Genomic DNA, 115,343 nt, shown 5'->3' with positions numbered 1-115,343 from the left:
GAGTGTTTTGTATGAGGCGATTGAACGTAAAGTGGTGGGCTCTATAAATAAAGCACCTGTAGCCAATATCGTCAGTGAAAAGTCACTGGCGGGTATCAAAATATTAGTTGTGGAAGATAACTCGATCAACAGAATAATCGTTACAAATATACTTGAAAATGCTGGTGCCCAAATTCATTTGGTCGACAATGGATTGGAATGTATTCAAATAGTAAAATCGGAAGCGTTTGATATTATTTTGATGGATATTCATATGCCTATAATGGATGGTGTTGAGGCGAGTCAAATTATTCGTAGTGATAATGACGAAACTATCGCAAACATCCCAATAATCGCCTTAACAGCTAACGTTATGAAAGATGATATTACACGATACTTATCCATTGGCATGAATGCCCATGTTGCAAAACCAATTAAAGCGCAAAAATTATGTGAAACTATAATCCTCTGCTTGAGTAAATAGTTGAGCCATTAAAATTAACTATATCAAATATCTACCATAATACCTCCCATTGTCTTGAGCTAATTTTAAATAACTTAAAAGTAAATTTTATAAAATAGAGTTTGACTCATAGGTCTTTATGTGTGAAATTTCATATATACGATTTTCCATATACTTATTTTTACCAAAGGTTGAGTTATCAATGTCAGAAGTTAATGGGTTACTAAATACAAATAAAGCACACAGTGTTGTTCCACTCACATCAAATTTTAACGTTAGTTTTTCTGAGCATAAACCTAAAATTTTATTGTTATATGGCTCATTAAGAGCGCGTTCTTATAGCAAGTTAGTTATAGAGGAGAGCGCTCGTTTATTAACGCATTTTGGTGCTGAGGTTAAAATTTTTAACCCTGAAGGTTTACCTCAAACCGATAGTGAAGATGAATCACACCCTAAAGTACAAGAGTTGCGAGATTTAATGCTTTGGTCAGAAGGGCAGGTATGGTGCTCACCAGAACGTCATGGCTCAATGACGAGTATATTCAAAAATCAAATTGATTGGATCCCTCTTAACCTAGGAGGTGTAAGGCCAACGCAAGGTAAAACATTAGCTGTGTTGCAAGTTAGTGGCGGTTCGCAATCATTCAATGTGGTGAACCAACTACGAGTATTAGGGCGTTGGATGCGCATGGTAACAATACCTAATCAGTCGTCAGTGGCACAAGCGCACTTAGAGTTTGAAGAAAATGGACGGATGAAACCCTCTGCGCTCTACAATCGGATTGTTGATGTTATGGAAGAGCTGATTAAATTCACTTTATTATTGCGAGATCAAAAAGATTACTTTGTAGATCGCTATTCTGAACGAGTGGAATCTGCAGAAGATCTTAGCCAACGCGTTAATCAACGCTCTATTTAGGGGAGATAAATGGGATTATTTGAGCGGTATCTTTCTGTTTGGGTAGCCTTAGCAATCGCTGTTGGTATTTTTACAGGCTCAATAATACCAGAGCTATTTATACTCATAGCAGGCTTTGAATATGCGCATGTAAATATAGTAATAGCGGTACTTATTTGGCTAATGATTTACCCAATGATGGTTCAAATTGATTTTTCATCTATTAAAGACGTAGGTAAAAAACCAAAAGGACTATTACTAACCGTTGTACTTAATTGGCTTATTAAACCATTTACAATGGCGTTTTTAGGTTGGCTATTTTTTAAGGGTATATTTGCAGACTGGGTCGACCCAAAAACTGCAACTGAATATATTGCAGGCATGATTTTACTGGGTGTTGCGCCATGTACGGCTATGGTTTTTATTTGGAGCCAACTGACTAAAGGCGACGCTAACTATACGCTAGTGCAGGTATCTATTAACGATATTATTATGATATTTGCATTTGCACCCATAGCAGGTTTATTGCTGGGTGTAACCGATATAACAGTACCATGGGATACGTTATTTTTATCTGTGGTGTTATATGTACTTATACCGTTAATTTTAGGGGCGGTTACGCGTAAAAAGCTAGATAAAGCCGGGGATCATTCTCGACTCAATCAGTTTTTGAGCATTATGAAGCCCTATTCTATTGTGGGTTTATTAGCGACAGTCGCTTTATTATTTGGTTTTCAGTCACAAACTATCTTAGCCAACCCCGAAGCGATTGTACTTATAGCTATTCCGCTACTGATTCAAACCTATGGTATTTTTGCTATTGCTTATTTTGCCGCAAAAAAAATGAAGCTAGAGCACAATATAGCTGCGCCAGCGTGCATGATCGCAACATCTAATTTTTTTGAGTTAGCAGTTGCAGTGGCTATTTCATTGTTTGGTTTACACTCTGGTGCTGCACTTGCAACCGTAGTAGGTGTGTTAGTTGAAGTCCCTGTAATGCTAAGCTTAGTGTATTTTGCTAACAAAACACGTCATTGGTTTAACTAGGGCTAGAGCATGATTGCTATGCTGGATGGTTTCAATTGCGAAACATCTAATATTAACTTAAGCCTGAGGAGTTAAATTTAATCTATTTATAAAAGAAAGGGCATAGTTGTTTGTTTTTGTAAGTTCTCGTTTATTTTGGGCTTTTTTGTTTAGTGCTATTAATAAACGTTTAAACTTAGTTTATAGCCTTGTACTTCTATAGATATTGAACAACACTTTAGTTAATAATTTAACGGGTGGCAGGCTATGCAAAAGAGTAAAATCTGGCTTTTCAAGTACTTCAAAGGTATCTCTTTTGTCTTATTTTTAATGATGCTTATTAGTTTTAATTTCGTTTTAAATGATGCATTACATCAAAAAGTTCATGCTTCTGGGCAGCAGTTCGTTAAACACGTTTACGAGCTGAATTTATCCCCTTCTATAAACAATGAAGTGTTGGCTGCATTAGCTAAAAGTGAAGGTTTTGTGTTGGAGGTGCCAAAGCCTGCAGAGCATGTTAGGCATTTAGTGAATATAGAGCGCGAAGTTTTTTCTTACAAAACATTAAGCTTGAGCCTCTATCACTATCCTGCTTGGGTAACACAAAGTTACTTATTTATATTGCTAAACTTGATCATATTAGGCGCCGCTGGCTGGTCTTATCGTTGGTGGGGCTTATTGAATGTAAGCCGTAGAATTACGCCCAAAAATACAATGATACAACCTACTAAAATTATTAAACAAAAACAAAATAAAATACGATTAATTAAACAAGTAAAAAAATGTGAATTAAGTTCTTTGTATGGGGTTAATAGAGCATCACATAGCTTATTTTTACTCATTGAATGTGACTTTGATAAGAAAACTGATCAAGAAGCTATTTTTAAAGTGTTAATCACTAGAAAATTGACTGAATTTAAAGATGTGTCGGTAAAAATACTAAATTCCAGTTACTTGGCCGTCACCTTGCCACATATTCCTACTCCCGAGTTAGACAGCTACGTTGAAAAGCTCCATCAGAGCGTGTTTTTACTATGCCAAAATTATCAAAAAAGTATGACTCATAAAAACATTAAAATAGGTGCGTGCGACTATCGATTAGGCGCAGATAAAATTGCGGTTTATCAGTTAGCAAAATCAGCACTTATGCTATCGCAAAACAGCTCAGTACAGCACTTTCACCGCTTAGCGTTAAATTACTGTCAAGAAAAACCACTTTCTAGTAAGCAAGTTATCGAAAATATTAAAAAGAATAAATTTATATTATTCTTCCAGCCTTTATTTGAGCTCTCTAGCGGGGAAATTTTAGAACATGAAGCTCTTATCAGGGTTAGGCATAGCCAACTTGGTTTACTAGCTGCTCGTTATTTTATTAATCAGGTTTATAGTAATCAAGACGCTTTAATATTAGATAAAGCAGTAATAACACAAGTTAAAAAGCTAATGCTGAGTGAACCTTCGGCCTTAACAGTTAGTGTAAATCTACACCCTAAAAATTGGTTTAATACTGTATTTTGGGAGTGGTTAGCCAATCAAATGGCAGAGCTTAAGTTAAATACTAAATTACAATTTGAAATAAGTGAGGCAGAATTTTTTACTCATAGAGAATCGATAACTAATGCACTTAATGTAATTAAAAAAAGCCGTTCACAAGTTGTGATTGATAATGTAAAAAGTAGTGAGAAAGTAGCTGTATTAGCTAATTATAATCAAGTATGCGGACTTAAATTATCATACGAACTAATTCATTTATTAAATGAAAAAACTCAAAATCAAAGGCGAATAAAAAAGATAGTTGAAGCCGCAAACCTTTTAAATTTACCTGTGTATGCAGTTGGCGTAGAGACTCAAAAAGAGTTGTTTACGCTTGCCAAATTGGGAGTGGTGGGAGCTCAAGGGTTTTACTTTTCAGAGCCACTTCAAGAGTTTACGCAAGCGGTATTTAATTAAATTAATCCTCTATATTTAAGTCCATTTAGCCCCTGAAGCCCGCCAGTATGAACCGCAATAATTTTACTCCCAGATGGGAAATAATCTTGCTCAATAAGCTGCCATAATGCATACATCATTTTCCCGCTATAAATAGGCTCAAGTGGTAGATTATGTGTGCGGCTCATATCTTGGCAAAACTGCCATAACTCAGGTGAAAACTTACCATAGCCGCCACCATGAAACTCTGTGAGTAACTGCCAGTTGTTTTGATTATTAGCTTTAGCGCTCAGCTTTTTTATTTCTTCTTTTAAATAATTAGCTTGTTTTAATACTGCTACACCAATCACTTGTGTTGTTGAAGCACTGCCTTCTATTAATCCAGCAAGCGTGCCACCACTACCGGTAGGGCACACTAAGTAGTTATGCTCAGGTAAGCTTTGTACTAACTCTTTACACCCTAATAAGGCGTGCTCGTTTGTACCACCTTCAGGAATAATATGAGCATTTGGAAAGTGCTCTTGCAGAGCATTAAGGTAATCGGTGTCGTGGCGTTTTCGATACTCTATACGATTAACTACATGTAGGTTCATACCACAATGTTTTGCAAATTGGATTGTTGGATTGTTGTTATCCAGTTCAGGTCCGCGAATAATCGCGCGAGTTTTTATATTAAATTCTTTTCCGGCAGCTGCACAGGCGTGAATATGGTTTGAAAACGCACCACCAAAAGTCAGAAGTTCTGTTTTATTTATCTTTTGCATGTACGCTAAATTATATTTCAATTTACGCCATTTATTGCCACTTATTAGCGGATGGAGCAAATCATCACGTTTTATACCTAAATAAAGATTTCTCTTTTTTAGAAACGAGCTATCTATTTGTTGAATATAGTTATTTTCATCTATTTTGAATATTTCATGCATTTTGTTGGTTTTCAATTTGGCAAAGTAGTTAAAATGTACGACACTTATTTCATACACAATTAACAATAGTAGCTATATGAAAGAAAAGCTGTTTTCATGGTTAAATCGTAGTTTAGATCCAAATACAGCTATTGGTGTTGCAACTTACGCAGATACTGTTAACGCAGTATGTTTAAAAAAACAACGCGACCAATGGATGGTTCACAGTTCTCACAGTGTAAATGTGTCTGAGCAAACCGATTATACCGCTGCAATTGTTGCTTGTACAAATGAGGTTTCTACTGATATTTGTGCAGTTAATTTAGTCATACCGCACTACTTTTATCAAATAGTGCAAATGGATAAACCAAACCTTAGTGATGAAGAAATTATTCAGTCACTCCCTTGGACTACAAAAGATTTAGTTGATATAGCTTCTGAAAATATTGTGGCTGATTTTATCGATTATCCAATAACGTTACCGATGCAAAGCAGTAAAATGAATGTGTTTATTACGAATAAGCTGCAACTACTTCCGTTTATAGACAGTTTTGAACAAACTAAACCTGTTTTGCGTGCAATGACCTCTGAAGAAATGGTTTTAGTTACCTTGTTTGGCTCATACAAAGAGGCGCATATGCTGATTGTGCAACATGCTAATCATGAACCTCGAATCTTAATTATTCGTGATGGGCAATTAGTATTAGCTAGGCGATTAAATGGTTTTTTGGGTATTTCAGATAAGGATCAAAATCAAGAATTGGTAGAAGCGTTAGGATTAGAAATTCAGCGTTCTATGGACTTTTTTGAAAGCCAGCTCAAGCAACCACCAATTCGCAGCATTCAGTTACAGTGCGATGATTTATCCTCATTAACTCTTAGAGCCGGGCTTGCAGAGTTTTTACAAGTAAAAGTTGTAGATTTTGAGCCTAACTTAGAATTAGCGCAGCAATTAGAGCCAAATTTTTATTATGCGCTTGGGGCAGCCTATCAATTAACAGATCCTGAGTCTGTGCTATGAAAACCCGGATTAACTTTTATCAAAAAACCTTACGCGTACGGCGAGACCCAGTCCCTTTGTCTGGAATGATTACGTTATGGTTAGGTGCGCTATTAATTATTGCAATCACGTGGGCTTTTTACAGTTATAAAACATATTCTAGTGAGCTTGATTTAGAACAAAATAGGCAGTACCTAAAACAAGGAAAAGCTCAGTTAGAAGTTGTAAAACAGCAGTTAGCAGAGAAACAAAATAAAACACTCTTTATTAATGAGCTAAAAACACTTCAGCAAGAGGTTTTGCACAAGCAGCAAATATTTAGCTATTTAGAGCAAAGTTCAGATCAGTCTGCAACCGATTACGCACAGGTAATGCACGATTTAGCTAAGTATCATGAACCTAATATTTGGCTGACCCACATTAAGTTTGTAGGGCAAAGTGTGACGCTTCAAGGTCAAACATCGCAATCAAAATTCTTACCAATTTGGTTTGATAATTTAAAACAGTCGCCATTTTTTATTGATAAAGAGTTTTCAGTTTTAGAGTTATCTACGCAAGCAGGTGTGAGTGAATTTAATGTAGCGACAGACCTTAGTGATGAGGGCGATAAGCCATGAGCCAAACAACAAGTAGCCAGAATAATAAAAATAAAGGTTGGCCATTATGGGTCAAATACCAAGCTCAGTTTGCATCGCTGCAAAAACGTGAGAAGTATTCCACCTTATTTGTTGGTTTGTTTATAGTGATTTACCTCGGTCTCTGGTTCGTTATTTTTCCACAGCAAGATGAAGTTGCCAACATACGTTCAAAGCACAATACAACGCTGCAAGAGTTACAGCAGATAAATGCGCAACTCTCCATGTTAAACCAAGCACTAAACTACGACTACACTAAGGTTTTACGCGGTCAAATTGCACAAACCAGAGATGAATTAGCCGAAATAAATAATCAACTTAATAGTTTTAGCCAAGGCTTTGTAGCTGCTAAAAATGTACCTGCCGTTTTAAAAGATTTGCTCGTAGATAGTAGCGACGTAAAAGTGAGTAGCTTTAATGTAAAACCAGCACGGGCTATCGATGTAGAAAAACTAGGTGAACATGATACGCAAACATTATTTTTTGAGCATCAGATGGTAGTTACTTTGCAAGGTAGCTACTTTAGCTTACAAAAATATTTAGCCGCATTAAAAAATAATCAAGATAAGTTATTAATACAAGAGTTTAGTTATCAGGTACTAGAGTACCCTCAGGCTGAATTAACTTTACAAATTGCTACAGTGAGCGCTAATGAAAAATTTATCGCGTTATAGTATTTGTACTTTGGCTTTTTACATTATTGCGCCGAGTGCGCTTGCGCAACTTCGCGATCCGACTCAGCCAAATATGTTTGTGAGTAACAATAGTCCAGTTAAGCAAAGTACAGAACTTAAATTGCAATCTATTATTAAAAACAGTACAGCATTTAAGGCCATTATTTCAGGCCATATTTATCGAGTTGGTGATGCTGTAGATGATTTTCGGGTGCTAAGCATTAACTCAAAACAGGTTGTGTTAGCAAATGATGATAAACAAATAAAATTAGAATTATATGACTATGAAATTAAAAAATAATTTATCTCATCCGTGGCTTGTTCTTCTATTGTTACCTACATTTTTAACTGCGTGCCATAGCTTTAAACCAGGTAAAGAGGTTAAAAATCATATAGAGCAAGAGTTATCTGAAAGACCTACAGAGCCTAAAGTAATTGTGCCTTTACAAATGCCAAGCGAACTTACACAAAGCTTATTGTCATCTATAAATAATGAGCAAACTATAAGTGATGATTTATCTATAAAGCGTTTTGATGTCGCAGCAAATGATGTTGAAATAGGCGCTTTTTTTGCAGGCTTAACAGACGATACCCCTTTTAGTGTTGCTGTGCATCCTGAGGTAAATGGCACAATTAATTTAAATCTTAAAAGCGTTACGTTTAATGAAGTCATTAATGTTATTAAGCGTATGTATCCTTTAGATATTGTTAATGAAGGACGAATTGTACAAGTACTACCAGCCAAAATGCGCACAGAAACAATACCTGTAAATTATTTAATGATGCAACGCCATGGTCAGTCTACAGTGAGTGTTGTTGCTGGTGGGGTGAGTCAATTTGCACAAAGTGGCAGTGGTTCGAGTGGTTCAAGTTCAGGTAATAGTAACCAGCAAAATAGTGAATTTGGCGGCGATAATCAAAGCTTAGATTTGAATGGTTCTCGAATCCAAACAATTAATAAAAACGATTTTTGGAAGGAATTAGAAGTTGCCCTTAAGTCTTTAATTGGCGCAAGCGATGGGCGCTATGTTGTTGCAAGCCCACAAGCTAGTTTGGTAACCGTAAATGCATTACCAAGCGAAATTAGTCAGCTAAAAGAGTTTTTACGTCAAAGCCAAGAAAACCTACAACGCCAAGTTATTCTAGAAGCAAAAATAATAGAAGTAACCTTAAAAGATGAGTACCAACAAGGGGTCAACTGGGAGCGCATAGCCAGTGGTTTAGAAGGCGGTATTTCGTTTGCTACAACAGCGGGTTCTACAATTAGCAATAGTATTTCGGCTGCCATTGGCGGAGCGTCATCGCTGACAATTCAAAAGGGTGACTTTAATGGGGTTATTAATTTGCTAGAAACCCAAGGTGATGTGCAAATGTTATCTAACCCTCGCGTTACGGCTACAAACAACCAAAAAGCAGTTATAAAAGTAGGGCAAGACGAATACTTTGTTACTAATGTATCAAGTACGACGGTAACTGGTACTGCTACAACTACCTCGCCTGAGATTGATTTAACACCGTTCTTTTCTGGTATTGCGCTTGATGTAACGCCGCAAATTGACAAGTACGGCTCAGTCATCTTGCATGTTCACCCTTCAGTAACTGAAACAGAAGAGCAGCTAAAGGTAATTACTTTAGACGATCAACGTTTTGAGTTACCTCTAGCGCAAAGCAACATTCGAGAGTCAGATACCGTTATTCGCGCTCAAAGTGGCGAAATAGTTGTTATTGGTGGTTTGATGCAAACGTCAACACAGGATGAAGAATCAAAAACACCCGTGCTGGGTGATATCCCCATATTTGGCAACTTATTCAAAAGTATTCGTAAACGCCAAGAGAAAAAAGAACTAATTATTTTAATCAAACCAACCGTTGTTATGCCCGATACTTGGAAAAAACAACAAGGTGAAAGCCGTCAGCTTTTAAAAACATGGTATGAAAACTAACTATGTATTTAAGCTTTTTTAATTTAAGTGAAATGCCTTTCACATTAACCCCTAACACACAATTTTTTTGTGCACTTGAACCGCACCACGAAGCGATGCAAGTGCTAACAACAGCCATTGAAATGGGTGAAGGGTTTATTAAAGTCACCGGTGAAGTTGGGACAGGTAAAACGTTGCTTTGTAGAAAGCTATTAAACCAACTTGAGCCAGATTACATTGTGGCTTATTTGCCTAACTCTTATTTAAGCCCTGAAGAGCTTAGATGGGCGATTGCAATTGAGCTGGGTATGGATGTAGATAAAGCATTGGATCAACAAGCACTAGGGCAGCTTATAAATCATCACTTACTCGACTTACAAGAAGATAATGAGCGCGTAGTGCTTTTGATAGATGAGGCGCAATGCTTGAGTTGGGAGACACTAGAGGCGCTTAGATTATTTACAAACTTAGAAACAGAAAGCGAAAAGTTGATTCAAGTTGTGTTATTTGGGCAACCTGAACTTGATGAAAAACTGGCAAACAATAAAGTAAGGCAGTTACGCCAACGTATTAGTTTTTCGTATAAGTTACGGGCGATGACTGGCGCTGAGGTTGTTTATTATATTAATCATCGCTTACAAGTTGCAGGATTTAATAGGCCTCCTTTATTTAATAATAGTATGGGGCTTAAGATTGCCAGAGCAAGCCGTGGAATTCCTAGGTTAGTTAATATTTTATGCCACAAAGCACTATTACAAGCTTATGGGGAAGGGTTAAATACAATAACAAATCGCCATATTCAGCTTGCCATAAAAGATACCGAAGACTGCGCAAAATATCGAACCGGTCAATATTGGAGCTACAGCGCGTTAATGTTTAGTGTTTTAGCTATTGCTGCCATATGGGTATGGAGGCAGTGGTTATGAGCGTTATAAATAATATGCTTAAAAATATTGAGCAACGTGAAGCTAAACAAGTGAATATTCAAGAAGGTATAAGCGTAAAGCCAATATATGATGTAAAAAACATTGTATTTAAAGCCGCAATTTTACTTATTATGCTAAGTGTCATTTTTTTAGCATACCTGTATTTACCGACCGCCGACAAAAAAGAAACTCAACGTGAGTCTGTTTTACCACAGCAAAAAATGGTCGCGGTTTTGAGCTCTAATTTATCTGATTCTCAAGATGAAAAAAGCACTGTAGAGCCTTTAGTTGAGCAAGAAGTTGTGAAGAAGGCTGTGCAAGTTGAGCAAATAAAACCGGAAGTGAATGATTTAGCTGAATCCAAGTTGAGTGAAGCAACATCACTGGTTTCTCAACCAACGGCTGAGCCGGTTGTAATTGCCGAGGTTAAACAAAGCCCTGCACTAGCTAAAGATAATATGTTAGTGGCTAGCAAAGTTATTGTCAGCAAGCCAAAAACTACTTCAGTGACTAAAACTAAGCCACAAAATACTATGATCAAAAGCGCAGCAGAAACTAAGTCACCACAGGCTTTATTGGTCGAGCAATTAGCAGCAGCTAAACAGGCAATACAGTTTGGCTTATACAATGAAGCTATTAGTGATTTAAACATTATTTTAGCGCAATCGCCTTTACATGTTGAGGCCCGAAACTTACTGGCTGCAACTTACTTTAAACAACAAGATATAAATTCTGCGCAACAGGTTTTGCAATCAGGTATTCGCCAAAACCCTAACGTACTTGAATGGCGTGTAATGCTAAGCAAAATACTCATTATGCAACAACAGTATGAAGGAGTATTACTGCTTTTAAGTGATGAATTTGAATCCCAGGCGAATCTAGATTTTTGGGTGCTGCAAGGTACTGCTGCGCAAAGTGCGAGTAAGCACCATAAAGCACTTGAAAGCTTTAAACATCTTACACAGCTCCAGCCTAGTCAAGCCAAGTGGTGGCTTGCACTTGCAACCTCAAAAGATGCACTGGGAGAGTACCTCGATGCTAAACAGCTTTATAAAGTAGCTCTAGATTTAGGAGGGTTAAATACCGCTATGACCCAGCATGCATTACAGCGTTTAGTTGCACTAAAGGAGGCCGTATGAGACCTAGTTTAAAAATGCGCTTAGGCGATTTACTTGTCCACGAACACATGATCACCGAAGCGCAACTAAGTGAAGCATTAAATGTTCAAGCTGCAACGGGCCGTAAATTAGGTTCGACACTTATTACACTTGAGTTTATTAGTGAGCCACAATTATTACGCTTTTTAGCGCAGCAATTACAGGTACCTTTTTTAGATATATCACAGCGAAAAATATCACACGATGTATCTAAGCTTTTATCTGAGGTATATGCGCGTCGTTACAGAGCACTAGTAATCGAAGACAATGGTGACTCTGTTTTGGTCGGGATGAGCGATCCTGCTGATTTAAGGGGCCTTGATCAACTTGCGACTATGCTTGCTCCTAAACGAATAGATTTAGCTGTTGTACAAGAAAGCCAAATCATGGCTGCGTTTGACAATGTATATCGCCGCACAGATGAAATTACCAACTTTGCAGCACAACTCCATGAAGAATATCAAGACGTAGAAGAATTTGATTTAAACTCTTTAGGTGATGAGACATCCGATGCAACCGTTGTAAAGTTACTGCAATCAATATTTGAGGACGCTGTGCAAGTTCGCGCATCTGATATTCACATTGAGCCAGATGAAGGTTTGCTTCGCATTCGTCAACGTGTAGATGGAATATTACAAGAGCACACTCTTAACCAAGTAAAAATAGCATCGGCACTAGTGCTACGTTTAAAGCTTATGTCAGGATTAGATATATCTGAAAAACGCCTCCCTCAAGATGGCCGGTTTAATATAAAAGTGCGCAGCCATAGTATTGATGTGCGCCTATCTACCATGCCGGTTCAGCATGGTGAATCAGTTGTAATGCGTTTGCTTGATCAATCTGCAGGATTATTATCGTTAGATGAAACGGGTATGCCGGCACACATATTAAAACGTGTGCGCAGCATTATAAAACGTCCACATGGCATGGTTTTAGTTACTGGGCCAACAGGCTCGGGTAAAACAACCACACTTTATGGTGCATTAAGTGAGTTAAACCAACAAGAAAGTAAAATTATTACCGTAGAGGATCCCGTTGAGTATCGTATTGGCCGTATTAACCAGGTACAAATAAATAATAAAATAGGGCTAAGTTTTGCCAGTATTTTACGGACCGCTCTAAGGCAAGATCCTGACATTATAATGGTTGGCGAAATGCGTGACCAAGAAACCGTAGATATTGGATTAAGGGCCGCTTTAACAGGCCACCTAGTACTATCAACGTTACATACCAATGATGCAATTACCAGCGCTATGCGCTTAATCGACATGGGTGCACCGGCTTACTTAGTCGCAAGTTCACTGCGAGCGATTATTGCTCAGCGATTAGTAAGGCGAGTATGTAATGACTGTAGAGTACCGTACTTGCCAGATCGCCAAGAAATAAGTTGGTTAAAATATTTAGGCGAAGAGATTACAGATGCTCAATTTTCTAAAGGGCAAGGTTGCACAGCATGTAATCACACTGGTTATAAAGGACGTGTAGGTATTTTTGAGTTGCTCGAAATGGATGATGCAATGATGGATGCCTTACGAGTTAACGACACACAAGGTTTTGCGAAAGCCGCTAAAAATAGCGCAAACTTTTCGCCACTCTCAGCAATGGCATTAAATTACGCTAAGAAAGGTATTACCTCTTTAGATGAAGTATTTAAAGTGGCTGAATATATCCCAGAAATAGTAGGGGATATTGATGCAACTATATAGCTATAAAGCGAAAGACAGCAAAGGTGTATTGGTAAAAGGCCAATTAGAAGCGAGTAACCAAGCTGGCGTAGCTGATAGTTTAATGAAGCGTCAATTTATACCAATATCAATTTCTTTAGTTGAAACAAAAAATAATATTAAAATTTTTGATAATTTATTTGTCGAAAAAATAACGCTAGACGACATGATTATGTTTTCTAGACAAATGTATTCGCTACTAAAAGCGGGTATTCCAATTATACGAGCAATGATTGGATTGGCAGATACAACACAAAATAAAGAATTTAAAAATGTATTGATGGAAGTTACCAGGCAACTTGAGCAAGGCCGCGACTTATCCAGTGCAATGGCAATTCATAACGAGGTATTTAGCCGCTTAACCGTGTCAATGGTAATGGTTGGTGAAGGTTCTGGCCGATTAGAAGATGCATTTTATCAACTCGCTATTTACTTTGAAAAAGAACAGGAAACTCGCAAACGAATAAAAGCAGCTATGCGCTACCCTACTTTTGTTATTTTGGCTCTTGTAGCAGCTATGGTTATTTTAAATATTTTTGTAATTCCTACCTTTGCTAGCATGTTTGCCAAATTCGATGCCGAATTGCCGTTAATGACTCAAATATTAATTGGTACTAGCAGCTTTTTTGTTAATTACTGGTGGTTATTGTTGGTAATGGGTATTGGAGCGGTATTTGCGTGGAAGCGTTATTTAAATACAGATGCCGGGCGCTTCAAGTGGGATCAATATAAATTAAAAATTCCATTTATTGGAGATATTTTAAAACGCACATTGCTTGCGCGCTACAGCCAAAGTCTAGCTATGGTATTGCGCTCTGGCGTACCTATGACCACGGGGTTATCGCTAACAGCGCATGCCGTAGATAATAGCTATATGGAAAAAGCGATTATAACTATGCGCCAAGATATAGAAAAAGGCGATAGCTTACTTAGAGCCTCAAAAAGTTCTGAGCTGTTTTCTCAGCTTGTATTACAGATGGTCGCCGTAGGTGAAGAAACAGGCCGGGTTGATGAGTTACTTCAAGAAGCAGCTGATTATTATGAGCGTGAAGTTGATTACGACCTACGTAGTTTAACCGCCAAAATAGAACCTATTTTAACTGTGTTTGTTGCCATTATGGTGCTGATTTTAGCATTGGGTATTTTTATGCCGATGTGGAACATGATGTCGGCAATTAAAGGGAATTAAGGTGAACACAACCACAGCTTACTCAAAAGGTTTCTCATTATTTGAGTTAGTTATTGTTGTTATTTTACTGGCAGTAATTTTGAGCTTTGCTATACCTCAATATATAGGTATTAAAAATCAAGCGCATAATGCAAGCGTAGATGCTATTGCGGGTAGTTTTTCATCGGCTGTTGGGATGGTTAGAGGTCAATGGGAGTTAGAAGGGAGGCCAAATAGTAAGTCAAATAAAACATTTGTTAATTATGGAGGAGTAATAGTTGGTGTTGATGGATCGTTAGGTACACCAACGAGTGACGAAACAGAAAAAAAAGATACTCGTGCAGAGTCTATAAATGCTCATAAATGCCGCCAAGTATTAAATGTAATTTTACAAGATGCACCAAGTAGTACCTCAAGTAGTGAAATATCGATAATAAAAAGTGTAAGTTTTTTAGTTAGGTACAATGCAGAAAGTACGCAATGCGTCTATTATTTAACTCATACCATTGATATTAAAAGTATACCTACCAATACGGGTGAAATATCAGGTTTAACAGGTTTTTCATACTTTGCTAAAACAGGCAAAGTAAAAATATTTAAAAACTAAGTAATTAAAAAGAGGCTTATTTATGAAAACGCAATCGTTAAAAAGTTTACCAATGAATAAACAAGCAGGTTTTACACTTGTTGAATTGATCATCGTAATTGTTATTTTGGGCATTTTAGCTGTTACTGCAGCACCTCGTTTTTTAAACTTGCAAGGTGATGCAAATGCTTCAACACTCGAAGGCTTACAAGGGTCGATTCGCAGTGGTATGAATATTGTAAATGGTAAGTCTATTATTGCTAGTGATCACAAAAAGGCAACGGCTACAGTTACTGTAGATACTGGTGTACCAGTACCTACTGTTTATGGTTACCCAGCAGCAACACTTGCTGCATTTGAAGCATTTTTAGATGTTAGCTTTGCTCCATCTACAGCACCAGACACAGATGACTTTAATATTGATGCGACAACAACAGGAACAGTTATTATATACCCTAATAGTTACATTGCTGATGATGAGTGCAGAATTGAATACATACAAGCAACTGCAACTACAGGGCCTGTTGTAGTAACGGCTCCTACAATTAATATTTTTACTGATGAATGTTAATTAATATTAAATGATAAGCAGTAGTAAGCAACGATTGCGTGGCTTCACACTCATTGAGTTAATTATTACTCTAGTGATATTGGGAATACTGTCGGTAACGGCAGTTCCCAAATTTCTGGGCAGCTCAACAGAAGATGCATACTCATATCGAGACCGTACTTTAAATGCACTGAGAACAGTGCAGTTACGTGCAATGCAAAATACAGCGACAACAAGTTGCCATACGCTTTATATAACCTCCACACTTATTGCTCCCCCCACACCTGATACATGTATCGGTGGCGCAGATACCAACAACACCGTTCATTTAGTGGTACAAATAAACACGCAAAGAAGTGACATAACATTTAGCGCTTTAGATAGTAACGCGAATATTTTTACCCAAATTAGTTTTGATCCTTTAGGTAAATCAAATCAAACTTGTACTACGCAGTGTCGAATAGACGTTGGATTAGCTGGCGTATGCATAAGTGGTGAAGGGCTTATATATGCGTGCCCTTAAAGTAAAAGGTTTCACTTTAATTGAGCTTATTATTGGCATAGTCATGTTTGCTATTGCATTAAGCATTATTACCGCGCTCATTGCCCCGCAAGCAAAAAAAAGTGCAGAGCCAATTATTGCTTTAAGAGCCTCTGAATTTGGTCAATCACTAATGAACGAAATTCAAAGTAAATCGTTTGATGAGCACAGCGATAGAAGCGCTCCTTTTAGGCGTTGCGGCGAAACAACTTTGGGTGCAGAGCCCTGTACAGCAGCAGGCGATTTAGGCACCGACTCAGAATCTCGAACTAGTTATAACGATGTAGATGACTATATTGTACTTTCTAACCAACCTATTACTAATAGCTTAGGTGAGGTGTTAAGCGAATACAGTGACTTTAACTTAGTTATTACAGTCCAGTACGATAGCGACTTTAACGAATTGACCATCAACGATGGCACAACCTTTAAGCGTATTACTATTGAAGTAACATCACCCTTAGGCGAAGTTTACGGATTTAGTGCATATAAAGGGAATTACTAATGCAAAGAGCTAAATACCAAAATGCATTTACCCTTATAGAGCTATTACTTGTCATGGTTATTATTGGTGTTTTAGCCGTAAGTGCATTTTCGTTTATTGGTGCTGGGGTCAGCATTTACTCACAAGGTATTGAACGCCAAGAAGCAGTAGCTCAGGCCCGCTTTTTAATAACGCGACTTAGTAAAGAGCTTCGCCACGCTACGCCAAACTCATTAAGGCTCTCTTGCGATAACAGCACTAGCGGAGCATGTAGTGCTCAGCAGTGCTTAGAATTTACGCCGTTTTTATCAGCGACTCACTATACAAATTACCTACCTACCGTAGCGCCTTTTAATGTTAGCGCTGTTGATTTTGAACTTAATAATTTAACGCAGCCGCAAGCTGGAGATTGGGCAACTATTTACCCATTAAGCAGTGCTGATATATATGATGAAAATAATAGTAAGCGCTTGCAAGTATCAGCATTTAATAGTTCAGCGAGCGAAATTGATGAGTGGCAATTTAGTAAAGCATTTGCCCAAGAGTCGCCGAGTAAACGCCTTTATTTACTTTCAGAACCGGTAAGTTTTTGCGTTGAAGGGCAGTATTTATATAGATATACCAATTACGGTTTTACTATTAATCAATTAGATGCCGTGAGCTTACAAATAAGCAGTGGTGTTAAACGTGATTTATTAGGTATTTACATTGCCAATAATTTAGCGAGCGATTTATTTTTTACTCTTGATGCGCTCTCCTTACAAAGAAACGCTGTGCTTAATGTGAATGCGCAAATGCAATTTAACGATACTGAAGTAATGAACTTTAATCATGAGGTACATATTCCTAATGTACCTTAAAAAAAATCCTCACGGAAAAGCCTTAGTCAGTAAACAAAAAGGGAACTTAATAATTGTTTCTTTGGTAATTATTGTTGCTTTATTAGCACTAGGATTAGCATTAGTTAAAGTGCTTTCTGGTGCATCTCAACAAAATACAATTGAGTACTATGGGGCTCGCGCTTTTATGGCAGCACAAAGCGGCCTAGAAAGTGGTTTAACGCAACTATTTCCAATAAATAGCTCAGTTCAAAGCTGTACATCAGTTACTACTGATTTAACCTTCCAAGCTGCATATTTAGCTAACTGTAAGGTCGAAGTGAATTGTAGCGAATATATAGGCTTACCCGATAGCAGTACGGCGAATGGACTTGTGAATATATATTATCTACAAAGCAGTGCAACGTGCGCCGCAATTGATTGCCCTGCAGGGAGTAGCTGCAGAAAAGATTATTGGCAAACACAAAGAACGCTCAGTGTGGAGGCTAAAACTTTACCATGATGAAAAATGCATTAGTCATTATATTTTTTAGCTGCGTGTTGCTTTGTAATTACGCAAACGCGGTACCGCCTAAAATTGAAGGGCGCTATATTGAGCTGCAAGACACATACACATCACCTATTTGGACAAAAATAAATTTTCAACAGCAATACATAACACCTCCTGCTGTTTTTATGCTCTCAACAAACCAAGGCGGAAACCCCGCAATAATAAGAATACGTAATATAACCACAACCAGCTTTGAGGCACTACCTCTTGAGCCTTCGGGTGAGGATGGTGAGCACGTTACGATGGGAGCTCATTATTTGGCTGTTGAATATGGCGTACATGAGTTTCCTGATGGAACAATCATGGAAGTAGGAAGTACCGATTTATTATTAGAGCTACAGTATGGTCCTAAGTCAGGCTTCTCCCCATTTACGCCAAAAGGTTATAAACAGTTAATCTTTGCTGAGCCATTTTCACAAAGGCCGAACTTTTTCCATTCATTACAAACGCTCAACAGCATAGATAGTAATCCACCTACTCAAGCATTAGTGCCTTTTTTGACCGTTGCAGTAGAAAGTAATTCTTTATCTGCTAGCGGCGTTAATATTGCTTTAGAAGCATCTGAAACAGCACTTGGGCTTATAAAAACCGAAACTGTTGCCTATATGGCCGTAGAGCCTGGAAGTAACCGCGTATTTACAGACGATAATGGACTTGAAGTGTCCTGGGAAACTTTTTTCACAGGCTTTGAAATTGACGGCTGGAGCAATGGCTGTAATTACTTTAGTTTTACTAATAATTTTAGTGTGGCTCCGTTAGTTGTAGCAAGTAAAAACTCACGCCAAGAAGATGATGGCGGGTGGCTACGCAGCTGTAACCTAAGGACCGACAGGTTAGGGCTTGTTGTTGACGAAGATCGTGATGGCGATAACGAGCGCCGTCACGTAAACGAGGAAGCATCAATACTCGCCATGACCAGTACCTTTGTATTTAATGGTGATATTTTAGATTGTGATACGTTATTCCCGGGCGCTATTTCTACTTATAATAATGGAGAGGTACAGTTGGTTCAGGGGGTAGAAATAACAGATGGCAATGCGCAGTTTGTCACAACCACGAATTTAATTTCTACAGCGCTGACGAGTCCTCCTTTATGTAATGGTCAGGCGTGTGTTGCTGGTGGTTATAACTCTTTAGAACCTAATCAAGCGGCGCAGGTGCCAACGGTTACAAATGATGGTAGCTCAACAGGGCCCGTACCTACTTCTTTAGCTGGCGACTATTATTACGATGAGTTGCAGTTAAGTATGCTGGAAACTGAGTACAGAGTAACAGCGCCTACACGTATTTTTTTAAAAGACACAACCTCACTTCTATCAACTTCATTTTTGAATATAGGTAAAACAAATATAGTAGTAGAAACTGGCGCGTACTTGGCTATTTATGTGGATGGTGCGGTTGCTATTGCAGCCGATGCAAATATTGCGGGCTATATTGTTGCAACTGGTGAGGTAAGAATCGCTCAAAATGTAACGTATCAGGGATCAATTACATCGGCTACTCAAATTATTACCGAAGGGAGCTCAACGTTTGACGCTCTACCAGTACCCGAAAGTATCCCTGGTTTTTGTGGTATTTATACACCAGAAACACTGGATCATTATCGTTTAACAATAAGCGATAACAAAGGTCTAACGTGTGAAGCTAAAGAAATGACACTAACAGCCTGCGCTAATGATGCCTGCGATTTATTATTTGCGGAACCCTCTAGTTTAAACCTTTCTCCAGATAATAGTGGTCAGCAAAGTTGGGTTACGGGGGAGAATATTAATTTTACAGGATCAGCGGTTGTCGAATTTGCTAAACGCACCACAGGCAGTGTTACATTTGGATATAACACTGCGGATCCTTCTGCACCTCTTCGTTGTTATATCGGTGGTAATAATGTTGGTTTGAGTGGCTGCAAAGTTACGTTTTCTGATGCTGGATTTATTTTTAATAATGATACAGATGGAAATACTACAATTCCTACTCAGTTATCAGCAAAGCCTTCAAATACTGGATTTAATGCAAAAGCGCTATCTATTCAAGCGGTAAAAACAAATACCACTACGGGCGTATGCGAAGCCGCATTTCCCGCCGGTGGTGATGTAAGCTTAGATTTATCGTATACATGCAGTGCTGGTGCAAGTTGTTCTGATACGGTTTCACTTAGTAACAACAATAATACCTTTGCGGTCGAGCAAGCAGCTAAATCGTTCACGCTAAACTTTGATAGTGAGTCTAAAGCCCCGATTGTTATAAATTATCCCGATGCAGGAAAGTTGAGTTTAAATGTAAAAACCAACTTAATTTTAGATCCAATTACTAACCTGTCAGTAAATCTAACAGGTAGTTCAAATGAATATGTTGTAAAGCCATTCGGATTAGCGATGGAAGTTGCAAGTGATGGTTATGCAGCAAACGCTAATGGGAGCTTATTTAGGTTAACTGGCGAAGCATTCGATTTAAAAATGAATGCGGTGCAGTGGCAAACAGGGCAAGACACTAACAACGATGGCTTCCCAGACAACTACAGCAATATTACAAATAACATCATTGCCAAGCATTTTATGACAGAGCAACCACTTGTAGAGGCATTACTTAAAGCGCCTACGCCAGGCATTCAAGGTACGCTTGAAGCGATGAGCACTGTTGCCTTTAATGACACAGGTAGTTTGAGTGAATCCGTATCGCAATATAATTACGACCAAGTTGGCATCATTGATTTAACAGCAGGCCTTCAAGATGCCGATTATTTTGGTGTGGGAGACGTAAAAGGTGAGCTATATAACGTTGGTCGTTTTGCACCTTCGCAGTTTCAGGTAGTGGGGGTTCAAGCCGCCGCGCAATGCACGCAATACGGCAGTAATTTAACTTATCTTGATCAGCCTTTTGAACTTGGCTTTACAGTACAAGCACAAAATCAAAATGGTGAGCTAATGGCCAATTATAAAGAGGGCTTTGATAAGTCCAGTGTAGCCATCAATGCCGAAAATAATGAAATAGCTAACTATGTACCCGCAACTAATTTTGCTAGCCGCTTAGTAAACCTAGGAAATAATAACTGGGGAGAGATAAGTGACGGCCAATGGCAAATGAGCCAAATAAATACCACACTTAAAAGATTAGGTGTAGGGCAACCAGATGGGCCATTTGCCATGGTCAGTTTGATGGCAACGCTTTCTAACATAGAAGGGGCAACACTAATTGATGCAAATGATAAACCTAATACACAAACAGCATGCTCGGGTGGTTGTAATAGCGTACGACTAAATGCATTGCCAATAGAGTTTAGGTTTGGACGTTTAGTCCTTGGCAATAACGCAGGCTCCGATCTCGACCCTTTACTTATTCCTATGCAGGCTCAGTATTACAACGGCAGTGGATTTGTAAATAACGCTGAAGATAACTGTAGTGTATTTGATCATACCCAAATTACTCAAATATCACCTAGCAGCCCACAATTAACCTATAAATATGGGACTGGTGTATCTGGCCAGCTAGAAGCGGGAGTATATCCGCCAGATAACGGTATTTATGCACAGCCAAATGGTTTGGGTGAATTTACCTTAGAATATAATACTTATGATTGGTTAAAGTGGGATTGGCAGGGCGATGGAACACAGCTTGATCCTCGTACTATTTTACAATTTGGACGCTTTAGAGGAAATGATCGGGTTATTTACTGGCGTGAAACACGCGAATAGTTGTAAACTAATATAATAATTGAACAAAGCTTGTGTTTTGTGCTGCAAGTACATAGCATAAGGCTTTAATTATAAAAAATAATAACGACCAAATAATTGCCGCTTTTTGGGACTGGAATATATGCGAATTACTCCTTTATCTCTGTTAATTTCAGCTAGTTTGTTAGCTAGTAGTGCATTTGCACAAGACACAGCTACAGTAACTGGAATTGACTCAGAGATTAGTGTTAAACAAACAGAATACGATAACTCGACAAGAATACTTGAAAAACATCTTAAAGAAGAAAGTCAGTTACAAAATCAACTAGAGCTACTTCGTTCTCGTTCTACTGAGCTAGATAAAGAAAAAAACCAAGCGCTCGATGCGATGAACGAAATGTACCGTCGTTTAATTGACGATCCCACTATTAATATTAGTGCGGCTCAATCACGCTATCAAAAAGCGGTGATTGATCATAAGCAAAATAAAGATGATATTTCTATGCAGTTGGCGGCAATTGCATCCCACCGTAAAGACATAGAGCAAATTCGTGTTGCTAAACATGCGCTTTTAAATACGTTAGAAAGTTTAAAAGAGCAGTTAACAACAGCCCGAGTAGAGCGTTTACGTAACGAGTTTACACGTGAAGGCACACTTGAGGTTAATCACACTATTAACTGTAAGCGTACAGAAACGCTAGCAGCGTGTGAGCAACGCGGTCAACAAATGGGTCTACAAAAAGCGACTAAACGCTTTGTTGATCAAATATTTGCAAACTTAACAGAAGAACGCATTGTTGAACCAAAGCGTAATTTGGCGGGCGCTCAAGTACAAATATTAAGTAGCCACGTGGTTAACAGTGCATTTAGTGGCCAGGGTAACTACAACGTTAACTTAAGTGTAACCATGCGCGGCGAAGTTAACAGCAGTCGTTTATGTAGCTTATTAAGTATAGATAACCGCTATTGTTCTGAGTACGGCACTCCGCTTACCGCTGCTTATCAACCCGCTTATGGCACAACATTTACTGATAGTCAGTTAACATTCAGTAATACCAAGGATAATGCCAACACAGTATCGGTTTCTCGTTTAAATGAGCAACCAGTACGTGATTATTCAATTAAGTCGGCACCGGTAAAAAGAGACTACTCTTCTATTGCCAATAAAAAGCAGGATCAGTCTGTAGAATTAACACTACGATCTAATGTTTATGACGATGAAGTGTTTATTGATGGTGTTAGCTTTGGTTCTACACGCTTAATAACGCGTTTACCGCGTGGTGTTCACAACGTTGAAATACGTAAGTTAGGTTATAAACCTTACCAAGCTCGTGTTGATTTAAACAAAGCACAAACAATTAATGCAAATTTAGTAAAAAAGCCTAAGTCGATTGCTGCACCGACCTATACTCGAGAGCAACCAGAAGTAACAGCACGCAAAGTGAGTGAAAACGTTAATGTATTAAATGCAAACGTAGAAACCCCAGTTGTGGTTATTCCTGCAGGCAAATTTAAAATGGGCGATATTAATGGCAATGGTTTAGCCAATGAGCGCCCAGTTATTGAAAAAGTAATAGCAAACTCTTTTGCTATGCAAAGCAAAGAAGTAACCGTAGGTGCCTACGAAAAGTTTGTAGCAAATACAGGTTATAAAACCCAAGCGGAAAAAAATAAAGGGTGTGCGTATTATTTAAATGGCGAACCAGTATGGGAAGCAAATTTAAATTGGCGTAATCCTGGTTTTGAGCAAGGCAGTGACTTTCCTGCGGTATGTTTAACTTATAACGACGCAAAAGCTTATGCTGAGTGGTTATCGGGTCAAACAGGGCAGCAATTTCGTTTACCGAACGAAGTTGAATGGGAATACGCAGCACGCGCTGGAACCGAAACAGAATACCCTTGGGGTAACGAAATTGGTAAAAACCTAGCTAACTGTGGTTGGTGTGGTAGTGAGTGGTCAAACAGACGTGCCTCGCCAGTAGGTTCTTTTTCTCCAAATGCATTTGGATTATACGATACCGTAGGCAATGTATGGGAATGGACCGATAAAGAATCAGGTGAGTCTGATGTAGCAGTAAGAGGCGGAGCGTGGAACTTTGCACCAAGCCTTGCTCGCGCATCTACGCGTTTAATTTTAGCGCCTGATTTTAGATCTAACTACATTGGTTTTCGATTAGTTCGCGAACGATAAAACTTAATTAAGGAAGCTTTGCTTCCTTTTTTCACAAATTCACAAAGGCGCTGCGCTTTATATTGCTCATATAGTTGAGCATGTTAAAGTGAGGCAGCTAATATAAGAACGTATTTCAAAGGTCATCCAGCCTCATGTTTAAAAAACTCCGTGGTATTTTTTCTAACGATCTATCGATCGACTTGGGTACAGCCAATACCCTAATTTATGTAAAAGACGAAGGCATTGTATTAAATGAACCTTCTGTTGTTGCTATCCGCCAAGAGCGTGCTGGTGGGCCTAAAAGTGTTGCGTCTGTAGGTACAGAAGCAAAGCTTATGTTAGGCCGTACACCGGGTAATATAAAAGCGATTCGTCCAATGAAAGACGGTGTTATTGCTGACTTTTTTGTAACAGAAAAAATGTTACAACACTTCATTAAGCAAGTGCACAACAATAACTTTATGCGCCCAAGTCCGCGTGTACTTATTTGTGTACCGTGTGGTGCTACTCAGGTAGAAAAACGTGCAATACGTGAATCTGCAATGGGTGCTGGTGCTCGTGAAGTTTACTTAATTGAAGAGCCAATGGCAGCCGCTATTGGTGCAGGCTTACCCGTATCAGAAGCAACCGGTTCTATGGTTGTTGATATTGGTGGTGGTACAACTGAAGTTGCTATTATTTCACTTAACGGCGTTGTTTACTCATCATCAGTTCGTATTGGTGGTGATAAGTTTGACGAAGCTATCATTAATTATGTACGCCGTAACTTTGGTAGCTTAATTGGTGAAGCAACAGCCGAAAACATCAAGCATCAAATTGGCTCTGCGTTTAAAACCGATGAGCCAATCGAAATTGAAGTGCGCGGTCGTAATCTTGCAGAAGGTGTTCCGCGTTCATTCACACTTAACTCACATGAAATCCTAGAAGCGCTACAAGAGCCGTTAATGGGTATTGTGAGCGCAGTAATGGTTGCACTTGAGCAATCACCACCAGAGCTGGCATCAGATATTTCTGCGCACGGTATGGTACTTACTGGCGGTGGTGCGCTACTAAAAGATTTAGACCGCTTATTAATGGAAGAAACGGGTATTCCGGTTGTTGTTGCTGATGATCCACTTACGTGTGTTGCACGTGGCGGCGGTAAAGCACTGGAAATGATCGATGTTCATGGTGGTGACGTTTTTAGTTACGATTAATGAAATTAATGTTTGGACGCACAGTCTCTTTGCAACTGCGACTTTTTGTCGCAGTGCTTTTGAGTATCGTACTCATAGTTGGAGACAGATATACGCAAGGTGGTACCGTTGTTCGTACCAGCCTTAATACCTTAGTTAGCCCACTAATTTATGTTGCTAATTTACCCTACGAATTATTTAGCTTAAGTGCTAAAAGCCTGCATACGCGGGATCAACTTCTTACCGAAAACGAAGCGCTGAAAAAAAAGCAAATGCTACAAAGCGAGCAATTGCAGCAGTATCAATTTTTAGCTAGAGAAAACCAAAAACTACGCGCCTTATTAGGCTCATCGGCAAAGCAATCAAATCGTAAAATTATTGCTCAGGTACTTTCTGTGCACTCAAACCCGTATAGCCATCAAGTTGTTATAAACCGCGGTACCACTGACGGGCTTAGTGAAAGCCAAGCCGTAATTGATGAAATGGGTGTAGTAGGGCAATTAACTAAAGTAGGCTCAACAACGTCACGCGTATTACTCATGACCGACACCACGCATGCTACACCTGTGCGTATACTTCGTAACGATGTACGAACCGTTGTTGAAGGCATAGGTAAAATTAACGTAGTTAAGCTCTCGCATGTACCTCACAGCTTAGATGTACGCATTGGTGATGTACTTGTTACATCAGGTTTAGGTGGCACATTCCCTGAGGGATATCCGGTAGCTGTAGTAACCGAAATAAACCGTGATGAAGGTCGTCCATTTGCACAAGTTTTTGCAGAGCCTATTGCGCAATTAGATCGCATTCGTTTGCTAGTTATTTTATGGCGTAATAAACAGGAGCAAATCAGCGATGATTAACCGTTATTCATTGTTAATTGCGCTAAGCATCTTTTTTGCGTTAATAATGGCATTAATGCCACTGCCATTTTCGTTTGAACCATTTAGGCCTGACTGGGTTTTACTTGTACTTATGTATTGGTCACTTGCAGTACCTCATCGATTAAATATTGGTACGGCTTGGGTTGTTGGCTTATTAATAGATTTAGCATCTGGCTCACCGCTAGGTGTGAACTCGCTTACATTTTCAATATGTATATTTGTAACTGCGAGTAATTTTCAAAAAATTCGTAACTTTTCGCTTTGGCAGCAAAGCTTATTAATTGGTTTGTTTTTAACGCTTTATCATTTAATGCAGTTTTGGCTAAATCACTTTTTGCTAGGTGTTTACTTTAATCCACAGTACTTATGGCCAGTAGCAACCGGAATGGTTAGTTGGTTTTGGGTCTTTTTATTACTTCGTAAATATCGCAGACATTTTAGGATCAGGTAATGACTACCGCAGTATATTTGGCATCAGCCTCTCCCCGTCGTAAAGAGTTATTAAGCCAATTAGGTGTCGAATTTACACAATTTAGTGTTGATGCAGATGAAAGTGCACTTCCAAATGAACAACCTAGAGCACTTGTTGAGCGTTTAGCGCGCTTAAAAGCTCAAAGTGGTGTAGAGCTTGGGTATACAGATCGCCCTGTACTTGGTAGTGATACAGTGGTTGTTATCGATAACGAATCACTGGGTAAACCACGCGATAAAAACGATTTTACAAATACATTAAAACGCCTGTCAGGTAACACACATCAAGTACTTACCGCTGTAGCATTTGCGACGCAAAATGATGTAATTAGCTGCGTTGTAAGCACTGACGTTACTTTTAAAACCTTAACAGATGAAGAAATTAATGCCTACTGGGAGACGGGTGAGCCACAAGATAAAGCCGGCGGATATGGTATCCAAGGTTTAGGTGGTCGCTTTGTAACTCATATTGCGGGTAGCTATTTCTCCGTTGTAGGCTTACCTTTATATGAAACCGAACAATTATTAAAAACATTCTTAAGAAGGTAACATGAGTACAGAATTACTGATCAATGTCACACCGAGCGAAAGCCGTGTTGCCCTAATAGAAAACGGTGTACTACAAGAAATACAGCTAGAGCGAATTGGTAATCTAGGTATTGTAGGCAATATTTATCTAGGAAAAATAAGCCGTGTACTTCCGGGTATGCAGGCTGCTTTTGTTGATATCGGCCTAGAAAAAGCCGCATTTTTGCATGCATCCGATATTGTAAATAGTGCCTCTATTGTTGAAGGCGTAGACGACGTACCAATAAAAAAAGTACAAGATATTAGAGAGTTAGTTCGTCAAGGCCAATACATTATGGTGCAAGTGGTAAAAGATCCGCTAGGCACTAAAGGCGCAAGACTCACCACTGATATAACGATACCTTCTCGCTATTTAGTATTTATGCCAGATGCGACCCATGTCGGGGTTAGTCAGCGTATTGAAACTGAAGAAGAACGCTCACGCCTTAAAAAAATAGTCGCAGAATATGGCGACGAAAATGGCAGCTTTATTGTACGTACTGCTGCAGAAGGCGCTAGCGAAGCTGAATTACGACACGATGCCGGTTTTTTAAGAAAACTATGGGAAAAAATAACATCACGTCGCAAAAAAACCAGTAAAGCCAGTATCCTACACGAAGATTTAACGCTTGCCTTTAGAACCCTACGTGACTACGTAGGTGAAGACATGGAGCGAATTCGCGTTGACTCTAAACTTAGCTATGAAGAACTAAAGTTATTTACAGAAGAGTTTGTCCCGCAGCTTTCCCAAGTACTTGAGTACTATCCTGGTGAGCGACCTATATTTGATTTGTTTGACGTTGAAAACGAAATTCAAAAAGCACTGCATCGCAAAGTTACCTTAAAATCGGGCGGTTATATAATTATTGACCAAACTGAAGCAATGACGACTGTTGATGTTAATACCGGTGCATTTGTAGGACATCGTAACTTAGAAGAAACCATTTTTAATACCAACGTAGAGGCAACCTCTGCAATTGCTCGCCAGCTTAGGCTGCGCAACTTAGGCGGTATTATCATTATCGACTTTATCGATATGGTAAGTGAGGATCACAAGCGCCGCGTATTGCATTCTCTTGAGTCAGCACTCGCTAAAGATCGCACTAAAACGAATATTAATGGGCTTTCAGCACTTGGACTTGTTGAAATGACGCGTAAACGTACCCGCGAAAGCTTAGAGCATATTTTATGTGATGTATGCCCTGCGTGTTCTGGTCGTGGATCGCAAAAAACAGTTGAAACAGTGTGCTACGAAATACTGCGTGAAATAGTACGCGTTAATCGAGCATACGCTGCCGATAAGTTTATGGTATATGCAGCGCCAGCTGTAAGTGAAGCCTTACTAAACGACGAGTATCATAACCTTGCCGAGCTTGAACTATTTATTGGTAAGCAAGTCAATATTCAAACGGAGAGCTTATACAGCCAAGAACAGTTTGATGTGGTAATGATGTAATGAAAGCAAAAACGGTCTGTTTTTTTTGTTTTAGAAAGTTATGGCAGACCTGCGCCATAATTTTGGTATTACTGGCCGTTATTGTTTCAATTTTAAAATATACCCTCCCGTATGCAAACGAATACAAAGGTAATATAGAAAGCTATTTACACGAAAAGTTTCAAATAAGCTTATCTATAGGTGAAATATCAGCAAGTTGGCAGGGTAGTGGTCCTGCATTAGTACTAGAGAATTTATCGTTTAAAGATAACGAAACTGCGCCAATATCACTCACCATTGCCAAAACTAGCTTAGAGCTAAACTTATGGGAAAGCTTAAAAGCACTGCAATTTAAATCCAATTATTTTGTTATTAATGGTTTTCATACCAGTGTAAATATTACCAACTTGTTTAAAACCGGTGATAACGACGAAGTCTCTTTTGAACAAAAAGAGTTAATAGAAGAATTGTTTTTAGGTAAAACAGGTCACTTTGCAATAGAAAACTCTAGTATTAACTTTATTTTAGAAGACGGTAAAGAACGTAAGTTACTCCTTAAAAATATTGTTTGGCAAAATGACGATGAGCAGCATCTTGGCAGTGGTAGCTTAGCATTGCCGGGTATTTCGGTCGGTGATTTTGATGCGCGCATAGCACTCACTGGCGATACCTTAGAGCAAGTTGCGGGCGACATTTATGTGCAAGCAAATAAGGTCGATGTATCTAACTGGTTTGCACAATATATTAATACCGAAAAACAACAACTGCATAGCGACATTAATTTACAAGCATGGTTAAAGCTAGATAAAGGCCTTGTAAGTGATATAAAAATGCAATGGTTGCCAAGCTTTGTGCGCTGGCAGCGAGAGAATCAAAGTCAGCAAGTTAGTTTGAGTGAAGGTGGCTTTCACCTATATCCAGATCAAAATAGCTGGCACTTAAAAAGTACCGGTTTAACATTTAATAGTAACGACAAAATATGGCCAAGTTTAGAATTTGAAGCTCAGTTAGGGCCGCAAAATAAAGTGTGGCTTCATCAAGTCGATTTTGAATTACTCAGTAACCTAATGGGACTCAGTAATTTTAATGCACTTGAACCCTTTTTAGAGCGTCACCCTAGTGGGCAAATAGATCACGCTTATTTAAATTTCTCTAATATAGATCAATGGCAATTATGGTTTGAGGCCGACAATATTGGCTGGCAAGAACTAAACTCGGTGCCTGCAGCACAAGGGCTTAGAGTAGATGGTTTACTTACTCAAAGTAATGGGCGAATAAATTTATTTGGTGAAAATGGTACATTGATCACAGGCGAAAGCTTTAGTAACGACATAAATTATAATCAATTAAATGTAGAGCTAGATTTAGCTAAGCGAGACGACGGCTGGCATATAAGTAGTGATAATATTTGGTTTGATAATAACGAAATTACTGTTGCTGCAGAATTACAAATTAGCCTCACTGACGATCCCCGTTTAGATCTTTATGCTGAAGCATTCGCTGCAGATGCAAAAATTGCAGGTCATTACTTTCCACTAAAAGCAATGAGTCCAGATTTAGTGAATTACCTAAATGGTGCTATTAAAGGGGGCGAAATATCTAAAGCACAAGTGCTATTTGCAGGGCCGCTTTCAGGTTTTCCATTCACCGATAGCAGTGGCCAGTTTGATGTATTGGCGCAAATAGATAACGCAACGTATCAGTTTGATCCCGAGTGGCCTGTGGTAACTAATGCCAATGTGCAACTACATTTTGCTAATGAGCGTATGGATATTTATAGCCAGCAAGGTAAGTTGGTTAATTTAGATATTGGTAATAGTGTACAGGTAAGCATTGCAGATTTAATGCATGCTGATGAACTTATTGTGCAAATTGATAAAAAAGCACAAATGGAAAAGTTACATGACTTTTTTGCAGCCACCCCTATTGCCAAACCTCTTGCTGAAATTTTTAAAGTTGTGCAGGGCAAAGGCGAAGCCGATGCCAGTATTGAGCTTTTAGTAGGCTCAAAATTTAAAGGCGGAGCCAGTGTTAGTGGCAAAGTTAATTTAAATGATTTACCTGTATTTATAGCAACGCCAGGTATTGAGCTTAAAAACTTAACTGGTGAGCTTAATTTTAAAAACGACAATATCACGCTTAAAAATGCGACTGCGAAATGGTTGGGTATGCCGCTAAATATTAATTACAGCAGTAAAAGTGATGCAAAAAATTACCAAGCAAACATAGATATAAACGCCAAAATTGACGCCGATACACTAATAGATAGTGGGCAAGGTATATTAAAAAATTATTTAAGCGGCCAGAGTGATGTTGATATTGGCTTGGTACTTAATTTTGAAGAACAAGGTTTTAATTACCGCGCCCAAGTTACCTCTGAGTTACTTGGCTTAACGAGTAACTTACCCGCACCTTATAATAAAAATAGCGAACAAGTGTGGGCGCTTGATGCAGTAGTACAAGGTGATAAAATATCTAACTTAATTACCGCAAACGCCAACCAGCAATTTTATTTTAATGCTATTTTAGAAAATGGAAAATCACAGTTTAGTAATGTTCACTTTGTGCTCGGAAAACAAGATTTAGGATTAAACCAAAAAGACTTAAGCGTAAATATAAACCTTGAACAGAGTGAATTAGTGCCTTGGTTTGATCTAATTGATCAAATAATTAAAGCTGGTAAAGCAAATCCAGATAAAGAATCAAAAGGGATTATGCCACCGCTTAATGAGGTGGTTGCAAGTATAGGTATGCTTGATGCGAGTAACATCATTTTTAATGATTTTGAAATGCGTTTAGCGCCATCAAAAGACGATCTATACCTAAAGTTAAATGCTAAAGAGCTTAGAGCAGGGGTTTTTATCCCTACATCACAGCCGAGCCAGCCCATACGAATAAATGCCGATTATCTAAGGCTCAACTTTGCAAAAAAAACCGAGCAAGCACTTGAAATAACAGATGTACTTCCTGAAGAAGACTTGAACTGGCTTACTAAAATACCTGCTATTGAGTTTGAATGTAGTGATTGCAAAATAGATCGCTACCAACTTGATAAAGTGAGTGCGTCGCTATTGGGTGATGGCGAGCGTTTATCAATATCACAACTTGTGGTCGATAAAGGTAATCATGTACTGCGCACTAAAGGGCAATGGAAAAATGGCTTAACAACGTTAAGTGGCGAGCTTAAAAGTGATGATATAGGCGCACTATTTGGCGAGTTTGATATAACCTCTGCGATTAAAGATTCAAAAGCCGATCTAAATTATGATCTTACTTGGCAAGCAGCCCCTTACAATTTTGATGTGAAAACCTTAAGCGGTGAGGTTGATTGGGATTTAGGAGAAGGTCATTTAACTGAAGTTAGCGATGGCGGTGCTCGCGTATTTTCGTTACTGAGTCTTGATTCATTAGTACGCAAGCTCAAACTTGATTTTAGAGACGTATTTTCAAAAGGCTTTTTTTATAACAGCATGCAAGGCTCTATGCAGTTAGAAAACGGTATCGCTTACACTAAAGATACCAAAATGGACGGCGTACCCGCCGATTTAACCATTAAAGGCTATGCAAATTTAAACACGCTAGATATAGATTATGACCTTGCTGTTGCGCCGCAGGTAACCTCGAGTATTCCTGTAATAGTTGCATGGATGGTAAACCCAGTAACAGGGCTTGCTGCCTTAGCAATTGATAAAGTGATTCATTCTGCAAGAGTGATCTCAGAGATCAATTTTAAAGTGACGGGTAAAATGAACGATCCTATTGTTCAAGAACTCGATAGAAAAAGCCGTGAAGTTACGCTACCTCAAGCTGCGCAAAATCAGCCACAAGCATCAGTCGATTTAAAACTTAAAGATGCACAAGTAACAGTAACGCAATGAACAAAACTGAAATACTAAGCACACCCACAATAGTTGCCCTGCAAATGTGTTCAGGAGTAAACCCTGATGACAATATAGCAAGCTTAAAGCGCGCACTTAAAACTCTTCCAGCAACAAGGCCATTACTTGTTTGTTTGCCTGAGGCTTTTTTAGTGTTTAGTAAAAGTGGTAACGATACTTTAGAAGTCGCAAAGCGTATTGAGCGCTATAAACAACAGCTAAGTACATTATGCCAAGAGCACAATATTTGGTTAAATGCAGGCACAATGCCTGAGCCATTTAACGAACATAAATATTATGCAGCGTCGCACTTATATAATAATCAAGGCGAGCTGGTTGCAACGTATAACAAAATACATTTATTTGATGTAAACGTAGATGACAAAACAGGTAGCTACCGAGAGTCGGATTTTACCCAGGCAGGTAGTGATGTGGTTGTTGTTGATTCTCCCTTTGGTAAAATAGGCTTAACAGTATGTTATGATCTGCGCTTTAGTGGCTTATTTAACGAACTAGTACGCCAAGGCGCCGATATTATTTTAGTACCCAGTGCATTTACAGTCGTCACAGGGCAAGCGCATTGGCAACCATTATTAGCAGCGCGCGCCATAGAAACACAATGTTATGTAGTTGCAGCGGCTCAACACGGTACACATGAAAATGGCCGACAAACATATGGCCACAGTATTATTATTTCACCTTGGGGAAGTATCCTGAGTGAATTGCCAACAGGCACCGGTTTTATAAGCTGCAACGCAGATTTAGACCAGTTACAAAAAATTAGACGAGATATGCCCGTGCAGTCTCATCAACGATTTAGAGAGCATTTATTATGAATTCGGTTGAACAGCATTTACTACACGACAGCCAGCTAAATAGAGAAGAGCTCGAAAAAACGCTCGCTTACATACATCAGCATAAAGTGGATTACGCCGATTTATATTTTCAATCAAGCCACCACGAATCATGGGTGCTTGAAGACGGCTTAGTTAAAGAAGGCTCTTATAACGTTGAACGTGGCGTTGGTGTACGTGCTGTAAGCGGCGAAAAAACAGGTTTTTCTTACTCTGATGCAATAAACCTCGAAGCGCTAAATAAAGCGGCAACAGCAGCACGTAGTATTGCAGATGCCGGCGAAGATAGAGCGATTAAAGTATTTAGTGATGTTAAAGCTAAAGAGCAGTTTGCACCGCACCAGCCAATTTCGAGTATGAGCGATACCGACAAGGTGAGCTTATTACGCGAACTTGAAAACTATATTCGTGAGCTAGCACCCGATGCAGAGCAAGTAATTAGTTCAATGTCAGCGGTTTACGAAGAAGTATTAATCGCAGCAAGTGATGGTACGTTTGCCACCGATATTCGCCCGCTTATTCGTTTAAACTGCTCAGTACTGCTTGAAAAAAATGGTCGCCGTGAACGCGGTGGAGCAGGCGGTGGTGCACGTTTAGATTATGGTTACTTTAAAGAACTTGTTGACGGTAAACCGCGTTGGATGGAATTTGCCGAAGAAGCAGTACGCCAAGCTAAAGTGAATCTTGAGGCTATTGATGCCCCTGCAGGCACGATGGAAGTTGTACTTGGTAATGGTTGGCCTGGCGTGCTTTTACACGAAGCGGTAGGGCACGGACTTGAAGGCGACTTTAACCGCAAAGGCGCGTCTGCGTTTAGTGGTAAAGTGGGCCAAAAAGTAGCATCTGAGCTGTGTACAGTTGTCGATGATGGCACAATGGCCGATCGCCGTGGCTCACTTAATGTAGATGACGAAGGCACACCAGCCGCTTACAACGTACTCATCGAAAACGGTATTTTAAAAGGCTATATGCAAGATAAGCTAAACGCGCGTTTAATGGGTGTAAGCCCTACCGGTAACGCACGCCGTGAGTCGTATGCACATTTACCAATGCCTCGCATGACTAACACCTACATGTTAGGTGGAGAGCACAGCCAAGCCGATATTATCAGCTCAGTTAAAAAAGGGGTATTCGCGCCTAACTTTGGCGGCGGACAAGTTGATATAACCTCAGGTAAGTTTGTATTTAGCGCATCAGAAGCGTATTTAATCGAAAATGGTAAAATTACCCAACCAATTAAAGGCGCAACGCTTATTGGTAACGGCCCAGAAGTAATGCAGCAAATATCTATGGTTGGTAACGACTTAGCGCTTGATAAAGGTGTTGGTGTTTGTGGTAAAGATGGTCAAAGCGTACCCGTAGGCGTAGGCCAACCAAGCCTTAAAATTGATCGGTTAACAGTCGGTGGTACAGCTTAAGTATTACTCAAGCGCGAAGTAAATTCGCACCTACGTGCTTGATGTTTATTGTAGGTGAGGTTTTACACCTCGCTTTTTACTTTTAAGCAGGGCTCTATGCGCGAAGTAAATTCGCACCTACGATTTGCATTCTTACTTTGGGTAGGTGAGGTTTTACACCTCGCTTTTTAAATACAGACTTAGAAATAGAGCGCGAAATAAATTCGCACCTACGATTTGTATTTTTACTTTGTGTAGGCAAGGTTTAGGCTTCTCCTTCGTCCTCTTTATTTTTTTCAGCCTCTTTATACCATAACGCAAAAAAGCACTCTGTTAATTTGTGCTCTATCTCAAGCGCTTTTTCTGTTGGGCAAAACAAGGTAAAGCTTGCTTTAAATTCACCTAAATCGGTTGTACCAAAGTGAATTACCGGCTCTGGGCCAGATATTTTTGCATCAAGTTTACGCTCAATCATCGAATTATAACGGCTTGCTACTTCTTGAAACTCTTCGCAGTACAGTTTAGCTTGCTCATTCAATGTGTCGTGAATAGGATACGGGTTAAAGCTCTCTCTGCGCACAATAATAAAATGATGTGTAACAAAGCGTTTTACAAAGTTTAAGTTTTTAATAGAGCTGGTAATTAGCTTATTATTAGGAATATATATGGTTTTTCTTGAAAATTGATAAGTATGTATATCAATTTCATGCATGGTTGTTTTTATCCAATCCGTTTCAGCTACTTCACCAAAGTAATCACCTACTTGTATCCAATCACCCACTCTAAACGGGCGAGTTGTTACGAGGTAAAAAAAGCCTATTACACACTGAATAAACTCACGCGTTGCAAGTACAATCGCCACAGCAAAAGCAGCAATAGAAAGTGCAAAGTTTTGAATTTCAGTAGACCATACAAATAGCAGCGATATCATCATTACAAAATTAATAAAGTGCTTAATATTGTGTGCGATGTAACGAATATCTTTTTCTTTTTTTTCTGCGCGATTTTTAGCCAGCTTATCAACAAGTACTTTTAGTACAAATGCAATTGTGATCATTACAATTGAAAGAAGAAACGGATGCAGCAATATATCTTTAGTCATAATATCCAATTAAACGCGAGTTGATAAAAACAGGCTCAGTATATTGATTTATTAAACCAATTAGCAAATTTAGTGCAAAAAAAGTAACCAATAAAAATGGAGAAACGCTATTGAGTTACTTCATCAGTGCAATGTTTGTGATTTTTAGCCATTCTTTTTCGGCATATGAGTACAAGCTCAATGGCTGAAATAAAAATCAAAGTATAGCCAAGCGTTTCTATACCTTCTTCAACAATGTTTTTTACCGCACGTACATAGTCATCACCCATTACTGAATGCCAAAATGCGCCTTTGCCCATCATTCGCGAAAATGCGAGTAAAGTAACCATGCCTGATAAGCAAATTCCATAACTAGGAGTGAAACTATAGGCTTTTAAAGCGTTAAAAATACTTCCTTTGTTTGTTATTAAATAAACAAACACGCCAGCTAAAATTGAATAGACGATACTTTGCCAAGCGCCATCAAAAAAGTATAAGTCGAGGTAGGTATCAAACTCTCTCACAAACATCATTGCCGATAACGCAGCTAGTAATACAGCTGGTATTTTGAGTTGAAAGTTAATTCGCGAAGCATAAAAAAATAAAATACAACTTAAAGAAGTTAAAACATCTTGCATATGTTCGGTAAGAGTTTCTTCACTGTAAAGTGCATACTGTTTTAATTCAAACCCTTCAAGTTGAATTAAATGAGCAACACCCGCTAGGCATAATAAATAAATAAAAGATCGCAGTAAAAACATAAATAACCAAGAGAAACTATAAATGCGCGAGATTCTAATTGTAAAAATGCCTTAAAGCCAAAACAAAATTTAAACTTTAATATTTTTATCGGTCTAAAATTTTTGCTGTTAAAATAATGGCTTAGATATTTATTTAATGTTGAATGGATGTTTTTAATGTGACGTTTTAAGTGGTTTGTTGTGCAAAATATAACAAGCATTAAAAAGCCCTTACTAATTACTTAGTAAGGGCTTTTTATAATTGAGCGCTTAGAGCTTAGAGCTTAGCGCATCGTTACAAATTCTTCCGAGCCAGTCGGGTGAATCGCAACAACGGCATCAAAATCAGCTTTAGTTGCGCCCATTTTCATGGCAACGGCAAAACCTTGAATCATTTCATCAACCGCAAAACCAATACCATGTAGGCCAACTACTTTTTCGTCTGGGCCGGCACATACAAGTTTCATTTTACAAGGCTGGCGATGTTTAGTTACCGCTGTGTACATAGCCGTAAAACCAGATTGGTAAATTTTAACGTTTTCTTCGCCGTACTGAGAAATAGCTTCTTGCTCAGTCAAACCAATAGTACCAATAGGTGGATGACTAAATACAACAGTAGGGACTAAGCTGTAATCCATTTTTAAATCATCTGGTAGTTCTTTATTAAATAAACGCTCAGATAAAGTACGGCCTGCTTTTACTGCTACCGGTGTAAGTTCAATACCATTTTCGATGATATCGCCAACCGCGTATACATTTTTAGCTGTGGTATTTTGATACTCATCAACTTTTACAAAACCACTGCTGTTTACTTCTACGCCGGCTGCTGCAACGTTAATAGCATTGGTTGTTGGCTCGCGGCCAATGGCCCAAATAACTTGATCAACGTTATGAGTTTTGCCGTTATCTAAATGCAGTGTTACAGAGCCATCATCTTCTTTTACCAATTTATTTGGTACAGAGTGAGTATGTAAAGTAGGACCTTCGGCAGCCATTACTTCAACAAGCGTATCTACAATATATGGGTCAAAACTACGAAGTGGGGCATGCTTACGTACAAATAAATGTGTCTCAGTACCTAAACCATGTAATACACCAGCAAGCTCAACGGCTATGTAGCCTGCGCCTATTACTGCAACGCGTTTAGGTTGCTCTTTTAGCTCAAAGAAACCATTTGAATCGATACCGTGTTCAGCACCTTCAATATGCGGAATGCTTGGGCGGCCGCCTACTGCAATTAATATATGATCGGCTGTGTAGTGCTCGCCGTTTACTTCAACTGTTTTATTATCTACAAATTTAGCAAAGCCTTTAATTACAGTAACGCCATTGCTAGCAAGGCCACTGTCGTAACCTTTATGAATTCGGCCAATGTAGGCTTCACGGCTTTCTACTAGTTTGCTCCAATCAAAGCCTTTTACTTCAACATTAAAGCCGTAATCTGGGGCATATAAATTAATTGCTTCAGCAACCTGAGCACCGTGCCACATTACTTTTTTAGGTACACAGCCCACGTTTACACACGTGCCGCCCATGTGTTTTGCTTCTATAAGTGCTACTTTAGCGCCACGCATTGCCGCTCTATTTGCAGAGGCAATACCACCACTGCCACCACCGATTGCAATATAATCAAAGTGTTGTGTCATTTTATGTCCTTAGGCGTTGAGTTTTATGCGCATTAGCATAACATTAAGTTTTAAAAATAAAGAGTGTTTAGGTGACCTATGTTTAGTAAAAAAACATTCGAATTTCTTGCTCAGCTTGATAAAAACAATAATAGAGACTGGTTTAACGACCATAAATCACAGTACGAGGAATACGTAAGAGAGCCCGCTTTAGATTTCATTAGGCAAATGCAAGCACCACTTGCTGAGGTTTCTAGCCATTTTGTCGCATCAGATAAAAAAGTGGGCGGTAGTTTAATGAGAATCCATAAAGACGCGCGTTTTAGTAAAGATAAAACCCCGTATAAAATTAATGTAGGGATTCAATTTCGCCATTTTATGGGAAAAGACGTACATGCCCCGGGTTTTTACTTTCACTTAGCAAATGACGAATGTTTTGTAGGAGCTGGTATTTGGCGACCAGAATCAAAGGCGCTTAACGCAATTAGAACCTGCATAGATGAAAACCCAAATAGCTATAAAAAAGCAATTTATGATGAGCAATTTAAATCTATATTTGAAATGTCAGGAGAATCGCTAAAACGCCCGCCAAGAGGTTTTGAAAAAGAGCACCCCTTAATAGATGAGCTCAAACGAAAAGACTTTATAGCCATTAGCCCACTTACTCAAAAGCAAATATGCAGTAATAACCTAGTTGATACGGTGTTAGAACGTTATAAAGTGGCCGACTCATTAATGGGTTATTTGTGTTTTGCTTTAGAGCAACCTTATTAAAATTAAACAACTTAAAAGCGGCTGAGTTGTTTTTTTACTTTTAGACCCAATTTAAAACGTAATGCATTAACGCAAAGAGAGTATTTATGAGCAACCCATTAATTGGCCTTGAAGGCTTACCACCATTTTCAAAAATAAAGCCGGAGTACGTAGTACCAGCACTAAAAGACGGTATCGAGCTTTGTCGTAAAGCCATTGATGACGTGTTAGCTAAAGGCTCGTATACGTGGGATGACTTAGTATTACCCCTTGAAGAAGCCGATGATAAATTATCGCGCATGTTCTCCCCTGTATCGCATTTAAATTCAGTAATGAATAACGACGAATTACGCGAAGCTTACGAGCAGTGCTTACCGTTAATATCTGAATATTCAACATTTGTAGGTCAGCACCAAGGTTTATACAACGCGTATAATACGCTTTATAACAGTGACGAATTTAAAACGCTGACTACAGCACAACAAAAAACAATTACTAATGCGCTACGCGATTTTAAATTATCGGGTATTGCTCTGGCGGCAGAGCAGCAAAAACGCTACGGCGAAATTAGCGCGCGTTTATCAGAACTTGCCTCAAAATTTGGTAACAACGTAATGGATGCCACACTTGCTTGGCACAAGCATATTACTGATGAGAGTGATTTAGCAGGCTTGCCAGAATCGGCTCTTGCACTTGCAGCTGATACAGCAAAAAGTAAAGAATTAGAGGGTTGGTTATTTACACTCGATTTTCCATCATATTTACCAATAATGGCTTACGCAGATAACCGCGAATTACGCAAAGAAACTTACACCGCGTTTTCTACGCGCGCATCAGATCAAGGCCCTAACGCCGGTGAGTTTGATAACTCTGACATTATGAGTGAGGAGCTTGCGCTTCGTCATGAACTTGCACAGTTACTAGGGTTTAACAGCTACGCTGAAAAGTCACTGGCAACTAAAATGGCCGAAACACCAGAACAAGTATTCTCATTTTTAGAAGACCTAGCAGCTAAATCAAAACCACAAGCAGAGCAAGAAGTGGCCGAGCTAAAAGCGTATGCTGAGCAAAAACACGGTATTTCTGAATTAGAAGCATGGGATTTTGGTTACTACAGCGAAAAGCTTAAGCAAGAAAAGTATGCAATTTCAGACGAAGTACTACGTCCTTACTTCCCAGCAAATAAAGTGCTTAGCGGCTTATTCGAAACCGTTAATCGCTTATTTGGTATTAGCGTAAAAGAAGTTACTGACTTTGATACTTATCACAAAGATGTACGCTTTTTTGAAATTGTAGATAGTAGCAATACTCTACGCGGACGTTTTTATCTCGATTTATATGCACGCGACCACAAACGTGGCGGCGCGTGGATGGACGACTGTATGGGTCGTAAAGTACGCGCTAACGGCGAACTACAAACTCCAGTGGCTTATTTAGTGTGTAACTTTAATAAGGCGGTTGGCGATAAACCGGCGCTGTTTACTCATGACGAAGTAACTACTTTATTTCATGAGTTTGGTCATGGTATTCACCACATGCTTACACAAGTTGATGCCGCGCCAGTGGCTGGCATTAATGGTGTAGCGTGGGATGCGGTAGAGCTTCCTAGTCAGTTTTTAGAAAATTGGTGTTATGACGAAGAAGCCCTGAGCTTTATTTCAGGTCATTATGAAACGGGTGAGCCGTTACCTAAAGAGCTACTTGATAAATTACTAGCGGCTAAAAACTATAACTCAGGCGTACAAATGCTACGTCAAATTGAGTTTTCGTTATTTGATTTTAAAATCCATAACGATTACAAAGTGGGTGAGCAATGCCAAATTCAAGCAGTACTAAACGATGTACGTAGCCGCACATCAATCGTTAAACCGCCTGAGTTTAACCGTTTTCAAAATGGTTTTAGCCATATTTTTGCCGGTGGTTATAGTGCAGGTTACTACTCGTATAAATGGGCTGAAGTACTTTCTGCTGATGCATTTTCTAAATTTGAAGAAGAAGGTATTTTTAACGCTGAAACAGGGCAAGCCTTCATGCAAAATATTTTAGAAAAAGGCGGTAGCGAAGAGCCAATGGAATTATTTAAAAAGTTCCGTGGTCGTGAGCCAAATGTCGACGCGTTACTACGCCATAGCGGTATTGCTGTTTAAAAATTAATATTTAGCACAAACCAAATTAAAGCGCCTATATGGCGCTTTTTTATTATTTTAAAATTATTATCTAATAATTTTTAGTAATTTCATCCTACCGTACTATGCTTTTAGCACACCTAATAAAATGGACTAAGGCATGGCAAAGTTGGTATTGGCAATTGATGACGACAAGTATGTTCATCATATAATTGAAGAGTCTTTAGCAGGGTTTTGTAAAATAATTCATGCAAAAGATGGCGATGAAGGATTAAGGCTAACCAATAAATACAACCCAGATATTATTTTACTCGATATTGAAATGCCAGGTATGTCAGGTTATGACGTATGTAAAACAATAAAGCAAAGTCAAAATACTCAGGATATTCCCGTTATGTTTCTCTCATCTAAAATAGAGCTAAGCGATCGGGTAAAAGGTTATAGCGTCGGCGCATCTGATTACATTACAAAACCTTTTAATGCAGAAGAGTTAATAGCGCGAATAAAGGTACTTTACGAATATAGGCAAAAATGCGCAAAACTAAAATTGGATATAGTAAAAGCGAATAAAACAGCTGAAATAGCAATGACAGAGTCAGGCGATATGGGGCGTATAATGCGCTACGTTGGACAAAGTTATCACGCTAATAACTTTCAATCGTTGAGTGAATACTTTTTTACCTTTTTTGCTCCTTTAAATTTAGATGTTGTGGTGGTGTTTTGGTATCAAGGAAAAGGTATTTTTTACAGCCAGCAAAGTGGTGTTTGCCCGTTAGAACAAGAGCTGCTTGAGCAACATCGAAATGCTCAACGATTTGTTGATATTGGTAGCAGCACTATCATTAATTATCCCAAAGTGTCCCTTTTGATAAAAAATATGCCAGTTGATAACGATGCTTTGTATGGGCGCTACAAAGATCTGTTCCCGCATATATTAGAAGTAACCAACGAGAAGGTTATTACCATGGAAAGAAGCGAAAGCAGTTATGAGCAGGCAGCTCAAATAAGTACAGCCCTTCAAGATATTGTTAAGCAGTTAACTACTCAAAATGTAGAGCAAAACAAAAGTACTAAAGAGTTTATAGAGCAGCTACATGAACTTGACTGCGCTATTAAGCTACAACAAACACAAGCAAATCCTGCGGATCTCACTTTATATATATCTCAATTGGATCAAACAATGCAGTTATTTGTATCGGCTAATAGTGATTTAGCCTTTATCAAATATCAGCTTAAACAAGTTGCCGAAAGCCGCAATGAACTTATATCCAATTTACGTACTAAAGCGGAAGCCGCAAAGGTCAATACGAATCATCATAGTGATATAGAGCTATTTTAGTGCTTTAAAGTAAAGCGGTTGATATACTACAGGCGTATTTTATCGTCGGAGTTTATTGTGGTTATTCAGTGTGCTTTTAAAGAGTTACGCCCTTATTTAAATGAATTAGAAACACGCTTTGGTTTAGCCCAATGGGCGCAAAATTGCAGTGGCTTTAGCTTACATTACGATGATAAAGGGTTAAGTCTATTTAAAACCGACGAGCCAAAACTAGGTGCAATTAACGTTGATTTTGTAACCGGTGCTGCCGCCCATAGGCGTAAGTTTGGCGGTGGTAAAGGGCAAGCAATTGCCAAAGCGGTGGGTTTAAATAAAGGTGCAACGCCTGTTGTACTTGATGCTACCGCTGGTTTAGGGCGAGATGGTTTTGTACTTGCCTCGCTAGGGTGCAAAGTTATATTACATGAACGTCACCCGGTTGTAGCTGCACTTTTATACGATGGTTTAAAGCGAGCCTATAGCGATATTGAAATTGGTTTGTGGATGAAAGAAAACATGAGCCTAATATTTGGCTCAAGTCATACTTTGCTCTCTCAATGCGAAAGCATGCCTGATGTTGTTTATTTAGATCCCATGTTCCCGCATCGCGAAAAATCAGCATTAGTTAAAAAAGAAATGCGCGTATTCCAAGAGCTTGTTGGTGCAGACAACGACGCTGACGACCTACTTGATTTTGCCTATCCACTTGCCAGTAAGCGTGTCGTTGTAAAGCGCCCCGATTACGCTCCATTCTTAAACGAAAAAACCCCAAGTATGCAGATCAAAACCAAAAAGAACCGTTTTGATGTCTATGTAAAGGCGGCAATGGTTTAAGCATCAAAACAAATCGGCGTTATATCCCTAGAATTTACCCATGTAAGAATTGTTATATTGGGTTTGATCATAGGATCTAGCCTTTTGAATCTAGGATCTTATTACATTTTCATGTTAGAATTTGCGCAATTTTTTGGCATAGCAAAGTAGCACAGTAATGATCTTAGATGATATTCGCATTGTTTTAGTTAACACGTCACATTCCGGCAATATTGGTTCGGCGGCTCGCGCCATGAAAACCATGGGTTTATCAAAACTTTATTTAGTTGATCCTGCTTGCGAAATAGACAGCCAAGCAAGTGCATTAGCTGCAGGCGCAACTGATGTTTTAGGCAATGCAGTTATTGTAGGTACCGTTGAAGAAGCTATCGCTGACTGTACATTAACGATTGGCACAAGTGCGCGTTCTCGTACGCTTTCGTGGCCAATGGTTGAACCACGTGAATGTGGTGAAAAGCTCGTTGCTGAAGCCGTAAATGGTCCTGTAGCGCTAGTATTTGGTCGTGAAAACAGTGGTTTAACTAATGAAGAATTACAGCTTTGTAATTACCATGTATGTATTCCTGCTAATCCAGAGTACAGCTCGCTTAATTTAGCTATGGCCGTACAAACACTTAGTTACGAAACTCGCATGGCATTTTTAAATCAACAACCTAAAAAGGTTGAAGAAGACGATGCAGTTTACCCAAGCTCAAAGCAAACAGAGTTGTTTTATGATCACCTTGAAGACACGTTGTTTAAAACAGGTTTTATCATCAAGCAACACCCTGGTTTAGTTATGACTAAATTGCGCCGTTTGTTTAACCGAGCTCACCCTGAAGATGCTGAAATGAATATTTTACGCGGTATTCTCACCTCAATTAATAAGGCTATCCCTAAGTAACTTAGGTATAGCTATTAGTTATAAAAGACCTAGACTAATTAACGCGCTAATACTTGACTAAATTACTCAGGTAATTACAATGGCTGTAATACTTGACCAAAGAGGTCAAGTATTGAAAATTTGTTAACTCTACAATTTAAAAGTAAGAGTTTCTAAATCAAATTTTTATCAAGTGATAATACTTGACTAATTTACTCTGGTAATTAAAATTTGCACTCTTTTGTGCAGGGGGCGTTATGAAGTTAACATCAAAAGGCAGATATGCCGTTACAGCTATGCTGGATGTTGCACTACACACAGGTGTAGGTCCTGTAGCCCTTGCTGATATTTCACAAAGACAAGAAATTTCTTTGTCTTACCTTGAACAATTATTTGCTCGTTTACGTAAAAATGGCCTAGTAAGTTCTGTTCGTGGACCTGGTGGTGGTTATTTACTAGGGCGTGAAGCGAGCGTTATCTCTGTTGGCGATATTATTAGCGCCGTAGACGAATCGGTCGATGCAACACGTTGCCAAGGTGCCGATACCGGCTGTCAGAGTGGTATGCGTTGTTTAACACATAATTTGTGGTCAGACTTAAGCGCACGCATAGAAGAATTTTTGAATAATATTACCCTTGCTGAATTGGTGGAAAAATCAGATGTGAAAGAAATAGCATCGCGCCAAGATAACAGTATTAATAATGCAATTAAGCAGTTGGAAAACATTCAAGTAAGCTGTCAACTTTAAGGTTGACCTGCAGCGGAGAGAGAAATGAAGTTACCGATTTATTTAGATTACGCAGCGACCACGCCTGTTGACGAACGTGTTGCTAAAGAAATGATGCAATGCCTGACAATGGACGGTAAGTTTGGTAATCCTGCGTCACGCTCACACCGTTTTGGTTGGCAAGCAGAAGAAGCTGTTGACCAAGCACGTACAGATATTGCTGATTTAATTAATGCAGACCCACGTGAAATTGTTTTCACATCGGGTGCAACAGAATCAAATAACCTTGCTATCAAAGGTGCAGCACAGTTTTACAAGAAAAAAGGTAAGCACGTTATTACCGCTAAAACTGAGCACAAAGCTGTAATCGACACATGTCGTGAACTTGAGCGCCAAGGTTTTGAAGTAACTTACATGGACGTTGAAGAAAACGGCCTACTTGATTTACAAAAACTTGCCGACACAATGCGTGACGACACAGTACTTGTAAGCATTATGCACGTTAATAACGAGCTAGGTGTAATTCAAGATATCGCGACTATTGGCGAAATGTGTCGCGAACGTAAAATTATGTTCCACGTAGATGCAGCGCAAAGCGCGGGTAAAGTACTAATCGACGTGCAACAGCTTAAAGTTGATTTTATGTCGTTCTCTGCACATAAAGTGTATGGCCCTAAAGGTGTTGGTGCACTTTACGTTCGTCGTAAACCACGTGCTCGCCTTGAAGCGCAAATGCACGGCGGCGGACATGAACGCGGTATGCGCTCTGGTACACTAGCAACTCACCAATTAGTGGGTATGGGTACAGCGTTTAAAATTGCTAAGCAAGATTTCGAAAAAGATCACGCACACATCAGCGCCTTACGTAATCGTTTAATCGACGGCATTATGGCTGATATGGACGAAGTATACTTTAACGGCACGCAAGACCAATCAGTACCTGGCATTGTAAACATCAGCTTTAACTTTGTTGAAGGTGAGTCGTTACTTATGGCAGTAAAAGACATTGCAGTATCGTCAGGTTCAGCCTGTACATCTGCAAGCTTAGAGCCTTCTTATGTATTACGTGCACTTGGCCGTAACGACGAATTAGCACATAGCTCAATTCGTTTTAGTATTGGTCGCTTTACTACCGAAGAAGAGATTGATTACACCGTCGAATTAATGAAAAACTCTATCGGTCGCCTACGTGAGATGTCTCCACTTTGGGAGATGCATCAAGAAGGTATTGATTTAGATTCAGTTGAATGGGCTCACCACTAATAGTGTGAGCACATACCCTAGCAGGTAATGAGGATAGAATAATGGCTTATAGTGATAAAGTAATCGACCACGTAGAAAACCCACGTAACGTAGGTACTCTAGATAAGAATGATCCGTCAGTGGCAACGGGTATGGTAGGCGCACCAGCATGTGGTGACGTAATGAAATTGCAAATTAAAGTATCTGCCGAAGGCGTTATTGAAGATGCAAAATTCAAAACCTACGGTTGTGGTAGCGCAATTGCTTCATCTTCACTTGTAACAGAGTGGGTTAAAGGCAAAACGCTAGACGAAGCAGCGACAATTAAAAACACTGATATCAGTGCAGAGCTTGAATTACCACCAGTGAAAATTCACTGTTCAATTTTAGCCGAAGACGCAATTCAAGCAGCAATTGCAGACTACAAAAGCAAACAAGCGAAGTAAGAAGAGAAACTCATGGCAGTGACATTGACAGATGCGGCAGCAAACCGCGTACAATCATTTTTAGCAAATCGCGGTAAAGGTTTAGGCCTGCGCGTTGGCATTAAAACGACGGGCTGTTCAGGTCTTGCTTATGTACTTGAGTTTGTTGACGATTTAAACGAAGACGATGAAACTTTTGCGGCTAAAGGTGTCACATTAATTGTTGACGCTAAAAGCTTAGTTTACATCGATGGCACAGAGCTCGACTACACTAAAGAAGGCTTAAATGAAGGGTTTAAATTTAGAAACCCTAATCAAGCAGATGAGTGTGGTTGTGGCGAAAGCTTTACCGTTTAAGCTTAAAATATCTTTGTAGTATAAATAAGCCCTGCCAGTTAATGTAGGGCTTTGTTATTTCTGAATATTATTGGTTGAAGTTATGCGTTACTTTGAATTATTTGCAGTTCCCGTTGATTACAATATTGATTTAGCAACGGTTAACAAGCACTACTTGGAATTACAGCGTACTGTACATCCAGATCGCCACGCGAATGCGAGCAGCCGCGATAAGTTAATGGCAGTGCAAAGCGCCGCCGAAATTAACGATGCGCTACAAACATTAAAGCACCCAGTAAAACGTGCTGAATATATGCTGAGCGAGCTAGGCGTTGATATTCGTGCAGAGCAGCAAACCTTGCAAGATCCAATGTTTTTAATGCAGCAAATGGAACTTCGCGAAGAGCTTGAAGAGCTAACATCGTCGCGCGATCCTGATACCGCCATTGCAAATTTTGAAAAACAAATTAAGCAACTAAACACGCAGTACAGTGCACAACTTGCCGAACAACTAGCAAGTAACGATGAGCAGCAATATCAACTTGCCGCAGATAATATTCGTAAACTGAAGTTTGTTTATAAGTTACGTGACGAACTAGAGCGTATTGAAGACAGTTTATTTGACGATTAATTACTTGCTGCAAAGCGAGCAACACGAGTTTAAAGAGCATTATGGCATTATTGCAAATTGCTGAGCCGGGGCAGAGCGCGGCACCACACGAACATAAACTAGCTATTGGTATTGATCTTGGTACAACTAACTCATTAGTTGCAACAGTACAAAGTGGCGAAGCCCGCACGTTAACTGATGATCTTGGCGCGGCTATGTTACCGTCGGTTGTTCGTTATCAAGCAGGCGGTATTACTGTTGGCGCAGAGGCTGCACAAGCCGCAACGCAAGACCCTGCTAATACACTTATTTCGGTTAAGCGTTTTTTAGGTAAAACTCAGGCTGAAATAGAGAAAAGTTATGGGCAACTACCGTATGAGTTCTGTGAGCACAATGGTGCGCTAGCAATAGAAACTGCGGCAGGTAAAATCAGTCCAATTAAAGCATCAAGCCATATTTTAGCTGCATTAAAAGCACGAGCTGAGCAAAGTTTTGGCAACCAAGAAATTTTAGGGGCTGTAATCACAGTACCAGCGTACTTTGATGACGCACAGCGCCAAAGTACTAAAGATGCCGCAGAGCTGGCTGGTATTAACGTACTACGTTTATTAAATGAGCCAACAGCAGCAGCCGTTGCTTATGGTTTAGATTCTGGCCAAGAAGGTATTATTGCTGTTTACGATTTAGGCGGTGGTACATTTGATATATCAGTACTTAGATTACACCAAGGTGTATTTGAAGTAATGGCAACTGGCGGCGACTCAAGTCTCGGTGGTGATGACTTTGACTCACTACTTGTTGATTACTTTAAGCAGCAAACTGGTGTGTCAGCGTTGTCACCTTCAGTTTTACGTTTATTCATCAATAAAGCAAAAGCGTGTAAAGAAGCATTAAGCCAATACGCTAAAGTAAACGTGGGTCTTGAGTTTGACGATCAAAAATACACAGTAGAAGTAACACGCGAAACGTTTGATGAAATGGCTATGCCTCTCGTTAAAAAAACACTGCGTTCGTGTCGTCGTGCTGTAAAAGATGCTGGCATAGAAAACGACGAAGTACTGCAAGTTATTATGGTAGGCGGTTCAACCCGTATGCCACTGGTACGTAGCCAAGTACAAAGCTTTTTTGATAAAGAGCCGCTAACTTCAATCGACCCTGATCGTGTTGTAGCCCTAGGTGCTGCGCTTCAAGCCGACGTGTTAATTGGCAATAAGCCCGATTCTGACATGCTATTGCTTGATGTATTACCGTTATCGCTAGGCCTTGAAACTATGGGTGGTTTGGTTGAAAAAATCATTCCGCGTAATACAACAATTCCGGTAGCACGCGCGCAAGAATTTACAACGTTTAAAGACGGCCAAACAGCTATGTCATTACATGTGCTGCAAGGTGAGCGTGAGCTTGTTGATGATTGTCGATCGCTTGCTAAGTTTAGCTTAAAAGGTATTCCACCAATGGCGGCAGGTGCTGCGCATATTCGTGTAACCTTTAAAGTTGATGCTGATGGCCTATTAAGTGTTTCAGCTATGGAAAAATCAACAGGCGTACAAGCTGAAATTCAAGTTAAGCCTTCGTTTGGTTTATCTGACGACCAAGTAGCTAACATGCTAAAAGAGTCAATGAGCAACGCTAAAGGCGACATGCAAGCACGTATGCTTAAAGAGCAACAAGTAGAAGCGTTACGCGTAATAGAAGCGCTTAATGCATCACTTGCAGCCGATGCTGCATTACTTGACGATATGCAACTTGCTAACTTACGCGCTGAAATTGCAGAACTGGTAAAAGTGCGCGAAAATGCACAAGAGCCTGGCGAAATTAAAGCAGCTATCGAAAAAGTCGATAATGCGAGTAGCGACTTTGCATCGCGTAGAATGGATGCATCAATTAAAAAGGCCCTTACAGGGCAGTCAGTAGACAACATTTAAGAGAGATTAGAATGCCACAAATTGTTTTTCTTCCACATCCTGAATTATGTCCTGACGGCGCTGCAATTGAAGCCCCTGCAGGCCAAACAGTACTCGACGCTGCACTTAAAAATGGCATTAGTATTGCGCATGCCTGCGAAAAGTCGTGTGCATGTACTACGTGTCATTTAGTGATTCGTGAAGGATTTGATTCACTACAAGAGAGTGATGAGCTAGAAGATGACATGCTAGATAAAGCATGGGGTTTAGAGCCTGAGTCACGCCTTGGTTGCCAAGCAATTATAAGAGATGAAGACTTAGTGGTTGAAATACCTAAGTACAATCTCAATATCGTTAATGAAGAGCACTAGTTTTTAACGATGTATATATTAAAAGCCGCTGTTTGATACAGCGGCTTTTTTGTTTCAAGAAAGCATTCATAAACACGTAGCAGCGACTTTATGTCGCGTTTTAAATCTCAAACGTTTTAAGTTAAATTTTTCTAATCTCAAACTTGAACATCAAAATGATCACGTATTTTTCAGATTATATAAACGCGGGGTAAACCCGCTGCTAAGAGTTCAACCCAATCCCTAAAATCTATTTCGGAGGTTTATTTTGAGTAATCTTATTTTCTCAGACTCATTTATTAACGGCGAATTTTATAAGACTGATACGCACTTTAGCGTTAACGATCCCGCGACCGAAAAAAGTATTGTTGATGTAAGCGATATTGACGAGCAGGGTGTAAATAGCGCAATAGCTGCAGCTCAAGGGGCTTTTGTTAAATTAAAAGCGACGAATGCCACCGAGCGAAGCGAAACGTTGATGCGCTGGTATGAGCTAGTTATAAAACACAAACAAACACTTGCAGAGCTTATGACCAAAGAGCAAGGTAAGCCACTTAAAGAATCCCTTGGTGAAATTGATTACGGTGCAGGTTTTATCAAATGGTTTGCTGAGGAAGCCAAGCGTAGTTACGGTGACGTGATTCCGCCAACTGATGACTCACATCGTTTAACTAGCTTTAAGCAGCCTATCGGTGTTGTAGCTGGTATAACGCCTTGGAACTTCCCTGTTGCTATGGTTACTCGTAAAGTAGCTCCAGCTTACGCTGCGGGCTGTAGCTTTATACTTAAACCTTCTGAACATACGCCACTATGTGCTATCGCACTTGCTTATTTGGCCGATCAAGCTGGTTTTGTTAAAGGTGCATTTAATGTACTGGTTTCACAAGATGCCAAAACAGTAGGTAAAATGCTGACTGATTCAGAAGTCGTGCGTAAGTTTACATTTACCGGCTCTACCGGTGTAGGTAAGCAGTTGCTATCTCAATGTGCAGACACAATTAAACGCACCTCGATGGAGCTTGGCGGCAATGCGCCTTTTATCATTTTTGATAATGCAGATTTAGATGAAGCTGTAGAAGGGCTAATGGCGGCTAAATTTAGAAATAGTGGGCAGGCATGTGTTGCTGCAAACCGTATCTTTATACAGCGTAATATTCTCGACAAAGTACTGTCAAAAATCACGCCTAAGGTTGCAGCGTTAAAAGTGGCAAATGGTTTTGAAGACGATGTTGATATTGGCCCACTCATTTACCCTAAAGCCAAAGAGAAAGTACAACAGTTAGTACAAGACGCACTCGATAAAGGTGCTACGTTGATTGGCGATAATAGTGACTTAGGTGGCAGCTTTCAAAACCCATTAATAGTAAACAACGTAACTACTGACATGGATATTTACCACGAAGAAGTATTTGGTCCAGTATTAACGGTTATTCCTTTTGATGAAGAAAGTGAAGTGCTTGCACTTGCTAACGATGTACCATTTGGTCTAGCAGCCTATTTTTATAGCCAAAATATTAAGCAAATTTACCGAATTAGTGAAGGGCTTGAATTTGGTATGGTAGGTGTAAACGAAGGTGTTATATCAAACCCAGTAGCGCCTTTCGGTGGCGTTAAACAATCTGGTTTGGGCCGAGAAGGTGGGCATCAAGGGCTGGATGAGTACCTAGAAGAAAAATACGTGTGTATTAAAATATAACGGCAGTTAAGTATACGAGCGCGAATTTACTTCGCGCTTTTTTATGACGTTAATATGGCAGATATATGAACTTTACCTTTTACTGTTGCTACCCAAAGCGCTAAATGCTACCTTTGGGAACATATTTTTTGTTAATAAAACAACATAAAAAAACAAATAAAAAGTAAAAGGATTTCTATAAGTAGAAATAACCCCGTGTGTAAATGCCACCGTAAGGTGGCATTTTTTTGTTTGGATAGGTATAGGCTGTAATAAGCGTATTTTGAATAAAGGCATGGCTTTATAGGTGCTAACTTATAGGTGTGTAACCGGGTAAGTTATCAAAATCTACCTCATCTAGCTGCTCTGGGTTAGCATATTCATTGATATAATTTTTATAGACTTGCGACTCAATAAAAATAGCAAAAATGTCAGCATCAAGATGGTTTTTAGCAACCATTGACCCTAAAATAAATAAACACTCACTGACCGGTTTTGCTTTTTTGTAGGGCCTGTCTACTGCAGATAGCGCTTCAAAAATATCCGTAATAGCCATTAACCTTGCAGGCACCGACATTTGCTCTTTGGTTAAACCTCTTGGGTAACCAGTACCGTCAAGTTTTTCATGATGACCTAAAGCATATTCAGTCACATTGCTTAAGTGTTTAGGGAACGGCAGGGCATCTAAAATATTTTTAGTTACATCCATATGACGTTTCATTACTTCACGTTCGGCTTCGGTTAACGTGCCTCTTCGTATTGTTAAGTTTTCAACTTCATCAGCTGAGAGCAATGGTGTATTAATATCATTTATAACGAGTTGGTATTTGTTTGCAATGCGTTCAATGTGCTCAAGTTCTGCATCACCTAAAAACTCGCCCCCTACATTCACACGCTGTAATAATGCACGGTCTAATGCCAACTGTTTAAGCTCGGTATCAAGTAGGCGTTCAAATTGTTGAACCTCGATAGGTTTTTGCAGCTTCATCGCACAGATGATTTTTTGCTGATACGCTATTTTTAAATCTCGGCTAATTATTTCAAATTTAGCATCTACATATTTTATTCGATCAAAAATAGTTTCTAGTTTTGTCGACTTTTCCATAATGTGATCGGGAGTCGCGATTTTCCCACAGTCATGTAACCAGCCTGCTATATCAAGTTCATGCCGGTCGGCCTCACTCATCGAAAATGAAGCCAAAGGGCCTTTATTTATATCATGTACGGCATCAGCTAGCATTAACGTGAGTGCTGGCACTCGTTTACAATGGCCACCGGTATGAGGAGACTTTTCATCTATTGCCATCGCAATTGTTTCAGCAAAGGTTGAAAAAAGATCTTCCATTCCCTTAATTAGTGTTGAGTTAGTTAGTGAAATAGCGCCTAAAGAGGCAAAAGATCGAATTAGAGTGACAAGCTCTTCACTAAAAGGAATGTTTTTATTTTGCGCATCTTTTACATTTATAAGCTGGATTACACCAATAATGTCATCTTCATGATCTTTTAAAGGAATTGTTAGCATGGACTCAGAACGATAACCCGTGCGTGCGTCCATTTTGCGAGCTGCGCTCATATCAAAGGGCAGGGCATCATACACGTCAGGAATGTTAATCACTTCGCCAGAATTTGCAGAGTGGGCAACAATAGCTGTTTCGTTTGGTTTGCCATCAATAAAAAGATCTATATTAGGAAAATCTACAGGGCTCCCTAAAGTGCCACCTAAATAAAGATTTAATGACTTATTTATTACCGTTTCAAACTTGAGTTGTTTGTTTGGGGTAATAGAGTAAATGCTGCCAGCATCAGAATTTGCTATCGACATCACAACTTGCAGTATTTCATCAAGTAACTTAGACGAGTTTTTTTCTGTTGTTAGCCTAATACTAATATCGATAAAATGCTGAAGGTTTGTTTTGTCTTTAATGTGCTGTCGCATATGTTTACTACTTTTTAGTATGTTTGAAGGCACCATTCCAATCCTTAGCTAGTGTTTGCAAATCAGTGCCCTTAATACGTTCGATAAAAATGGTATAAACGTCAGAGCTAAATACGGTCGTGCTGTGTAGTTCTTTAAATAAGCTAAGCGCTTGTGGCCAGTTTTTATTATAAAAAAGCGTCATGGCCTGCTGTGATTTTTTAACTTCATTTAACTGTTCTTCATCGAGCTTATCTGTAAAGTTTATAGGCTCAAACAACTGTATAGCCGTTGTTTTTCCGACAACTTGTACTTTATCTATTAAACGAAATGAAATATGAGGGCATTCGTTCATCGTTTCTTCTGTAACAAGAATAGCTACGCCATAAAATTTGGTCAAGCTTTCTACTCTAGCACCTAAATTAACAGTATCACCAAGAACTGTATAGGCTTTACGGTAAACCGAACCCATATCACCTACATTCATATCGCCAGTACTTAAACCGATACCAATTTTTATTGCAGGCTGATTGTTTTCTGCAAATAACTGATTTACTTGCGTTAACCCGTTAATCATACCCATAGCGGCTTCAACACCATGGCGAGCGTGGTTTTCATCTATTAGTGGAGCATTCCAAAATGCCATCACCATATCGCCTACGTACTTATCAATAGTTCCGTTATGATCAAATATGATTTTGGTAATAGCCGTAAGATATTCGTTTAAGTATTCACTTAACTGATGGGGCGACATACTTTCTGATACTGAAGTGAAACTACGAATGTCGGCAAACAACACCGTCATATTTTTTCGCTCACTTTTTTGAGATAAACTTTTACCCTGTAATATCATCTGATTTATACGCTCAGGAGGCATATATTGGTCAAACATAGATTTTATTTTTCGGCTATGTTTCATTTCAGCGATAGAACCAACAATGATGTAATAACCCGCTAATATAATGATGAGTAAAAGAGGCATTAATAAAGGTAAACTAATTTTTTGCACTGACCATAAATAAACGTTTAAAAATATAACGACACTTGTGACTGTAAGAGACAAAACAATAATAAAACGTGCGCTCTTACCGTGGCTAAAAAACGACAGTACGCTACCCGTTAATGTAATGATGAGTAAGCTTGCTCCCAGTGACCAATTAGGTTTAGATGGCAGTAGCTCTGGGTGCATTAATCCTTCAAATATATTGGCATGAACCTCCACACCAGGGTATTGCAAACCAACAGGTGTTGATCTTAAATCAGCGAGTCCAATTGCCGATGTGCCAATAAAGGCTACTGTGCCTTCTAATTCCTCTAAACCAATTTTTTTGGTCAAAATATCGGTAGCCGAATAATAAGGGAAGCTATGCGCACGCCCTTTGTAAGGAATTAATATTTGCCCATACTCATCAGTTTGAATCCACTTATCTTGAAATTTTATACCTTCGAATAAGGTTATACCATCTAACCTATTGGAACGGGTTTCTATGTTTTCAGCAAGGGTATAAAGTCGAGCAACTTCAAGTGCTAAAGAAGGATAAAGCTTATTGCCAACTCGATTTATAAGAGCTGCTTTACGTATAAAACCATCTTCATCGCTATGTGCATTGATAAAACCGGTACCCGTTGTAGCATTTTGTAACTGTGGAATATTTACAATAGCACCAGGAAACTGGTTTATTTGTGAATTAGTATGATCCGCATTTGCCCATATAACACTGCTTTTAGCTGGCAAGTTTTGATTAGTGAGTTGTTCATCAATTAATAAAAAACCAAGAACAGTATCATTTTTAGATAATGCGCTTGCTAGTTTTGTGTCTGCATCGACTTGTTTAGTAATTTCAGCAAAGGGGATGGTGTACTTTTTTGATAAATCAGGAATTTCAGACATAATTTTTGTAACAGGGTTTTCTTCCTGTTCAGAAAAAAATATATCGAATGCAATAACAATAACACCTGCATCAGTAAGCTTTGTAACAAGGTCGGCTACTTTTGATCGACTCCAAGGAAAGCGTCCTTGTTCTTGCATGCTCTTTTCATCGATATCAATTATTACAACGGTTTCATCAATACGCCTAGGCGTCTCTGAAAGCGTTAGTAATAAACGAGAGTCGTATATTATACCTTCTACGCGGTTCACTAACTTTGCAAGCGACCCAGTTGAAAATAGCTCTATTGATGCAATTAATAATGTAATAACAGCGCCAATGAAAAAGTGCTTTGAAGTAATTGGTTTTAAGGAGCTAATGAGTAACGCTCCTTGATAGACTAAAAATCAAAAACTCGTCCTTCTCGGCCGCATTCTATTTTTACCTGTTGAGCGTACTGCGTGTGTAAATATTTTTCTATAGCTAATAACTGTTCATCGGTTCTTGATGGATCGTGGCTAATAATAACCACATTTTTAATACTCGCTTTTATAGCAAGCTCAGCCACCTGATCTATGGTGCTATGCCCCCAACCATGTTTAAGAGGCAAGTCTGCATCTATAAATTGAGCATCATGAATTAGTAAATCAGCGCCTTCAATAAAGTTGACCCATTCGCTAATACTTGTGTTTGCTTTTTCTGGCGGATTTAGCTCATTGTCGGTAACGTAAGCCACCTTTTTTTCATCTGCTTTAATACAATAAGCAGTACCACCACCAGGGTGATTTAGTGGAGCAGTCGAAACCAAAAAATCATTAAGTGTAAATTGCTTTTGAGACGATAAATCAGTATTAAGCGTAATGCTGGCAGGTAAATCTTGATAACACACCGGAAAGTACGAACCACTCATTTGCTTTAATATGGCATCTTGGCTTTTTTTATCATCAACGTTACCCACAGTAATAGTTATATCGCGGTTAGGTTGGTAAATAGGTTTAAAAAAAGGAAACCCTTGAATATGATCCCAATGATTGTGCGTCAGCAAAATATTGATAGGGCTTTGTGTTTCTAGTAAACGTGTACCGAGTTCTACAATACCGGTACCAGAGTCTAAAATAAGATCTTTACCGTTACTTTGTTCAATGTACACACATGAGGTATTTCCCCCAAAAATGTGCGTATTACTTCCTGCTGAAGCCATTGAGCCTCTAACACCAAAAAATTCAACTTTCATAATTTAAGGCTAAGCTCCATCTTCTACAAAATTGAATTTAGAAATACTAACATTGTTAGAGTTAGTGTCATTACAGGTGCTGCTTACAACAACTTGGGTATCATTTTGCAGGATGATTGAAGTAAATATATGTGTACTGACACATTGGCTTGCTTCATAAAATCCGGCACCACTGGCTCCAAACGTATTATCTAAAGTACCGTCAGTTAAAATACGCGCTAACATTCCTTTATTGTTAGCCATGCCGGCTAAAATAATTTGATTGCTACTATCGAGCGCTGCACCACTTAGCTCAGTGTTACCGCTTGACGCCAAAGTATATTCACCGACACCATTTACGGCAAAGCTAGTATCAAGCGCACCCGTAACGAGCAACCTAATAACATTGGCTTTATTTGGCGAATCAATAAGGTTTGCTATTAAATATAACTTACCCGTTGTGTCAGTCAAAATCTGCGCTATTTTATTGTCGGTATCTGTGGTTCCTTCACCTACATATTTAAAGACTTCAGTACCGTTTGAGCTTAACTTCAATGCGATTAGCTTTGAAGTGCCACTTAATACTGCCTTACCGCCAATGAAAATATCCGCATTGTCGGTATGTACACGGTTATAGTACTCAAAAGCTGAGCCTATGATACTTCCGCCAGTGCCAAAGTTTGGCTCAAGGGTACCTTCTGGTGTCAACATTATAACGATTGGGCTAGGAGTGCCGCTTATTACGATTGACCCAACAGTAATAATGTTACCGCTATTATCAAGTGCAATACCTGTCAGGTTTACCAATTCTGCGCCACTGACAGAGGTTGTGTATACACCATCTGTTGCAAATGAAGTGTCTAAATTACCAGACTGATCAACTTTAGCTACAAAGCCTGCTTCACCATTTTCACTATTTTTAGAGCCTGTAATAACTAAATTGCCGTCGCTTTGCTCGGTTAAAGCGACGCGCGACTTACTCAAATCTATGGCAATTTCTTTATGGCCACTTTCGCTAAAGCTAGTATCAATATCACCCGCACTCGTAAAGCGTGTTAATACTAACTTAGTAATTGAGTCCGATTTAGCCGTTGATGCAAGAATATACTTACCGGCATGAGGGTCATTGCTAAGTTGTAAAACGTGCATTGATTCGTCGTTTGTCGCATCTACTAAATTATTAAGGGTAAAGTAACCATTCGTTTCAAAGTTACTAAATAATGTGGCTTGACTGTCTATTGCTGCAATAAACGGTTTTGTATTTGAATCATCATTAACACCAGCTACCCAAAGAGTGTCATTAGAGTCGATAGCTAAAGTGTTGGCAAATTGCTTACCACTTATACCATCAATTATATTAATGCCGGAGGTGCCATAGGCACTATCTAAAGTACCTTGATTATTAATCCGTGCTGAAAATAATTTTTCTGAGGCTGATACGCCAGTCGTCCCCGACAAGCTAATACCATTGTTGATGGGCTCGTGTTTAATGCCCGCAATGTTAGCGCCGCCATTACCATTACCACCATTACCATCAATATCATAAATTGCAATACCAGCATTGCCAAAGGTGGTGATTAGCTCCCCATCTTTATTAATAGCTAATACTACCGCTTCTTTTTCACCGCTGGTTCTTGTTACATATCCACCTGCAAAGGCAGTAAATTCAGAATCAACAACTCCGCCTACAGCAAAAAGTTCGTCGTCTTTATCATTATCAGATATATCAATTGTTAGTGCTGCGCCACCATTGAAGTTATTGTCATTATCGCCATCAGATTTTAAATAACGAAGTAGAGAGTCTTTTGTTCCCTCTGCATTGGTAACACTCCCAACCACTAAGTAATCGGAATCATCAAAGTTCTTAATTGCAAAGCCTTCATCATCTCGATTAGCGCCGCTAACATCGACAATAGCTGGAGTAGAGTTCTCAAAATCTAGATCTGATTTTTTATAATGTATCCATAAACTATCGTTTTGAGTGCCATCAAAGCGTTTACCTACAGCCAGTATTTTATCGTCATCAATTTCAAGGTCATTAATAACAAGAGTACTCGCTTGTGAAGTACAGCGAACTCCTGAATCATTCTCACCAGAGTCAGTACTTACAACGCCAGCAGTATTCATTTCCAATAAGCAGGCTTCAGTATTTGTGCCGTCAAAACTAGAATAAGCAATAAAGAGATCTGTACCGTCAGAAATAATAGCTGTGGCTTCTTCATCATCATCTAAATCTAATATTTTTATTCCATTACTATTAAAAGCATTATTTGTTATGCCAGCGTTGGTGTAAGACACAACAATAATATCTTTATCGTCGCCATCAACAAAACCAACAAAATAAAGGTTGCCATTAAGCTCAATACTGTCTTTAAACTCACCTCCAGAAAAAATGTTTGAAAGATCAAGCTCACCTGTAATCGGGCGGCCAAATGTCACATCTTCAGTTGGAATAAGAGGCTCAATTTCATCAGTAATATTAACGGTTATGTTAACGTTTGAACTTTCATTAGGTGTGCCATCATCAGTTATAGTGACATTTAAGATATATTGATTAGTTGTTTCAAAATCAAATGGGCTTTCACCTGCGGTTGATAAAACACCAGAGCTACTATTAATTTTAAATAAAGCAGTGTTACCGCCAGTTAAACTATAAGTTAAAGTCTGGTTCTCAATATCTGACGCGCTAACAGTCCCTATGATGTCGCCATCGGTAGCATTTTCATTAATACTAAAACTTTGAACCGATGCTACAGGTGCATCGTTAACACCAGTTACGGTAATGGCCACTGTGGCTGTATTGGTTCCGCCATTATTATCACTAATCGTATAAGTTATCGTGGCAAGTCCATTGGTATTGGCTTCAGGCGTATATTGAATTTGATTGCCAACTACTGAGACCGAGCCAATATCAGCTGAGGCTGAAGAGATCACCAAGCTGTCTCCATCAGAGTCAGTATCATTTGCTAATACGTTTATCAGTATTGGTGCTGCATCTTCAGCCATGGTCGCGGTATCGTTATTGGCAACAGGTGCATCATTCACGGCAGTTATCGTAATAGCGAGCGTGGCAGTATTCGTTCCACCATTATTATCACTAACAGTATAGGTAACTCTTGCTAAGCCGTTGCTATCGGCTGCCGGTGTGTATTGAATTTGATTGCCAACTACTGAGACTGAGCCAATATCAGCTGATGCTGCACTGATCGCCAGGCTGTCGCCATCTACATCTGAGTCATTTTCTAATACGTTTACCAGTATTGGCGCTGCATTTTCAGCCATAGTAGCGGTATCGTTATTGGCAACAGGTACATCATTCACGGCAGTTATCGTAATAGCGACCGTGGCAGTATTTGTTCCACCATTATTATCACTAACGGTATAAGTAACTGTTGCTAAGCCATTGCTATCAGCTGCCGGTGTGTATTGAATTTGATTGCCAACTACGGAGGCTGAGCCAATATCAGCTGATGCTGCACTTATCACCAGGCTGTCGCCGTCTTCATCTGAGTCATTGGCTAATACGTTTATCAGTATTGGTGCTGCATCTTCAGCCATAGTAGCAGTATCGTTATTGGCAACAGGTGTATCGTTCACTGCAGTTATAGTAATAGTGACCGTGGTAGTATTTGTTCCACCATTATTATCAGTAACGGTATAAGTAACTGTTGCTAAGCCATTGCTGTCGGCCGCCGGTGTATATTGAATTTGATTGCCAACCACTGAGACCGAGCCAATATCAGCTGAGGTTGCACTGATTGTGAGGCTGTCGCCATCTACATCTGAGTCATTGGCTAATACGTTTATTAGTATTGGCGCTGCATCTTCAGCCATGGTAGCCGAATCGGCGTTTGCTATTGGATCATCGTTTACGGAGGTAATAGTGATAGTTAACGTTGTTGTACTGGCACCACCGCTGCTATCGCTTACAGTATAAGTAACTGTTGCTACGCCGTTGTCGTCGGGTGCCGGTGTATATTGAATTTGATTGCCAACCACTGCGACCGAACCAGTATCTGCCGAGGCAGCACTGATAGTGAGGCTATCACCATCCACGTCAGAGTCATTTGCCAATACGTTTATTAGTATTGGCGCTGCATCTTCATCTACTGTCGCTGAGTCTGCGTTTGCAATAGGAGTATCGTTTACAGGAGTAATAATTATTGATAAGTTTGTAGTTGCAGTACCACCGTTACCATCACTTATTGTGTAGCTAATAATTGCTGTTCCATTTGTATTAGCAGCAGGCGTGTATTGGATTTTATTATCAACAACAGATGCAGAACCTATATCTGCAGTAGCAGCTGTTATTGTAAGAGTATCGCCATCAATGTCGGAGTCGTTAGCTAGTACGTTAACTAATAACGCAGGAGCATCTTCGTTCATCGTTGCTGAATCAGTATTTGCAGTAGGGGCATCATTAACGGGTGTCACGGTAATCGTCACACTTGCTGTTCTGTCGTTTATGCCTTCATTACCAGTGCTATAGCCATCCGTAATGGTGTAAGTTAGTACTATCTCACCTGAAAAGTTCGCTGGTGGAGTAAACTGTATTTTTCCGGCGACAATAGTCGCTTCTCCAGCAATATTTTCTATGTTCGAAATACTAATCGTATCGCCATCTGCATCAGTGTCGTTAGCTAGCACGTCTAATAAAGATGCAGAGCTGTCTTCGTCTAACGTAAATTGATCGTTATTGGCTTCTGGAAAAGTATTAACGCCGCTTTCACTTAATGTTACTTGAGCTGTTGCAGTTAAGCCTTGCTCATTTGAAATTGAATAGGTAAAGCTATCTACACCAATAAAACCTGAGTCAGGTTGATAAGTAAACGAGCCATCAGCATTTAATGTAAGTTCGCCATTTTGAGTTGTATTAATTGCCGTAGTATTAACCGATAAATCGCCAGCCTCAATATTAAAGTCGTTAATTAACAAGCCATTTTGTACTGTTACTTCAAATAGTTTATTTTTACTAAATTGATAGGCATCATTTTGTGCGACAGGGCTATCGGGTTCGCTGTTTATTACTAAAGTTACTGTGGCTGTAGAGGTTGCACCTAATGAGTCTATAGCTTGATATCGAAATTGATCAACACCATTAAAATTAGCATCCGGCACATAACTAAAGCTGCCATCAATTGCTAATAATAGTTGGCCATGTGTTGGTGCCACAATAAATGTTTCATCAACTGAAAAACTGTCATTATTTGGGTCAGTATCGTTACTAAGCACACCATTGGCTGCTGTAACCACAAGTGTTTCATCTTCGCTTAAACTATAACTATCATTTTTTGTTACAGGGGCTACGTTAGTGTTTGAGCTTACAATAGTTACATTTGCAATAGCCTGAGCACCTTGTGCATCAACAACTCTATACTGAAAGCTGTCTTGGCCTTGCATGTTCTGCTCGCCTTGGTATTCAAAGCTACCATTATCAAAAAGGGTTAATTGTCCTCTTGTCGGTTCGCTAACAGGCGTTGTATCAACAGTTAAGTTATCTAAATCAATATCGCTATCGTTAATAAGTAAGCCAGGCGATAGGACAACTAAGGTTCCATTGTTTGTAATGTTATAAGTATTATCAAGCGCAATAGGGGCGTCGTTAACAGCTAAAATGGTTATCTCTACAACTGCGGTATCTGTCATACCTAGCTCGTTAGCAACTTGATAGCTAAAGGCATCTTCACCATTAAAGTTTGCAATAGGGATATAAGTAAAATCCCCATTTTCATTTATATCAATGGTGCCATGCTGCGGTAGAATTAATGCATCTGCATTTACACGTAAATCGCCACTGTATTGATTCGTATCATTTGTTAGCACGTTGCCTTGCAGAGTTTGATCTTCATTTATCTGAAACTGATCGGCATTAGCTTCTGGTGCAAATGCAAGCTCTCCACCCACTGGTGCTATGTTTATTATATTAGCAAAGCCACTTTCACCACTGCCATCAATACCGGTAATAAGTACTTGATAACTTTTATCTGTAAGTGACTCGGTAATGCTTAATGCAGTATCTTGAATACTTAAAAATTGTTGCCCGTTTTCTAATTCATTAATATTAGTAGATGAAACTCCAGCTTGAGTTGCAATATAAACGTTATAACGATTAAGTTCGGGGTTAGCTTGCCACGAAAGATTAATATTATCTTCGTCTCGCTGAGCTGTAACACCTTCAATTTGATATGGTTGCCAGTTAAAAGTAATTGCATCAGCAAGGACTTGATTATTTAAAGTGTCAGTTATCCATATTTCTAGGCGTATCTCTCCTGGAGTTACACCATAAAGTGCAGGGCTGAGGCCTATAATTGATTTTTCGTAGTCAAAACCACAATCAGAAGAACACAGTGATATGCTTTTATTAACACTAGGGAGCACTAAATTAACTTCAGCAATGCCATCAGTATCCGAAGCTTCAAGTAAAAAAGAAACGTTGCCTTGCACAGTTTCGTTTGTTTGTGAAAAAACAATATTAGCGCGTGTATTAGCTATGCTTGATCCAACTACTCCTCTACTTGAAGTGACAGCACCTAAAACTTTTGTATTCTTGGTTTGATTACTCGCTATAACACCAGCTAAATTTATATAGCTAGTCACCGTTGGCGTTACTACTTCAGCCGTAGGTGATTGTATTGTCTCTTGAGCAGGGCTTTCTTCTGAGCCTCCACAGGCACTTAACAAAAACACCATAGAACCAAGCAAAAATATATTTTTTGCTGTCATTTTAAATACTCCATAATAAAAGCTTTGTATCCAATGTGTTTATGGTTCTAATTTAAAAGAACCGCTAGCATTTACATCAGGATTATTTATTTCGTTAAGATTAAAGTTGCCAGTAATGTTGTCTAAGTCATTCAAAAATATTGCATCAACATCGCCCTCGGCTTTATTGTTGCCATGGGATGCAAATGTAACGGCTAAGTCAAGTTCGCTTAAATTTATTAAACCGCTGTAAGCCGCATACCAATTTCCGCCCGCGTCATTAAAACTAATTTCGCCATCAGGCACTGTGCCATTATCAAAATCAACGGCCATAGTCATAGCAAAGTCAGTAACAGCACCCACACTCGAATTTACATTAAAGCTTGATGCTTCATAGTTAAATACACCTTGGCGCTGAGCTATTTGATCGACTAAAGATGCGCTGCTAACTGTTTGAAATTGTTGTTCAGAATATATATCCATAGTATCTGTATCTGCTTCAAAAGCATTTACTTCAACTTCAGTTACAGATGCTTGTTCAGTCTCTTCTTCGTTGTCATCTTTAGGGTCGATCGTTACTATATTTTGATCAAACACACGTGCTGCACGCGTCGTTTTTAATACTTCACCAGAGGCTGTAATTTGTGCAAACGAAAATGCCTCGTTATCACCCAAAGAAACCACGCTATTATTTTCTAAAGTTAAATCTATTGCGCCATCCCATACAGCTAAAAACACATTGCCTTCAACGAGCTGAACTTCAAAATGTGTTCCACGTATACCAATAGAGCCAACGGGGGTTTTTACATTATAAGAGCCGCCATTTTTTTTAATCACACCCGAAATAGAGCGTAAACCACCTTTAAGTAACTCAATAGAAGCAGAACCTTGTTGGGTATTATCATCAAATTCGTAGTTAGCAATATTTAGTTCTGAATTTTCTTTTAAAGCGATTAAACCACCATCCGACATTGAAAATTGCGCTTTGCTTTTCTCTCCGGTCGTAATGCGATCTACACCAAAAACGGTATCTCTGCGCTGCAACTGCCGTTGTTGTTCAGAGCTTCCATCAACCGCTAGTACAGAGCCTCGCGCTAAAATAGTTTTACCAGCAGGGGAGTTTGCTTGTGTATAAAAACTTACACAAAGTAAAGTGGTAATTACAGGGAGTAAATGTTTCATAAATACCTTAAATTAAAATGAGTAAGAAGCGCTTAAATTGATATCTAAACGGTCATATTCGAATAAAGAAATATTACTGGATTTATCTTGATAGTTGGCTGCCAACTGTATTGCTAAATCACGATTAACTAAGTAGCGAACAGAAGTTGAGAGCATAAAGAGGTTATCGGCACGTTCTTGTAAAAATAAAGGGTGATCATCTTTATAATTAATCCATTGGTATCCAGCAAGAGATAACAACTGCCAATGTTGAGCTAGTTGAGTGTTCACTTGGTAGTACAAACTCGTAATATTACGGCTATTAAATTCACCTTCAGTAATATCGGCTTCTTCATTTTTAGCGTTAACACTTAAACTTTGAAACCATTGCTTAGTTGCATAGCTAGCTCCTGCGTTTATTGCATAAAACGAATTATTGAGCTTTTCATCAAATCTATTATTTAAAACACCCGCAGTCGCAGAGCTAAATAAATTAACTTGTTTATTCAGCTTATAACTAGCACCTGCTGTTAAAGCTGATTCAGTACGATAAAGATCGCCATCAAGCATTAATGGAGTCGTCGATACTTGTGCAAACCAACTTATGTCATTTTGTTTATATTGATAGGCAGCATTAATATGCGCATTTATACGATCGTATTGGCTGAGTTCTGCAAACTTGTACCACCCGGTATTAACACTCAAAGTGATTAAACTTTTCTGATCTATAGGGTGAGAGTACTTTCCTCTGTAATTTAGTCGCGCATAGTTGTCTTGCGTACTTTTACTTTCTGGCGATAACAAAAACTCACCAATATTAGGAATTATAATCGTATTTTCTGCCGTACCCGCATTTACGTTGCCATCAACGCCAAGGGCAAGCTCAATATTTTGCTTATAAGAACGCCCCGCTTCTTGCTTTTTAAGTGTGGTTGTATCAAGTAACGACTGTGCTGAAGACTTTATGTTATTAGGTGTGTTAGGTGAGTTAATCAGTATTAAAGCTTGAGTATCGGCAGCAGGTAAATTATTAACGGTTAAATAAGCACGAACTAAGTACAAGCGAGCTTCATACCATCTAGGGTTGTTTTCAACCACGCGTTCAAAGGCAAATACAGCTGGCGCCGCATTTCCTGTTTTAAGCGCAGAGACCCCTAGTAAAAAATCGTATACGGGTTCACCCAGGTACTGGTATTCACTATTACTTTTTTGATAAGCCTGAGTATATTTTTTTTCAGAAACTAATTTTTGAAGTTCAATCAGTAGCTTATTATATTCATCATTGCTTTGAGCCAATGAGTTAAAGCTCATTACAGCTAAACAACTACACAGTAAATTTCTTAAAACCTGTTTAATCATGCTTAATTTTATATCCCAGTAGAAGTTTGATGTTTTGTATAAAAAGAGATGTATGTACTAGAAATTTAGCACTTTTTGTACTTAAGTACAGCCAATGTAATCACATTGGTTAAATAAATGTAATTTAATTTAGGCTAAACAATTGTTTAATAAATCTTCAAATTAAACTTATTAAAACAGAAGAGGTTGCTGATAAACTGCTTTAGCTTAAAATAGTAATTAATTTGGATAACAAAGGTTAAATATGCTGTATAGGATATAAAAAGATAATTTAGGGAGATTATTAAAATATAAATAAAGGGTATTACTAGGAGAAAAAGTGGGGCGATTGACGGGGCTTGAACCCGCGACAACCGGAATCACAATCCGGGGCTCTACCAACTGAGCTACAACCGCCACTACACACACCTTGTTTGGTGTGGCGCGCATAATACATAAAATAATAAATGTTGTGAAGCCTAAAAGTGAAATAAATTAAAATAATTTATTTCAGGCAAATATAATTAGTATTTGGTCGTTAATAACTTTCCAAAGTAGGCTTCATTTTATCGCATAATTGCCTCTAAAAAATCGAATGTACTTACATTTAATAGTATTAATTCATTATTTCATGAGAATAAATTGTAAATTAATGTATAATAATGCTCGGAAAACGCTTAATAAAAAACATTTGGAGTAAATATGGATTCAGTACTTAATTGGCTTAACGATAACTCAGGCCTAATCTTACACTACGGTATACAAGCTGTTGTTGCGCTTGTTATCTTTTTACTTGGTAGTCGTATCGCTAAGTTTTGTTCTAACTTAACTGAAAAAGGTTTTGCTAAAAAGAAAGTAGATAAAGCTGTCGGGTCGTTTGTTTCAAGCATTGTGTACACACTTGTATTTGCTGTTACTATTTTAATGGCACTTTCGCAAATTGGTATTGAAACAACTTCGTTCATTGCTATTTTAGGTGCTGCAGGCTTAGCTGTTGGCTTAGCATTACAAGGTTCACTATCTAATTTTGCATCAGGCGTGCTAATTATTTTACTTCGTCCGTTTAAATCTGGTGACTTTGTTGAAGCAGGTAATAAAATGGGTACTGTTAAGAAAATCGAAATATTTTCAACTGAACTTCGTACACCAGATAATAAAGTAATCATCGTACCAAACTCTCAAATAATGTCAGGCGCTATTACTAACTTCTCGCGCGAGTCTACTCGCCGTATCGATTTAGTTATTGGTGTTAGTTACGATGCTGATTTACGTCAAGCAAAAGAAGTATTAAAATCTGTGTTAGATGCAGAAACACGCATACTTAAAGACCCAGCTTATACAGTAGCTGTATCTGAGCTAGGTGATTCTAGCGTAAACTTTGTTGTTCGCCCTTGGGTTAACGCTGCTGATTACTGGCCTACTTACTGGTCATTAATGGAAAATATTAAAATTGCATTAGATGATGCAAATATTGCAATCCCATTTCCACAAATGGATGTTCATTTACACAAGCAAGACTAATTTTAAATAGTTATTTAATTAAAGTTATCTTTAATTGTTGTAGTGATAAAGCGGCTATTAGAAATAAAATTTCATGCAGTATTTGCTGCATGAAATTTTTTACATTATTACTTAGCTGTTTTGCTTGCTCTAACAAGTAACGCTTTAATAAAATAGATATACATTTATACAAAGGTTATTTTTTAATGAAATTAAAGCTTTTATCAGTTTTAGTTGCAGCATCTGCTGCAACAAATGCATTCGCTGCAGACGCAGATCAAAAAACGTGGGAAGTTACCAGTGAACTTGGTGCTATTATCACAAGTGGTAATACAGAAACGACCACACTCAAAGGTGGTATTAAAGTACAGCACAACCTTGAAAACTGGAACAACGAATACAAGCTAGACGGCATCTACAAAGAAGATGAAGTTGAAGATGCTAATGGCGACAAAAATAAGCAGCGCACTAATGAAAAGTACTCGATTTCAGCGCAAGGTAATTACAAATTAAATGAAGATCATTCTCATCTATTCATTTATGGTTCACACGTTTCAGATTATTTTGGAGCATATAGAAGTGAGTCAGTAATTTCTGCAGGTTACGGTTTACGTTTATTAAACGAAAAAACAATGTGGTTAAGTGCCGAAGTTGGTCCTGGTTATAAATATTTTGAATACCCAGATGACAGCTCTGAAATTGATGATAACGGTAACTCTCTTGCTGGCGAGTTTGAAGGCGAAGTAATTGCCTTAGGTAAATTAGATTACAACTGGCAAATTTCTGAGAGTGCACGTTTTACTCAATTAGTTGCTGTAGAGTATGGTGATACAAACACTAAAACTCGTTCAGAAACTGCATTGCTTGCAAAAATAAACGGCTCATTACAAATGAAAGTCGCTTTTAATGTCACTAACAACTCAGATGTTGCTGACGACAAAGAAAGCACTGACACAGAAACATCATTTACTCTGGTTTACAGTTTTTAACCAATGTAACTAAGTTAATGACACTAAAGTGACAAAAGGGACGAAAGTCCCTTTTTTATTTGCTCAAAATTAATGTATTATAGCCACCAATTTTGGTTGTAGACCTAGGGATATACCTACTCGTGAAAGTTTTTACACAATTTATTAGTGCTTTTATTCTACTTTGTAGTTTTAGTACTTTGGCTTTTACGCCAACAGCATCTCAAATTGAGCAATTTAAAAAGCTGCCAAAAGCTCAGCAAGAAGCCCTAGCAAAACAGTATGGTGTTGATGTTTCAACGATCACCGGTACAAACCAATCTAATAATCAAAATAATACAGAGCAACAAAACAGTATTGGCGAGCGCGCAGAGCCAGAAAAAGAAAAGCTAACAGATGAAGAGCGCTTCAAACCAAAAGCAGACGAATTAAAACCATATGGTTATGAGTTGTTTGCAGGTGAACCCACTACATTTATGCCAAGCGAAAATGCGGCAGTACCCGATACTTATATTGTAGGCCCTGGCGATCAATTAAAAATTAACTTTTATGGTAAAGAAAGTGACAGTTTTGAAGTAATAGTTGATCGTGAAGGACGTATTAGTATTCCAGATCTAAGCCCTGTAGAAGTGGCTGGTTTAACCTTTGCTGAAATTAAAGAACTAATAAAAGTAAAAGTAGAGCAGGAAGTTATTGGTGTAAAAGCATTTATATCGCTTGGCCAACTTCGTAGCATGCGTATTTTAGTGCTAGGAGAAGCGTATAAGCCGGGTAGCTACAGTGTTTCTTCATTAACAACTGTTTCGCACGCATTATTCGTAAGCGGTGGCGTGTCTGACATTGCCTCTCTTCGTAATATTCAAGTTAAACGAGCAGGCAACGTAGTTGCAAACTTTGACCTTTACGACTTACTTATTAATGGCGATAGCAGTAACGATATCGTATTAAAGCCGGGCGATGCTGTATTTATTCCATCAGTTGGCGCTCAAGTAAGAGTTGAAGGTGCGGTTAAACGCCCAGCTATCTTTGAACTTAAAAAAGGTGAGTCTGCTAAGCAGTTATTAGCAATGGCCGGAGGCCTTAAACCAAATGCATATGCCAAAAGCGCAATTGTAGAGCGCTTTAACTTCGATCGTAAAGAAGTGCTATCGGTAGATTTTTCAAAATCGCAAATTAACTATATTCCACAAGATGGCGATCGTATTCGCTTTAATTCAGTTAGCTCTCAATATCAAAATTCAGTTAGCTTAATTGGTGCAGTAGCGCGCCCAGGTAATTATCAGTGGCACCAAGGCAAGCGCATTTCAGATGTACTTAAATCAGTACGTGGTGATTTACTACCGCAAGCCGATTTAAGCTACGGACTCGTAATCCGCGAAATAAATATAAACGGCGATATAGAAGCACATCAGTTCGATGTTGCTCAAGCTATTATTAAAAACTCTGAAAATAACTTACAACTTCAAGCTAATGACAAAATTGTTGTATTTAGCCGTTTTGAAGAAAAAGAAGCCGAACTGTCTGCACTAGCAAATATGGCCCTTAGTCAAGAGCAACAAGAGCAGCAACTAAAAGCAGAGCAGTGGCATAAGTTTGAGCAAAAAGAGTTCGAAAAATACATTGGCGTTAATCAAGAAGACGAAGAACTTGTTCTTGAAGACAATAAAATACTCACTATTGCTGAAATTTCTAAGCGCAAAGCAAAAGAAGAAGAAGACCAAGAACTCAAACCTGAAGATTACGCGTTATTTAGCCGCCATAATTTATTAGCGCCAATTATTGCTAAATTTAAGCAGCAAGCATCAGTGCAGCAAGCTATGCAATTAGTTGAGATTAGCGGAAACGTTACTTTCCCAGGTATTTATCCACTAATGATTGGTGGTGAGGTAAGTGATTTAATAACAGCAGCAGGTGGCTTGCTGGAGTCTGCATACATAAAACAAGCTGAAATTACGCGAATAGTAGCGAGTGATGGTTCTAAAATAGAACACTTACGATTTGATCTTGAAAGCGCCATGAAAGGCGATCTTCAAAGTAATATTACATTACAAAGTAAAGACAGCATCAACGTATTCGCTATTCCAAATTGGCAAGAAAATGTAAAAGTAGAATTAAAAGGTGAGCTTAAATTTCCGGGCACTTACACCATACGCCGAGGAGAAACGCTTACTGAATTACTTGAACGCGCGGGTGGTTTTTCAAAATTTGCAGAGCAAAAAGCAGCTGTATTTACCCGTACGTCGATTAAAGAGCAAGAGGAAAAGCAGTTAGCACGTTTATCTACAGAGCTTCGCCGTGATATAGCTTCTAAGAGCTTCCAAAACTCTGTAAGCAGTAGCACACTTTCATATGAAGAAATGAACAAGCTGTTAAACGACCTCGCGAGTGTTGAAGCCGTAGGACGTTTAGTAATTGATTTACCTTTAATTGTAAATAACCAACAAAACTTAGTATTACAAGATGGTGATACACTTTATGTACCAAGCAAGCGTGATTCAATTAGCGTAATTGGTGAAGTTAATTACTCAACATCGCACCTATACAAAACTGGGGTGAGTGTTGATGATTATCTTGCTTTGAGTGGTGGCCTTAAAGAGCGTGCCGCTGAAGACAGAATTTACATTATTAAAGCCAATGGTTCAGTGAAAATACCAAACACAGGTGGCTGGTTTGCAGCAAATAATGCTGATCAGTTAGAACCAGGCGACACAATAGTAATACCAATGGACGCAGGACACATGGACAAGCTAACGCTTTGGAGCACTGCAACGCAGATTCTTTATCAGCTAGGCGTAGCAGTGGCAGCTATTGGTAGCTTATAAAAAGAAAATAAATAAACGCAATGAGTAAAACTATTGTTGCGTTTATTTTGACTAAAATATTGATAGAAATATAAATCGAAACTTGAGTTAACTGTGTTGTTTACTTCAGTTAAGTTATTTACTCCGTAAGAGTATTTATTTTTAATAAGTTAAGATTACTAAGTTTTGTAGTTTCATATCTTCCCAGTTATCTGTAGCTAAAAACTTAAATTCAATGTTTTGTTGAAAATTGAATCATATATCTCAGAAAACTGGCTGATAAGAGAATTACATGAGTAATAAAATTAAAGAATATCACAACGAGTTAAACTATTTAGAGCAAGACTTTGATGCAGAGATAAATTTAAAGGAGTTATTATCAGTACTATGGAAGCGTAAATTTATAATTATTTTCACATCGATATTATTTACTTTTATAGCTGTATTTTATGCATTGAGTTTACCCGATACTTATAAGTCTGAAGCATTATTAACTGCAGCAGAACAGAAAGAGTCTGGCGGCTTAGGTGGCTTATCAGGGCAGTTTGGTGGTTTGGCTAGCTTGGCTGGAATTAATTTGGGTGCAGGCTCTGATAATAAAACACAGCTAGCAATTGAAGTTTTGAAGTCACGTCAATTTACGAGCGAATTTATACAAAATCATAATATCCTACCCAATTTAATGGCAGTAAAGTCATGGAATAGTAGTACTAATGATATTTTATACAATGAAGATGTTTATCTCGCAGAACAAAAAAAGTGGGTTCGTGAAATATCTGCACCTTTCAAGCCAAAGCCTTCAATGCAAGAAGCATATAGAGCATTCAGCAAAGTCGTATCTATAAATACTCTAAAAGATACAGGGATGATTACAATTTCAATTGAACATGTTTCCCCTGTCGTTGCCAAGCAGTGGGTAGACTGGTTAATTGCCGACATCAATTCGGTTATGAAAAAACGAGATGTAGCAGAAGCCAATCGTAGTACAGATTTTCTAGTTAAACAGTTAGATAAAACAAAAATTGCAGATATACGTTCAATTTTATACAAGCTTATAGAAGAGCAAGCAAAAACGATTATGTTCGCTAATGTTCGTGATGAATACGTATTTAAAACAGTAGATCCAGCAATCGTCGCTGAAATTAAGTCAGGCCCCAAACGAGCTTTTATCTGTATATTTGCGGCAATTCTAGGGTTTATTTTGGCAACAATTAGCGTTTTAACTTTGTATTTTCTAAAAAAAGAAGACTGAAATAATCCGCTTTGAGCAGTAAAGTTTTAAAGGTAATTAAATTGAAAATACTAATAACAGGTGGTGCAGGGTTTATTGGCTCTGCTGTTATCCGACATATAATAGATAATACTCAAGATTTGGTTATCAATCTCGATAAGCTGACTTATGCAGGTAATTTAGAGTCACTAAGATCAATTGATAGTAATGAGCGTTATGCATTTGAGCAAGTTGATATTTGTGACCGTGTAGCCCTAGACCGTGTGTTTGCCGAGCACAAGCCAGATGCTGTAATGCATTTAGCTGCAGAGAGCCATGTTGATCGCTCAATTACAGGCCCCGCTGAATTCATTCAAACCAATATTGTAGGAACTTACACTTTATTAGAAGCTGCTCGCGAGTACTGGAATTCACTCGAAGATAGCGCAAAGCTCGCTTTTAGGTTTCATCATATATCTACTGATGAAGTGTATGGTGATTTACCTCACCCAGATGAGCAAGCGGGTAATGCGTTGAGTAAAGCGCTACCTCTGTTTACTGAACAAACATCTTATGCACCAAGCAGTCCTTATTCAGCAAGTAAGGCATCTAGTGATCACTTAGTTCGTGCATGGCTACGTACGTATGGCTTTCCTACAGTTGTAACCAATTGCTCAAATAACTATGGGCCATATCATTTCCCTGAAAAATTAATACCATTAGTAATACTTAATGCCCTTGAAGGTAAAAAACTACCGATTTATGGAAAAGGTGATCAGATTAGAGATTGGTTATTCGTTGAGGATCATGCTCGAGCTTTATATAAGGTAGTAACTGAAGGTAAAATTGGTGAAACATATAATATTGGTGGCCATAACGAAAAGCAAAACATTGAAGTTGTTAAAAGTATTTGCAGTATTCTAGATACTTTAGTGCCTAAGGACTCCCCGTACTCAGAACAGATAACGTACGTGGCAGATCGCCCGGGTCACGATAGACGTTATGCTATTGATTCATCAAAAATGAGTGCAGAGCTAAACTGGACACCGGTCGAAACCTTTGAAACAGGCCTACGTAAAACCGTTCAATGGTATTTAGATAATCAAACGTGGTGTCAAAACGTACAAGATGGTTCATATCAGCGTGAGCGTCTGGGCGAAATAAATATGACAGCTAAAGGAAAATAGCATGAAAGGAATTATCCTTGCCGGAGGCTCCGGTACACGCCTTTATCCTATTACTATGGGTGTATCCAAGCAGTTACTCCCAATTTATGATAAGCCAATGATTTACTATCCGCTTTCTGTGTTGATGTTAGCGGGAATACGTGAAATCTTAATTATTACTACACCTGAAGATCAAGAATCATTTAAACGATTATTAGGTGATGGCTCACGCTTTGGCATTGAGCTTAGTTACACGATACAACCAAGCCCAGATGGCTTGGCTCAAGCGTTTATTTTAGGTGAAGAGTTTATTGGCTCTGACGACGTTTGTTTATTGCTAGGCGATAATATTTTTTATGGGCAAGGGTTTTCACCTAAGTTAAAGCATGCGGTTGATAATGCTAAGAACGGACTAGGGGCGACTGTATTTGGCTATCAAGTAAAAGATCCGGAACGTTTTGGTGTTGTTGAATTTGATGAGAACCAAAAGGCTATTTCCATTGAAGAAAAGCCAGCTAAACCAAAGTCTGATTTAGCAGTAACCGGTTTATATTTTTACGATAATTCTGTTGTAGAAATAGCAAAACAAGTTAAGCCCTCGCATAGAGGTGAGCTAGAGATAACGTGCTTAAATGAAATTTATTTAAAGCAAAATAAGCTTAATGTTGAAATATTGGGTCGCGGCTTTGCTTGGCTTGATACTGGCACGCATGAAAGCTTACTTGAAGCGGCTCAATTTGTAGAGACTATTGAAAAGCGACAAGGGTATAAAATAGCGTGTTTAGAAGAAATTGCATTCAATAATAAGTGGCTAACTAAATCTGAAATTGAAGCGCTTGCAGCCCCAATGCTTAAAAATAGTTACGGCCAATACCTAATGGGCTTAGTAAAAAGTAATGCATAATCACTTCACCTTAAAGGAGTGGGATAGCCACTTTTTTAACAAGACAATATTTTCACTTGAGCTAGCAAGTGATGATATTAAAAATACGGATTGGCCTAGTAACTCACTAATAACAACTAAAGTTAGTTCAAATAGTTATCACGATTTAGATAAAGTGAACAAGTATGGCTTTAGTTTTGTTGAGGGAGAGGTTGTATTTCAAAAAAGCTTACTTGTCAGTAATGGCGCAGTTTCATTACCAAGTTTTAATTGTTATCTGGCGTTAGAAAGTGATATTGATGAGCTTAAAAGTATAGTAAATGATTTATATCTAAATAGCCGTTTTAGAGAGCCGTGGTTTTCTCCAAGTGAAAGAGATTGCTTTTATCAAACGTGGATCGAAAATGCAGTTTTATCTAAATTCGATGACTGTTGTTTAGTCTTAAAAAACGAAGGTAATGTTTCTGGTTTTGTTACCATTCGGATTAGAAATAATGAAGCAGTGATAGGGCTTATCGGAGTAGCTAATCGTTTTCAGGGGCAGGGAATAGGCAGTAAACTATTAAAGTTAATAGAGGCCTACTGCTTAGCTAATAATGTTAGCAAGATAAAAGTTGCAACACAAACTAGCAATACTCCCGCAGCAAATTTATATAGTAAAAATGGTTTTAGTATTGCAGATATATCATATTGGTTTTATAAACAGGTTTAAAAATGATCCCTTTTAATATTCCTCCTAAAGTAGGTACAGAATTAGCGTATATCGAGCAAGCGATTGCATCAGACAAGTTATGCGGCGATGGTTACTTCTCTAAAAAATGCGAAAAATGGTTTGAAGACAGCTTCAACACAACAAAAGCATTACTAACTCCCTCATGTACAGCATCGTTAGAGCTAGCCGCTATTCTGATTGATATTCAGCCTGGTGATGAAGTTATAATGCCCTCATACACATTTGTATCTACAGCGAATGCGTTTGTATTACGTGGTGCAAAAATTATATTTGTTGACGCTCGTCCGGACACAATGAATATTGATGAAACACTCATTGAAGCTGCTATTACGGCTAAAACAAAAGCAATAGTGCCAGTACATTACGCAGGTGTAGCTTGTGAAATGGATACAATACTCGCTATCGCAGAAAAGCATGACTTGTGGGTAGTAGAAGATGCAGCACAAGGCGTAATGTCTACCTATAAAGGTAAAGCACTAGGAACTCTTGGTCATATAGGTTGTTATAGCTTTCATGAAACTAAAAACTACTCATCGGGTGGTGAAGGTGGGGCTATTTTAATTAATGACCCTAAGCTAGTTGAACGAGCTGAGATTATACGTGAGAAAGGAACAAACCGTAGCCAATTCCTACATGGTATTGTCGATAAATACACATGGCAAGACATAGGCTCGAGCTTTTTACCAAGCGAGTTACAAGCTGCATATTTATATGCTCAACTTGAAGCAGCAGACACGATAAATAATTTCCGTTTATCAATATGGGAACGTTATTACAATAAACTGAGCCTAAAACTAAAGGCTGAACAGCTACCTCATATTCCGGATTCATTAACGCATAACGCGCATATGTTTTATATAAAATTGAGCTCAAATGAAGAGCGAAATGAATTTATTAGTTATATGAAAACGCAGGATATTACGACACCTTTTCATTATATCCCACTGCACTCAAGCCCTGCAGGAAAACAGTTTGGCGAGTTTTCAGGCAAAGATACTTATACAACGCAAGAGAGTTCAAGGCTAGTACGTTTGCCGCTGTATTATGGAATGACTACAGAAAATCAAGACAAGGTAATAAAAGCGTCTTTGGATTTCTTCCTTGAAAGCTAAAATAATTTTACAATTTGCTTTAGGCCCAATTGGTGCAGCACTTCTTGGGTTTATAACCCTGCCGTTTGTCGCTTGGTTTTTTACAGTTGAAGATGTCGGCCGTTTGACTATGCTGCAAGTGGTTTTAGGGTTAGCTGTATCCTTATTTAGTTTATCAATGCATCAAGCTTATGTTCGTGAATATCATGAAAAGACTGATAAGGAAGCTTTATTAAAATTAAGTATTCTTCCCGGTTTAGTCTTAATTACTATTGTTGCATTGATAGCCTTATTACAGCCTTACTCTATTTCTAAATTATTATTCGGGATAAATTCAAATTCGTTAACGGTTTTGTTATTTGTGGGATTGTTAGCTAGTTTTTTTATTAACTTCTTAGCACACGTAATTCGTATGCAAGAACGTGGTTTAGCATTTTCTATAACGCAGATTGCTCCTAAGTTATTTTTACTTATATTAATAAGCTTAATAATGCTTTTTGGCTTAAAAGCTGAATTTTATACGCTTATGTTGATGAATACGTTAGCGATATCGTTTTCATTAATTATATTTGCTTGGCTAACCCGAAAATCTTGGATTGCAGCTTTTACGAAGCGAATTGACACCGTATTATTAAAGGGAATGCTAACATTTAGCTTACCGCTGGTCGCTGGGGGCATTGCTTACTGGGGGGTGAGTACAATGGATAGGTTCTTCCTTAGAAGTTTGTCAGGCTTCGAGGAACTCGGTATTTATTCATTGGCAGCAGCTCTTGCTGGAGTTGTATCGGTTGTTACATCTATTTTTTCTAGCATATGGCACCCCCTTCTTTATCGCTGGGTCAAAGAGGGCTCTGAGAAAAGTAAAATCGAGTGTGTTATAGAAAATATGGTGTTATTTGTTGTGCTGATTTGGTCTTTATTTGGTTTATTATCTTTCATTATTCCTATATTTTTACCTCAGGAATACTCCGCTATAGAATATTTAATAGTAGCGTGCGTAGCTATGCCTTTATTTTACTTATTAAGCGAGGTGACAGGAGTAGGGATTGGTATAACCCGCAGAACTAACTTTTCTATGTTAGCGTCTTTTATAGCATTTGCAGTTAATGCAATTCTAAATTATCTACTAATACCTCATTATGGGGCTTCTGGAGCTGCATTAGCTTCAATTTTTGCATTTTTTATTTTTTTTACAGTAAAGACAGAATCTAGCGCGCATATATGGAAGGCCATACCAAGAGTTAAAATTTATGTATTGATGATTGGTTATGTCGCTGCTACATGCATTATGGTCATTACAAAAGCAAATGAACCGGCGCTAATGTGGATTTGGGTTTTCCTACTAATTTTGAGCTGCGTTCTATTTTTTAAAAGATTAGCAGAAACATATTTTTATTTAAAAAACTATTTAATGAAAAGGGTTTGAATGTTATTTATTTATGGTGCTTTACCAGTAGGTGGTATTGAAACGTTTTTTATGCGAATGGCTAAAGAGCGTCACAGGTTAGGGTTGCATACAACCATTCTTCTTTTGTCATTACCACACGAAAGTAACCCTGAATTATTAAACGAAATGAAAAAGTATGCAAACGTATTATTTCCTGATGATATATTTTTAAATTTAGGAAAATTCACACGCAGATTACCCCTACTCGTGCCCGTGAAAAAAAGAGCATTAGAGCGCATTTTAGAAAATGTCGATCAGATACATGCAAGCGATGGAATGCATGCACTAGTGGGATATCGCTTATCAAATATGTTAAATAAAAATATAATTGTTACGGTTGGTTTTTATCATTACATAAAGTTTTTGTGGGGCGGTGATGATGTTGCTTGGCATGAGAAAGTTAATCGCAAATTTATATTTGATTTTTTACCCGAAAAATCGCTACTTTTTTTCTCGGAAGGCAATCGCCAATTATATATAAAACATAAGCGTAAAAAATTGACTGATGCAAATACTTTTAGATTAGGTGTTATCGATAAAAAAGATATTAAAGTTTCAGGTGAAGTAAACTTACCAATAAAAATCGTAGCAATAGGGCGACTAGTTGATTTTAAAACATATAATTTTTATATGATTAAGGTCTTAAAAAATTTAAAAACGAAAGGGTTTAATGTTCAATTTGACATTTATGGTGATGGCCCTTTAAAAGCACAAATAGCTGATGAAATAAATAAGGCTGGATTGAGTGAATCTATTCATTTAAAAGGGACATTAGACTATCTAAAGTTTGATGAAACAGTGAGTAATTATAATTTATTCATAGGTAGTGGTACTGCTATAATCCAAGCTGCAGCATTAGGTTTGCCAAGTATTGTAGGCGTTGAAAATGTTATAGAAGCTGAAACATATGGATATTTTAGCAATGTTAACCAGTATGAATACAACCTAAAGGGATTGGATTTAGAAATGATATCGGTTGAGACAATTATTGAAGATTATATCAATATGAATACTCAGCAAAGAAAAGCCCTAATATCTAGTCATTTAGAGTGCATTGATAGTTTTACTAATGAGTCTTGTCAAAAATCAATGGATGAATTGAAATATATAACTATGCCGGCTAAAAAATTAAAATATAACCGCTGGATTTATGAATTTTCAAGAATATTAGACAGAGTTAGCATGCGTTTTAATAAAAGGCATCCTTATTTAACTCGTTTTGAAGGTTTTGAGAAAAACTAACTTTAACTTGATTAAATACGACATATTTAGAAGTGAAAAATTATACTTAAGTATGTAATAAGTTAGGTTGTTAGAAGTGAAAAAGAATTGATACTTTCTGTAGGTATTTATTTTAAAATGTTTAAGACATTTTTACGATTATAATTATTAGCTTATAAATATATAGCAGTTTTAATAAAGTATTGATACTCACTTTTTAAATTTACTCTATATGCAATGAAAAATGGTATAAAAATTAATTAAAGGTTTTTAGTATGAGTATAATTAGAAAAATCAGAAGTAATCTTTATAGTAATTCAAATTTATTACGTAGGTGTTGGTTTTACTTAAGTTTTTATAGAAGAAATGGGTATTTTTTAACAGCTTTAAACCCAACAACATTTAATGAGAAAGTTCATATCAGAAAGAGTAACCCTTCTAACCCGCTGTTTTCTATATGTTCAGATAAGCTTGCCGTTAAAACGTGGATTACTGAAAAAGGGCTAGCTGAAATTGTAATCGAAACTTACTATTCTGGTAAAATTATTACTTATGATACGTTAAAAAATATTATCCATGAAAATGGTGATGTATTACTCAAAGCAAATCATAACTCTGGACCCGTTTATTTATTAACAGAATCTTGTAGTGATGAAAAAATTAAATACGCTTGTGATGATGTAAATAAGCAGTTAAAAGTTGATTATGGAAAACTCAAGAATGAGCCATGGTATAGCGATATTCCTCCTTCAATATTAGTTGAAAAAAGGTTACTACCTCACCTTGGAGAGTCAAGTTTAAGAGACTACAAGTTTCATGTTTTTAAGCAGTCTAATGGTGATATGAAAACTATTTTACATATCGATTTTGACAGGGATGAAGCACATCATCGTTCTTTTTTTGATGAGAAACTAAACTGGATTCCTATAACGAGTATATACCCGTCAATTATTACCAAAATAGAAAGGCCAAAAAACTTTGATACTATGCTAGAGCTTGCTAAAAATTTAGCTAAAGATTTTAGCTATGCCCGTGTTGATTTTTATAATGTAGATGGAAAAATATATTTTGGTGAGCTTACTTTTGCTCATGAATCGGGCGATGCAGGCTTTAACTCATATGCTTACGATAAGTGGTTAGGTGATTTATGGCAGCAAGATCCAAGGATGTAATGCTTTGATAAAAAAATGCTTTGAAAAGAAAATAACGCTTTTTATCAGTTCACTCGCAGGCGGTGGTGCTGAGGGGGTGTGTGTTACTGTCGCAAGTGGTTTAGCTGAAGCAGGTTGGGATGTAACGCTTGTAATACTTACATTGAAAGATGCTGCTTATCGCACTCGATTAAGTAAAAAAGTAAATTTAGTTGTATTAGATTTACCAAATGCCCGTAGTTCTATTTTGCCTATATATAATTATTTAAAAACACATAAACCAACTAAAGTAGTTGTTTTTAATTATGAACTTAGCCTTATATTGTTACTTATTAAGCTTTTCATGAGAGTTAATGTAAAAATTATAAGTAGGAATATAAACTCACTTTCTGAAAATTCAAAAAGTGTTAAAAGGAGTTTTCGTACTTCTGTATTTTCTTTCTTACTCATGAAAATTTACAAAAGATCTGACCATATTGTTAATCAGTGTGAAGGCATGAGAACTGATTTATTATCAGTGTTCCCAAAATTAAAAAATAAAACAAGTGTTATATATAACCCTGTAAATACAACAGTCGAAAATGAAGCTGTTAATATAAAACCAAGCGAAGTGTTTAAAGGCGATTATATTTTATGTGTGGGCAGACTCGAAGATCAAAAAGCATTTCATTTTGCAATTCAGGCTTTTTCTGTCTTATCAAAAAATCATCCTAGTTTAAGGCTTAAAATAGTTGGTCAAGGAAGTTTGGAGCAGAAGTTAAAGCAACTTGTATCAGACTTTAATTTGAGTGAAAAAGTCGATTTTGAAGGCTTTCAGCAAAGCGTAATACCTTATTACTTGCATGCTAAGTTAACATTACTAACCTCTTTGTACGAAGGTTTCCCCAATACTTTAGTTGAATCTATTTCCCTAGGCACACCTGTCGTTGCATTTAATTGTAAAAGTGGTCCAAGCGAAATAATAGAACAAGGTAAGAACGGCTACCTGGTTGAGTATCAAAATATAAATAGCCTACAGGATTATTTAGACAAAGCTCTTAAGTCTCCTTTTAATGGCGATGATGTTTTAAAGTCATCAGAGATATATAAAATTAAAAATATAATCCAAAGTTGGGAAGCTTTGTTAAATGAGTACTAATATCAAAAAATACAATTTTTATGATCGCTCTTTTAGGATTAACCCTAAATCACATAAGCTACTAAGTTTTTTTATAGCATTATTTTTTTGTATATTTTTAACTGCATTACCTATAGATGGGTTGGTTGATAGAGAAAACTATTTATTATACCCAGAAAGCTCACCAATCTTATTAGTAAAAAACTTTTCATCTGGGGTGTTGCCGCTATTGGTTAACGAGCCTTTGTGGTTGGTTATTAACTCATTACTTTCGTTTTTTATTTCTCCTGAAAATATCGTGAGAATAATAATTGCTTTTTCTACATTCTCTACGTTTTACTTGGTATTAAAAAATACCAATAAAAAGTATTTTTATATGGTAATGCTATTTTTATTACTACCTTTGGTGCTAAAAAACAATTTAATTCATTTACGACAAGGTTTTGGGGTAGCAATCTTTTTAATTGGGTGGTTTAGCGCTTCAAATAAAGTAAAGTATTTTTTTTATATCTGTGCTGCACTCATACATTCATCATTCATTATAATTTTGCTAGGTATTTTGGGTGTTAATTTCTTAATGCACTTAAAACTTTCACACGGTATCAGAAGTATATTGTACGTATTTGTTGGAGTTGTTGTTGGAGCTATGGGACTTTACTTAGCGCAGTTTATTGGCGCAAGGCAGGGTGAAGAATATAGTAATGGGGCTTCGCAAAGCGCAAGTGGCCTAGGCTTTATTTATTGGAGCTTTGTTTTCATGTTATTTGTTATGCAAGGCAAAGTCTTTTTAAGATATAACACGCAAATTATATTCTTTCTAATTCTGTACCTTTCAACTTATTTTTTATTACCTGTTACAGCAAGGATATTTGAAAGTGTTGTATTGCTAGTGTTGTTAGCTTCACTTCGTTTTAAAGTAAAATATAAACGTATTTTTCAATTAGTTTTCTGTTTATATTTTTTCCTAGTTTGGAGTTTACACTTTAGGCTTGAAGGTTTCGGTTGGTTTGTTAGCTAATTATCGTTTAAAGGTATTTTAATTGAAAGTATTACACATTATTACAGGGTTAGCTGACGGTGGTGCTGAAGCTGTTTTATATCGCTTATGCACAACCGATTCAAAAAATAGCCATACAGTTATTTCATTAATGGGCTTGTCTAAATATGGTCCGTTATTGCAGCAACAAGGTGTTACTGCGTATTCATTGGATATGCCATTAGGACGCTTTACATTCAGGGGCCTATTAAAGCTATATAAACTGATTAAAAGCATTAAGCCTGATGCAGTACAAACATGGATGTATCATGCAGACCTTCTTGGTGGCCTAGTGGCTCGTTGTGCGGGTATAAAAAATATAACATGGGGATTGCATCAGTCTAATTTAACACCAGGTGCTGCTAAAAAGTCCACCATACTGGTTGCGAAATTATGTGGCTATTTAAGTTACATCATTCCTAAAAAAATTATTTGTTGTGCTGATAAAGCTGCAGAAGCTAATAAAGGGATTGGCTATTGTGAAGCAAAACTTAACGTGGTTTACAATGGTTATGACCTTAACGATTTTAAAGCCGATAATAATGCTAAAGAACAAATTAAAAAAGAGTTTAGTATTTCAAATAACACTGTTTTTATAGGCATGGTAAGTCGTTTCCATCCGTTTAAAGATCACGAAAATTTAATAAAAGCTTTAGGTTTAGTAAAGCAGCAGAAAATTAATTTTTCATGTTTATTAGTTGGTCTAGATATGTGTGACAGTAACCAGCAACTAATGGGATGGTTACAACAAAATAACGTACTCGATAATGTTATTTTAGCAGGAAAAAGAAGTGATATACCAAAAGTAATGAATGGGCTTGATATACACCTTCTGTCAAGTTCGAGTGAAGCGTTCCCGAATGTATTAAATGAGGCTATGGCGTGTGGTACTCCATGCGTTACCACAGATGTAGGTGATGCTGCACATATTGTTGGTGATACTGGATGGGTGGCTAAACCGCAAAATTCTCAAGATTTAGCAAGTAAAATAGTTGAAGCTATAAATATGAAAGCCCATTCAAAAGATGCATGGGAAGCAAGGCAGCTTAAAGCGCGAGAGCGAATAGAAAATAACTTCAAGATAGAAACCATGGTAAGTAAATATAATGAGATCTGGAACTCTTAAGCCTTATGAACAAAAAGACATTATTTATAGTCACGACTGTACCTGAAACTCTAGACACTATTTTAAAAAATCAGCCTAAATTTTTAAATAATACATTTGATGTATCTATTGTAAGCTCTCCTGCACCGGCTTTAGAGCGAGTAGCTAAAAATGAAGGTGTTTCAGTATATCCAGTGCTAATGAGCCGAGGTATAAATGTATTTAGAGATATTATTTCACTATTTTTTATGATCAAATTATTTCTAATTCACAAACCAGATATAGTACATTCGTATACCCCAAAAGCTGGATTGATCGCCATGCTAGCTGCAAGACTATGTTTTGTACCAATTAAAATACATACGTTTACGGGTCTTATTTTCCCTACTCAAACGGGTTTTAAAAAAAGCTTATTAATTTTTATAGATAGGCTTATTTGTAAATCAGCTACTCATATAGTACCAGAGGGAGAAGGTGTTAAACGCGATCTATTAAGTTATAAAATTACATCCAAACAGCTAAACTTAATTGGTAATGGCAACATAGCAGGCATTGATGTTGGGTATTTTAACAAAAATAACGATGGTATTAGTACTAACCTAAAAAGTGAATTATCTATTCCCACTGAGCATTTTATTTTTACATTTGTAGGGCGCTTAAATATAGATAAAGGAATAAAAGAGCTAGTTAATGCTTTTATATTGCAAACAGAAAAAAATCACTTACTACTGGTTGGTGATATTGATCATACAGCACCTATACAGCCTGATATTATGACTATAATTGAAAACCATCCTAGAATTCATATGTTAGGGTTTCATCCAGATATACGCCCAGCATTAATAGCCAGCGATGTAGTGGTTCTTTCGAGTTATCGAGAAGGGTTTCCTAATGTTGTTTTACAAGCCGGTGCTATGTCATTACCTGTTATAGCAACAGATATTAATGGTTGTAATGAGATAATAACTCCTAATTTTAATGGGTGGTTAGTGAAACCTAAAAATGAAGATAGTTTAGCTAAAGCAATGCAAAATGCTACTAATGCCACTGCATCTTCACTTAGTTTGATGTCTTGTAATGCAAGAACAAGAATTGTAGAAAGATTCGAAAGAAATACTTATCTAAAAAAGCTAGAAAACTTTTATTTACAGTTGGTTAAACCATGAAACGTTTATTTGATTTTATAGTGGCACTGAGTGCCTTTGCTATGTTGTTACCCATTATTGTTATTGTAGCGATATTAATCCGTACTAAATTAGGTTCACCTATTTTATTTACGCAAAACCGCCCTGGTTTACACGGTAAAGTATTTAAAATGATGAAGTTTAGAAGCATGCTCGATGCCAAAGATAAGCACGGTAACTTGCTTCCAGATAACGAAAGAATGACTAAGTTTGGCGCTTTTTTACGCTCAACTAGTTTAGACGAGCTACCAGGTTTGTTTAATGTTCTTAAAGGCGATATGAGCTTAGTTGGGCCTCGGCCACTATTAGTACAATATTTACCGCTGTATAACTCAGAACAAGCTAAACGCCACAATGTAAGACCAGGTATAACAGGTTGGGCACAAGTTAACGGGCGTAATGCAATTGGCTGGGATGAAAAGTTTAAGCTTGATGTATGGTATGTAGAAAATCAAAGCTTCCTCCTCGATATGAAAATATTACTGTTAACGGTAAAAAAAGTTTTTATAAGAGAGGGCATCAGTGCTGATGGGCACGTAACTATTGAGCCTTTTAAAGGCTCTAACAATGACTAAGCCAGCTGTAAAAACGTTGGCTATTTTAGGGGCTAGTGGCCACGGTAAAGTAATAGCTGATATTGCAGAGCAACTAGGTTTTAGTGTTAGCTTTTATGACGATGCCTATCCTAATAAAAAAAACATAGAGCATTGGCCTGTTATAGGTACATTTTCAGATTTACTTAATATACCTAGCACCAACATAAATGTTGCTGTTGCTATAGGTCACAATAATACTCGAGAAGTAAAAATAAAAACGTTAGCCAAAAATGGCTATACACTTCCAGCCTTAATACATCCAACGGCGGTTATAAGTAAATATGCTCAAATAGATTTAGGGTCTGTCATAGCTGCTAATGCTGTTATTAACGCTTTTGCAGTAATAGGCCGTGGATGTATAATTAATACTTCAGCTATAATTGAGCATGATTGCAAAATAGATGACTTTACGCATATTTGTCCAGGTACAGCATTAGCTGGCGGAGTTTGCGTCGGACGAAGTAGCTGGGTAGGTATTGGAAGTAAAGTAAAACAACTTATTAATATTGGCGACAATACATTAATTGGTGCAGGTAGTTTAGTTGTCAAAGATATACCATCTGGTGTAATTGCTTATGGCTCTCCTTGCACTAAAGTTTCAGATAATAGTTAAGCCTTTTTTAAATTTTATAGGAATTGCATGTTAAATACCCCATTTTCCCCATGGCCTAGCTTTACACAAGAAGAAGCCGATGCAGTTAGCCGCGTTATTTTATCCAACAAAGTAAATTATTGGACCGGCACTGAAGGCCGTGAATTTGAAAAAGAATTTGCAAGCTGGGCTGATAGTGAATATGCCATAGCGCTAGGTAATGGCACATTAGCACTTGATCTTGCTTTAAAAGCATTAAATATAGGCGCTGGTGATGAAGTAATAACTACTCCGCGTACTTTTTTAGCATCTGCTTCAAGTATTGTTACATCTGGTGCGGCCCCTGTATTTGCGGATGTTGATCTAAATAGCCAAGCTATAACCGCCGAATCTATAAAAGCAGTATTAACGCCAAAAACTAAAGCAGTTATTGTTGTTCATTTAGCGGGTATGCCAGCTGAAATGGATGAAATAATGGCGCTCAGTAAAGAACATGGATTTTATGTAATTGAAGACTGTGCACAAGCCCATGGTGCTAAATATAAAGGTCGTTCTGTTGGAAGTATTGGTCACATAGGTGCATGGAGTTTTTGCCAAGATAAAGTAATGACTACTGGTGGCGAAGGCGGAATGGTAACAACTAACTCAAAAGAGCTATGGTCAGCCATGTGGAGCTATAAAGATCATGGTAAAAGCTTTGATGCTATTTATAATAGAGAGCACCCACCAGGTTTTAGGTGGCTGCATGAAAGTTTTGGCACAAATTGGCGTATGACCGAAATGCAAGCTGCTATAGGGCGTATTCAGCTAAAGCGTATGGCTAAATGGACCGCAAAACGTCAAGCTTATGGTGCATTGCTCGATAATGCCGCAGATAGCTTTGATTGCGTAAGATTAGTTAACGTACCAAAACACATCGAACATGCTCAATATAAACATTACATGTTTATAAACCCCGAATATTTGGCTAATGATTGGAATCGAGATCGTATAGTAAACGAAATTGTGGAACGTGGTGTACCGTGTTTTCAAGGCAGTTGTTCAGAGGTTTATCTTGAAAAAGCATTTGATGATACCCCATGGAGACCTAAAAAACGCTTACCTAATGCCGTACAGTTAGGAGAAACGTCAATTATGTTTTTAGTGCATCCAACTTTGACTGAAAGCGAAATAGGTAAAACAGCTCAAATAATCAACGAAGTGCTTGTTTTAGCTTCTTTAAAATAAAAACATATACCTAACGATAACGTTTACTTACAAAAAACAACCAAATACATAAAGACTATATAAATATTTACATATAGTCTTTAACTATTAAGTTCAATAGTTGTTCATCTTGTAGTAAAATTGTAATCAATAGAATAGTAGTATCACTGCTAGCTTCAGGGAAATGTATTGTGCCTTTAAAATTTTTAGTTAATTTGCCTCGTCCTCAAAAAAGAATTATTTCTCTCCTCATCGATAGCGTATTTATAATAGTGGCTTTTTGGCTTGCTTTTTTACTAAGACTAGACAGCACAGCCGTTTTAAAAAACACACATACTTGGATTTTATTATCAGCCGTATTGCCGCTAAGTTTATTTAGCTTTGTAAAACTTGGGCTTTATAGAGCTGTATTGCGCTATATGAATACCCAAGCGATGTGGGCAATTATTGCCGGTGTTTTACTTTCAACTGTTTATTTAACTATTTTATCCTTCTTTCTAAGTGCGCCAGTACCAAGAACAGTACCGTTTATTTATGCCAGCTTTTGTATTTTATTTGTTGGTGGTGCAAGGCTAGCGGTACGAGCTGTAGTTGGTCAAATAACTATGCGCCGTAAAGAAGGTGTAATTATATATGGGGCTGGTTCTGCTGGTCGTCAATTAGCCACCGCCTTAGCAAACGGGCCAGAATATTCACCAGTCGCTTTTATAGACGACGACCCTAAAAAGCATTTATCGTTAATCCAAGGTATTTGTGTACATGCACCGTCGCAAATTGCTGAAATTGCAAAGCAAAAATGTGCAAATAAAATATTGTTGGCACTACCAAGTACATCTCGAAGTCGTCGAAAAGAAGTCCTTAACGCAATAGAAAAGTTTAAACTACAAGTTATGACAGTTCCTGGCATGGCCGATATTGTTGCAGGGACAACGAATCTTGATGAAATCAAAGATGTTGAAATAGAAGATCTGTTGGGCCGCGATTCAGTCCAACCACGACAAGATTTAATGTCGGCAAATATAGCCAATAAAGCGGTAATGGTAACCGGTGCTGGCGGCTCTATAGGTTCTGAGCTTTGTAGGCAAATAATTAAGAACAGCCCGACTAAAATAGTGTTATTTGAGCTGTCTGAGTTTGCTTTATATGCTATAGAAAAAGAGTTGTCGGAGTACTGTGATACCAATAATTTAAATATAGAAGTACTACCAATATTAGGTTCAATTCAAAATAAAAAACTTGTTGAATCTACATTTTCTACCTTCAATATTCAAACTGTCTATCATGCTGCCGCATATAAACATGTACCTTTAGTTGAGCATAATGTAGTTGAAGGCGTGCGTAACAATGTTTATGGCACCTACAATGTAGCAACCGCTGCAATTTATACAAATGTAGAAACGTTTGTATTGGTTTCCACTGACAAAGCAGTACGCCCAACAAATATAATGGGCACAACTAAGCGCATGGCTGAATTAGTACTGCAAGGGCTATCTGAAATCCAAGACACAACACGCTTTACTATGGTTCGATTTGGTAATGTTTTAGGATCGTCAGGTTCTGTAGTGCCGTTGTTTAGAAAGCAAATTAAAGCAGGCGGCCCAATAACACTTACTCATCAAGATATAACCCGTTACTTTATGACAATACCAGAAGCTGCCCAGTTGGTTATTCAAGCGGGTGCAATGGGAGTGGGTAGTGACGTGTTTGTACTTGATATGGGAGAGCCTGTTAAAATCAAAGATTTAGCTGTCAAAATGGTTCATTTATCAGGGCTTGAAGTTAAACATGCAAAACGCCCAAATGGCGATATAGAAATTAAGTGCACAGGATTACGCCCAGGTGAAAAACTCTTTGAAGAGCTACTCATCGGAGATAACGTTATTGGAACAGACCACCCAAGAATCCTAAGTGCACAAGAAGTTAAAATGCCTTGGTCTGAGCTCGATCCATTTTTAGATAAACTTAAAATTGCATGTGACGAGTCTGATCATCAAGAAATACGTAGGTTATTTTTAACCGCACCTACCGCTTTTTCACCCACTGATGGCATTTGTGATTTGAATTGGAAGCAAAAATTTAATAAGCAAACGAATGTTACAGTTTTACCAAACGTAAGTGGCTCCTAAAGCTAATAGATTACAATAGTTTGATGTTTGTAGGAAATGACAAACCTACGTGGGTTTTTACCCTCGGTGTATGTGACCATGTAGGCACCTTGCTTGCTGGCGCACTAAAAGCGCAGCTTTTACGTATGTATTAAATTGCGAGAGCAAGCTTCACGCCTACGTGGATTTTTACCCTCGATGTATGTAACCATGTAGGCGCCTTGCTTACTGGCGCACTAAAAGCGCAGCTTTTACGTATTTATCAAATAGCGTGAGCAAGCTTCACGCCTACGTGGATTATTATCCTCGATGTATGTAACCATGTAGGCGCCTTGCTTGCTGGCGCACTAAAAGCGCAGCTTTTACGCATTTATTAATTTGCGTGAGCAAGCTTCACGCCTTCGTGAATTTTTATCCTCGGTGTATGTGACCATGTAGGCGCCTTGCTTGCTGGCGCACTAAAAGCGCAGCTTTTACGCATTTATTAAATTGCGTGAGCAAGCTTCACGCCTACGTGGATTTTTATCCTTGGTGTATGGTGACCATGTAGGCGGCTTGCTTGCTGGCGCACTAAAAGCGCAGCTTTTACGTATGTATTAAATTGCGTGAGCAAGCTTCACGCCTACGTGGATTTTTACCCTCGGTGTATGTGATCATGTAGGCGCCTTGCTTGCTGGCGCACTAAAAGTACCGTTTTACGTATTTATTAAATTGCGTGAGCAAGCTTCACGCCTACGTGGGTTTTTACCCTCGATGTATGTGGTCATGTAGGCGCCTTGCTTGCTGGCGCTTTAAAGCCACCGCTTTTATAAGTAAACACAATCCCAATATGGGTATTTCCTTATGTTATCCACTAAGCCCGCACGTAAAGGGTTTGCCACTATATACCTCGCTTGACCTATTAAATCTTCATCATTTCTTATTTTGTGGTCATAGTAATTTGATTGCCATATCTTTCCGTGTGTACCACTATGTTTATTAAGTCTATAAGTTGTAATGTTTTTAAAATTCCTAACTAGGTTTGAAAGGTCAAGGCTACTATTTAACTGTAAAATCCAATGTATATGATCAGGCATGATTACGTAGCAGATAGTATTAAGTGAATTGTTTCTTGAAAATTTAATGAGTTCACTCGCAATTAACCGAGCACATAAAAAGTTAGCAAATAATGGCTTACGAAAATCACAACAAATTGTAATAGAGTAATAAGCGTTTACCGAAGTACAGCGTCCTTTTAAACGTTCATGTGTGTTAGCCATATAATTAATGTCCATTTGAATAAATTAATTTGCGATAACAAGCTTCACGCCTACGTGTATTTTTATCCTTTGTGTATGTGCCCATGTAGGCGCCTTGCTTGCTGGCGCACTAAAAGCGCTAAAAGCACAGCTTTTACGTATTCATCAAATTGCGATAACAAGCTTCACGCCTACGTGTATTTTTATCCTTTGTGTATGTGCCCATGTAGGCGTCTTGCTTGCTGGCGCACTAAAAGCGCAGCTTTTACGCATTTATTAAATTGCGTGAGCAAGCTTCACGCCTACGATCTACCTATCTCAACTTCAACATCATTACCTAACACCTCTTTGTACTTTGCGGCTAACGCGTTTTTTGCATCATCATCGCCATGCACTATTTTTATCAGGCTTGGCTTTTTATGCATACCCGTAACAAACTTAATTAATCCGTTTTGATCGGCATGGGCGCTGTACCCGCTAATTGTATGTACTTTTGCGTTTATAGTAATACGAGCATCATTTATAAAAACATACCCATTACGTGGGCCATATTTTTGGATCTCGCGGCCTAAAGTTTTATTACCTTGGTAACCTACAAATAATACATCGGTGGTTTTATCATTTAAAAATCGCTCAAGATAATTAACTATTCGGCCACCAGTGCACATACCGCTTGCTGCTAATATTATGGCTGGTGTTTGCCGCGAACTTAAATAATTAATAATAGCCATGTGCTCTTTGTGTGAATCAACTGTAGTTAGGTTTTTAAAATCGAGCGGGTGTCTACCATTTGCAACTTTACGTTTGGCTTCGCTATCCCATAAGTGCTTAAACTTTTTGTATTGCTCAGTAAAATTGGCTGCCATAGGGGAGTCGAGTATTACGTGAATGTCTCGCCACTTAGACTTTTTAGATGAGCTATGTATGAGTTGCTCAAGCTCATATAGCAGTTCTTGTGTGCGGCCAATACTAAAAGCAGGTACTAAAACAACGCCATTGTCGGCTACGGCGCGTTCAATAATGTTTTTTAACGTTTGTGTACGCTCCTTTCGGCCTTGATGATTTTTACCACCGTAGGTTGATTCAATAACTAGGGTGTCGGCTTTATAAGGCGCTTTAGGTGAAGGGAGTAGCGGGGTGTATGGCGCGCCTAAATCTCCCGAAAATACAACACGATGTTTGTTATCGTTATTTGTAATATCTATTTCTACGTAAGCAGAACCCAATATATGCCCAGCACGCTGAAATCTCGCTTTAGCTTTATTGAGCCCTTTGCAAAGTAGTTCAAACCACGTTTTATAATCAACAGCAACTATGCGTTTATTTAATAAGCTTAAGCAGGCAGCTATAATTTTAGGGTCGCGGATTACACCTACTTTTAAAGCATCTTCAATTACCAAAGGTAATAAGCTGGCCGATGCAATACTTGTAAAAATAGGGCCTTTAAAACCAGCTGCTAATAAGTAAGGAATTCGGCCAACATGGTCAATATGGCAATGAGTAACAATAAGGGCTGTAACGTGGGTAATACTAAACTCAATTGAAAGGTCGGCTTTAGAGTCTTCTCCTTGAAATAATCCGCAATCAATAAGCACACTTGTTTGTTCATTAACTACCAGCTCGTGACACGAACCAGTAACGCCGTTAACCGCTCCGTGGTGAAGTATTTGCATTGTGCTTCCTTGTCATCAATTTGTTACATTGAATTTTAAGGTAGAAGTAAAGCCATAATTATTCAAGGTTCTAACGCTTGAGCTAAATTAATAACCTCACCTTCAGCATATTATCTGTAGGTGCAAATTTACTTTGCGCTCAGCCAACCTAACGTTACCAAAAGCGAGGTATAAAACCTCACCTACAAATATGTACCAACTTGTAGGTGCGAATTTACTTCGCGCTCTTACTTATATATTTATTTAAAAAATATTAATTAAAGTTTTTAATAAATTTTCGCGGCTAAACTTTTGTTTAGCCCAATCTAAACATGGCTTTATAGGTACTAAACTAGCGTTAAAGCCTTTACTCCCTTTAAACTCAATAACAATATTTATTAAAGTGAGTGGCTATTAACCACTAAGGCGTATTTACATAGGCACTCTATGTTGGCTATAATGTCGCCGCTGTTTAGTTTGGAATTGTATTTTTTGCAATTTAGTTATGTATTAAGGGCTACTATGGAATGTTGGTATTTAGTCGTATGCAAACAAAAGCAAGAAGAACGAGCCAAAACTAACTTGCAAAATCAAGGGATTGAAGCGTTTTACCCCAAATTAACTACCGAAAGGTTGGTTAAAGGTCGTCGGACCGTCAAACACACTGCTTTATTCCCTAATTATTTATTTGTATGCCTTGAATCAAAAAATGGTAATTTTTCCGCTGTAAAAAACACCCGTGGAATAGGCGGTTTTGTTTCTTATGGATCAAATTATCAGTTGGTTTCTAAGCACATAATTGACCAGCTAAAAAATGAACGTTCACATACTATAGAATCAAAAATACCAGAAACAGGTGATGTAGTAAGTGTGAATAACGATTCATTCAGTAATATACAAGCAATATACAAAGAGCCCGATGGCGACTTGCGCAGTATTTTACTAATTAACTTACTTAATCAAAAAATTGAAGTAAGTGTAGATAATAAAGATATTAAACAATAATAACTAAAAACGTAGCAGCGGCTTTATGCCGCGTAAAATAGCTTTATATCAGTAAGTAGGAACTGTGACCTAAGGGCGGAAGCGTGCCCAAAGCACTTAAACCTACGTGCTAAGTTCACTTGTAGACGCACAGCTTGCTGGCGTGACGAGCAAAGCTCGTAATAGAGTTTATTCACAAAGAGGTTAAGAGGGCGCTGCGCTTTAGAGAAGTAAACAGCCATAAAGTACTTGTTTAAATGGCTTCTCATTTACTCCTCATTCGCTTCTCTTTGTGCAATAAAGCTTTAAGTGGTTAATCTACGAAGAGATTAAGAGCACACTGAGCTTTAGAGAAGTAAACAGCCATAGAATACTTGTTTAAATGGCTTCTCATTTACTCCTCATTCGCTTCTCTTTGTGCAATTGGTGATGAATGCGTTAAGTGTTTTACTGAAAACGGCTATCAATTAAATTTATTCATAAAGACCTTATGAAAATACTGATATAATTTCAGTGCTAATTAAAAACTTAGTAACAAAGCTTTTACAAAGCAAAGACTATTGCTTCACAATAGTGCACATGCTTTAATTAGTCGGCTAAAATACAAGTGCTCACCAAGGTTGGTGAGTAAGTGCAATATTAAAATAATTTTGGGATTCTACAATGGCGTTAAGCTGTAAATCACTCGCATCAATACTCGCAATACTAAGCATGACCGGCTGTACAATAGTACCAGGCAGCCACTTTGAAGGTATAGACTCAGGCGAGCAAACACAAAACCTCGAACAAGATCTCGAAAAAGTAAACATTCAAATAATTGACTCGCTACTAATAAATAAACAAAATCAAGCGCGTATAGCAGCTAAACCAATTTCAAGCACCGATGGTTTAAACGTAAGTAACTACGAATACAAACTAGGTGTTGGCGACGTACTAACCATAGGTGTATGGGATCACCCAGAGCTAACAATACCAGCAGCAGTACAACGTACCGCAGAGTTTGACGGCTTTAGAGTACAACGAGACGGCACCATTACTTACGCTTACGCACCAAATATACCCGCAGCAGGTAAAACAATAAGCCAAGTACGCAATGAGCTTGTAAAACGCCTAAGCCGAGTAATAGAAGACCCTCAAGTAGATGTAAAAGTAGTTGGCTTTAGAAGCCAAAAAACCTACGTTACCGGTGAAGTAAACAAGCCTGGTGTATACCCAGTAACCGAAATTCCACTTACCTTAATTGATGCCTTAAACCAAGCTGGCGGCTTAACTGATGCTGCCGATTGGCGCACTGTTACATTTACCCGTGGCAACAAAACAGAAGTTATAAAACTTGATGACTTTTATGCCCATGGCGACATTTCGCAAAACCGTTTACTGCAACATGGCGACATAGTGCACGTAAACCGTAACGATGCACAAAAAATATTTGTATTAGGTGATGTTAAAAAAGCAGGTTCAGTAACGCTTAACCGTTATGGTTTAAACTTAGCCGAAGCGCTAAGCGACTCAGGCGGCTTAAACGAAAATACAGCCGATGCTAACGGTGTATTTGTACTGCGTAAAAGTGACCTAGAGCAAACCGGTATTATTGCAAACGTATACCAATTACATGCTAAAAATATAGCGGCAATGGTATTAGCTGAGCAGTTTGAGCTACAACCGCGCGATATTGTATATGTAACATCGGCACCACTTGCCCGTTGGAACCGTGTAATTAGCTTACTGTTACCGTCAATCGCTACTGTAGATAGTGTTGACGATATAACTGCAAACTAAGGGTTTTTAAAAATGTTTGATTCAGTTTTAGTAGTATGTGCAGGCAATATTTGCCGTAGCCCAACAGGTGAGTATGTTTTAAAGCAAAAGCTTGAAGGCAAAAATATTAAAGTATCGTCTGCTGGGTTAACAGCACTTGAAGGCAAACCAGCAGATGCAAAAGCAAAACAAATAGCGCTCGCACATGGTGTTAATATGGATGCTCACCAAGGCCAGCAGCTTACATCAAGCTTAGTTGCGCAAAACAGCGTAATACTCGTAATGGAAGAACGCCATTTAAACGACGTACATGCTCGCTACCCAGAGGCGCGCGGTAAAACGTTTTTACTCGGTAAATGGATTAATAACGCTGAAATACCAGACCCTTACCGCCAAAGCCAAGAGGCTTTTGAACACGTTTACACATTAATCGACAGCGCGTGTAGCGCTTGGCAAAAGTATTTATAAGGAATGGCTAATTTAATGAATACCCAGCCGAATAATAGCGCTAATAGCGCTAATAATAAAAGCACTAATAACACACAACCAACGCAAGAAATCGATTTAATGGCGCTAGTAGGCGCATTGCTCGATCGTAAATATTTTATAGTAGCCTTAACCGCACTGTTTATGTTTGTGGCTGTTATTTATGCCGTATTAAGTACCCCTGTTTACCAAGCAACAGCCATGATACAAGTTGAAGACGGCGGCGCATCAGTTCCTGGTTTTGACGATATGGCAGGCATGTTCGAAAGTACATCGGCTGCGGTAACCGAAATAGAGTTACTTAAATCGCGCAGCATAATAGGCGAGGCAGTAGACACTCTAAAGCTTGATGTTATAGCAGAGCCTAAACTATTCCCGTTTATAGGTAGCCGAGCCTACCGCACTTTTACCCCAATGGAAGGTGGCGACTTAGCTGAACCAAGTTTTGGCGCAAGCAGCTACGCATGGGGCGGTGAAAGCATAAATGTATTTAGATTTGATGTACCACGTTTCGCAATTAATCAAGGGTTTACCTTGATAGCACAAGCTAATAACAGCCTTGCACTTTTAAATGACGACGGCGAGCAAATATTATCGGGTAAAGTAGGTAAGGAGCTTACAAATGGTAAATTTAACTTAACCATTCGTACTTTAAATGCACGCCCTGGTACAGAGTTTACAATTACCCGTAAAGATCGCCTTAATACTATTTTAGACCTTCAAGCTGCAATTGGTGCAAGCGAAAAAGGCAAAGACTCTGGCATAATTAACTTGAATCTAGAAAGCATTAAACCAAGCTACGCCGAAAAAGTACTTGATAAAGTAGCAGCTATTTATGTACGCCGGAATGTTGAGCGCAACAGCGCTGAAGCACAAAAGTCGCTGGAGTTTTTAGAAGTACAATTACCAGAAATTAAAAAACAGCTTGAATACGCAGAGCAACGCTTTAACGACTACCAAATAAAACGCCAGTCAATAAACATAACGCTTGAAACACAAGGCGTGCTTGAACAGGTTGTAAAGCTTGAAACTAAATTACAAGAGCTTAACCTAAAACGATTAGACCTTGGTCGTAAGTTTAAAAAAAATCACCCAACATACCAAGGTATACTTGAGCAAATAGAAGCGGTTGAAAGCCAAAAACAAGAGCTTGTTGGTGAGGTAGGTAATCTGCCTGAAACTCAACAAGCATTATTACGTTTAAAACGTGATGTTGAGGTAAGCAATCAAATTTACACATTGTTACTAAGCAAAACACAGGAACTTGATATAGTTCGCGCAGGCACCGTAGGTAATGTACGCATTATTGACTACGCTGAGGTAAATACCAGTAAACCAGTTAAACCTAAAAAAGCATTAATAGTGGTAATGGCAACATTGCTAGGTGGGATATTAGCCCTGATTGTAGTCTTAGCCCAAAAAGTAATGCACAGAGGGGTTGAAGACCCAAGCGAAATTGAAGCGCTAGGCTTACCTGTATACGCAAGTGTACCGCACTCAGATTATCAAGATAAACTAAGTGGCTTTGCAGAACGAGCACGTAAAAATAAAACGAATAAACCTAAAAGCATATTAGCGCTCGATAATCCTGCTGACCTAGCAATTGAGGCACTACGTAGTTTACGTACCAGTTTGCACTTTGCGATGATGGAAGCTAAAAATAACATTATTGCTATCTCGGGCCCAAGCCCAAGCGTAGGTAAGTCGTTTATATCGGTTAACTTAGCAAGCGTGCTTGCGCAAAGTGGTAAAAAAGTACTTATTATTGACGCCGATATGCGTAAAGGCTACTTACAAACACAGTTTGGCTTAAAGTGGGACGATGGATTAAGTGATTACCTATCAGGCCGTTTAAACCTAGAGCAAGTTACTAAACCAACCAAAGTTGAAGGCTTAAGTGTTATTACGCGTGGACAAATACCGCCAAACCCTTCTGAGCTATTAATGCATAGCAACTTTAGCAAATTAGTTGAAGAAGTAAGCGCCGCTTACGACATTATAATTATCGACACTCCTCCTATATTGGCAGTAACCGACCCCGCTATAGTCAGCACGCATTCGGGCACTACTTTACTTGTAGCACGTTTTGGGCAAAATCACTTACGTGAAATAGAGCTAACACGTAATCGTTTTGAACAGAATGGTATTGACGTAAAAGGTGTGGTATTTAACGGTGTTGTTAAAAAAGCAAGCAATGCCTACGGGTACTATGGGTATTATAATTACGAGTATAAATCTGACGGGAAATAAAGTTACTTAAATATTGGCACTATAAGGGTATCTAATCTTAGTCATTATTGAATGAAATTATAAATATAGATAAATTTAGTGGTATAACTAATACATAGAAAAATGTGATATCTATGTGGTTTTTAGTGGAAATAGAGAGAAAAATGAAAAACTTATTCGTTAAGGTATTTAAAAAAATTAGTAATATAATTAAGTGGAAATTAAAGTCTACTGAGATAAAATCTAGGTTCAATATCAAAGGGGCACGTATTATATATGCAATAACACCAACGCCTGAATTAAGCAATTTAGGTGACCAAGCTCAAGTAGTTTCAATTTATAGGTGGCTAAAACGTAATTACCCTAATCATTCAATTATTGAAGTAAATAAAGATGAAGTTATAAACTGTGTTTCTTACTTTAAAAAGAAAGTTTGTAAATCGGATTTAATAGTTTTACATAGTGGTGGTAATTTAGGTGACAGAGGTTTATGGTCTGAAACATCACGAAGGAAAATGATTATTAATTTTCCAAATAATCAAATATTAAGCCTCCCTCAGACGATAAATTTCCGAAATACTGAAAAAGGTCAAAAAGAACTCAATATTTCTAAGGGAATTTATAACAAACATAAAAATTTGACGGTTGTAGCTCGTGATAACGAGAGTTTCAAATTGGCAAATAAGTATTTTCATAACTGCTCAACAAATCAAGCCCCTGATTTTGTTTTATCTTATGACATAAGCCATTTAGATCTAGAAAATACGGCGAAAAATGGAAAAGTGTTATTTTGTCTAAGAGAGGACGATGAGTCAGCAATATCAAAAGAACAAAGGGCTTTATTACTTAAAAATAGCAGCCTAAATTATGATCTATTTGATACAACGATCCCAGAAAATATAAACAACGAGCAACGGAAAGAGAAACTTGATGAAGTTTTAAAAATGTTTTCCCAATATGAATATATAGTCACGGACAGGTTTCATGGTTTGATATTTTCTATCTTATGTAAAAAACCAACTGTTGTTTTAAAAACGGTAGATCATAAGTTAACATCTGCATTTGATTGGTTTGAAAAAGTAAAGTTTGTAACTTTTGCTGATTCTGTAGATAAAGTTAATGATGCGGTCGAGTTGGTATTAAAAGAAACCGATTTTAGTGTCCCTAACTGGAATGATAAATATTTTGATCCGCTTACTAAACACTTTAGGTGAAAAAGTCACATGATTATAAACTTATATTTTACAAAGGGAGGGGGTTTATGAATCCGGTCAAAAAAATCCTAAAAAAATTATTAATTAAAGCTGGTATAATAAAAAAACTGCCTACAGATAAACCTTATACTTACTCATCTTTTTATCCATATATGCCTCTTAGTAATTTAAGTGATGATGAGTTGCTATCTTTAATGCGTCATGAAGCTCACAGGATTGAGAAGTCTACTTACAATAATATTTTTAAAGCTAAGTATTCTATGTATCTAGAGAAAGCCAAAAGATTAGATTGTATTTTTCTCATATTTGAGAAAAGAAATAGATTTACGACAGAAAATACTGTTTTATGGGCGAAAAAAATTCGTATTTCATTTGAGGATTTATATGACGGTTTTATTTCTCCGAATAGCTCAGATGCAAGAGAATATAACTTTACATATCTGGATTCTTTTTCAAAGCAAATTAGCACTCGCCGTAGCGTGCGAGTTTGGAGTAAAGAACAATTACAAAGAACTGAATGGTTAGAGATAGCTCACACTATGATTGATAGTGCTCGGTGGGCGCCTTGTTCAGGAAATCGTCAGCCGTGGAAATTTAAAATACTTATTGATAATGAGGATAAGCTATTATTGGATAAGCTCAAAGAAGAGCATTGCACTAGTGCTCCTCTACTTATTTTCGTGGGTATGGACAGGAGAGTCTATGGCTCTTTGTCAAATAAGGACTATGAGACAGCACTTTTTGTAGATGCAGGTGCAGCGATAATGACGATGATTACTGGTGCTCACGAGTCTGGTCTAGGGACATGTTGGAATCATTTTGGACGTGACTTGATAGAATCTAGGAAAGTTAATCAGGAGGCATATGACAGGTTTTGTAAAAAATTAAATATTGAAGATTACATAGAACCTGTTGCTATATTAGCCGTAGGTCTTCCCAAATATATACCACCTACTCCTGCAAGAATGGATATAAAAGATCTCCTCATCTAAATTAAATATTTGTGTATAACTTTAATGTATACAGCTCTATTTGAGAATTTATGATTAAAAACACTATAAAATGGCAAGCCTTATCGAGCGTGGTTGTTTTTTCTTTATCGTTAGTACAACTCATAATCCTAACAAGGTTTTTAACACTTTCAGATTTTGGTTTAGTTGCTATTGTGATGGTAGTTATTAATATCTCTCAAGTGTTAGCTGATCTTGGAATGGCAAATTACTTGGTTTATAGGCAAAAGATTACTGTAGAATTGAATTCTACAGTATTTTGGATTTGTCTATTATCAGGGGGAGGGCTATTAATGTTATTGATATTACTATCCCCTTTAGTTGCAAGTTTATATGATAAGCCTGAAATAACGAACTTAATACTTATATCTGCTTTATCTTTTATACCTATATCGCTTTCAGCGCAGATGCAAGCAAGGTACGTTTGTGATTTCAGACTGAATGAATTGGCTAAATTTGATATTGTTTCAAAATCAATAGGTACGGCAGTTGCCGTTTTGTCTGCGTATTCTGACTTCGGCGCAGCTTCGATTATTCTAGGTGGGCTAGCTACAAGTGTTATTAGGTGCTCTACTATCTGGTTATATGCAGATAAATGTTGGTTGCCTAAATTTTTATTTTCATATAAAGATGCTAAATCTGCTTGGAATTATGGTGTTTATCAAATTGGTACTCAATTAATCAATCAATTAAGAGCGAATCTAGATACATTACTATTAGGTTTTTTTATTGGAAGTGCTCATTTAGGTGCTTATAGCTTAGCTAAGCAGCTAGTGCAAAAACCATCTGCATTTATTTTACCAATTGTTCAAAAAATTAGTTTGCCATTACTAGCAGCTTCCCAATCAAATATGGAAAAAATGAGATTACTTGTGGAAAAGGCGCATACTTATGTTGTGGCACTAATAATTCCACCTTATATTTTATTGTGTTTTCTTGCTGAGGAAGTTGTACTCACCATGTATGGAAAAGATAAAGCTGAAACTTCATTATTTATAATACCATTAGCATTATTTTGGATGTTTCGTTCTTTAGGTGGTGCTTTAGTTGGTTCTATGTCGCAAGGTCTAGGAAAAACGAAAATTGATTTTTATTGGAACCTTTCTGTTTTGGGATTATATTCACTACTTTGCATTGTCCTTGCCCCTCATGGAGCCTTTACACTGGCTTGGGGGCTTGCATTACTACAGCTTTTATTAATAAATGTAATTTATTTAGTGTTTTTTAAAAAACTTATAAAGTTTAAATATTCTGCTTATATTTATCCTATTCTAGTTTTTTCTGGGTTATCATTTCTATCTATCCTATTAGGGGTGGGTATTATATATAATGTTTCATTTTATTTTAATGATTTTATATATATTACTTCTGTCTCTATTTTTTCTATATTTTTCTATTATCTAGTTTGTTATAAATTTCAAAATAATATTATTTCACTTCCAAATCCGTATTTCTTTATAAATAAAATCAATTTTCGTAATAAATAGAGGCGTTAATGCGTATAGCCGTTTTTTCAAACAGTTTCCCAGTTCTTTCGGAAACTTTTATTATTAACCAAATTGTTGGTTTAATTAAGTTAGGTGCTAAAGTTGATATTATTAGTAATGAAACTGTATCTCCTAAAATAATGCATTCATCGGTATTAGAATATTCTTTATTAGATAAATTAAGGTGTATTGGTATTGGCTCAAAAAAAAATAAAACTCATAAAGTTTTCATTTCGTTACTAAATTCTATAACTTTAGTTTTTACAGGTCGACTTAAACTCTTAATTAATGTTTTCTTTGATAAGTACCTTACAGTCACACAGAAATTGAACCTTATTTCTGCATTGAAGTTACTCAAAAATGAAAAGTTAATATATGACAATGTAATTTGCCATTTTGGTGTTAATGGTTATTATCTGTGTAAAATGCGTGAGTTAGGGATTTTAGAAGGACGTATATCTACAGTTTTCCATGGCTATGAAGTTAGTGATTATAATGTCATTAATAAGTATCTCCCACAGTATAAACAATTATTCATTAGAGGCGATCTAATGTTACCAATCAGCGAATTATGGAAAGAGCTATTAATAAACTGGGGATGTGATGAAAAAAAAATATTAGTACATCGCATGGGAATTGATGTTAATGATTTTGAATTTAGGAATCCATCAACTCCCTTTTCTCATGCATTAAAAGTTATTCAAGTTGGACGGCTTACGGATAAAAAAGCTATTCTAGATTCAATAAACGCAGTTGTACTTGCTTCCAAAAGAATAAAAATTGAATTTATAATTATCGGAGATGGCGAGCTTTATCTGCAGGCAAAACGGTTAATTGCATCATTAGAAGCCAGTAGTTATATTCGCCTCCTCGGGCAGCAACCACAAAGTGTTGTAAAGCAGTATCTCAATGATGCGGATGTATTTCTATTGCCCAGCGTAAAAGCTGCGAGTGGTGATATGGAAGGTATTCCGGTTGCTCTTATGGAAGCTATGGCGAAAGGTTTAATTACCCTTTCAACGTATCATTCTGGAATACCAGAGTTGATTAAACACTCGGTTACAGGTTTTTTAGTAAACGAACACGACATTAATGGATTAGTGAATTGCTTACTCAATTTTCAGAGCTTGTCAAAAGAAGATATTATAGATATTCGAACTCGAGCTAGAGAAATTTGTTTGACAAAGTACAATAACAATACTTTAAATTCTGACTTGTTAAATATAGCTCATTTATGATTTTTTGCCTCGGTTTATAAAGTAATTACTTTCTTTGCGCTTTTATTAAATGTGACGGTTGCGTAAAGTGATTTTATAATTGAATTATAAGTGAAGCATGTAAGGATGGTTATGAATTCGCTATATAAAAAAAATATTCACTTATTTTTCCTTAATAAAATGATTTTAATTTTAATTGTTTTTGTTTTTTTGTTTTTTTGTTTTGAATTTGTTAATTATGATAAAGCGGAAAATCCAGATATACATAATTATATTTCAAATTATGAAAGGGCTAGTTGGACTTATGATATTGGATTTGAATATTTTCAATCTTTTTTAAGAGACTTTGTCAACTTAGATTTCGATAGTTTTTGGATTGTAACACTTGTTTTATTAACTTCATTATTTCTTTTTAATGTTAGAAACCTGCCTCAGTTGACGGTTTTTATTATAAATTATACCTTTTTGTCTGTAGCTATAGGGACGCAAGTTCGTTACTTTCTGAGTGTTTTTTTGTTTATATCTTGTTTTCGATATTTGGAAGGACGCCTTAAAAAAACTGGGTTGATTTTGTCATGCTTAGTTCATTACGGGTCATTTGTCTTGTTAGGCTTAGTTATAATAAATAGCACTATGAAGAGGTATATCGTTCCACTTGTTAAATATAGGTTGATTTTCTATGTGGTAATTGTTGTTAGTTATTTTACTATATCGCCTTTAGTTGAGTTCTTATTGCCATATACGCGATTTGATTATTACTTAAATTCAAAGTATATGGAGAGCAAATCATTTTTTTCTTTTTTGTATGCGGTAATTTCAATGTTTTTCTTAATGGAATTAATAATTAAAGTTAATATCAATAAAGGCTTTTTTTCGAAAAAAGAGTTGGAGCTAGTTTTATATTCACTGTTATTGATTTCTTGTGTGATAGCTTTTTCTTCAATAGCTGTTTTGTCTGGTAGAATATTGCTAGTGTATATTGTGTTTGAAGTTTTCCTAGCTGACGTGATATATAAATCGAATAAGGTATATTATTTTATTTTTTTAACATTAATATTCGCAAAAGCGATTCCTGTTTTTATATCTATGATTTAAGTTAACCAAAATGAGTTGGATAAGAAAAAATGAATAAAATAAAAAGAATTATACTTGAAGAACTATGGTCTCTTTATCAGTATTTTTTTCTGTTTATTCCCGGTCGTGTTGGGCATTACATTAGAGGGTATTGTTTAAAGATTTTTTTTAAAAAAGCAGGTCGAAAAATCACAATAAAAGAAAATGTTGAAATTTATCACCCTGAAAAATTGATCATTGGTAATAATTCAGGATTTGGTCGGAATAACATCATTGATTGTATTGGAGGGGTCGAAATAGGAAATCATGTGCGGTTAGGTCCGGCCGTTATGATAGCCAGTATGCACCATGCGCGTGCTGGTGAATCTATAGCATCGTCGACGATAACTACTGAGAAAGTAGTCATTGGGGATGATGTTTGGATCGGTCACTCCGTGACTATCCTTCCTGGTATAACTATTGGAAGTAATTGCATAGTTGCAGCAGGTGCTGTAGTAACTAAAAACATACCTGACCATTCAACAGTAGCTGGTATACCAGCAAGAATAATTTCGGAAAGCAATTAAAATGTCAGATTTAGTCAGTGTTATAGTACCATTTTTTTCTAAATGCTATTTTGACTTAGATATTACTATAAAAAGTGTCTTGGAACAAAGTTATAAAGATATTGAGATTATAATCATCGATGATAGATCTCCAGTTTCAGCTGTAAAGTGTATCAATAGATATAAAAATGATGAGAGAGTAAAGATCTTAAAGAATACTTCTAATTTAGGTGGAGGGGTTTCACGAAATGTAGGTATTAAAGAGTCCAAGGGGAAATATATTGCATTTTTAGATCATGATGATAAATGGTATCCAGACAAAATAATGAAACAACTAATGTTTTTTAAAAGTTTGAATGTTGAAAATCAAGATGAAAATGTTGTTGTGTATAGTAAATGTAGAGTTATTGATAATGAAATTGATTATATAGTTCCAAAGAGAGGCATTTTAAAAAATGAAAAAGTCTCCGACTATATTTTTCACTCATTAGGCCTAATTCAAACTAGTGGTATATTCTTAGAAAAGTCATTAGCTTTAAAAGCTCCATTTCATGACTTGAAGCGTCACCAGGACTATCAGTTATGCTTTTCACTTGAAGAGATTGGTTCTCATTTTTATATATTAAATGAACCACTATATGATTTCATACAAATACCTAAAAAAAATGACTATGTTTTTTCACAAAAATGGTTTGAATTGTACGAACGTTATTTTACTAAAAAATCTAAGGTTGGATTCAAAAAAGTAATAATGTTGCGTTCTTTTATTGCTCATCAAGATTATATTAAAGGCTTTAAATACGCAGTAAATAATAAGGTGTTTTATGCTTATCTAAAATATAACGCTTCTTTTTTAATAAAAAAGTATTTACCGAAGAGAATTATTCATTTTTTGCAAACCACAATTAGAAAGCGACGTTAAATGAAAGTATTAGCATGCACTATGGAACCATTCTATCTTGATAAAGATAATGCCTATTCGCATAAATCATCACTAGCATTTATACAAGGGATGTTCGGGAAAGATAACGTCAGTGTTGTCGCCCAACAAACCTATAATATCATTGGAGCTAGTAGTGCTAGCGCTATATGTGCGGTCGATAAGATAGAAGTTCTACCAAGTTATAGTAGCACTAAAGAGTTTATATTTAAGTGTGTTCGTAGTCCTCTTTTTTATAAAAATTGGAAAAAGTCATCTAATTTGATCTTAGATAAGCATATAGGAAAGCCTGTTTGGGTGAGAAACCCTACTATTGGAAGTGTGCTATTTTCACTATTAGCTTTAGAACGCGGTTTTAAAGTATATAACCATATGTGTGCAAATATTTTAGACGGGTGGAAAAATGATAAATATAATTTTTTTGAAAAAGCTTTTGGCTTTTTTATTTCACTAATGTTGAAGAAAATGCTTGTTAAAATATCAGAAAACTCAAATACAATTAATCTTTGCACAGGCAATGTCTTGTATGACTTTTGTAAGGCTCACAACTCTAATACTTATCAATTTGTAGATTCAACTATTAAACCTCGTTCTACTTCATTTATCCCTATTAATGATATGGATACTCAACTTAACTTGCTATTTATAGGCCGAGTGCAGCAAGATAAAGGTATACACAACTTATGTTACGTTATTAATAAACTGAAAAAAGATGGGAAGAATATTCAGCTTGATATTATAGGGTCAGGTTCTGCTTTAATAAGCCTTAGGGAGAAATACATAAAATCTGATTGTATAAACTTCTTAGGTCAAATAAAAAATAATAAACTTGAGTCGTATATCCATAACTGTCATGCAATTGTAGTTCCTTCTGAAAATGATTATGAAGGGTTTCCGCGAGTTATAATGGAGTCTTGGGCAATAGGTAGGCCTGTTATTGTTGCTGATGCTGGAGGTGTAAAGGCTTTTGTGGAGCATGAGATAAATGGCCTATTATTTCCATCTGGAAATAATAGGGCCCTTGAATCCGAAGTTAATAAGTTATTCGACTTTCAGTTTTACAATGAACTTTGTAAATCAACTCGAAAAATGAGAAGCATCTCTTCTCAAGAATATTGGGTTTTTGAAACCCAAAAGTCATTGGGGATAAATCAGTTATGAACAAGGGGACTGTGGCTGTAGCAATGTCAGTTTATTGTGCAGATAACCCAAAGTTTGTTAAAGAGGCTATTGAAAGTATATTGAATCAGTCATATACCTCTTTTACACTTTATATAGCCGTAGATGGGCAAGTAGGAAAACACCTTAGTTCATGTTTACGTGATTATGAGAGTAATCATAAAATAGTGCTACTTTACTTTCCAGAGAATAAAGGTCTAGCTCAAAGACTAAATGATATTATTAAAATCGCATCAGAGAATCGTTTCAAATATTTGGCTCGGATGGATGCTGACGATGTATCTTATACAAGGCGTTTAGAAACTCAAGTTGAGTATTTGGAGAAGAATCCACAAGTAGATGTCCTAGGATCTGGTTTGAATGAAATTAATGAAAATGGTAGTTTTTTATTCAAAAAAATAGCAGTGCAAGAGCATAAAATACTTGTTAAAAACATTATAAAAAAATGTCCTTTTAATCATCCTACAGTTGTTTTTAAGATGAGTATATTTAGCAAAGAAGGTTTTCGTTACAAATCTGAGTTAAAAAACACACAAGACTACTACCTATGGGTTGACCTACTTGCTGCAGGTAAAGTATTTTCTAATATTGAAAAACCACTTTTAGATTTCAGGATCGATGATAATTTTTATAAAAGGAGAGGGCTTAATAAAGCTATAAATGACTTTAAATCTAGGTTATATGCAATGAAGCACTTGAATAATCGAAGTTTAACTAATTTAGTTCATGTTCTAGTGTTATTTACTCTAAGAGTTTCTCCTCCCGTTATTAAAAAATTTGCTTACAAATATTTAAGATAGAAATTCTATTAGTCTTTATTTTAAACATGAAAGTGATTTGCATTGTTAAATTGAACTAAGGAACTATATGATTTTAGATTTGCTTTTTACATTTTTTATTGCTTTTGCTGTGTTGTTTTTAATGCGAAAAGCTGCACGTAAAATAGGTTTGGTTGATAAACCGTCAGGCCGTAAAATACATACCGGCAATATTCCTTTGGTTGGGGGAGTCGCTATATGCATCACTATTGTACAATATATTTATTCGCATCCTAACATGATTAACCATGCTAATTTGTATATGTGTTGCATTATTGGCTTGACTATTGTTGGTGCATTAGATGACAAGTATGACTTAAGTGTAAAAATACGCATGCTGATACAAACTATTATATCTATAGCTATGATTTACTTTGCTCAAGCAGAGTTGGTTTCACTTGGTGATATATTAGGGTTTGGTGACATTAGCTTAGGGTATGGTTATGTAGGTGGGTTAATTACTGTATTAGCCGTTATAGGCTGTATTAATGCTTTTAATATGGTTGATGGCATAGATGGTCTTTTAGGTGGCCTTTCGGTAGTTACATTTGGTGCAATAGGTATTTTATTGAGTATGGCTAATGAGCAAAGCTTAAGTTATTTATGCTTATTATTAGTAGTATGTATGATCCCTTATATTGTTATGAATTTGGGCCTTATAGGCCGTGAGCGTAAAGTGTTTATGGGCGATGCTGGAAGTATGATGATTGGTTTTACTGTTATTTGGCTATTAATTGGCGCAAGCCAAACCCCGGGGAACCCTATGATACGCCCAGTAACCGCATTGTGGTTAATTGCATTACCATTAATGGATATGGCTGCAATTATGATACGCCGTGTTAAACAAGGTAAATCTCCGTTTAAGCCCGATCGCGAACATTTACACCATATATGTCAACGCTTAGGCTGCTCGCCTACACAAACACTTATTTTAATATGCTCAATTGCGGCAACCTTTGCTGGTGTGGGTATAATTGGTGAGATTTTTGTAATACCAGAATTTTTAATGTTTTATAGTTTTTTAGTTATTTTTGCAGCTTATTTAGTTGTACTGATTAATTACTGTAAAATTATAAACTTTTTTAGGCGTAAATTAGACCTACCAGAAAAAAAATATTCAGCGAGTAAGTAAAACTATTTTGGCGCGAAGTAAATTCGGACTGGGTGAATATATTGTAGGCGAGGTTTTACACCTCGCTTTTATAAAGATAAATTACTTAAGCACGAAGTAAATTTGCATCTACAGGGGCATATATTGTAGGTGAGGTTTTATACCTCGCTTTTATAAAGATAAATTATTTAAGTGTGAAGTAAATTCGCACCTACAAATAACGCATTCATCAGGATATTCATCCACTTTTTATTTTACAATTAAGCAAAAAACCTTAGGTGATTTATTCACAAATAAATTCAAGGCTTAATGCACTTTAAAAGCGCAACTTTGATAAATTTCTGAGACCGCCGGGTAATATCATTCGTTGTTACATTTTAGCTAAAGCCTTTTAGCTAGAGCCTAATTTATAACTCTGATAGAATCATTTTATTACTTATTAACTAATCTTAAAGGATTAATATGAAAATTGCCGTAGTAGGTACAGGCTATGTAGGCCTTTCTAATGCTATGTTGCTAGCACAACACAATGAAGTGGTTGCATTAGATATTGACGAACACAAAATCGCACTTTTAAATGATAAAAAATCACCAATTGTTGACACCGAAATTAGTGAGTTTTTAACACGTAGTGATTTAAATTTTACAGCAACTACCGACAAAGTAGCAGCCTATAAAAATGCAGACTTTGTAATTATTGCTACACCAACAGATTACGATGTTGAAAACAATTACTTTAATACAAACTCTGTAGAGGCTGTAATTAAAGATGCTACAGCACATAACCCAAATGCAGTTATGGTCATTAAATCGACGGTACCTGTTGGCTTTACGCAAGGTATAAAAGAAAAACTCGGCGTTAATAACTTAATATTTTCGCCAGAATTTTTACGTGAAGGCAAAGCACTATATGATAACCTATACCCATCGCGTATTGTTGTTGGTGAGCAAAGTGAGCGCGCAACTGTGTTTGCTAACTTACTTAAGCAAGGTGCTATAAAAGAAGATATTGAAGTCCTTTTTACTGATTCAACTGAAGCCGAAGCTATTAAACTTTTCTCGAATACTTACTTAGCAATGCGTGTGGCTTATTTTAATGAGCTTGATAGCTACGCTGAAGCACATGGCTTAAACTCTAAGCAAATTATACAGGGGGTTAGTTTAGACCCTCGCATAGGCAGCCATTACAATAATCCATCGTTTGGGTATGGTGGCTATTGCTTACCAAAAGACACTAAGCAACTACGTGCAAACTATGCAAATGTACCAAACAATATTATTGGTGCAATTGTTGATGCTAATACGACACGTAAAGACTTTATTGCAGACTCAATAATTAAACGCAGCCCTAAAGTGGTTGGTGTGTATCGTTTAGTAATGAAAACTGGGTCTGATAACTTTAGAGCTTCTGCTATTCAAGGTATTATGAAGCGCATTAAAGCGAAAGGTATTGAGGTAGTAGTTTACGAACCAGTACTTGAAGAAAGCGAATTTTACCACTCACGTGTAATTAAAGACTTAAATGAATTTAAGCAAATATCTGACGTTATTGTATCTAACCGTATGGTTGAAGAGCTTAGCGATATTGCTGACAAAGTTTATACTCGCGACCTATTTGGTAGCGATTGATTAAAATAATAGCAATTAGGTGAAAGGCTTATAGTTGAAATTAGTGTTTTTTGCGCGTGAGCAAGCTTCACGCCTACGACTCTGCTGTATAATTGCGATGTTATTGTTGTAGGCGCCTTGCTTGCTGGCGCGTTTAGGTTTTTTGTGCGTGAGCAACCTTCACGCCTACGGCTCCGCTGTATAATTGCGGTGTTATTGTTGTAAGGCGCCTTGCTTGCTGGCGCGTTTAGGTTTTTTTGTGCGTGAGCAAGCTTCACGCCTACGGCTCCGCTGTATAATTGCGGTGTTATTGTTGTAGATGCCTTGCTTGCTGGCGCGTTAGCAAATAAGCATAGCTTTAAAAGTTAAAGGCATTGAGGTAAAAGTACGGGCTTTGATAGAAGAGTCTAGGCAGTTATCAAAAATGATATCTGCCTTAATGAAAACTATTGAAACTTGGGATTAGGCTTTTAGTCTTCAACTTTCAACTTTCAACTTTCAACTTTCAACTTTCAACTTTATCAGCTTAAAGATTAGGAAATTATGAAATATTTAGTAACGGGTGCTGCTGGTTTTATTGGTGCGGCAACATGCCAAAAATTGTTAGCGGCTGGCCATGTTGTAGTTGGTATTGATAACCTTAACGACTATTACGATGTAAATTTAAAACTAGCTCGTTTAGCGCAGTTTGAAAGCCATGAAGCGTTTACATTTATTAAGCTTGATATAAGTGAACGCCCAGCAATGAGCGAGCTATTTAAAGCACAGCAGTTTGATAAAGTAATACATTTGGCAGCGCAAGCCGGTGTTAGGTATTCAATAGAAAACCCTGATGCTTATGCCGATTCTAATTTAGTAGGGCATTTAAACGTACTTGAAGGGTGTCGTAATAATAAAGTTAAGCATTTGGTTTATGCTTCATCTAGTTCTGTATATGGTTTAAACGAAAAAACACCGTTTGAAACAACAGACAGTGTTGATCACCCTGTGTCGTTTTATGCTGCAACTAAAAAAGCGAATGAGCTAATGGCGCATAGCTATTCTCATTTATATAGCTTACCTACAACAGGTTTACGCTTTTTTACCGTTTATGGCCCATGGGGTCGCCCAGATATGGCACCGTATATTTTTACTAAAAAAATACTTGCCGGCGACACTATTGATATAAACAACAACGGCGATATGTGGCGTGACTTTACTTACATTGATGACATAGTAGAAGGTGTTGTTCGTGCTGCTGACGTTATACCTGCTGCAAACCCTGATTGGAGAGTTGAAACAGGTTCGCCAGCTTCTAGCTCTGCGCCGTATGCGGTTTATAATATTGGCCACGGTAGCCCAATAAACCTAATGGAGTTTATTGAAGCCATTGAAGCTGAACTAGGCACTGAAGCTAAAAAGAACTTCCGTGAAATGCAAGCTGGCGATGTTTATAAAACTTATGCTGACACTACAGATTTATTTAATGCGACGGGCTATAAAGCGCAGGTTGGGGTTAAGCAAGGCGTTAGTGAGCTTATTAAGTGGTATAAAGACTTTTATAAATAAAAGTTACAACTTGTAAGTCATTTAAAACACTGTTTTCAATTTGAGGCAGTGTTTTTTAATGTGTTTAGATTAGTTAATCTAAACACATTAAACCATTGGTGATCTAAATTTTACTGAAAGTTACTTTTTATTTACCATCCACCTATTTTAAACCTATTAACTTTAAAAATTATTAATTTACAAATAAAGGACTACCCATGAAAGCTGTTATTCCTGTTGCAGGCCTTGGTACACGTATGTTGCCAATGACCAAAGCTATTCCTAAAGAAATGCTGCCAATTGTAGACAAGCCACTTATTCAATATATTGTTAGTGAATGTGTTGCTGCTGGCATTAAAGATATTGTTTTAGTAACGCATAGTTCTAAAAATGCAATTGAAAATCACTTTGATACAAGTTACGAGCTAGAAGCCACACTTGAAAAACGAGTAAAACGTGCGCTGCTTGATGAAGTCCGATCAATTTGCCCGCAAGACGTAACAGTTATGAGTGTACGCCAAGGTGAGGCTAAAGGTTTAGGCCATGCAATCTTATGCGCCAAACCTATTGTAGGTAATAACGATTTTGTAGTGTTACTTCCAGATGTAATACTTGATGCATATACAGCAGATCAAAAAACTGAAAACTTAGCTGCGATGATTAGGCGCTTTAGCGAAACACAAGCAAGCCAGATTATGCTTGAGCCTGTAGCTCAGGAGGATGTAAGTAAATACGGTATTGCCGATATTAACGGTGTGCAACTTGCCCCAGGTATGAGCGCAGCAATTAAAACAATGGTTGAAAAGCCTGCTACCGATTTAGCTCCTTCAAACCTTGCGGTTGTTGGTCGTTATGTACTTAGTAAAAACATTTGGCCATTACTTGCTAAAACGCCTGTAGGCGCAGGTGACGAAATTCAATTAACCGATGCTATTGATGCGTTAATGACACAAGAAACGGTTGAAGCATTTCATATGAGTGGTGCTTCGCACGATTGTGGCGATAAGTTAGGTTATTTAAAAGCAATTGTTGAATACTCAATGCGCGATGAAAAGCTAGGTAAAGATTTTACTCAGTATATAAATACCTTTGTTAATGGTAAAAATTAATAACATAGTTAATTAATATCCCCTAGGTGAGGTTTTATACGTCGCTTTTGGTAAAGTTAAGTTAGATAAGCGCGAAGTAAATTCGCACCTACAGGGTGTGTATTGTAGGTGAGGTTTTATACCTCGCTCTCTATGCTTTATAGAGTATTAAAAATTAGCAAATACACCTAACCTAGCAAACGTTTCTCCGTATACATTCTTTCCTTGATACAGCTCAGCTCCCCAACTTTTAGCGCCCATTATTGGTTTACTCAACTTACGTGTATACGCAGTTTGCAGCTTGTTTTATAGCCTTCGTTTTTATTTTTAAGCATACGAATAGTAGTATTTAAGCTTTCTATTTTACTTAATTGCCAATGCTAGTTTACGCTCATCGATTAGTTGCTTTTAGTCGTGCTTATCATCTGCTTAGTGGCCAATTACATCACCTAATGCTACTGGTGCAGTAATGACGCAACAAATGGTTGAAGCGTTTCATATGAGTGGCACCTCGCACAATTGTGACGATAAGGTGGGTTGTTTAAAAGCAATAGTTGAGCTTTCAGTACTAAATGAAAAGCTAAATAAAGCCTTTGATCAGTATATAAAGGTAAAGTAGAGCAAACAATTAATATATAAAAGGTATTAGTAATTAGCGGCGCTGTAAGCTATTTAAGTATTGGCGCCGCATTTTTAAGTTGTTTTACTTTTTTATTATTTTTACTTTTAACGTATTTATAAAGCTAGAGTTTTCAATATATTTATACGAATAATGTGAAATAATATATGTTGTTAATGATAGTGAAATAATAACAAAAACTTCTTTTAAAGGAGATGGATTACTACCAAAGAAGTTGAATAATACGCCAAGCACTAAAATGTGGGCTAAATAAGTAGAATAAGAGTAGTCACCAAGCTTTATTAAAAATTGCGTCAGTAAATTTTTTTCATTAAATAAGTTATTAATCAATATAAAACCAATTACTATTAAACTCGCAGATATTGTTGTATGTATAAGCCCATATCCCACAATGCCACTAAGTACAATTCCTCCCGCTATTAATGAAATCAACCCCGTTTTAAAAAGCTGTATTTCGATGATCTTATATTTTAAAAATATGTAACCAATAGCCATGCCAAAAACAAACTGCCACATTTTTGGACTTTTTATTACAGACATAGTTACATTATCAAAGCTATAAAATACGACAGGAAACAAAAGTATAAGCGCACAGCAGATATAAATCCCTTTTCTTTTAAATACAGCTAGACAAACAGCCAGTATAGAGTAGAACAAAACTTCATAATTAAGTGTCCAGCCAACGGTTAAAACAGGGTAAACCCCCAGTCCGGATACATTTTCATGGGGTATAAATAATAATGATTGAATCAATGTATAAGCAGTATATTGGTTGTAAATAAAGGCGTTAGGAATTAACGCAACAGCAATAATAATGATGACAGTAAAAAACCAATACGTAGGAAATACACGGAATAATCTTTTTATAAAAAATGACCATCCATCTGTTGAGGGTCTTGATGCAGCTAAATACATCATAAAACCACTAAGTACAAAAAAAAGGTCAACTCCAAACCCTCCTCGACTACTAAAAAACTCTCCGATTGAGCTAGTTGAATTAAAACTATGAAATATCTGCATGTAATGATGGTACACAACTAGCCATGCGGCAAGGGCTCTAAGAACTTGTAAAGATTGTATTTTCAAACTGTTTTCCAATTATAATATAGGGATAACTTACTTTGGTTTAAGGCAAGTATTTAGGTATTAAAAATTGATCTAGTGTAAGTAACTCTTGGCTTTATTTACCATAAAAACGATATTAGGAGTGATTTAGTAAATGTTGAATTTTATTAAATCAGCAATATCTATACTTACAGGTTTGTAATAAACGTAAAATAATCGGGATTGCTAGCACAACACCGATTTTTGTATTTTTTAACTAAAAATTAGCAAATACACCTAACCTAGCAAATGTTTCCCCGTACACATCCTTTCCTTGATACAGCTCAGCTCCCCAACTTTTAGCACCCATTATTGGTTTACTCAACTTGCGTGTATACGCTGTTTGCAGTTCGTAACTTGTTTTATAGCCTTCGTTTTTATTTTCAAGCATACGAATAGTAGTATTTAAGCTTTCTATTTTACTTAATTGCCAATGCCAGTTTACGCTCATCGATTTAGCCGGAGTGTAGTCGGTGTAGTCGTGTTCATCACCTGCCCAGTGGCCAATTACATTACCTGAATTACGGTTGCCATCTAAATAAATACCATTGGCATACCAAAGTTTTTGCCAATTACTGTGTTCAAACCGTAAGCTGTGGTTGTTAGCAATAAACGGTAAGTAAACACCAAAGCTATATGCATTATTGCGAGAGCCACCTAATGTATCTTCAAGTGCAACTTCACCATAAAACTCGAACGGTAGCGCATAAATACTATTGTTGTAGGCAAAAGTAATTGAGCCTAATTGATCCCCAAGCTCAAAGTTTTCTCCAAGCTCATCAGCATCTTCTCTTCCTACGTTATCCTTACTGCCAGGGCTAAAAAAACCTTCTGTAAAATCTTTAATTGTAACGCTTCGCGGACCGCCACCAAACTGCATTAAGCGGCTTAAGCCTATTGTTAAATTATCGGTTGCTGCAAAACTAGTATGTAAGCCAAATAAATATGGCTTACCTGGTTCATAAACTCTTGCCACACCTGTTTGCTTACCTTCTTTTAAAATTCCGCTTTGCTCTGTCATTTTACTTATAAACATATCGTAACGAATATTAAAGCTGGTTATTGGCTCTACATTACTAAGCGTTATAGAAGGCGTTGTTTTAGCTTGAGTGCTTAATAGCATGGCACTGTCGTTAAAAGGTGAGTACCAATGTTCGCGGTAACCTACATCTAACTGCGCGTATTTATTACCAAGATAAAAAAAACTTTGTGTAGGTAATATTTCGTCTTCGTTGGCAATACCAGCAACACTTACACCAAAATAACGCCCGAAGTTAGCGTAAGCGCCGCCTTCAACAATTAAGTTGGTTTTAGTGGTTTGGCCGCGTTGGTTAGGTAGTGTTTTATCTTTTGTGCCTGCAGCAAGTGTTACTTTTGCAAATGTACCCGCGTCGCTTTGAATGTAAGGGCTAAGTTGGTACGAAAGTGTTTGATATAGTTCTGGGTAAGTATGCCTTACTGTTTGCAGTACTCTATAAATATCGTGCGCTTTATAGGGCTTGCTCATAATATGTGTGTTTTTACTTACAGCTAAAAGTCGTTGTACTTGGTGCTCAAGTTCAGGGGCTTGATTTAAAGGTAAATAAGGTGACACGCCACCTTTAGCAACAGCATTTGCACTGATTGCCATCCCGATAAACAGTGATATTTTTTTGAGCATAATTATTCCGTTAGCAAAAATTTGTTTAAGTAAAAACGTTAACGCGAGGTTAGCAATAAACGCCTAAGTAAGGAAGAAAAAAGCGATATATTAGTGGGGATATATAGGAGTAAGCTATCATTCGCAGGTGATAGACTATCCGTTAAATTCGAGCGCATTTTTGTATGTAGTGTTTTGCTATAAAGCAGGCGGTGAACGCATTTAATAAGTTATACCTACAAAAAATAGATTTATAAGTTATTTATTCACAAAGAGGTTAAGAGGGCGCTGCGCTTTAGAGAAGCCATAAGTAGGTAAGCTATTAGTAATAAATATTAAAAACTGCGCTTTTCGCGTGAGCAAGCTTCACGCCTACCGGTAAAATTTGACGCCGTGGTTAAATCGCGTAGCTTGCTGGC

General features: G+C 37.6%; 93 protein-coding genes and 1 tRNA gene (1 of these 94 running past the window's edge). 79 read left to right on the top strand and 15 right to left on the bottom strand.

Going from position 1 to position 115,343, the window contains the following annotated elements; translation table 11 throughout:
* From I6F50_RS20295 to I6F50_RS06885, 4 genes are all read left to right on the top strand, one after another.
* Positions 1-463, top strand: partial view of a response regulator gene (locus tag I6F50_RS20295; protein ID WP_231611839.1) — the final stretch only. Its footprint begins 2,327 nt before the window's first position; the window shows 463 of its 2,790 coding nt (coding positions 2,328-2,790); its start codon lies beyond the left edge, outside the window; it ends in the stop codon at positions 461-463.
* 181 nt (positions 464-644) lie between these two features.
* A complete protein-coding gene (gene arsH, locus I6F50_RS06895) occupies positions 645-1,361 on the top strand; it encodes an arsenical resistance protein ArsH (protein WP_197175791.1) in 717 nt (238 codons plus the stop codon).
* Positions 1,362-1,370: 9 nt separating this feature from the next.
* A complete protein-coding gene (gene arsB / locus I6F50_RS06890; RefSeq protein WP_165728121.1) occupies positions 1,371-2,387 on the top strand; it encodes an ACR3 family arsenite efflux transporter in 1,017 nt (338 codons plus the stop codon).
* Positions 2,388-2,633: 246 nt separating this feature from the next.
* Positions 2,634-4,316: an EAL domain-containing protein gene (locus tag I6F50_RS06885; protein ID WP_231611838.1), complete on the top strand. Its 1,683-nt coding sequence runs from the start codon at positions 2,634-2,636 to the stop codon at positions 4,314-4,316.
* Here I6F50_RS06885 and I6F50_RS06880 read toward each other — a convergent pair.
* Complete coding sequence (locus I6F50_RS06880) at positions 4,313-5,221, bottom strand: 1-aminocyclopropane-1-carboxylate deaminase/D-cysteine desulfhydrase (protein WP_165728122.1); 909 nt, start codon at positions 5,219-5,221, stop codon at positions 4,313-4,315. The two genes, I6F50_RS06885 and I6F50_RS06880, sit on opposite strands and share 4 nt — an antisense overlap.
* 76 nt (positions 5,222-5,297) lie before the next feature.
* On the opposite strand from I6F50_RS06880, the gene I6F50_RS06875 reads away from it, so the two are divergent.
* The 25 genes from I6F50_RS06875 (at position 5,298) to tldD (ending at position 34,479) form a co-directional block, all read left to right on the top strand.
* A complete protein-coding gene (locus tag I6F50_RS06875; protein WP_007586312.1) occupies positions 5,298-6,221 on the top strand; it encodes a hypothetical protein in 924 nt (307 codons plus the stop codon).
* Positions 6,218-6,817, top strand: a complete 600-nt coding sequence (locus I6F50_RS06870; protein WP_225305713.1) for a PilN domain-containing protein — start codon at positions 6,218-6,220, stop codon at positions 6,815-6,817. The genes I6F50_RS06875 and I6F50_RS06870 overlap by 4 nt, the downstream gene beginning before the upstream one ends.
* Positions 6,814-7,509 (top strand): hypothetical protein, encoded by a 696-nt coding sequence (locus I6F50_RS06865; RefSeq protein ID WP_010553778.1) that lies wholly within the window; start codon positions 6,814-6,816, stop codon positions 7,507-7,509. The genes I6F50_RS06870 and I6F50_RS06865 overlap by 4 nt, the downstream gene beginning before the upstream one ends.
* Complete coding sequence (locus I6F50_RS06860; RefSeq protein WP_007586318.1) at positions 7,487-7,810, top strand: hypothetical protein; 324 nt, start codon at positions 7,487-7,489, stop codon at positions 7,808-7,810. The genes I6F50_RS06865 and I6F50_RS06860 overlap by 23 nt, the downstream gene beginning before the upstream one ends.
* Positions 7,788-9,452: a pilus (MSHA type) biogenesis protein MshL gene (gene mshL, locus I6F50_RS06855; protein ID WP_101217852.1), complete on the top strand. Its 1,665-nt coding sequence runs from the start codon at positions 7,788-7,790 to the stop codon at positions 9,450-9,452. Before I6F50_RS06860 ends, mshL begins: the two co-directional genes overlap by 23 nt.
* A 2-nt stretch (positions 9,453-9,454) precedes the next feature.
* Entirely contained in the window at positions 9,455-10,357 is a 903-nt protein-coding gene (locus I6F50_RS06850) for an ExeA family protein (RefSeq protein ID WP_007586321.1), read from the top strand.
* A complete protein-coding gene (locus tag I6F50_RS06845; protein ID WP_024594460.1) occupies positions 10,354-11,496 on the top strand; it encodes a tetratricopeptide repeat protein in 1,143 nt (380 codons plus the stop codon). Before I6F50_RS06850 ends, I6F50_RS06845 begins: the two co-directional genes overlap by 4 nt.
* On the top strand, positions 11,493-13,220 hold the full coding sequence (locus I6F50_RS06840) for a GspE/PulE family protein (protein WP_024589866.1): 1,728 nt from the start codon (positions 11,493-11,495) through the stop codon (positions 13,218-13,220). The genes I6F50_RS06845 and I6F50_RS06840 overlap by 4 nt, the downstream gene beginning before the upstream one ends.
* Positions 13,207-14,427, top strand: coding sequence for a type II secretion system F family protein (locus tag I6F50_RS06835; protein WP_010553774.1), 1,221 nt, complete (start codon positions 13,207-13,209; stop codon positions 14,425-14,427). Before I6F50_RS06840 ends, I6F50_RS06835 begins: the two co-directional genes overlap by 14 nt.
* 1 nt (position 14,428) lies before the next feature.
* On the top strand, positions 14,429-15,013 hold the full coding sequence (locus tag I6F50_RS06830) for a Tfp pilus assembly protein FimT/FimU (RefSeq protein ID WP_165728125.1): 585 nt from the start codon (positions 14,429-14,431) through the stop codon (positions 15,011-15,013).
* Between the two features lie 22 nt (positions 15,014-15,035).
* Positions 15,036-15,563, top strand: coding sequence for a prepilin-type N-terminal cleavage/methylation domain-containing protein (locus I6F50_RS06825; RefSeq protein ID WP_010553772.1), 528 nt, complete (start codon positions 15,036-15,038; stop codon positions 15,561-15,563).
* A 10-nt stretch (positions 15,564-15,573) separates the two neighbouring features.
* Complete coding sequence (locus I6F50_RS06820) at positions 15,574-16,065, top strand: type II secretion system protein (RefSeq protein ID WP_197119278.1); 492 nt, start codon at positions 15,574-15,576, stop codon at positions 16,063-16,065.
* The gene (locus I6F50_RS06815; protein ID WP_165728127.1) at positions 16,052-16,588 is read left to right on the top strand and encodes a type II secretion system protein; all 537 of its coding nucleotides are present in this window, start codon (positions 16,052-16,054) and stop codon (positions 16,586-16,588) included. The genes I6F50_RS06820 and I6F50_RS06815 overlap by 14 nt, the downstream gene beginning before the upstream one ends.
* Complete coding sequence (locus I6F50_RS06810; protein WP_165728128.1) at positions 16,588-17,427, top strand: type II secretion system protein J; 840 nt, start codon at positions 16,588-16,590, stop codon at positions 17,425-17,427. Before I6F50_RS06815 ends, I6F50_RS06810 begins: the two co-directional genes overlap by 1 nt.
* Positions 17,417-17,908: an agglutinin biogenesis protein MshP gene (locus I6F50_RS06805; RefSeq protein ID WP_197175780.1), complete on the top strand. Its 492-nt coding sequence runs from the start codon at positions 17,417-17,419 to the stop codon at positions 17,906-17,908. The genes I6F50_RS06810 and I6F50_RS06805 overlap by 11 nt, the downstream gene beginning before the upstream one ends.
* Positions 17,905-21,645 carry an H-type lectin domain-containing protein gene (locus tag I6F50_RS06800; protein ID WP_197175778.1) on the top strand — a complete coding sequence of 1,247 codons (3,741 nt, stop codon included), beginning with the start codon at positions 17,905-17,907 and terminating at the stop codon, positions 21,643-21,645. Before I6F50_RS06805 ends, I6F50_RS06800 begins: the two co-directional genes overlap by 4 nt.
* A gap of 121 nt (positions 21,646-21,766) precedes the next feature.
* Complete coding sequence (locus I6F50_RS06795; RefSeq protein ID WP_197175776.1) at positions 21,767-23,815, top strand: formylglycine-generating enzyme family protein; 2,049 nt, start codon at positions 21,767-21,769, stop codon at positions 23,813-23,815.
* A 134-nt stretch (positions 23,816-23,949) separates the two neighbouring features.
* Complete coding sequence (locus I6F50_RS06790; protein ID WP_007586338.1) at positions 23,950-24,993, top strand: rod shape-determining protein; 1,044 nt, start codon at positions 23,950-23,952, stop codon at positions 24,991-24,993.
* The gene (gene mreC / locus I6F50_RS06785; protein WP_197175766.1) at positions 24,993-25,835 is read left to right on the top strand and encodes a rod shape-determining protein MreC; all 843 of its coding nucleotides are present in this window, start codon (positions 24,993-24,995) and stop codon (positions 25,833-25,835) included. Before I6F50_RS06790 ends, mreC begins: the two co-directional genes overlap by 1 nt.
* Complete coding sequence (mreD, locus tag I6F50_RS06780; protein ID WP_007586341.1) at positions 25,828-26,307, top strand: rod shape-determining protein MreD; 480 nt, start codon at positions 25,828-25,830, stop codon at positions 26,305-26,307. The genes mreC and mreD overlap by 8 nt, the downstream gene beginning before the upstream one ends.
* Positions 26,307-26,876: a nucleoside triphosphate pyrophosphatase gene (locus I6F50_RS06775; RefSeq protein ID WP_197175764.1), complete on the top strand. Its 570-nt coding sequence runs from the start codon at positions 26,307-26,309 to the stop codon at positions 26,874-26,876. The genes mreD and I6F50_RS06775 overlap by 1 nt, the downstream gene beginning before the upstream one ends.
* A gap of 1 nt (position 26,877) precedes the next feature.
* On the top strand, positions 26,878-28,350 hold the full coding sequence (rng, locus tag I6F50_RS06770) for a ribonuclease G (RefSeq protein ID WP_197175762.1): 1,473 nt from the start codon (positions 26,878-26,880) through the stop codon (positions 28,348-28,350).
* A complete protein-coding gene (locus tag I6F50_RS06765) occupies positions 28,350-32,207 on the top strand; it encodes a YhdP family protein (RefSeq protein WP_197175760.1) in 3,858 nt (1,285 codons plus the stop codon). The genes rng and I6F50_RS06765 overlap by 1 nt, the downstream gene beginning before the upstream one ends.
* On the top strand, positions 32,204-33,043 hold the full coding sequence (locus tag I6F50_RS06760) for a carbon-nitrogen hydrolase family protein (RefSeq protein ID WP_197175758.1): 840 nt from the start codon (positions 32,204-32,206) through the stop codon (positions 33,041-33,043). Before I6F50_RS06765 ends, I6F50_RS06760 begins: the two co-directional genes overlap by 4 nt.
* Complete coding sequence (gene tldD, locus I6F50_RS06755; protein WP_101163214.1) at positions 33,040-34,479, top strand: metalloprotease TldD; 1,440 nt, start codon at positions 33,040-33,042, stop codon at positions 34,477-34,479. The genes I6F50_RS06760 and tldD overlap by 4 nt, the downstream gene beginning before the upstream one ends.
* Positions 34,480-34,723: 244 nt before the next feature.
* On the opposite strand, the gene I6F50_RS06750 is transcribed toward tldD, so the two are convergent.
* From I6F50_RS06750 to gorA, 3 genes are all read right to left on the bottom strand, one after another.
* The gene (locus I6F50_RS06750) at positions 34,724-35,560 is read right to left on the bottom strand and encodes a mechanosensitive ion channel family protein (RefSeq protein ID WP_197175756.1); all 837 of its coding nucleotides are present in this window, start codon (positions 35,558-35,560) and stop codon (positions 34,724-34,726) included.
* A gap of 107 nt (positions 35,561-35,667) precedes the next feature.
* Positions 35,668-36,300, bottom strand: coding sequence for a hypothetical protein (locus I6F50_RS06745; RefSeq protein WP_197175754.1), 633 nt, complete (start codon positions 36,298-36,300; stop codon positions 35,668-35,670).
* Positions 36,301-36,563: 263 nt separating this feature from the next.
* On the bottom strand, positions 36,564-37,925 hold the full coding sequence (gene gorA, locus I6F50_RS06740) for a glutathione-disulfide reductase (protein WP_024589851.1): 1,362 nt from the start codon (positions 37,923-37,925) through the stop codon (positions 36,564-36,566).
* Between the two features lie 78 nt (positions 37,926-38,003).
* Between gorA and I6F50_RS06735 the strand changes: the two genes are divergently transcribed.
* From I6F50_RS06735 to I6F50_RS06675, 13 genes are all read left to right on the top strand, one after another.
* Positions 38,004-38,678, top strand: coding sequence for a DUF2461 domain-containing protein (locus I6F50_RS06735; RefSeq protein ID WP_024607404.1), 675 nt, complete (start codon positions 38,004-38,006; stop codon positions 38,676-38,678).
* Positions 38,679-38,764: 86 nt separating this feature from the next.
* Positions 38,765-40,804, top strand: a complete 2,040-nt coding sequence (gene prlC / locus I6F50_RS06730) for an oligopeptidase A (RefSeq protein ID WP_197175752.1) — start codon at positions 38,765-38,767, stop codon at positions 40,802-40,804.
* Between the two features lie 139 nt (positions 40,805-40,943).
* Positions 40,944-42,122, top strand: coding sequence for a response regulator transcription factor (locus I6F50_RS06725; RefSeq protein ID WP_197175750.1), 1,179 nt, complete (start codon positions 40,944-40,946; stop codon positions 42,120-42,122).
* 57 nt (positions 42,123-42,179) lie between these two features.
* Complete coding sequence (locus I6F50_RS06720) at positions 42,180-42,935, top strand: class I SAM-dependent methyltransferase (RefSeq protein ID WP_010554084.1); 756 nt, start codon at positions 42,180-42,182, stop codon at positions 42,933-42,935.
* 157 nt (positions 42,936-43,092) lie between these two features.
* The gene (gene trmJ, locus I6F50_RS06715; RefSeq protein WP_024589846.1) at positions 43,093-43,818 is read left to right on the top strand and encodes a tRNA (cytosine(32)/uridine(32)-2'-O)-methyltransferase TrmJ; all 726 of its coding nucleotides are present in this window, start codon (positions 43,093-43,095) and stop codon (positions 43,816-43,818) included.
* Positions 43,819-44,054: 236 nt separating this feature from the next.
* Complete coding sequence (iscR, locus tag I6F50_RS06710; RefSeq protein WP_007586371.1) at positions 44,055-44,546, top strand: Fe-S cluster assembly transcriptional regulator IscR; 492 nt, start codon at positions 44,055-44,057, stop codon at positions 44,544-44,546.
* A gap of 24 nt (positions 44,547-44,570) precedes the next feature.
* Positions 44,571-45,788, top strand: coding sequence for an IscS subfamily cysteine desulfurase (locus I6F50_RS06705; protein ID WP_002958425.1), 1,218 nt, complete (start codon positions 44,571-44,573; stop codon positions 45,786-45,788).
* A 41-nt stretch (positions 45,789-45,829) separates the two neighbouring features.
* Positions 45,830-46,213, top strand: a complete 384-nt coding sequence (gene iscU, locus I6F50_RS06700; RefSeq protein WP_007377675.1) for a Fe-S cluster assembly scaffold IscU — start codon at positions 45,830-45,832, stop codon at positions 46,211-46,213.
* A 12-nt stretch (positions 46,214-46,225) separates the two neighbouring features.
* Complete coding sequence (iscA, locus tag I6F50_RS06695; RefSeq protein ID WP_007377674.1) at positions 46,226-46,549, top strand: iron-sulfur cluster assembly protein IscA; 324 nt, start codon at positions 46,226-46,228, stop codon at positions 46,547-46,549.
* Between the two features lie 82 nt (positions 46,550-46,631).
* On the top strand, positions 46,632-47,159 hold the full coding sequence (gene hscB / locus I6F50_RS06690; RefSeq protein WP_007586374.1) for a co-chaperone HscB: 528 nt from the start codon (positions 46,632-46,634) through the stop codon (positions 47,157-47,159).
* Between the two features lie 41 nt (positions 47,160-47,200).
* Positions 47,201-49,063: a Fe-S protein assembly chaperone HscA gene (gene hscA, locus I6F50_RS06685; RefSeq protein WP_007586377.1), complete on the top strand. Its 1,863-nt coding sequence runs from the start codon at positions 47,201-47,203 to the stop codon at positions 49,061-49,063.
* A gap of 11 nt (positions 49,064-49,074) precedes the next feature.
* Positions 49,075-49,413, top strand: coding sequence for an ISC system 2Fe-2S type ferredoxin (gene fdx, locus I6F50_RS06680; RefSeq protein WP_165735300.1), 339 nt, complete (start codon positions 49,075-49,077; stop codon positions 49,411-49,413).
* 247 nt (positions 49,414-49,660) lie between these two features.
* Positions 49,661-51,088 carry an NAD-dependent succinate-semialdehyde dehydrogenase gene (locus I6F50_RS06675; RefSeq protein ID WP_197140439.1) on the top strand — a complete coding sequence of 476 codons (1,428 nt, stop codon included), beginning with the start codon at positions 49,661-49,663 and terminating at the stop codon, positions 51,086-51,088.
* A 289-nt stretch (positions 51,089-51,377) separates the two neighbouring features.
* Here I6F50_RS06675 and I6F50_RS06670 read toward each other — a convergent pair whose 3' ends face one another.
* From I6F50_RS06670 to I6F50_RS06640, 7 genes are all read right to left on the bottom strand, one after another.
* Entirely contained in the window at positions 51,378-53,039 is a 1,662-nt protein-coding gene (locus I6F50_RS06670; RefSeq protein WP_007586383.1) for an HD domain-containing phosphohydrolase, read from the bottom strand.
* Positions 53,011-55,122: an adenylate/guanylate cyclase domain-containing protein gene (locus I6F50_RS20485; protein WP_331458714.1), complete on the bottom strand. Its 2,112-nt coding sequence runs from the start codon at positions 55,120-55,122 to the stop codon at positions 53,011-53,013. Before I6F50_RS20485 ends, I6F50_RS06670 begins: the two co-directional genes overlap by 29 nt.
* Before the next feature lie 128 nt (positions 55,123-55,250).
* Complete coding sequence (locus tag I6F50_RS06660; RefSeq protein ID WP_165740586.1) at positions 55,251-56,084, bottom strand: MBL fold metallo-hydrolase; 834 nt, start codon at positions 56,082-56,084, stop codon at positions 55,251-55,253.
* A 9-nt stretch (positions 56,085-56,093) separates the two neighbouring features.
* Positions 56,094-62,786: an Ig-like domain-containing protein gene (locus I6F50_RS06655; protein WP_197175748.1), complete on the bottom strand. Its 6,693-nt coding sequence runs from the start codon at positions 62,784-62,786 to the stop codon at positions 56,094-56,096.
* Positions 62,787-62,825: 39 nt separating this feature from the next.
* Entirely contained in the window at positions 62,826-63,947 is a 1,122-nt protein-coding gene (locus I6F50_RS06650; RefSeq protein WP_197175746.1) for a FecR domain-containing protein, read from the bottom strand.
* Between the two features lie 12 nt (positions 63,948-63,959).
* Positions 63,960-65,285, bottom strand: a complete 1,326-nt coding sequence (locus I6F50_RS06645) for a surface lipoprotein assembly modifier (RefSeq protein WP_197175744.1) — start codon at positions 65,283-65,285, stop codon at positions 63,960-63,962.
* A 320-nt stretch (positions 65,286-65,605) separates the two neighbouring features.
* Positions 65,606-65,681, bottom strand: a tRNA-His gene (locus I6F50_RS06640).
* Between the two features lie 285 nt (positions 65,682-65,966).
* Between I6F50_RS06640 and I6F50_RS06635 the strand changes: the two genes are divergently transcribed.
* The 19 genes from I6F50_RS06635 (at position 65,967) to I6F50_RS06545 (ending at position 88,397) form a co-directional block, all read left to right on the top strand.
* Positions 65,967-66,785, top strand: a complete 819-nt coding sequence (locus I6F50_RS06635; RefSeq protein WP_007582322.1) for a mechanosensitive ion channel family protein — start codon at positions 65,967-65,969, stop codon at positions 66,783-66,785.
* A 185-nt stretch (positions 66,786-66,970) separates the two neighbouring features.
* Positions 66,971-67,753, top strand: a complete 783-nt coding sequence (locus I6F50_RS06630; RefSeq protein WP_024593750.1) for a YdiY family protein — start codon at positions 66,971-66,973, stop codon at positions 67,751-67,753.
* A 122-nt stretch (positions 67,754-67,875) separates the two neighbouring features.
* A complete protein-coding gene (locus I6F50_RS06625; RefSeq protein ID WP_197175742.1) occupies positions 67,876-70,554 on the top strand; it encodes an SLBB domain-containing protein in 2,679 nt (892 codons plus the stop codon).
* A 271-nt stretch (positions 70,555-70,825) separates the two neighbouring features.
* Positions 70,826-71,785 (top strand): Wzz/FepE/Etk N-terminal domain-containing protein, encoded by a 960-nt coding sequence (locus I6F50_RS06620; RefSeq protein ID WP_197175740.1) that lies wholly within the window; start codon positions 70,826-70,828, stop codon positions 71,783-71,785.
* 41 nt (positions 71,786-71,826) lie between these two features.
* Positions 71,827-72,930 (top strand): dTDP-glucose 4,6-dehydratase, encoded by a 1,104-nt coding sequence (gene rfbB, locus I6F50_RS06615; protein ID WP_197175738.1) that lies wholly within the window; start codon positions 71,827-71,829, stop codon positions 72,928-72,930.
* 1 nt (position 72,931) lies between these two features.
* Positions 72,932-73,813, top strand: a complete 882-nt coding sequence (rfbA, locus tag I6F50_RS06610; RefSeq protein ID WP_197175736.1) for a glucose-1-phosphate thymidylyltransferase RfbA — start codon at positions 72,932-72,934, stop codon at positions 73,811-73,813.
* Positions 73,806-74,504, top strand: a complete 699-nt coding sequence (locus I6F50_RS06605; protein ID WP_197175734.1) for a GNAT family N-acetyltransferase — start codon at positions 73,806-73,808, stop codon at positions 74,502-74,504. Before rfbA ends, I6F50_RS06605 begins: the two co-directional genes overlap by 8 nt.
* A gap of 2 nt (positions 74,505-74,506) precedes the next feature.
* Positions 74,507-75,637: a dTDP-4-amino-4,6-dideoxygalactose transaminase gene (gene rffA, locus I6F50_RS06600; protein ID WP_024593744.1), complete on the top strand. Its 1,131-nt coding sequence runs from the start codon at positions 74,507-74,509 to the stop codon at positions 75,635-75,637.
* Positions 75,627-77,042: a lipopolysaccharide biosynthesis protein gene (locus I6F50_RS06595; protein ID WP_197175724.1), complete on the top strand. Its 1,416-nt coding sequence runs from the start codon at positions 75,627-75,629 to the stop codon at positions 77,040-77,042. Before rffA ends, I6F50_RS06595 begins: the two co-directional genes overlap by 11 nt.
* Positions 77,043-78,305 (top strand): glycosyltransferase family 4 protein, encoded by a 1,263-nt coding sequence (locus I6F50_RS06590; protein ID WP_024593742.1) that lies wholly within the window; start codon positions 77,043-77,045, stop codon positions 78,303-78,305.
* A 254-nt stretch (positions 78,306-78,559) separates the two neighbouring features.
* Positions 78,560-79,456 (top strand): ATP-grasp fold amidoligase family protein, encoded by an 897-nt coding sequence (locus I6F50_RS06585; protein WP_024593741.1) that lies wholly within the window; start codon positions 78,560-78,562, stop codon positions 79,454-79,456.
* 4 nt (positions 79,457-79,460) lie between these two features.
* A complete protein-coding gene (locus tag I6F50_RS06580) occupies positions 79,461-80,573 on the top strand; it encodes a glycosyltransferase (RefSeq protein WP_029751298.1) in 1,113 nt (370 codons plus the stop codon).
* Positions 80,563-81,570, top strand: coding sequence for an EpsG family protein (locus tag I6F50_RS06575; RefSeq protein ID WP_197175717.1), 1,008 nt, complete (start codon positions 80,563-80,565; stop codon positions 81,568-81,570). Before I6F50_RS06580 ends, I6F50_RS06575 begins: the two co-directional genes overlap by 11 nt.
* 22 nt (positions 81,571-81,592) lie before the next feature.
* Complete coding sequence (locus I6F50_RS06570) at positions 81,593-82,714, top strand: glycosyltransferase (RefSeq protein WP_197175716.1); 1,122 nt, start codon at positions 81,593-81,595, stop codon at positions 82,712-82,714.
* A gap of 5 nt (positions 82,715-82,719) precedes the next feature.
* Positions 82,720-83,859 (top strand): glycosyltransferase family 4 protein, encoded by a 1,140-nt coding sequence (locus I6F50_RS06565; protein WP_024593737.1) that lies wholly within the window; start codon positions 82,720-82,722, stop codon positions 83,857-83,859.
* Entirely contained in the window at positions 83,856-84,452 is a 597-nt protein-coding gene (locus I6F50_RS06560) for a sugar transferase (protein ID WP_024593736.1), read from the top strand. Before I6F50_RS06565 ends, I6F50_RS06560 begins: the two co-directional genes overlap by 4 nt.
* On the top strand, positions 84,445-85,086 hold the full coding sequence (locus tag I6F50_RS06555; protein ID WP_197175715.1) for an acetyltransferase: 642 nt from the start codon (positions 84,445-84,447) through the stop codon (positions 85,084-85,086). Before I6F50_RS06560 ends, I6F50_RS06555 begins: the two co-directional genes overlap by 8 nt.
* 27 nt (positions 85,087-85,113) lie before the next feature.
* Complete coding sequence (locus I6F50_RS06550) at positions 85,114-86,292, top strand: DegT/DnrJ/EryC1/StrS aminotransferase family protein (RefSeq protein ID WP_197175714.1); 1,179 nt, start codon at positions 85,114-85,116, stop codon at positions 86,290-86,292.
* A 170-nt stretch (positions 86,293-86,462) separates the two neighbouring features.
* Complete coding sequence (locus tag I6F50_RS06545; protein WP_197175713.1) at positions 86,463-88,397, top strand: polysaccharide biosynthesis protein; 1,935 nt, start codon at positions 86,463-86,465, stop codon at positions 88,395-88,397.
* Between the two features lie 785 nt (positions 88,398-89,182).
* Here the strand turns inward: I6F50_RS06545 and I6F50_RS06540 are convergent.
* Together I6F50_RS06540 and I6F50_RS06535 are read right to left on the bottom strand one after the other, a co-directional pair.
* Positions 89,183-89,635, bottom strand: a complete 453-nt coding sequence (locus I6F50_RS06540; protein ID WP_197175712.1) for a transposase — start codon at positions 89,633-89,635, stop codon at positions 89,183-89,185.
* Positions 89,636-89,916: 281 nt separating this feature from the next.
* Positions 89,917-91,287 carry an MBL fold metallo-hydrolase RNA specificity domain-containing protein gene (locus I6F50_RS06535; RefSeq protein WP_197175710.1) on the bottom strand — a complete coding sequence of 457 codons (1,371 nt, stop codon included), beginning with the start codon at positions 91,285-91,287 and terminating at the stop codon, positions 89,917-89,919.
* 501 nt (positions 91,288-91,788) lie between these two features.
* Here I6F50_RS06535 and rfaH point away from each other — a divergent pair.
* The 18 genes from rfaH to I6F50_RS06445 all read left to right on the top strand — a co-directional run bounded on the left by rfaH (position 91,789) and on the right by I6F50_RS06445 (position 112,160).
* Positions 91,789-92,271: a transcription/translation regulatory transformer protein RfaH gene (gene rfaH / locus I6F50_RS06530; protein WP_197175708.1), complete on the top strand. Its 483-nt coding sequence runs from the start codon at positions 91,789-91,791 to the stop codon at positions 92,269-92,271.
* A gap of 642 nt (positions 92,272-92,913) precedes the next feature.
* Complete coding sequence (locus I6F50_RS06525; protein WP_197175706.1) at positions 92,914-94,029, top strand: polysaccharide export protein; 1,116 nt, start codon at positions 92,914-92,916, stop codon at positions 94,027-94,029.
* Positions 94,030-94,041: 12 nt separating this feature from the next.
* Positions 94,042-94,476 (top strand): low molecular weight protein-tyrosine-phosphatase, encoded by a 435-nt coding sequence (locus tag I6F50_RS06520; protein ID WP_007582278.1) that lies wholly within the window; start codon positions 94,042-94,044, stop codon positions 94,474-94,476.
* Between the two features lie 15 nt (positions 94,477-94,491).
* On the top strand, positions 94,492-96,744 hold the full coding sequence (locus I6F50_RS06515; protein ID WP_197175704.1) for a polysaccharide biosynthesis tyrosine autokinase: 2,253 nt from the start codon (positions 94,492-94,494) through the stop codon (positions 96,742-96,744).
* A gap of 143 nt (positions 96,745-96,887) precedes the next feature.
* The gene (locus tag I6F50_RS06510; protein ID WP_197175694.1) at positions 96,888-97,937 is read left to right on the top strand and encodes a polysaccharide pyruvyl transferase family protein; all 1,050 of its coding nucleotides are present in this window, start codon (positions 96,888-96,890) and stop codon (positions 97,935-97,937) included.
* A gap of 47 nt (positions 97,938-97,984) precedes the next feature.
* Positions 97,985-98,929, top strand: a complete 945-nt coding sequence (locus tag I6F50_RS06505) for a nitroreductase family protein (RefSeq protein WP_197175690.1) — start codon at positions 97,985-97,987, stop codon at positions 98,927-98,929.
* Between the two features lie 50 nt (positions 98,930-98,979).
* The gene (locus I6F50_RS06500; RefSeq protein ID WP_197175688.1) at positions 98,980-100,434 is read left to right on the top strand and encodes an oligosaccharide flippase family protein; all 1,455 of its coding nucleotides are present in this window, start codon (positions 98,980-98,982) and stop codon (positions 100,432-100,434) included.
* Positions 100,435-100,442: 8 nt separating this feature from the next.
* Positions 100,443-101,672: a glycosyltransferase gene (locus tag I6F50_RS06495; protein ID WP_197175687.1), complete on the top strand. Its 1,230-nt coding sequence runs from the start codon at positions 100,443-100,445 to the stop codon at positions 101,670-101,672.
* 111 nt (positions 101,673-101,783) lie between these two features.
* Positions 101,784-102,746, top strand: coding sequence for an EpsG family protein (locus I6F50_RS06490; RefSeq protein ID WP_197175686.1), 963 nt, complete (start codon positions 101,784-101,786; stop codon positions 102,744-102,746).
* A gap of 29 nt (positions 102,747-102,775) precedes the next feature.
* Positions 102,776-103,291 carry a DapH/DapD/GlmU-related protein gene (locus I6F50_RS06485; RefSeq protein WP_197175685.1) on the top strand — a complete coding sequence of 172 codons (516 nt, stop codon included), beginning with the start codon at positions 102,776-102,778 and terminating at the stop codon, positions 103,289-103,291.
* A gap of 1 nt (position 103,292) precedes the next feature.
* The gene (locus I6F50_RS06480; protein WP_197175684.1) at positions 103,293-104,192 is read left to right on the top strand and encodes a glycosyltransferase family A protein; all 900 of its coding nucleotides are present in this window, start codon (positions 103,293-103,295) and stop codon (positions 104,190-104,192) included.
* Positions 104,193-105,371, top strand: coding sequence for a glycosyltransferase family 4 protein (locus I6F50_RS06475; protein ID WP_197175683.1), 1,179 nt, complete (start codon positions 104,193-104,195; stop codon positions 105,369-105,371).
* The gene (locus I6F50_RS06470; protein WP_197175682.1) at positions 105,368-106,189 is read left to right on the top strand and encodes a glycosyltransferase; all 822 of its coding nucleotides are present in this window, start codon (positions 105,368-105,370) and stop codon (positions 106,187-106,189) included. The genes I6F50_RS06475 and I6F50_RS06470 overlap by 4 nt, the downstream gene beginning before the upstream one ends.
* Before the next feature lie 67 nt (positions 106,190-106,256).
* Positions 106,257-107,339: a UDP-N-acetylglucosamine--undecaprenyl-phosphate N-acetylglucosaminephosphotransferase gene (gene wecA / locus I6F50_RS06465; protein WP_197175681.1), complete on the top strand. Its 1,083-nt coding sequence runs from the start codon at positions 106,257-106,259 to the stop codon at positions 107,337-107,339.
* Between the two features lie 441 nt (positions 107,340-107,780).
* Positions 107,781-108,947, top strand: coding sequence for a nucleotide sugar dehydrogenase (locus I6F50_RS06460; protein ID WP_197175679.1), 1,167 nt, complete (start codon positions 107,781-107,783; stop codon positions 108,945-108,947).
* Positions 108,948-109,469: 522 nt separating this feature from the next.
* Positions 109,470-110,474, top strand: a complete 1,005-nt coding sequence (locus I6F50_RS06455; protein ID WP_197175676.1) for an NAD-dependent epimerase — start codon at positions 109,470-109,472, stop codon at positions 110,472-110,474.
* A gap of 197 nt (positions 110,475-110,671) precedes the next feature.
* On the top strand, positions 110,672-111,562 hold the full coding sequence (gene galU / locus I6F50_RS06450; RefSeq protein WP_197175674.1) for a UTP--glucose-1-phosphate uridylyltransferase GalU: 891 nt from the start codon (positions 110,672-110,674) through the stop codon (positions 111,560-111,562).
* A gap of 448 nt (positions 111,563-112,010) precedes the next feature.
* Positions 112,011-112,160: a hypothetical protein gene (locus I6F50_RS06445; protein ID WP_197175672.1), complete on the top strand. Its 150-nt coding sequence runs from the start codon at positions 112,011-112,013 to the stop codon at positions 112,158-112,160.
* Positions 112,161-112,244: 84 nt separating this feature from the next.
* Here I6F50_RS06445 and I6F50_RS06440 read toward each other — a convergent pair whose 3' ends face one another.
* Together I6F50_RS06440 and I6F50_RS06435 are read right to left on the bottom strand one after the other, a co-directional pair.
* Entirely contained in the window at positions 112,245-113,267 is a 1,023-nt protein-coding gene (locus I6F50_RS06440) for an acyltransferase (protein WP_197175671.1), read from the bottom strand.
* A gap of 235 nt (positions 113,268-113,502) precedes the next feature.
* Positions 113,503-114,945, bottom strand: coding sequence for a capsule assembly Wzi family protein (locus I6F50_RS06435; protein ID WP_197175670.1), 1,443 nt, complete (start codon positions 114,943-114,945; stop codon positions 113,503-113,505).
* Positions 114,946-115,343: the final 398 nt, after the last annotated feature.

Source organism: Pseudoalteromonas sp. NZS127_1 (genome assembly GCF_015864295.1).
Taxonomy (GTDB): domain Bacteria; phylum Pseudomonadota; class Gammaproteobacteria; order Enterobacterales; family Alteromonadaceae; genus Pseudoalteromonas; species Pseudoalteromonas arctica.
This window is presented reverse-complemented; position numbering and strand designations above follow the sequence as displayed.

Bases quoted from the DNA above. Each gene is read 5' to 3' on its own strand.
- arsH (WP_197175791.1), top strand. From the start codon at position 645: ATGTCAGAAGTTAATGGGTTACTAAATACAAATAAAGCACACAGTGTT.
- arsB (WP_165728121.1), top strand. From the start codon at position 1,371: ATGGGATTATTTGAGCGGTATCTTTCTGTTTGGGTAGCCTTAGCAATC.
- I6F50_RS06885 (WP_231611838.1), top strand. From the start codon at position 2,634: ATGCAAAAGAGTAAAATCTGGCTTTTCAAGTACTTCAAAGGTATCTCT.
- I6F50_RS06880 (WP_165728122.1), bottom strand. From the start codon at position 5,221: ATGCATGAAATATTCAAAATAGATGAAAATAACTATATTCAACAAATA.
- I6F50_RS06875 (WP_007586312.1), top strand. From the start codon at position 5,298: ATGAAAGAAAAGCTGTTTTCATGGTTAAATCGTAGTTTAGATCCAAAT.
- I6F50_RS06870 (WP_225305713.1), top strand. From the start codon at position 6,218: ATGAAAACCCGGATTAACTTTTATCAAAAAACCTTACGCGTACGGCGA.
- I6F50_RS06865 (WP_010553778.1), top strand. From the start codon at position 6,814: ATGAGCCAAACAACAAGTAGCCAGAATAATAAAAATAAAGGTTGGCCA.
- I6F50_RS06860 (WP_007586318.1), top strand. From the start codon at position 7,487: ATGAAAAATTTATCGCGTTATAGTATTTGTACTTTGGCTTTTTACATT.
- mshL (WP_101217852.1), top strand. From the start codon at position 7,788: ATGACTATGAAATTAAAAAATAATTTATCTCATCCGTGGCTTGTTCTT.
- I6F50_RS06850 (WP_007586321.1), top strand. From the start codon at position 9,455: ATGTATTTAAGCTTTTTTAATTTAAGTGAAATGCCTTTCACATTAACC.
- I6F50_RS06845 (WP_024594460.1), top strand. From the start codon at position 10,354: ATGAGCGTTATAAATAATATGCTTAAAAATATTGAGCAACGTGAAGCT.
- I6F50_RS06840 (WP_024589866.1), top strand. From the start codon at position 11,493: ATGAGACCTAGTTTAAAAATGCGCTTAGGCGATTTACTTGTCCACGAA.
- I6F50_RS06835 (WP_010553774.1), top strand. From the start codon at position 13,207: ATGCAACTATATAGCTATAAAGCGAAAGACAGCAAAGGTGTATTGGTA.
- I6F50_RS06825 (WP_010553772.1), top strand. From the start codon at position 15,036: ATGAAAACGCAATCGTTAAAAAGTTTACCAATGAATAAACAAGCAGGT.
- I6F50_RS06820 (WP_197119278.1), top strand. From the start codon at position 15,574: ATGATAAGCAGTAGTAAGCAACGATTGCGTGGCTTCACACTCATTGAG.
- I6F50_RS06815 (WP_165728127.1), top strand. From the start codon at position 16,052: ATGCGTGCCCTTAAAGTAAAAGGTTTCACTTTAATTGAGCTTATTATT.
- I6F50_RS06810 (WP_165728128.1), top strand. From the start codon at position 16,588: ATGCAAAGAGCTAAATACCAAAATGCATTTACCCTTATAGAGCTATTA.
- I6F50_RS06805 (WP_197175780.1), top strand. From the start codon at position 17,417: ATGTACCTTAAAAAAAATCCTCACGGAAAAGCCTTAGTCAGTAAACAA.
- I6F50_RS06800 (WP_197175778.1), top strand. From the start codon at position 17,905: ATGATGAAAAATGCATTAGTCATTATATTTTTTAGCTGCGTGTTGCTT.
- I6F50_RS06795 (WP_197175776.1), top strand. From the start codon at position 21,767: ATGCGAATTACTCCTTTATCTCTGTTAATTTCAGCTAGTTTGTTAGCT.
- I6F50_RS06790 (WP_007586338.1), top strand. From the start codon at position 23,950: ATGTTTAAAAAACTCCGTGGTATTTTTTCTAACGATCTATCGATCGAC.
- mreC (WP_197175766.1), top strand. From the start codon at position 24,993: ATGAAATTAATGTTTGGACGCACAGTCTCTTTGCAACTGCGACTTTTT.
- mreD (WP_007586341.1), top strand. From the start codon at position 25,828: ATGATTAACCGTTATTCATTGTTAATTGCGCTAAGCATCTTTTTTGCG.
- I6F50_RS06775 (WP_197175764.1), top strand. From the start codon at position 26,307: ATGACTACCGCAGTATATTTGGCATCAGCCTCTCCCCGTCGTAAAGAG.
- rng (WP_197175762.1), top strand. From the start codon at position 26,878: ATGAGTACAGAATTACTGATCAATGTCACACCGAGCGAAAGCCGTGTT.
- I6F50_RS06765 (WP_197175760.1), top strand. From the start codon at position 28,350: ATGAAAGCAAAAACGGTCTGTTTTTTTTGTTTTAGAAAGTTATGGCAG.
- I6F50_RS06760 (WP_197175758.1), top strand. From the start codon at position 32,204: ATGAACAAAACTGAAATACTAAGCACACCCACAATAGTTGCCCTGCAA.
- tldD (WP_101163214.1), top strand. From the start codon at position 33,040: ATGAATTCGGTTGAACAGCATTTACTACACGACAGCCAGCTAAATAGA.
- I6F50_RS06750 (WP_197175756.1), bottom strand. From the start codon at position 35,560: ATGACTAAAGATATATTGCTGCATCCGTTTCTTCTTTCAATTGTAATG.
- I6F50_RS06745 (WP_197175754.1), bottom strand. From the start codon at position 36,300: ATGTTTTTACTGCGATCTTTTATTTATTTATTATGCCTAGCGGGTGTT.
- gorA (WP_024589851.1), bottom strand. From the start codon at position 37,925: ATGACACAACACTTTGATTATATTGCAATCGGTGGTGGCAGTGGTGGT.
- I6F50_RS06735 (WP_024607404.1), top strand. From the start codon at position 38,004: ATGTTTAGTAAAAAAACATTCGAATTTCTTGCTCAGCTTGATAAAAAC.
- prlC (WP_197175752.1), top strand. From the start codon at position 38,765: ATGAGCAACCCATTAATTGGCCTTGAAGGCTTACCACCATTTTCAAAA.
- I6F50_RS06725 (WP_197175750.1), top strand. From the start codon at position 40,944: ATGGCAAAGTTGGTATTGGCAATTGATGACGACAAGTATGTTCATCAT.
- trmJ (WP_024589846.1), top strand. From the start codon at position 43,093: ATGATCTTAGATGATATTCGCATTGTTTTAGTTAACACGTCACATTCC.
- iscR (WP_007586371.1), top strand. From the start codon at position 44,055: ATGAAGTTAACATCAAAAGGCAGATATGCCGTTACAGCTATGCTGGAT.
- I6F50_RS06705 (WP_002958425.1), top strand. From the start codon at position 44,571: ATGAAGTTACCGATTTATTTAGATTACGCAGCGACCACGCCTGTTGAC.
- iscU (WP_007377675.1), top strand. From the start codon at position 45,830: ATGGCTTATAGTGATAAAGTAATCGACCACGTAGAAAACCCACGTAAC.
- iscA (WP_007377674.1), top strand. From the start codon at position 46,226: ATGGCAGTGACATTGACAGATGCGGCAGCAAACCGCGTACAATCATTT.
- hscB (WP_007586374.1), top strand. From the start codon at position 46,632: ATGCGTTACTTTGAATTATTTGCAGTTCCCGTTGATTACAATATTGAT.
- hscA (WP_007586377.1), top strand. From the start codon at position 47,201: ATGGCATTATTGCAAATTGCTGAGCCGGGGCAGAGCGCGGCACCACAC.
- fdx (WP_165735300.1), top strand. From the start codon at position 49,075: ATGCCACAAATTGTTTTTCTTCCACATCCTGAATTATGTCCTGACGGC.
- I6F50_RS06670 (WP_007586383.1), bottom strand. From the start codon at position 53,039: ATGGTGCCTTCAAACATACTAAAAAGTAGTAAACATATGCGACAGCAC.
- I6F50_RS06660 (WP_165740586.1), bottom strand. From the start codon at position 56,084: ATGAAAGTTGAATTTTTTGGTGTTAGAGGCTCAATGGCTTCAGCAGGA.
- I6F50_RS06655 (WP_197175748.1), bottom strand. From the start codon at position 62,786: ATGACAGCAAAAAATATATTTTTGCTTGGTTCTATGGTGTTTTTGTTA.
- I6F50_RS06650 (WP_197175746.1), bottom strand. From the start codon at position 63,947: ATGAAACATTTACTCCCTGTAATTACCACTTTACTTTGTGTAAGTTTT.
- I6F50_RS06645 (WP_197175744.1), bottom strand. From the start codon at position 65,285: ATGATTAAACAGGTTTTAAGAAATTTACTGTGTAGTTGTTTAGCTGTA.
- I6F50_RS06635 (WP_007582322.1), top strand. From the start codon at position 65,967: ATGGATTCAGTACTTAATTGGCTTAACGATAACTCAGGCCTAATCTTA.
- I6F50_RS06630 (WP_024593750.1), top strand. From the start codon at position 66,971: ATGAAATTAAAGCTTTTATCAGTTTTAGTTGCAGCATCTGCTGCAACA.
- I6F50_RS06620 (WP_197175740.1), top strand. From the start codon at position 70,826: ATGAGTAATAAAATTAAAGAATATCACAACGAGTTAAACTATTTAGAG.
- rfbA (WP_197175736.1), top strand. From the start codon at position 72,932: ATGAAAGGAATTATCCTTGCCGGAGGCTCCGGTACACGCCTTTATCCT.
- I6F50_RS06605 (WP_197175734.1), top strand. From the start codon at position 73,806: ATGCATAATCACTTCACCTTAAAGGAGTGGGATAGCCACTTTTTTAAC.
- rffA (WP_024593744.1), top strand. From the start codon at position 74,507: ATGATCCCTTTTAATATTCCTCCTAAAGTAGGTACAGAATTAGCGTAT.
- I6F50_RS06590 (WP_024593742.1), top strand. From the start codon at position 77,043: ATGTTATTTATTTATGGTGCTTTACCAGTAGGTGGTATTGAAACGTTT.
- I6F50_RS06585 (WP_024593741.1), top strand. From the start codon at position 78,560: ATGAGTATAATTAGAAAAATCAGAAGTAATCTTTATAGTAATTCAAAT.
- I6F50_RS06575 (WP_197175717.1), top strand. From the start codon at position 80,563: ATGAGTACTAATATCAAAAAATACAATTTTTATGATCGCTCTTTTAGG.
- I6F50_RS06565 (WP_024593737.1), top strand. From the start codon at position 82,720: ATGAACAAAAAGACATTATTTATAGTCACGACTGTACCTGAAACTCTA.
- I6F50_RS06560 (WP_024593736.1), top strand. From the start codon at position 83,856: ATGAAACGTTTATTTGATTTTATAGTGGCACTGAGTGCCTTTGCTATG.
- I6F50_RS06555 (WP_197175715.1), top strand. From the start codon at position 84,445: ATGACTAAGCCAGCTGTAAAAACGTTGGCTATTTTAGGGGCTAGTGGC.
- I6F50_RS06550 (WP_197175714.1), top strand. From the start codon at position 85,114: ATGTTAAATACCCCATTTTCCCCATGGCCTAGCTTTACACAAGAAGAA.
- I6F50_RS06540 (WP_197175712.1), bottom strand. From the start codon at position 89,635: ATGGCTAACACACATGAACGTTTAAAAGGACGCTGTACTTCGGTAAAC.
- I6F50_RS06535 (WP_197175710.1), bottom strand. From the start codon at position 91,287: ATGCAAATACTTCACCACGGAGCGGTTAACGGCGTTACTGGTTCGTGT.
- rfaH (WP_197175708.1), top strand. From the start codon at position 91,789: ATGGAATGTTGGTATTTAGTCGTATGCAAACAAAAGCAAGAAGAACGA.
- I6F50_RS06525 (WP_197175706.1), top strand. From the start codon at position 92,914: ATGGCGTTAAGCTGTAAATCACTCGCATCAATACTCGCAATACTAAGC.
- I6F50_RS06520 (WP_007582278.1), top strand. From the start codon at position 94,042: ATGTTTGATTCAGTTTTAGTAGTATGTGCAGGCAATATTTGCCGTAGC.
- I6F50_RS06515 (WP_197175704.1), top strand. From the start codon at position 94,492: ATGAATACCCAGCCGAATAATAGCGCTAATAGCGCTAATAATAAAAGC.
- I6F50_RS06510 (WP_197175694.1), top strand. From the start codon at position 96,888: ATGAAAAACTTATTCGTTAAGGTATTTAAAAAAATTAGTAATATAATT.
- I6F50_RS06505 (WP_197175690.1), top strand. From the start codon at position 97,985: ATGAATCCGGTCAAAAAAATCCTAAAAAAATTATTAATTAAAGCTGGT.
- I6F50_RS06500 (WP_197175688.1), top strand. From the start codon at position 98,980: ATGATTAAAAACACTATAAAATGGCAAGCCTTATCGAGCGTGGTTGTT.
- I6F50_RS06495 (WP_197175687.1), top strand. From the start codon at position 100,443: ATGCGTATAGCCGTTTTTTCAAACAGTTTCCCAGTTCTTTCGGAAACT.
- I6F50_RS06490 (WP_197175686.1), top strand. From the start codon at position 101,784: ATGAATTCGCTATATAAAAAAAATATTCACTTATTTTTCCTTAATAAA.
- I6F50_RS06485 (WP_197175685.1), top strand. From the start codon at position 102,776: ATGAATAAAATAAAAAGAATTATACTTGAAGAACTATGGTCTCTTTAT.
- I6F50_RS06480 (WP_197175684.1), top strand. From the start codon at position 103,293: ATGTCAGATTTAGTCAGTGTTATAGTACCATTTTTTTCTAAATGCTAT.
- I6F50_RS06475 (WP_197175683.1), top strand. From the start codon at position 104,193: ATGAAAGTATTAGCATGCACTATGGAACCATTCTATCTTGATAAAGAT.
- I6F50_RS06470 (WP_197175682.1), top strand. From the start codon at position 105,368: ATGAACAAGGGGACTGTGGCTGTAGCAATGTCAGTTTATTGTGCAGAT.
- wecA (WP_197175681.1), top strand. From the start codon at position 106,257: ATGATTTTAGATTTGCTTTTTACATTTTTTATTGCTTTTGCTGTGTTG.
- I6F50_RS06460 (WP_197175679.1), top strand. From the start codon at position 107,781: ATGAAAATTGCCGTAGTAGGTACAGGCTATGTAGGCCTTTCTAATGCT.
- I6F50_RS06455 (WP_197175676.1), top strand. From the start codon at position 109,470: ATGAAATATTTAGTAACGGGTGCTGCTGGTTTTATTGGTGCGGCAACA.
- galU (WP_197175674.1), top strand. From the start codon at position 110,672: ATGAAAGCTGTTATTCCTGTTGCAGGCCTTGGTACACGTATGTTGCCA.
- I6F50_RS06445 (WP_197175672.1), top strand. From the start codon at position 112,011: ATGACGCAACAAATGGTTGAAGCGTTTCATATGAGTGGCACCTCGCAC.
- I6F50_RS06435 (WP_197175670.1), bottom strand. From the start codon at position 114,945: ATGCTCAAAAAAATATCACTGTTTATCGGGATGGCAATCAGTGCAAAT.